The 115343-nt window shown below is 47.6% G+C and carries 115 protein-coding genes and 1 tRNA gene (2 of these 116 running past the window's edge); 72 read left to right on the top strand and 44 right to left on the bottom strand.

Annotated features, from left to right (window positions below; translation table 11 throughout):
• The 13 genes from lepA to AC3AP5_RS06595 all read left to right on the top strand — a co-directional run.
• Positions 1 to 1782 carry the 3' portion of a translation elongation factor 4 gene (gene lepA, locus AC3AP5_RS06655; RefSeq protein WP_286681789.1) on the top strand. The gene continues 30 nt to the left of window position 1, outside the view, so only the last 1782 of its 1812 coding nucleotides appear in the window; its start codon lies beyond the left edge, outside the window; the stop codon is at positions 1780 to 1782.
• A gap of 33 nt (positions 1783 to 1815) precedes the next feature.
• The gene (gene lepB / locus AC3AP5_RS06650; RefSeq protein WP_006956075.1) at positions 1816 to 2673 is read left to right on the top strand and encodes a signal peptidase I; all 858 of its coding nucleotides are present in this window, start codon (positions 1816 to 1818) and stop codon (positions 2671 to 2673) included.
• Positions 2670 to 3356, top strand: coding sequence for a ribonuclease III (gene rnc / locus AC3AP5_RS06645; RefSeq protein ID WP_006956074.1), 687 nt, complete (start codon positions 2670 to 2672; stop codon positions 3354 to 3356). Before lepB ends, rnc begins: the two co-directional genes overlap by 4 nt.
• Complete coding sequence (gene era, locus AC3AP5_RS06640) at positions 3356 to 4303, top strand: GTPase Era (protein ID WP_416361496.1); 948 nt, start codon at positions 3356 to 3358, stop codon at positions 4301 to 4303. The genes rnc and era overlap by 1 nt, the downstream gene beginning before the upstream one ends.
• A gap of 6 nt (positions 4304 to 4309) precedes the next feature.
• The gene (gene recO, locus AC3AP5_RS06635; protein WP_286681790.1) at positions 4310 to 4996 is read left to right on the top strand and encodes a DNA repair protein RecO; all 687 of its coding nucleotides are present in this window, start codon (positions 4310 to 4312) and stop codon (positions 4994 to 4996) included.
• A gap of 8 nt (positions 4997 to 5004) precedes the next feature.
• On the top strand, positions 5005 to 5733 hold the full coding sequence (pdxJ, locus tag AC3AP5_RS06630) for a pyridoxine 5'-phosphate synthase (RefSeq protein WP_006956071.1): 729 nt from the start codon (positions 5005 to 5007) through the stop codon (positions 5731 to 5733).
• Positions 5733 to 6116, top strand: a complete 384-nt coding sequence (gene acpS / locus AC3AP5_RS06625) for a holo-ACP synthase (protein WP_287831099.1) — start codon at positions 5733 to 5735, stop codon at positions 6114 to 6116. Before pdxJ ends, acpS begins: the two co-directional genes overlap by 1 nt.
• A gap of 3 nt (positions 6117 to 6119) precedes the next feature.
• Positions 6120 to 7460, top strand: coding sequence for a 23S rRNA (uracil(1939)-C(5))-methyltransferase RlmD (rlmD, locus tag AC3AP5_RS06620; RefSeq protein WP_287831096.1), 1341 nt, complete (start codon positions 6120 to 6122; stop codon positions 7458 to 7460).
• 4 nt (positions 7461 to 7464) lie between these two features.
• Entirely contained in the window at positions 7465 to 9636 is a 2172-nt protein-coding gene (relA, locus tag AC3AP5_RS06615) for a GTP diphosphokinase (RefSeq protein ID WP_487327290.1), read from the top strand.
• Positions 9637 to 9641: 5 nt separating this feature from the next.
• Positions 9642 to 10421 (top strand): nucleoside triphosphate pyrophosphohydrolase, encoded by a 780-nt coding sequence (gene mazG, locus AC3AP5_RS06610; RefSeq protein WP_006956065.1) that lies wholly within the window; start codon positions 9642 to 9644, stop codon positions 10419 to 10421.
• An 89-nt stretch (positions 10422 to 10510) separates the two neighbouring features.
• Positions 10511 to 12148, top strand: a complete 1638-nt coding sequence (pyrG, locus tag AC3AP5_RS06605; protein ID WP_290613813.1) for a CTP synthase — start codon at positions 10511 to 10513, stop codon at positions 12146 to 12148.
• A gap of 17 nt (positions 12149 to 12165) precedes the next feature.
• Entirely contained in the window at positions 12166 to 13458 is a 1293-nt protein-coding gene (gene eno, locus AC3AP5_RS06600) for a phosphopyruvate hydratase (protein WP_272978067.1), read from the top strand.
• Entirely contained in the window at positions 13412 to 14086 is a 675-nt protein-coding gene (locus AC3AP5_RS06595) for a hypothetical protein (RefSeq protein ID WP_487327289.1), read from the top strand. The genes eno and AC3AP5_RS06595 overlap by 47 nt, the downstream gene beginning before the upstream one ends.
• On the opposite strand, the gene AC3AP5_RS06590 is transcribed toward AC3AP5_RS06595, so the two are convergent.
• Entirely contained in the window at positions 14083 to 14892 is an 810-nt protein-coding gene (locus AC3AP5_RS06590; RefSeq protein WP_487327288.1) for a hypothetical protein, read from the bottom strand. The genes AC3AP5_RS06595 and AC3AP5_RS06590 overlap by 4 nt on opposite strands.
• 83 nt (positions 14893 to 14975) lie before the next feature.
• Here AC3AP5_RS06590 and AC3AP5_RS06585 point away from each other — a divergent pair, with 83 nt between their 5' ends.
• A complete protein-coding gene (locus AC3AP5_RS06585) occupies positions 14976 to 15632 on the top strand; it encodes a Fe2+-dependent dioxygenase (protein ID WP_487327287.1) in 657 nt (218 codons plus the stop codon).
• A 67-nt stretch (positions 15633 to 15699) separates the two neighbouring features.
• A complete protein-coding gene (locus tag AC3AP5_RS06580) occupies positions 15700 to 17031 on the top strand; it encodes a sensor domain-containing diguanylate cyclase (RefSeq protein WP_487327286.1) in 1332 nt (443 codons plus the stop codon).
• Here the strand turns inward: AC3AP5_RS06580 and AC3AP5_RS06575 are convergent.
• Both AC3AP5_RS06575 and AC3AP5_RS06570 read right to left on the bottom strand, forming a co-directional pair.
• Positions 17028 to 17690, bottom strand: a complete 663-nt coding sequence (locus tag AC3AP5_RS06575) for an SdpI family protein (RefSeq protein ID WP_487327285.1) — start codon at positions 17688 to 17690, stop codon at positions 17028 to 17030. The two genes, AC3AP5_RS06580 and AC3AP5_RS06575, sit on opposite strands and share 4 nt — an antisense overlap.
• Positions 17687 to 17962 (bottom strand): autorepressor SdpR family transcription factor, encoded by a 276-nt coding sequence (locus AC3AP5_RS06570; protein WP_006956050.1) that lies wholly within the window; start codon positions 17960 to 17962, stop codon positions 17687 to 17689. Before AC3AP5_RS06570 ends, AC3AP5_RS06575 begins: the two co-directional genes overlap by 4 nt.
• A 99-nt stretch (positions 17963 to 18061) precedes the next feature.
• On the opposite strand from AC3AP5_RS06570, the gene AC3AP5_RS06565 reads away from it, so the two are divergent.
• The gene (locus AC3AP5_RS06565; protein ID WP_286681800.1) at positions 18062 to 18598 is read left to right on the top strand and encodes a GNAT family N-acetyltransferase; all 537 of its coding nucleotides are present in this window, start codon (positions 18062 to 18064) and stop codon (positions 18596 to 18598) included.
• On the opposite strand, the gene AC3AP5_RS06560 is transcribed toward AC3AP5_RS06565, so the two are convergent.
• Genes AC3AP5_RS06560 through AC3AP5_RS06550 form a run of 3 tightly spaced genes read right to left on the bottom strand, consistent with a single transcriptional unit; the run spans position 18595 to position 20671 of the window.
• Entirely contained in the window at positions 18595 to 19590 is a 996-nt protein-coding gene (locus AC3AP5_RS06560) for a branched-chain amino acid aminotransferase (RefSeq protein WP_487327284.1), read from the bottom strand. The two genes, AC3AP5_RS06565 and AC3AP5_RS06560, sit on opposite strands and share 4 nt — an antisense overlap.
• A 58-nt stretch (positions 19591 to 19648) precedes the next feature.
• The gene (locus AC3AP5_RS06555; RefSeq protein WP_286681802.1) at positions 19649 to 19936 is read right to left on the bottom strand and encodes a hypothetical protein; all 288 of its coding nucleotides are present in this window, start codon (positions 19934 to 19936) and stop codon (positions 19649 to 19651) included.
• Between the two features lie 6 nt (positions 19937 to 19942).
• Entirely contained in the window at positions 19943 to 20671 is a 729-nt protein-coding gene (locus tag AC3AP5_RS06550; protein ID WP_487327283.1) for a sulfite exporter TauE/SafE family protein, read from the bottom strand.
• 76 nt (positions 20672 to 20747) lie between these two features.
• On the opposite strand from AC3AP5_RS06550, the gene ftsB reads away from it, so the two are divergent.
• The 9 genes from ftsB to rpoS all read left to right on the top strand — a co-directional run bounded on the left by ftsB (position 20748) and on the right by rpoS (position 27214).
• The gene (ftsB, locus tag AC3AP5_RS06545) at positions 20748 to 21035 is read left to right on the top strand and encodes a cell division protein FtsB (protein WP_006956042.1); all 288 of its coding nucleotides are present in this window, start codon (positions 20748 to 20750) and stop codon (positions 21033 to 21035) included.
• Position 21036: 1 nt separating this feature from the next.
• On the top strand, positions 21037 to 21741 hold the full coding sequence (gene ispD / locus AC3AP5_RS06540; protein ID WP_006956041.1) for a 2-C-methyl-D-erythritol 4-phosphate cytidylyltransferase: 705 nt from the start codon (positions 21037 to 21039) through the stop codon (positions 21739 to 21741).
• Positions 21741 to 22226: a 2-C-methyl-D-erythritol 2,4-cyclodiphosphate synthase gene (gene ispF / locus AC3AP5_RS06535; protein WP_487327302.1), complete on the top strand. Its 486-nt coding sequence runs from the start codon at positions 21741 to 21743 to the stop codon at positions 22224 to 22226. Before ispD ends, ispF begins: the two co-directional genes overlap by 1 nt.
• Positions 22223 to 23284, top strand: a complete 1062-nt coding sequence (truD, locus tag AC3AP5_RS06530) for a tRNA pseudouridine(13) synthase TruD (RefSeq protein WP_487327282.1) — start codon at positions 22223 to 22225, stop codon at positions 23282 to 23284. The genes ispF and truD overlap by 4 nt, the downstream gene beginning before the upstream one ends.
• Positions 23262 to 24023 (top strand): 5'/3'-nucleotidase SurE, encoded by a 762-nt coding sequence (gene surE / locus AC3AP5_RS06525; protein ID WP_006956038.1) that lies wholly within the window; start codon positions 23262 to 23264, stop codon positions 24021 to 24023. The genes truD and surE overlap by 23 nt, the downstream gene beginning before the upstream one ends.
• Positions 24013 to 24651, top strand: a complete 639-nt coding sequence (locus AC3AP5_RS06520) for a protein-L-isoaspartate(D-aspartate) O-methyltransferase (RefSeq protein WP_006956037.1) — start codon at positions 24013 to 24015, stop codon at positions 24649 to 24651. The genes surE and AC3AP5_RS06520 overlap by 11 nt, the downstream gene beginning before the upstream one ends.
• Positions 24648 to 25235, top strand: a complete 588-nt coding sequence (locus AC3AP5_RS06515) for a YqaA family protein (protein ID WP_487327281.1) — start codon at positions 24648 to 24650, stop codon at positions 25233 to 25235. Before AC3AP5_RS06520 ends, AC3AP5_RS06515 begins: the two co-directional genes overlap by 4 nt.
• A gap of 13 nt (positions 25236 to 25248) precedes the next feature.
• Complete coding sequence (locus AC3AP5_RS06510; RefSeq protein WP_006956035.1) at positions 25249 to 26142, top strand: peptidoglycan DD-metalloendopeptidase family protein; 894 nt, start codon at positions 25249 to 25251, stop codon at positions 26140 to 26142.
• A 70-nt stretch (positions 26143 to 26212) separates the two neighbouring features.
• Positions 26213 to 27214 (top strand): RNA polymerase sigma factor RpoS, encoded by a 1002-nt coding sequence (gene rpoS / locus AC3AP5_RS06505; RefSeq protein WP_006956034.1) that lies wholly within the window; start codon positions 26213 to 26215, stop codon positions 27212 to 27214.
• On the opposite strand, the gene mutS is transcribed toward rpoS, so the two are convergent.
• The gene (gene mutS / locus AC3AP5_RS06500; RefSeq protein WP_487327280.1) at positions 27211 to 29772 is read right to left on the bottom strand and encodes a DNA mismatch repair protein MutS; all 2562 of its coding nucleotides are present in this window, start codon (positions 29770 to 29772) and stop codon (positions 27211 to 27213) included. The two genes, rpoS and mutS, sit on opposite strands and share 4 nt — an antisense overlap.
• A gap of 35 nt (positions 29773 to 29807) precedes the next feature.
• On the opposite strand from mutS, the gene AC3AP5_RS06495 reads away from it, so the two are divergent.
• Positions 29808 to 30311 carry a CinA family protein gene (locus tag AC3AP5_RS06495; RefSeq protein ID WP_006956032.1) on the top strand — a complete coding sequence of 168 codons (504 nt, stop codon included), beginning with the start codon at positions 29808 to 29810 and terminating at the stop codon, positions 30309 to 30311.
• A 63-nt stretch (positions 30312 to 30374) separates the two neighbouring features.
• The gene (gene recA / locus AC3AP5_RS06490; protein ID WP_006956031.1) at positions 30375 to 31457 is read left to right on the top strand and encodes a recombinase RecA; all 1083 of its coding nucleotides are present in this window, start codon (positions 30375 to 30377) and stop codon (positions 31455 to 31457) included.
• Between the two features lie 66 nt (positions 31458 to 31523).
• Here recA and AC3AP5_RS06485 read toward each other — a convergent pair whose 3' ends face one another.
• Positions 31524 to 32843, bottom strand: a complete 1320-nt coding sequence (locus tag AC3AP5_RS06485) for an anti-phage deoxyguanosine triphosphatase (RefSeq protein WP_272978054.1) — start codon at positions 32841 to 32843, stop codon at positions 31524 to 31526.
• 13 nt (positions 32844 to 32856) lie between these two features.
• Complete coding sequence (locus AC3AP5_RS06480) at positions 32857 to 34071, bottom strand: EAL and HDOD domain-containing protein (RefSeq protein ID WP_487327279.1); 1215 nt, start codon at positions 34069 to 34071, stop codon at positions 32857 to 32859.
• An 87-nt stretch (positions 34072 to 34158) separates the two neighbouring features.
• On the opposite strand from AC3AP5_RS06480, the gene rssA reads away from it, so the two are divergent.
• Positions 34159 to 35133, top strand: coding sequence for a patatin-like phospholipase RssA (gene rssA / locus AC3AP5_RS06475; RefSeq protein ID WP_006956028.1), 975 nt, complete (start codon positions 34159 to 34161; stop codon positions 35131 to 35133).
• An 81-nt stretch (positions 35134 to 35214) separates the two neighbouring features.
• On the opposite strand, the gene putP is transcribed toward rssA, so the two are convergent.
• The 7 genes from putP to pspF are packed head-to-tail and all read right to left on the bottom strand — an operon-like array spanning position 35215 to position 43173.
• Entirely contained in the window at positions 35215 to 36738 is a 1524-nt protein-coding gene (gene putP, locus AC3AP5_RS06470) for a sodium/proline symporter PutP (protein WP_006956027.1), read from the bottom strand.
• Positions 36739 to 36755: 17 nt separating this feature from the next.
• Entirely contained in the window at positions 36756 to 37568 is an 813-nt protein-coding gene (locus tag AC3AP5_RS06465; RefSeq protein WP_006956026.1) for an ATP-binding cassette domain-containing protein, read from the bottom strand.
• On the bottom strand, positions 37565 to 38557 hold the full coding sequence (locus AC3AP5_RS06460) for an oligopeptide/dipeptide ABC transporter ATP-binding protein (protein WP_006956025.1): 993 nt from the start codon (positions 38555 to 38557) through the stop codon (positions 37565 to 37567). The genes AC3AP5_RS06465 and AC3AP5_RS06460 overlap by 4 nt, the downstream gene beginning before the upstream one ends.
• A gap of 1 nt (position 38558) precedes the next feature.
• A complete protein-coding gene (locus tag AC3AP5_RS06455; RefSeq protein ID WP_006956024.1) occupies positions 38559 to 39452 on the bottom strand; it encodes an ABC transporter permease subunit in 894 nt (297 codons plus the stop codon).
• The gene (locus tag AC3AP5_RS06450) at positions 39439 to 40467 is read right to left on the bottom strand and encodes an ABC transporter permease subunit (RefSeq protein ID WP_487327278.1); all 1029 of its coding nucleotides are present in this window, start codon (positions 40465 to 40467) and stop codon (positions 39439 to 39441) included. The genes AC3AP5_RS06455 and AC3AP5_RS06450 overlap by 14 nt, the downstream gene beginning before the upstream one ends.
• Positions 40464 to 42086 (bottom strand): ABC transporter substrate-binding protein, encoded by a 1623-nt coding sequence (locus tag AC3AP5_RS06445; protein WP_348671168.1) that lies wholly within the window; start codon positions 42084 to 42086, stop codon positions 40464 to 40466. Before AC3AP5_RS06445 ends, AC3AP5_RS06450 begins: the two co-directional genes overlap by 4 nt.
• Positions 42087 to 42090: 4 nt before the next feature.
• Complete coding sequence (gene pspF / locus AC3AP5_RS06440; protein WP_487327277.1) at positions 42091 to 43173, bottom strand: phage shock protein operon transcriptional activator; 1083 nt, start codon at positions 43171 to 43173, stop codon at positions 42091 to 42093.
• A gap of 204 nt (positions 43174 to 43377) precedes the next feature.
• Between pspF and pspA the strand changes: the two genes are divergently transcribed.
• The 14 genes from pspA to AC3AP5_RS06370 all read left to right on the top strand — a co-directional run bounded on the left by pspA (position 43378) and on the right by AC3AP5_RS06370 (position 57936).
• Positions 43378 to 44055 (top strand): phage shock protein PspA, encoded by a 678-nt coding sequence (pspA, locus tag AC3AP5_RS06435; protein WP_006956020.1) that lies wholly within the window; start codon positions 43378 to 43380, stop codon positions 44053 to 44055.
• Between the two features lie 23 nt (positions 44056 to 44078).
• Positions 44079 to 44312, top strand: a complete 234-nt coding sequence (pspB, locus tag AC3AP5_RS06430; protein WP_006956019.1) for an envelope stress response membrane protein PspB — start codon at positions 44079 to 44081, stop codon at positions 44310 to 44312.
• Complete coding sequence (pspC, locus tag AC3AP5_RS06425) at positions 44309 to 44692, top strand: envelope stress response membrane protein PspC (RefSeq protein ID WP_272977540.1); 384 nt, start codon at positions 44309 to 44311, stop codon at positions 44690 to 44692. The genes pspB and pspC overlap by 4 nt, the downstream gene beginning before the upstream one ends.
• The gene (locus AC3AP5_RS06420) at positions 44689 to 46053 is read left to right on the top strand and encodes a YcjX family protein (protein ID WP_487327276.1); all 1365 of its coding nucleotides are present in this window, start codon (positions 44689 to 44691) and stop codon (positions 46051 to 46053) included. Before pspC ends, AC3AP5_RS06420 begins: the two co-directional genes overlap by 4 nt.
• Entirely contained in the window at positions 46050 to 47027 is a 978-nt protein-coding gene (locus AC3AP5_RS06415) for a TIGR01620 family protein (RefSeq protein ID WP_272978235.1), read from the top strand. Before AC3AP5_RS06420 ends, AC3AP5_RS06415 begins: the two co-directional genes overlap by 4 nt.
• Before the next feature lie 157 nt (positions 47028 to 47184).
• Positions 47185 to 48408: a methionine gamma-lyase gene (megL, locus tag AC3AP5_RS06410; RefSeq protein ID WP_487327275.1), complete on the top strand. Its 1224-nt coding sequence runs from the start codon at positions 47185 to 47187 to the stop codon at positions 48406 to 48408.
• A 60-nt stretch (positions 48409 to 48468) separates the two neighbouring features.
• Positions 48469 to 49263, top strand: a complete 795-nt coding sequence (phhA, locus tag AC3AP5_RS06405) for a phenylalanine 4-monooxygenase (protein ID WP_272978237.1) — start codon at positions 48469 to 48471, stop codon at positions 49261 to 49263.
• A 20-nt stretch (positions 49264 to 49283) separates the two neighbouring features.
• A complete protein-coding gene (locus AC3AP5_RS06400) occupies positions 49284 to 49622 on the top strand; it encodes a 4a-hydroxytetrahydrobiopterin dehydratase (RefSeq protein ID WP_006956013.1) in 339 nt (112 codons plus the stop codon).
• A gap of 128 nt (positions 49623 to 49750) precedes the next feature.
• Positions 49751 to 51310 carry a transcriptional regulator TyrR gene (gene tyrR, locus AC3AP5_RS06395; protein ID WP_006956012.1) on the top strand — a complete coding sequence of 520 codons (1560 nt, stop codon included), beginning with the start codon at positions 49751 to 49753 and terminating at the stop codon, positions 51308 to 51310.
• 252 nt (positions 51311 to 51562) lie between these two features.
• A complete protein-coding gene (hppD, locus tag AC3AP5_RS06390) occupies positions 51563 to 52636 on the top strand; it encodes a 4-hydroxyphenylpyruvate dioxygenase (RefSeq protein ID WP_006956011.1) in 1074 nt (357 codons plus the stop codon).
• Complete coding sequence (locus AC3AP5_RS06385; protein WP_272978238.1) at positions 52629 to 53759, top strand: homogentisate 1,2-dioxygenase; 1131 nt, start codon at positions 52629 to 52631, stop codon at positions 53757 to 53759. Before hppD ends, AC3AP5_RS06385 begins: the two co-directional genes overlap by 8 nt.
• A gap of 6 nt (positions 53760 to 53765) precedes the next feature.
• The gene (locus AC3AP5_RS06380; protein ID WP_487327274.1) at positions 53766 to 54788 is read left to right on the top strand and encodes a fumarylacetoacetate hydrolase family protein; all 1023 of its coding nucleotides are present in this window, start codon (positions 53766 to 53768) and stop codon (positions 54786 to 54788) included.
• Between the two features lie 2 nt (positions 54789 to 54790).
• Positions 54791 to 55429, top strand: coding sequence for a maleylacetoacetate isomerase (gene maiA, locus AC3AP5_RS06375; RefSeq protein WP_040488041.1), 639 nt, complete (start codon positions 54791 to 54793; stop codon positions 55427 to 55429).
• A gap of 11 nt (positions 55430 to 55440) precedes the next feature.
• Positions 55441 to 57936: an alpha/beta hydrolase family protein gene (locus AC3AP5_RS06370; protein WP_487327273.1), complete on the top strand. Its 2496-nt coding sequence runs from the start codon at positions 55441 to 55443 to the stop codon at positions 57934 to 57936.
• Here AC3AP5_RS06370 and rrtA read toward each other — a convergent pair.
• Positions 57933 to 58517 carry a rhombosortase gene (gene rrtA / locus AC3AP5_RS06365; protein WP_487327272.1) on the bottom strand — a complete coding sequence of 195 codons (585 nt, stop codon included), beginning with the start codon at positions 58515 to 58517 and terminating at the stop codon, positions 57933 to 57935. The two genes, AC3AP5_RS06370 and rrtA, sit on opposite strands and share 4 nt — an antisense overlap.
• A gap of 70 nt (positions 58518 to 58587) precedes the next feature.
• On the opposite strand from rrtA, the gene ggt reads away from it, so the two are divergent.
• A complete protein-coding gene (ggt, locus tag AC3AP5_RS06360) occupies positions 58588 to 60387 on the top strand; it encodes a gamma-glutamyltransferase (RefSeq protein WP_487327271.1) in 1800 nt (599 codons plus the stop codon).
• A gap of 3 nt (positions 60388 to 60390) precedes the next feature.
• Positions 60391 to 60873 carry a hypothetical protein gene (locus tag AC3AP5_RS06355; RefSeq protein WP_487327270.1) on the top strand — a complete coding sequence of 161 codons (483 nt, stop codon included), beginning with the start codon at positions 60391 to 60393 and terminating at the stop codon, positions 60871 to 60873.
• Position 60874: 1 nt separating this feature from the next.
• Here the strand turns inward: AC3AP5_RS06355 and AC3AP5_RS06350 are convergent, their stop codons facing one another.
• On the bottom strand, positions 60875 to 61243 hold the full coding sequence (locus AC3AP5_RS06350) for a histidine triad nucleotide-binding protein (protein WP_006956003.1): 369 nt from the start codon (positions 61241 to 61243) through the stop codon (positions 60875 to 60877).
• Positions 61244 to 61308: 65 nt separating this feature from the next.
• Positions 61309 to 61632, bottom strand: a complete 324-nt coding sequence (gene hspQ / locus AC3AP5_RS06345; protein WP_487327269.1) for a heat shock protein HspQ — start codon at positions 61630 to 61632, stop codon at positions 61309 to 61311.
• Between the two features lie 93 nt (positions 61633 to 61725).
• Between hspQ and AC3AP5_RS06340 the strand changes: the two genes are divergently transcribed.
• A complete protein-coding gene (locus AC3AP5_RS06340; protein WP_286681823.1) occupies positions 61726 to 62010 on the top strand; it encodes a PilZ domain-containing protein in 285 nt (94 codons plus the stop codon).
• Between the two features lie 9 nt (positions 62011 to 62019).
• Here the strand turns inward: AC3AP5_RS06340 and metG are convergent, their stop codons facing one another.
• Positions 62020 to 64062 carry a methionine--tRNA ligase gene (metG, locus tag AC3AP5_RS06335; RefSeq protein WP_487327268.1) on the bottom strand — a complete coding sequence of 681 codons (2043 nt, stop codon included), beginning with the start codon at positions 64060 to 64062 and terminating at the stop codon, positions 62020 to 62022.
• Positions 64063 to 64151: 89 nt separating this feature from the next.
• Between metG and AC3AP5_RS06330 the strand changes: the two genes are divergently transcribed.
• Positions 64152 to 65177, top strand: a complete 1026-nt coding sequence (locus AC3AP5_RS06330; RefSeq protein ID WP_487327267.1) for an Mrp/NBP35 family ATP-binding protein — start codon at positions 64152 to 64154, stop codon at positions 65175 to 65177.
• Between the two features lie 16 nt (positions 65178 to 65193).
• Complete coding sequence (dcd, locus tag AC3AP5_RS06325; RefSeq protein ID WP_006955996.1) at positions 65194 to 65781, top strand: dCTP deaminase; 588 nt, start codon at positions 65194 to 65196, stop codon at positions 65779 to 65781.
• Here the strand turns inward: dcd and AC3AP5_RS06320 are convergent.
• Positions 65778 to 66671, bottom strand: coding sequence for a gluconeogenesis factor YvcK family protein (locus AC3AP5_RS06320; RefSeq protein ID WP_287830880.1), 894 nt, complete (start codon positions 66669 to 66671; stop codon positions 65778 to 65780). The two genes, dcd and AC3AP5_RS06320, sit on opposite strands and share 4 nt — an antisense overlap.
• Positions 66672 to 66774: 103 nt before the next feature.
• Between AC3AP5_RS06320 and AC3AP5_RS06315 the strand changes: the two genes are divergently transcribed.
• From AC3AP5_RS06315 to AC3AP5_RS06300, 4 genes are all read left to right on the top strand, one after another.
• A complete protein-coding gene (locus tag AC3AP5_RS06315) occupies positions 66775 to 68172 on the top strand; it encodes a protein adenylyltransferase SelO family protein (RefSeq protein ID WP_487327266.1) in 1398 nt (465 codons plus the stop codon).
• A gap of 63 nt (positions 68173 to 68235) precedes the next feature.
• Positions 68236 to 68742, top strand: a complete 507-nt coding sequence (locus AC3AP5_RS06310; protein ID WP_272977512.1) for a DUF192 domain-containing protein — start codon at positions 68236 to 68238, stop codon at positions 68740 to 68742.
• Between the two features lie 14 nt (positions 68743 to 68756).
• Positions 68757 to 70448, top strand: coding sequence for a M28 family metallopeptidase (locus AC3AP5_RS06305; protein ID WP_286681828.1), 1692 nt, complete (start codon positions 68757 to 68759; stop codon positions 70446 to 70448).
• Positions 70449 to 70514: 66 nt separating this feature from the next.
• Positions 70515 to 70859: a DUF2371 domain-containing protein gene (locus AC3AP5_RS06300; RefSeq protein WP_006955991.1), complete on the top strand. Its 345-nt coding sequence runs from the start codon at positions 70515 to 70517 to the stop codon at positions 70857 to 70859.
• 61 nt (positions 70860 to 70920) lie between these two features.
• Here AC3AP5_RS06300 and AC3AP5_RS06295 read toward each other — a convergent pair whose 3' ends face one another.
• The 3 genes from AC3AP5_RS06295 to AC3AP5_RS06285 form a co-directional block, all read right to left on the bottom strand.
• Entirely contained in the window at positions 70921 to 74022 is a 3102-nt protein-coding gene (locus AC3AP5_RS06295) for an efflux RND transporter permease subunit (RefSeq protein ID WP_006955990.1), read from the bottom strand.
• A gap of 12 nt (positions 74023 to 74034) precedes the next feature.
• Positions 74035 to 75195 (bottom strand): efflux RND transporter periplasmic adaptor subunit, encoded by a 1161-nt coding sequence (locus AC3AP5_RS06290; RefSeq protein ID WP_006955989.1) that lies wholly within the window; start codon positions 75193 to 75195, stop codon positions 74035 to 74037.
• A gap of 71 nt (positions 75196 to 75266) precedes the next feature.
• On the bottom strand, positions 75267 to 76277 hold the full coding sequence (locus AC3AP5_RS06285; protein WP_006955988.1) for a zinc-binding alcohol dehydrogenase family protein: 1011 nt from the start codon (positions 76275 to 76277) through the stop codon (positions 75267 to 75269).
• A gap of 85 nt (positions 76278 to 76362) precedes the next feature.
• Between AC3AP5_RS06285 and AC3AP5_RS06280 the strand changes: the two genes are divergently transcribed.
• A complete protein-coding gene (locus AC3AP5_RS06280) occupies positions 76363 to 77169 on the top strand; it encodes a hypothetical protein (protein WP_287831487.1) in 807 nt (268 codons plus the stop codon).
• Here AC3AP5_RS06280 and AC3AP5_RS06275 read toward each other — a convergent pair.
• From AC3AP5_RS06275 to AC3AP5_RS06250, 6 genes are all read right to left on the bottom strand, one after another.
• Complete coding sequence (locus tag AC3AP5_RS06275) at positions 77061 to 78077, bottom strand: ArsA family ATPase (protein WP_487327265.1); 1017 nt, start codon at positions 78075 to 78077, stop codon at positions 77061 to 77063. The two genes, AC3AP5_RS06280 and AC3AP5_RS06275, sit on opposite strands and share 109 nt — an antisense overlap.
• A 22-nt stretch (positions 78078 to 78099) precedes the next feature.
• Positions 78100 to 78372 (bottom strand): cory-CC-star protein, encoded by a 273-nt coding sequence (locus AC3AP5_RS06270; RefSeq protein WP_040488029.1) that lies wholly within the window; start codon positions 78370 to 78372, stop codon positions 78100 to 78102.
• A gap of 33 nt (positions 78373 to 78405) precedes the next feature.
• Positions 78406 to 80070: a carbon starvation CstA family protein gene (locus tag AC3AP5_RS06265; RefSeq protein WP_487327264.1), complete on the bottom strand. Its 1665-nt coding sequence runs from the start codon at positions 80068 to 80070 to the stop codon at positions 78406 to 78408.
• Between the two features lie 104 nt (positions 80071 to 80174).
• Positions 80175 to 80345: a DUF1328 family protein gene (locus tag AC3AP5_RS06260; RefSeq protein WP_006955983.1), complete on the bottom strand. Its 171-nt coding sequence runs from the start codon at positions 80343 to 80345 to the stop codon at positions 80175 to 80177.
• Positions 80346 to 80479: 134 nt separating this feature from the next.
• The gene (locus tag AC3AP5_RS06255; protein ID WP_487327263.1) at positions 80480 to 83104 is read right to left on the bottom strand and encodes a M14 family metallopeptidase; all 2625 of its coding nucleotides are present in this window, start codon (positions 83102 to 83104) and stop codon (positions 80480 to 80482) included.
• A gap of 104 nt (positions 83105 to 83208) precedes the next feature.
• On the bottom strand, positions 83209 to 83667 hold the full coding sequence (locus AC3AP5_RS06250) for an Lrp/AsnC ligand binding domain-containing protein (RefSeq protein WP_487327262.1): 459 nt from the start codon (positions 83665 to 83667) through the stop codon (positions 83209 to 83211).
• 164 nt (positions 83668 to 83831) lie between these two features.
• On the opposite strand from AC3AP5_RS06250, the gene asnA reads away from it, so the two are divergent.
• The 4 genes from asnA (at position 83832) to AC3AP5_RS06230 (ending at position 86370) form a co-directional block, all read left to right on the top strand.
• Entirely contained in the window at positions 83832 to 84812 is a 981-nt protein-coding gene (gene asnA, locus AC3AP5_RS06245) for an aspartate--ammonia ligase (RefSeq protein ID WP_487327261.1), read from the top strand.
• 37 nt (positions 84813 to 84849) lie between these two features.
• Entirely contained in the window at positions 84850 to 85101 is a 252-nt protein-coding gene (locus AC3AP5_RS06240) for a TIGR03643 family protein (protein ID WP_006955979.1), read from the top strand.
• A 22-nt stretch (positions 85102 to 85123) separates the two neighbouring features.
• Positions 85124 to 85885, top strand: a complete 762-nt coding sequence (locus AC3AP5_RS06235) for a CLCA_X family protein (RefSeq protein ID WP_006955978.1) — start codon at positions 85124 to 85126, stop codon at positions 85883 to 85885.
• A 149-nt stretch (positions 85886 to 86034) separates the two neighbouring features.
• Complete coding sequence (locus AC3AP5_RS06230) at positions 86035 to 86370, top strand: glutathione S-transferase N-terminal domain-containing protein (RefSeq protein WP_487327301.1); 336 nt, start codon at positions 86035 to 86037, stop codon at positions 86368 to 86370.
• On the opposite strand, the gene AC3AP5_RS06225 is transcribed toward AC3AP5_RS06230, so the two are convergent.
• From AC3AP5_RS06225 to AC3AP5_RS06210, 4 genes are all read right to left on the bottom strand, one after another.
• A complete protein-coding gene (locus AC3AP5_RS06225; RefSeq protein ID WP_487327260.1) occupies positions 86367 to 86657 on the bottom strand; it encodes a hypothetical protein in 291 nt (96 codons plus the stop codon). The two genes, AC3AP5_RS06230 and AC3AP5_RS06225, sit on opposite strands and share 4 nt — an antisense overlap.
• Positions 86658 to 86841: 184 nt before the next feature.
• Positions 86842 to 87264, bottom strand: coding sequence for a DUF3293 domain-containing protein (locus AC3AP5_RS06220; RefSeq protein ID WP_487327259.1), 423 nt, complete (start codon positions 87262 to 87264; stop codon positions 86842 to 86844).
• Positions 87257 to 88876: an acyl-CoA dehydrogenase family protein gene (locus AC3AP5_RS06215; protein ID WP_487327258.1), complete on the bottom strand. Its 1620-nt coding sequence runs from the start codon at positions 88874 to 88876 to the stop codon at positions 87257 to 87259. The genes AC3AP5_RS06220 and AC3AP5_RS06215 overlap by 8 nt, the downstream gene beginning before the upstream one ends.
• A gap of 18 nt (positions 88877 to 88894) precedes the next feature.
• Positions 88895 to 89743, bottom strand: coding sequence for a hypothetical protein (locus AC3AP5_RS06210; RefSeq protein ID WP_286681839.1), 849 nt, complete (start codon positions 89741 to 89743; stop codon positions 88895 to 88897).
• A 105-nt stretch (positions 89744 to 89848) separates the two neighbouring features.
• On the opposite strand from AC3AP5_RS06210, the gene AC3AP5_RS06205 reads away from it, so the two are divergent.
• From AC3AP5_RS06205 to AC3AP5_RS06185, 5 genes are read left to right on the top strand one after another with little or no spacing between them, the layout of a single operon-like run.
• Positions 89849 to 90349: a YqiA/YcfP family alpha/beta fold hydrolase gene (locus AC3AP5_RS06205; RefSeq protein ID WP_487327257.1), complete on the top strand. Its 501-nt coding sequence runs from the start codon at positions 89849 to 89851 to the stop codon at positions 90347 to 90349.
• The gene (locus AC3AP5_RS06200) at positions 90346 to 90777 is read left to right on the top strand and encodes an HIT domain-containing protein (RefSeq protein WP_487327256.1); all 432 of its coding nucleotides are present in this window, start codon (positions 90346 to 90348) and stop codon (positions 90775 to 90777) included. Before AC3AP5_RS06205 ends, AC3AP5_RS06200 begins: the two co-directional genes overlap by 4 nt.
• A gap of 25 nt (positions 90778 to 90802) precedes the next feature.
• Positions 90803 to 91402, top strand: coding sequence for a biliverdin-producing heme oxygenase (locus tag AC3AP5_RS06195; RefSeq protein WP_286681842.1), 600 nt, complete (start codon positions 90803 to 90805; stop codon positions 91400 to 91402).
• 15 nt (positions 91403 to 91417) lie between these two features.
• A complete protein-coding gene (locus AC3AP5_RS06190) occupies positions 91418 to 93487 on the top strand; it encodes a sensor domain-containing diguanylate cyclase (protein WP_487327255.1) in 2070 nt (689 codons plus the stop codon).
• Positions 93488 to 93502: 15 nt separating this feature from the next.
• A complete protein-coding gene (locus AC3AP5_RS06185; RefSeq protein WP_287830545.1) occupies positions 93503 to 94492 on the top strand; it encodes a Fic family protein in 990 nt (329 codons plus the stop codon).
• Here AC3AP5_RS06185 and AC3AP5_RS06180 read toward each other — a convergent pair.
• Positions 94449 to 95831: an MBL fold metallo-hydrolase RNA specificity domain-containing protein gene (locus AC3AP5_RS06180; RefSeq protein WP_487327254.1), complete on the bottom strand. Its 1383-nt coding sequence runs from the start codon at positions 95829 to 95831 to the stop codon at positions 94449 to 94451. The genes AC3AP5_RS06185 and AC3AP5_RS06180 overlap by 44 nt on opposite strands.
• A gap of 168 nt (positions 95832 to 95999) precedes the next feature.
• On the opposite strand from AC3AP5_RS06180, the gene ctlX reads away from it, so the two are divergent.
• The 3 genes from ctlX to AC3AP5_RS06165 all read left to right on the top strand — a co-directional run bounded on the left by ctlX (position 96000) and on the right by AC3AP5_RS06165 (position 98996).
• On the top strand, positions 96000 to 96911 hold the full coding sequence (gene ctlX, locus AC3AP5_RS06175) for a citrulline utilization hydrolase CtlX (RefSeq protein WP_487327253.1): 912 nt from the start codon (positions 96000 to 96002) through the stop codon (positions 96909 to 96911).
• Positions 96912 to 96918: 7 nt separating this feature from the next.
• Positions 96919 to 98562: a diacylglycerol kinase family protein gene (locus AC3AP5_RS06170; protein ID WP_487327252.1), complete on the top strand. Its 1644-nt coding sequence runs from the start codon at positions 96919 to 96921 to the stop codon at positions 98560 to 98562.
• Between the two features lie 122 nt (positions 98563 to 98684).
• A complete protein-coding gene (locus AC3AP5_RS06165) occupies positions 98685 to 98996 on the top strand; it encodes a hypothetical protein (RefSeq protein WP_071463771.1) in 312 nt (103 codons plus the stop codon).
• A 12-nt stretch (positions 98997 to 99008) separates the two neighbouring features.
• On the opposite strand, the gene AC3AP5_RS06160 is transcribed toward AC3AP5_RS06165, so the two are convergent.
• The 3 genes from AC3AP5_RS06160 to AC3AP5_RS06150 form a co-directional block, all read right to left on the bottom strand.
• Positions 99009 to 99653: a cation efflux transmembrane domain-containing protein gene (locus AC3AP5_RS06160; protein WP_487327300.1), complete on the bottom strand. Its 645-nt coding sequence runs from the start codon at positions 99651 to 99653 to the stop codon at positions 99009 to 99011.
• Between the two features lie 126 nt (positions 99654 to 99779).
• A tRNA-Pro gene (locus AC3AP5_RS06155) sits at positions 99780 to 99856 on the bottom strand.
• Positions 99857 to 99938: 82 nt separating this feature from the next.
• The gene (locus tag AC3AP5_RS06150) at positions 99939 to 101570 is read right to left on the bottom strand and encodes a DUF3413 domain-containing protein (protein WP_487327251.1); all 1632 of its coding nucleotides are present in this window, start codon (positions 101568 to 101570) and stop codon (positions 99939 to 99941) included.
• A gap of 70 nt (positions 101571 to 101640) precedes the next feature.
• Between AC3AP5_RS06150 and yejK the strand changes: the two genes are divergently transcribed.
• Positions 101641 to 102687, top strand: coding sequence for a nucleoid-associated protein YejK (gene yejK, locus AC3AP5_RS06145; protein ID WP_286681850.1), 1047 nt, complete (start codon positions 101641 to 101643; stop codon positions 102685 to 102687).
• Positions 102688 to 102754: 67 nt separating this feature from the next.
• On the opposite strand, the gene cspD is transcribed toward yejK, so the two are convergent.
• Positions 102755 to 102970: a cold shock domain-containing protein CspD gene (gene cspD / locus AC3AP5_RS06140; protein ID WP_071463775.1), complete on the bottom strand. Its 216-nt coding sequence runs from the start codon at positions 102968 to 102970 to the stop codon at positions 102755 to 102757.
• 226 nt (positions 102971 to 103196) lie between these two features.
• Between cspD and clpS the strand changes: the two genes are divergently transcribed.
• Entirely contained in the window at positions 103197 to 103511 is a 315-nt protein-coding gene (clpS, locus tag AC3AP5_RS06135; RefSeq protein WP_006955959.1) for an ATP-dependent Clp protease adapter ClpS, read from the top strand.
• 37 nt (positions 103512 to 103548) lie between these two features.
• Positions 103549 to 105819 (top strand): ATP-dependent Clp protease ATP-binding subunit ClpA, encoded by a 2271-nt coding sequence (gene clpA / locus AC3AP5_RS06130; protein WP_290613919.1) that lies wholly within the window; start codon positions 103549 to 103551, stop codon positions 105817 to 105819.
• Positions 105820 to 105882: 63 nt separating this feature from the next.
• Here the strand turns inward: clpA and infA are convergent, their stop codons facing one another.
• From infA to ald, 5 genes are all read right to left on the bottom strand, one after another.
• On the bottom strand, positions 105883 to 106101 hold the full coding sequence (gene infA, locus AC3AP5_RS06125) for a translation initiation factor IF-1 (protein ID WP_071463778.1): 219 nt from the start codon (positions 106099 to 106101) through the stop codon (positions 105883 to 105885).
• Positions 106102 to 106150: 49 nt separating this feature from the next.
• Complete coding sequence (locus AC3AP5_RS06120; RefSeq protein ID WP_487327250.1) at positions 106151 to 106870, bottom strand: arginyltransferase; 720 nt, start codon at positions 106868 to 106870, stop codon at positions 106151 to 106153.
• Positions 106867 to 107571: a leucyl/phenylalanyl-tRNA--protein transferase gene (gene aat, locus AC3AP5_RS06115; RefSeq protein ID WP_290613923.1), complete on the bottom strand. Its 705-nt coding sequence runs from the start codon at positions 107569 to 107571 to the stop codon at positions 106867 to 106869. The genes AC3AP5_RS06120 and aat overlap by 4 nt, the downstream gene beginning before the upstream one ends.
• A gap of 21 nt (positions 107572 to 107592) precedes the next feature.
• A complete protein-coding gene (trxB, locus tag AC3AP5_RS06110; RefSeq protein WP_290613925.1) occupies positions 107593 to 108549 on the bottom strand; it encodes a thioredoxin-disulfide reductase in 957 nt (318 codons plus the stop codon).
• Positions 108550 to 108698: 149 nt separating this feature from the next.
• On the bottom strand, positions 108699 to 109826 hold the full coding sequence (ald, locus tag AC3AP5_RS06105) for an alanine dehydrogenase (RefSeq protein WP_487327249.1): 1128 nt from the start codon (positions 109824 to 109826) through the stop codon (positions 108699 to 108701).
• 166 nt (positions 109827 to 109992) lie between these two features.
• Between ald and lrp the strand changes: the two genes are divergently transcribed.
• The 5 genes from lrp to crcB all read left to right on the top strand — a co-directional run.
• On the top strand, positions 109993 to 110484 hold the full coding sequence (gene lrp, locus AC3AP5_RS06100) for a leucine-responsive transcriptional regulator Lrp (protein ID WP_071463781.1): 492 nt from the start codon (positions 109993 to 109995) through the stop codon (positions 110482 to 110484).
• A gap of 84 nt (positions 110485 to 110568) precedes the next feature.
• Positions 110569 to 113025 carry a DNA translocase FtsK gene (locus AC3AP5_RS06095; RefSeq protein WP_487327248.1) on the top strand — a complete coding sequence of 819 codons (2457 nt, stop codon included), beginning with the start codon at positions 110569 to 110571 and terminating at the stop codon, positions 113023 to 113025.
• A gap of 1 nt (position 113026) precedes the next feature.
• Positions 113027 to 113641, top strand: a complete 615-nt coding sequence (lolA, locus tag AC3AP5_RS06090; RefSeq protein ID WP_487327247.1) for an outer membrane lipoprotein periplasmic chaperone LolA — start codon at positions 113027 to 113029, stop codon at positions 113639 to 113641.
• Positions 113628 to 114983: a replication-associated recombination protein A gene (locus tag AC3AP5_RS06085; RefSeq protein ID WP_487327246.1), complete on the top strand. Its 1356-nt coding sequence runs from the start codon at positions 113628 to 113630 to the stop codon at positions 114981 to 114983. The genes lolA and AC3AP5_RS06085 overlap by 14 nt, the downstream gene beginning before the upstream one ends.
• A protein-coding gene (gene crcB, locus AC3AP5_RS06080) for a fluoride efflux transporter CrcB (RefSeq protein ID WP_006955946.1) crosses the window boundary here: on the top strand, positions 114970 to 115343 show its 5' portion. It continues 19 nt past the right edge of the window; 374 of the gene's 393 nt are visible here — the first part of the coding sequence; its start codon is at positions 114970 to 114972; the stop codon falls past the right edge of the window. The genes AC3AP5_RS06085 and crcB overlap by 14 nt, the downstream gene beginning before the upstream one ends.

The following is a 115343-nucleotide window of genomic DNA, read 5'->3' as shown; positions in this document are numbered from 1 at the left end:
ATCAGAAACTTTTCTATTATTGCGCATATTGACCATGGTAAGTCGACATTATCCGATCGACTCATACAACACTGTGGTGGTCTAACTGATCGCGAAATGGCGGAACAAGTACTTGACTCGATGGACTTGGAACGTGAGCGTGGTATTACGATTAAAGCGCAAAGTGTTACTTTGCATTACACGGCAAAAGATGGTGAGACCTATCAATTAAACTTCATTGATACGCCAGGGCACGTCGACTTTTCTTATGAAGTGTCACGTTCGTTGGCCGGGTGTGAGGGTGCGTTGTTGGTGGTTGACGCGGCGCAAGGTGTAGAGGCGCAAACATTGGCGAACTGCTATACCGCTATTGATATGGATCTCGAAGTGGTTCCTGTACTCAACAAAATCGACTTGCCACAGGCCGATGCAATGGGTGTAGCGCAAGAGATTGAGGATATCGTGGGCATCGAAGCCGTCGATGCGGTGCAATGTTCGGCCAAAACCGGTATTGGCATTGAAGAAGTGCTAGAGCGCATTGTTAAACAAATTCCTCCTCCCCAAGGCAATGAAGATGAAGCGCTACAGGCTCTGATTATCGACTCGTGGTTTGATAACTATCAAGGCGTTGTCTCATTGGTGCGTGTTAAAAACGGTACTCTGCGTGCTGGCGATAAGATGACCGTCATGTCGACGGGGCAGTCGCATCAGATTGATAAAGTTGGCTTTTTTAATCCTAAGCCGCATGAAACAGGAGTGCTTCATACCGGTGAGGTTGGATTCGTGATTGCGGGTATTAAAGATATTCTGGGCGCGCCTGTTGGAGATACCTTGACCACCACGCGTAACCCAGCTAAATCACCGGTTCCGGGCTTTAAAAAAGTGAAACCACAGGTTTATGCTGGAATGTTCCCAATCAGCTCCGATGATTATGAAGCCTTCCGCGATGCACTGGGTAAGTTATCGTTAAATGACGCGTCGTTATTCTACGAGCCAGAGAACTCCGCCGCGTTAGGATTTGGCTTTCGCTGTGGTTTCTTGGGTATGTTGCATATGGAAATTATCCAAGAACGACTCGAACGTGAATACGATATCGATTTGATTACGACCGCACCGACTGTTGTTTACGAAGTAGAAACCAAGTCGGGTGATATTGTAAAAGTCGACAACCCGGTCAACTTACCGCCCGTTAATGATATCGAGACGATTTTTGAGCCGATTGTTGAAGCCAATATTTTAGTGCCGCAGGAGTTTGTCGGTAACGTCATTACTTTATGCGTTGAAAAGCGTGGTTTGCAAACGGCAATGAATTATCATGGCAAGCAGGTCGCCGTGACCTACGAAATGCCGATGGCAGAAGTGGTGATGGACTTTTTCGATCGCCTCAAGTCGACCAGCCGTGGTTATGCGTCATTGGATTATCACTTCAAGAAGTTCCAAGCAGCGGATATGGTGCGTGTCGATATTCTGATTAACGGTGACCGTGTCGATGCGTTGGCGTTGATAGTACATCGTGATCATGCCGAATCACGGGGCCGTTTGCTAGTGGATAAAATGCGCGAATTGATTCCGCGTCAGCAGTTTGATATCGCCATCCAAGCTACGATCGGGACTCATGTTATTGCACGTTCGACGGTTAAACAGTTGCGTAAGAACGTAACTGCAAAATGCTATGGCGGTGATATTAGCCGTAAGAAAAAATTATTACAGAAACAAAAAGAAGGCAAAAAGCGCATGAAGAACCTCGGCAACGTAGAAGTGCCGCAGGAAGCGTTTTTAGCCGTTTTAAAAGTAGGCAAGTAGCGCTAAAGAGAAAACAAAAAGGGAAACAGGCTGATGGCCAACTATTTTTCGATTATCCTAACCGTGGTGACGTTAATTGCCGGTGCTTTGTGGTTATTTGATGCACTGGTGTTGAAGAAGAAGCGGGCGGCAGGGGAGCCGCAGAATTCGGTAACTGAGTTTGGCCAGTCGGTCTTTCCTATTCTCGCGATCATTTTAGTGGTGCGTACGTTTTTGTATGAACCATTCCAAATACCCTCCGGCTCGATGATGCCCACCTTGTTGAAAGGTGACTTCATTCTGGTAGAGAAATACGCCTATGGCTTGCATGACCCCTTATTTCAAAAGGAAATCGTCGAAACGGGTAAACCCGAACGCGGCGATATTGCGGTGTTCAAATATCCTCTTGAACCGAGTATTGATTATATAAAGCGTATTATTGGCCTGCCCGGCGATCGCATTATTTATCGTGATAAAAGCCTCTATATTGAGCCGAAGTGCAAAGGCGACGAAAACTGCAACGCCATTCGTGTAGAAAATGTTATGGTTGATGATGCGCCCGTGTATTATTCTGGAGGGAGCGCGTTAACAACGTATGAGGCACATATGGGATCGGTGACGCACCAGATCTTGTTGGATTCACGCGTGAGTCCGCGGGTGCCTTATTACTTTAAGCAAGCAGGTACACAGCCTACTGAGTTCGTGGTGCCAGAGGGGCATTACTTTGCTATGGGCGACAATCGAGATAACTCTGAGGACAGTCGCTATTGGGGCTTTGTGCCCGAAGAGAACTTAGTAGGTAAAGCGGTATTTATGTGGATGAGTTTTGAAATGGATCGCAGCAGCGAGAGTATTTTGCCGCAATGGGTGCCCACAGGAATAAGGTTTGAACGTTTAGGGAGTATTGAGTGAGTTTACCAAAACCACCGTTAACTCAGTTAGAACAAATAATTGGCTACCGATTTGAGCGTCAAAGTCTATTAAAGCAGGCGCTAACACACCGTAGCGCCCATGCAAATCATAACGAGCGGCTTGAATTTTTAGGCGACTCGATCCTTGGCGTGGTTATCGCCGAGGCGTTATTTAGTCGGTTTCCGAAAGTCGCAGAAGGCGACTTGAGTCGTATGCGTGCCGCTATTGTTTGTGGGCGGTCGCTCGCGCGATTGGGTAAGAAAAAAGGCTTAGGCGACTATTTGTCGCTTGGTCAAGGCGAGTTAAAAAGTGGCGGCTATCGGCGTGAGTCGATTTTAGCTGATGCGATGGAAGCCATTATTGGCGCGATTTTTCTTGATAGCGATATGGATACGGTCAAGCAAGTGGTGTTGGGATGGTTTGAGGAACAGTTAGAAACTATCAAGCCAGGTGCCAGCCAAAAAGATCCGAAAACGCGCTTACAGGAATGGTTGCAGGCACGTCAACGTCCTTTGCCTGAGTATGATGTAGTGGCAACGCAGGGTCAGGCGCATAATCAGCAGTTTACCGTGACCTGCACCATTGAAGGACTCCCAGAACCTCTGTTAGGCACGGGAACCAGCCGTAGAAAAGCTGAGCAAGCCGCGGCGACGTCCGCATTAGAACAGTTACAGGTATCTTGATGAATTTAGATGATATGCTCAACAATGCCTTAGGTGGCGCTGGGCAAATTGATGAAAATAAACAGTGCGGCTTTGTCGCCATTGTTGGTCGACCCAATGTCGGTAAATCGACCATGCTGAACCGTATACTGGGTCAAAAGGTCAGTATTACCTCGAACAAACCACAGACAACGCGTCACCGTATTTTAGGTGTAGATACCGAGGGTGATTATCAAACGGTTTATGTTGATACGCCAGGGATGCACCTCGAAGAACCTCGGGCGATTAACCGTGTAATGAATCAAACCGCATCATCAGCGCTCAAAGACGTCGACTTGATTTTGTTTGTGGTCGAAAATACGCGCTGGAATGACGATGACGTCATGGTTTTGGAAAAGCTGAAAAAGACTGAAACACCGATTGTACTGGTCGTTAATAAAGTCGATCAAATTAAAGACAAGAATAAGTTGCTACCGCACCTACAATGGTTGAGCCAACAGCTCAGCGTTAAAGAGATTATTCCCGTCTCAGCAAAAACCGGCGATAACCTAGAACCCTTGCGCGATATCGTGAAAGGCTTTTTGCAAAGCGGCTACCATTTTTATCCAGAAGACTATGTGACAGACCGTTCTGTACGCTTCATGACCGCCGAGATTATTCGCGAAAAATTGATGCGGTTTACGGGTGAAGAGTTGCCTTACGAAACGACCGTTGAAATAGAACAGTTCGGGCAGTCGGAACGCGGCACACATCATATCCATGCCCTGATCTTGGTCGAACGCGAGGCGCAAAAGCGTATGGTCATCGGTGAGAAGGGCCAAAAGTTAAAAACAATTGGCACCGAGGCACGTAAAGATCTCGAACGTTTATTGAATAACAAAGTGTTATTGAAGCTCTGGGTGAAAGTGAAGTCAGGTTGGTCAGATGACGAGCGCGCGCTGAAGAGTTTAGGTTATCGAGAGGACTAGCGAACGATGCAACCAGCGTTTGTGTTACATCGCTGGGATTACCAAGAGACCAGCCTCCTTGTAGACTGCTTTAGTCTGGAGGATGGTCGTGTTCGCTTGTTGGCCAAAGGTGCTAAGCGTAAAACCTCAAGTTGGAAAGGTGTGTTACAACCTTTTATTCCCCTTAACGTGCAATGGGGTGGGCGCGGTGAGTTAAAAACGCTGACTCACGCTGAGGCGATGTCCCACAACTACGAACTCCGTAGTGACTTTCTCTATAGTGGTTTTTATATCAACGAACTATTACAGCGCGTGCTACCGCAGCACGTTGCGGTACCGAGTCTATTCGAATGCTACCCCCAACTATTACAGCGGCTCGCTGACAAACAACCTATCGAAACAACATTACGTTGGTTTGAATGGCAGCTGCTGGATGAACTTGGCAGTGTATTTGAGTGGCCGCAACTGGAGCAACGTAATGAACTCCCCGAAACACTCTATTTTCGTAGTTACAGCGGATTTAGCGTGGATTATCACCATAGCGATTGTGTCACTATCAGCCGCGATGAAGCCATTGCATTGGGGCAAAGCGATTGGCTCAATGATCCACTCACCGAGTCGCAACGATACAATTTAAAACGTATTATGCGACATGCGTTAGCGCCATTTATCGGCGATAAACCGTTACGTGCGCGCGCCTTATTTAAACGTTAGGAGAAACGATGAAAAATATCCGTTTAGGTGTCAATATTGATCACGTCGCCACCGTACGTAACGCGCGTGGTGTTAGTTACCCCGATCCGGTGACTGCGGCAGCCATTGCCGAGCAAGCGGGGGCTGACGGAATTACCATACACCTGCGCGAAGATCGTCGTCACATCACCGATCGCGATGTAGCCATGTTACGGCAGACGCTTAATGTGCCTATGAACTTAGAAATGGCGTGCACCGACGAAATGATCGGTATCGCGATTGATACACAGCCGACTTACAGTTGTTTAGTTCCAGAGAAACGCGAAGAGCTCACAACCGAGGGCGGGTTGGATGTCGTGGGCCAACAACAACGTATAGCCGCAGCTGTTAAGCAGCTTGCCGATGCCGGCATTTTAGTCTCGTTATTTATCGACCCTAACCATGCGCAAATTGATGCGGCAAAAGCTTGTGGTGCGCCTATTGTCGAACTACATACGGGTGCATACGCGGAGGCGGAAACGCATGCGCAACGTGAACACGAGTTTCAGTTATTAAAAGAAGCCGCAACTTATGCAGATAAACAGGGCTTGCAGGTCAATGTGGGTCATGGACTGCACTATCACAATACACTTGAAATCGCGCAAATTCCGCAGGTAGTTGAGTTAAACATTGGCCACTCAATTATTGCGCGCGCTGTATTGGTGGGTCTAGATCGCGCTGTACGCGACATGAAAGCAATTCTTGAGCGAGCTCGCTAATGGCGATATTTGGCATGGGCACTGATATGATTGCTATTGCGCGTGTGGAGACATCGCTGGCGCGCGGCAATGGCCTGGTGAGACGCGTATTAACCGAATATGAACAAGACATTTGGGCGCAGCACCGTGCTCCAGCGGATTACTTAGCTAAACGATTCGCAGCAAAAGAAGCGTGCGCCAAAGCATTTGGTACGGGCATTGCGCAAGGGCTTTCGTTTCAACATATGGAAGTCCGCAATAATGCGCTGGGGCGACCCGAGTGGGTATTTTATCAGCAAGCTCTGCAGTGGTGTGAGCAATACGGCATCGCCCATGCACACTTGAGCATTAGTGATGATAGTGGGTTCGCTATCGCAACAGTGATTTTAGAAACGAGTAGTTAAACAATGGCGCAGTTTTTTAAGCCCAAAGGCCGCAAAAAATCCACATCGAATTATGTATTAACAGGTACTGCAGATGCGCTCGACCACCAGGGACGCGGTGTGGTTAGGCTATCAAAGCAGGGCAAAAATCGGGTTTATTTTGTTCCACAAGTGCTACCGGGCGAGACGGCTCAATTTAAGGTGACCGGACAACAAAATACCGAATTGCTTGCACGCCAAAACGCTTCCGAGGAGAGGCGTCAGGCGCCATGTCCCTACTATGAAGACTGTGGTGGATGCGATTTACAGCATATTAATGAGACACACCAGCGGCGTCATAAACAGCAGGTAGTCACTGAATTGTTCGCTAAAATGGCAGGTGTGCGAGACGAGTTACCTTGGCATGAGACGTTAATCGCCGATGATTGGCAATATCGTCGAAAGGCACGCTTGGCGATTTATCAACGCAACACTGCAGAGCCGATGCGGTTAGGTTTTCGGGCGCGCTCAAGCAAACATATTGTTGATATTCCGCAGTGCGCGGTTTTAGATAGCGCTCTTAATCGTGTGCTTGATGATCTTCGGTCAGTACTTTACGAAGCTCAAATAGGCCCTAAGTTGGGTCATATCGAGTTGATCAAAGCGCGCGATGTACACCTGTGTCTGCGTATCACTCAGTCTTTAAGTTCGGAGCAAGAAAAGTGCCTCATAGCCTTTTCGAGTCACAGTCAGTGTACGCTTTGGCTCGATGATGGTCAGCAAATTACTTCATTGGCGGAGGACGTAGTCTGCTTCGATGAGACCATTGATGGCGATCGACTGGTATTCATGCCTGGGAACTTTATACAGGTGAACGCGAAAGTTAATCAGCAAATGGTCAAGCAGGCACTGAATTGGTTGGCACCACAAGCCGAGGATGAAATCCTTGATCTGTTCGCGGGCATTGGTAATTTTACTTTGCCGCTCGCACGGCGTGTAAAATCGGTGACCGCAGTCGAAGGTGTATCAGCAATGACCACGCAATTGGCTGCTAACGCGGCGGCTGCAGATCTCAGTAATGTTCACGCACAGACTTTTGACCTCAGTACTGATCAAGTGAGTCGTTTACTCAAAAAGGGCTTTCAACGTGTTCTTCTTGATCCGGCACGGGCCGGTGCCGAAAAGGTCTGTCAGGGCATCGCACAACTCGAAGCAGATAAACAACCTGTGCAAATTGTGTACGTTTCTTGCTCGCCGGATACACTGGCCCGCGATAGTCGTTGGTTATTGGATAACGGCTATGAGATTACGCATATCAGTTTAGTTGACATGTTTGTACAAACGCATCACATTGAAACAATGGTGAGCTTCAAAAAGGTAGTATAAAGTCATGGTCCATGTTCGCAGTACACATGTTGATGATCCGCAGTATCAGGACGCGGCACAACACTGGTTAGTCAGTGTCAAAGATGTCAGCACACTGGAAGAAACCGCGAACATGCTCGCCAAGCGCTATTCGGACCACGCTGATGCCTTACTCAAAGGCAAAGAGATGGTGGAGATTTTGGCTCCACTCAATCTTGATACTGAGTCGTTGCTTGCAGCATTGTACGCTCCGCTGGTCGATAAGGTGATGCTAGATATTGACGACTTGCCGATCGAACGTTCGTTGCAAGTGTTACTGCGCAACGTCCAGCAAATGCAGAATATTTCTGAGTTACAGTCCTTTCAACATGGCCAACCTGATGGCGCGCAAATTGATAACGTGCGGCGCATGCTGTTGTCTATGGTTGAAGATGTTCGCGCGGTGCTTATTAAGCTTGCCGAGCGCATCTGCTTTCTGCGCGAGGTGAAAAATGCCGATGAGGAAACGCGTGTATTAGCGGCTAAGGAGTGCGCAGAAATATACGCGCCATTAGCCAATCGTTTGGGTATTGGACAGCTCAAATGGGAATTGGAAGATATCGCCTTTCGCTACCTGCATCCCAAAACCTACAAAAGCATCGCACAGCAGCTAGATGAGCGGCGTTTAGATCGAGAAAGTTATATCCATGACTTTGTCGAGGACTTGCAACATTCGTTGCAGGAGCAGGGCATCATCGCTGACGTTTACGGTCGTCCCAAGCACATTTTTTCGATTTGGCGCAAAATGCAGAAAAAGCATCTTAGCTTCGAGCAGTTATTTGATATTCGCGCTGTACGAATTTTGACGCATTCGTTGAAAGACTGTTACGCCGCTTTAGGCGTTGTGCACTCACGTTGGCGCCATTTATCCTCAGAATTTGATGATTATGTGGCAACGCCAAAGCCGAATGGCTACCAATCGATCCATACGGTGGTGGTCGGCCCCGACAACAAAAATGTCGAAATTCAAATTCGTAGCCATGAAATGCACGATGATGCAGAACTCGGAGTTGCCGCGCACTGGATGTATAAGGAAGGCGCGCAAGCAGCTAAACGGCATGGTTTCGAAGAAAAGATCGCATGGCTGCGTAAGCTACTGGCTTGGCATGAAGACATGGCTGGGAGCGACTCGTTAGTCGAAGAGATACGTTCCCAGGTATTTGAAGATCGGGTCTATGTGTTCACGCCGAAAGGTGAGGTCATTGACCTTCCCGCAGGCTCTACACCCTTGGATTTTGCCTATTATATCCATAGTCAGGTCGGTCACCGCTGTGTCGGCGCGAAAATTGATGGCCGCATCGTACCTTTCACCTACCAACTGCAAAACGGTGACAAAGTTGAAATACTGACTCAGAAAAGTGCGCAACCACGTCGTGATTGGTTAAATCCGCAAATGGGCTATCTGCATTCTTCACGCGCGCGCAGTAAAGTACATACTTACTTTAAAAAGCAGGATCGCGATAAGAATTTACAAGCCGGTAAAGAACTGCTCGAGCAAGAGCTAAGCAAGTACGGTTTGAGTTTAAATGCTGCCACTAAAGCGCTTGAACGCTTTAATGTGAGCCAGTTAGATGATCTGCTAGCCGCTATTGGCGCAGGCGATATTAGACTTCATCAAGTGGTCAACTTTATTAAGCCGGCACCGACGGAAGAGCAGAAGCTCGCTCGGATTAAAAAGCGAACCGCACAGCAAACTAAGCCCGTCGGTGGTACCTCCGAAGTGACTATTGAAGGGATTGGTAACTTAATGATGCAGTTTGCACGCTGTTGCCAACCGATCCCCGGCGAACCGATTCGTGGATTTATAACCCAAGGGCGTGGCGTTTCGGTTCATCGGCAAGACTGCGATCAATTACAGCACCTACTTTCACAGCACCCTGAACGGGGGATTGAAGTGTCTTGGTCTGCTCGTACGCAGAAGGAGTATCGCGCGTCGGTTCGTATTTCAGCGTTGGATAGAAATGGCTTATTGCATGATATCACCAGTGTTCTGGCCAACGAAAAAGCAGCGGTATTACAAATGGATAGTGAGTCAGATGCGCAGTCGCAGTCGGCGACCATTTGGCTGAAGTTAGCGGTTAAAAATAATCAGGCGTTGCAAAAGATCATTCAGCATTTACGCCAATTACCCGGCATTGAACAAGTTCAAAGGAGTTAATAATCATGCAAGCAGTGGGTATCGAGGCGCTCAAACAGGTTATGCAGCAGCTACGCGACAAACAACACGGCTGTCCGTGGGACCTCAAACAAACTTTTGAGTCGTTGCTACCCTATACCATCGAAGAAACCTATGAGGTGGTCGACGCGATCAATGGGGGCGACCGCGCAGCGATGAAAGATGAACTCGGTGACTTACTGTTTCAAGTCGTATTTTATGCGCAACTTGGTGAGGAAGAGGGAAGCTTTGATTTTGAGGCTATTGCTCAGCATACTGCCGATAAACTGATACGCCGCCATCCTCATGTGTTCGAGCAAACCGACGGTGCTTTATCCGATGCCGAGATAAAGCAGCAGTGGGAAGCGATAAAGCAACAAGAGCGTAAAAGCCAGCAAGCAGAAACTGTCTTTAAAGACATTCCGAGTCAGTTACCGAGTGTGCTAAAAGCCGCTAAGCTTCAAAAGCGAGCGGCTTCTGTCGGCTTCGACTGGACGGAAGAAGAACCCATTTATGCAAAGGTTTATGAAGAGATCGATGAGGTTCGCACTGCCGAAAACGATGACCACCTGGAAGAAGAAATCGGTGATTTATTATTTGCGGTGATTAACCTTGCTCGCCATAAGCAAGTGAACCCAGAACGTGCGCTTCAGAGAGCGAACAATAAATTTGTGCAGCGCTTTCAAGCGATTGAAGCGATGCTAAGCGCCCGTAAACAAGCGGCGGACGAACTGAGTTTGGACCAACTTGAAGCACTTTGGCAAGAGGTAAAATCGGCGCAAAAGTGATGCTTTTATTTGTAGAAATGGGTGCGCTTAGGTATACTATTTTCCCGTCTTAAGAAATCCCTACATTGACCTGACCAACTGGGTAACACATGGCGACAAATTATATTTTCGTAACCGGCGGCGTTGTATCCTCGCTGGGGAAAGGTATTGCTGCAGCTTCACTGGCTGCGATTCTTGAAGCACGGGGCCTGAATGTCACCATTCTAAAGCTCGACCCTTACATTAACGTCGATCCAGGCACGATGAGCCCGATCCAACACGGTGAAGTTTTCGTCACCGTCGATGGCGCAGAAACAGACCTCGATTTGGGTCATTATGAGCGTTTCATCCGTACCCGCATGACCAGTCATAATAACTTTACTGCGGGGCGCGTTTACGAGGACATTATCCGTCGTGAGCGAAAAGGTGAGTTCCTCGGCGCGACCATTCAGGTCATCCCACATATCACCAATGAAATTAAACGTCGCATTATTGAAGGCGGTAAAGGCTCGGATATCGCAATTATTGAAATCGGCGGCACCGTGGGTGATATCGAATCACAACCTTTCTTAGAAGCGATTCGCCAACTTGGCACTGAAGTCGGCCGTGATCACACCTTGTTTATGCATTTGACGTTAGTGCCTTTCTTGGGTGCTGCGGGCGAGGTAAAAACCAAGCCCACGCAACACTCCGTGAAAGAGCTACGCTCGATTGGTATTCAGCCGGATGTTTTAGTCTGTCGTTCGGATCGTTCGCTGCCACCTTCAGAGCGTTCAAAAATCGCGCTTTTCACCAATGTTGAGGAGAAAGCGGTCATTGGTCTGCGTGATGTCGATAGTATCTATAAGATCCCATCGATGCTGAAGTCGCAAGGACTCGATGAGATCGTGACACATCGCTTCCGTCTTGATTGCCCAGAGGCTGATTTGAGCGAATGGGAGCAAGTACTGTATCAAGAATCGAATCCTAACGGCGAAGTGACCGTCGGTTTTGTTGGTAAGTATGTTGAATTACCGGATGCGTATAAATCGGTTAATGAAGCCCTTGCCCATGCAGGTTTAAAAAACCGTCTTACGGTTAATATTCGCTATATTGATGCACAAGACATCGAAACCAAAGGCACCAGTAAGTTAGCTGATGTCGACGCTATTTTAGTGCCTGGTGGTTTTGGTGATCGGGGTATCGATGGCAAGCTAAAAGCCGCGCAGTATGCGCGTGAAAATAATATTCCGTATTTAGGTATTTGCTTAGGTATGCAAGTCGCGCTTATCGAATACGCACGTAACGTGGCTGGCCTGAAAGACGCAAATAGCACTGAGTTTGAACCGGATTGTAAACAACCGGTGGTGGGTTTGATTACTGAATGGATGGACGCCAACGGTCAAAAAGAGCTGCGCGATGAGAGTTCTGACTTAGGTGGCACGATGCGTTTAGGTGCACAGGAATGTCATTTAGAGAAAGGCTCGAAAGCAAGCAAGATGTACGGTGCTGAAGTGATCGAAGAACGTCACCGCCATCGCTACGAAGTCAACAATAACTACATCGAAGCGTTAGAGAAAGCAGGATTGAAATTTTCAGGCTTCTCGCATGATAAACGTCTTGTTGAAGTGGTTGAAATTCCTGAACACCGCTGGTTTATTGCGGTTCAATTTCACCCTGAATTTACTTCGACACCGCGCGACGGTCATGGCTTATTTAAAGGCTTTATCGAGGCCGCTGGTCAGTTTAATAAAGAGCGTTTAGGTTAATTAATAAGGATTTTATAATGAGCACAATTACCCGTATTGTTGCGCGTGAGATTATGGATTCGCGTGGTAACCCGACGGTAGAAGCAGACGTTTATTTAGAGTCAGGCCACATGGGTCGCGCTGCCGCACCCAGCGGTGCTTCAACAGGTTCACGAGAGGCGCTTGAGTTGCGCGACGGTGATAAAAACCGTTACTTAGGTAAGGGTGTTGAGCAAGCGGTTGCCAATATTAATGGCGCGATTGCTGAAGCTTTGCGTGGCGCTGAAGCGGTTAACCAAAACGCGATTGACGAAATTATGTTGCGCTTAGATGGCACCGATAATAAAGAAAAGCTTGGTGCTAACGCTATTTTGGCCGTTTCTTTGGCCGTCGCCAAAGCAGCAGCGGCCTATAAAAACATGCCGTTGTACCAGCATATTGCTGAACTCAACAATACGCCTGAGACATACAGCATGCCACTACCGATGATGAACATCCTTAACGGTGGTGAACACGCGGACAATAACGTCGATATTCAAGAGTTCATGATTCAGCCGGTTGGCGCGTCAAGCTTTAAAGAAGGCTTGCGTATGGGAGCTGAAATCTTCCATGCGCTGAAAAAAGTGCTTCAGCAGCGCGGTTTGAGCACTGCAGTGGGCGACGAAGGTGGTTTCGCGCCGAACTTAGGCTCTAACGAAGAAGCTCTACAAGTGATCGTCGAAGCCGTTGAAAAAGCAGGCTACCGCATGGGTGATGACGTAACGCTTGCATTGGACTGTGCTGCATCTGAGTTCTACAAAGACGGTCAGTACAATCTGAGCGGAGAAGGTAAGTCCTTTGATGCCGAAGGATTCGCCAGCTATCTTGCTGAGTTATGTGATCGTTATCCGATTATTTCCATTGAAGACGGTTTAGACGAGTCCGACTGGGATGGTTGGAAAGTGTTGACTGAAAAGCTAGGTGACCGTGTACAGTTGGTGGGTGATGACCTGTTCGTGACTAACACGCGTATCTTGCAAGAAGGTATCGACAAGGGTATCGCAAATTCAATTTTGATTAAATTTAATCAGATTGGTAGTCTGACAGAAACTTTGGCAGCGATCGAGATGGCGCGTAAAGCAGGTTACACTGCGGTTATCAGTCACCGTTCGGGTGAGACTGAAGACGCAACCATTGCAGATTTAGCAGTTGGCACAGCCGCCGGTCAAATTAAAACCGGCTCGCTTTGCCGTTCGGATCGTGTAGCCAAATACAATCAATTGCTACGCATTGAAGGTGAGTTGGATGGCAAAGCGCCATACCGCGGTCGACAAGAAGTCAAAGCTGGATAATTCGCAGGCCGACATTTTTCAGCCGATAGCAGAGCACAGCGATATCGCTGAGCTCTGCTCAGCTTTGTATGAAAGAACATTAATACAACTCTCACAAGAAGAGCTAGATGCCGGCTTATTGCGCCGACGTTTAGCGAGCCTTCCATTTTACGTGCGCCATGCCGCACACGGTTCATTGCAAGCGGCACAGCACAGTCCGTTACAACTCGATGCACAGAACGCCAGTTGGCAAGCGCCTCAGGCAACAACCTGCCCAGCAGGGACAGGCTCAGCGCAAAAGCAACATGCGTGGTTTAAACAGCATGCGGCACTCGGGCTCGTCGTTCCAGTGCGTTACGAAACGAGTGAGTTTAAGACGATTGTGCTTGATAGTATTGACCGCGTCGATAGTAAGCACCATCGTGTGCATTTAAACTATCAGGGGTGGTTTAGCTTTAGCGGTGAGGGTGAGTCATCTGATTTAACCTTGCTGAAGCCGACCAAACGTATTATGACCGCTGCCTGTTGCGGTCATCAATGGAATCATCGGGGGCGAATTAACCCCCGAACGCTCACCTTACGCGAACTATTGCTGGTAGCCACTCTAGACTGGCGTCAGTTTAAAGTGGCACTCAAAATCGCGCGTTAAATGCCATTCGCTTCCATTTCGATGCGTGACGCCGCACCGTAAATCAGGCTTGCATCACCTTCGAGCTCACCCTCAGGTGTCGTGGTTGGCCAAAGCTCGTCAAGCCCCTGAATAACCTTACGCGTTTCTGCGATCGCCTCTTCGGCACCTGCTCGTTGTGCTTCAGACAACGCATCGAGACGGCTCAACGCGATTTGCTGAAATCCATATGCGTCTTGAAACTCATGCACATTGACTACCTGGTTTTGTTTGATACCAATGGCGTACTCATCGGCTGAGGTGAGTAACATGCTGGCGATACTTTTTAGTACTTCGGCTGCGGTCATTGATGCCAAAGGTTCGTTAGCCGCAATAGCGTCTTTCAATGCGGCGTAGTTTTCCATTACGACGGCCTTATCGGCATCATTATTGACGCTATCGGCTAAATCGCTCAATGGTTTTGCGAAGCCCGGTAGGTCGCGTGCTTCAAAGGCACTTACTAAGCCCGCGTAGAGCTCATCACCGGGGTGTTTCATATGGGTCTTCGCCATCTCTAGATGACCTTGTTCATATAGCTTCATGCCGACCCATAAATGACCACGTATTAAACCAAGTTGCGCTAAAAACGCTGAATCATTGGTGGTTAAATCCACGCTTACAGCGCCTTCACCTTCGCCTTCCATCATTGGACCCGGCGCAGTGAGTAATGTGGCGGGAGCTAGGCTGGTATGTGGGCTGGTTGTCGCAACGGCACCTTGACTGATGACCATCGAGGCACCAATCGCCGAACTCACCGCAATCCAACTCTTGCGTTTTTCTCTCATCATGGAATCCTTGTTTTTGCTCAATGTTATTTCAGTTATAATCTCAAAAATGATAACTATTCGCAAATAAAAGGTATGTTCTCAATATGATTATCCACTTACAGCAAGTCATCGATAAACCTACCATTGATGTAATTAACGAGAAACTTGCTCAGCATACCTTCACTGATGGCAAATTATCCGCGGGGGCAGGGGCTAAATCTGTTAAAAACAATCAGCAATTGAGTGTTGACCAAAAAGCGCAAGGACTGGTTGATTTTACGCTTCAGCGCATGCTGAGAAACCCCTGGGTGGAGGCTGCTTTACGTCCGAAAACAATTGCCCGAAGCATGATCAATCGCTATCAAAATGAGCAAAGTTACGGTGTTCATGTGGATGACGCACTCATGAATCAAGCGCGCACCGATATCTCTTTTACACTCTCGTTATCTGCGCTTGGCGAGTATCAAGGTGGTGCATTAACGATAGACGAACATAGTGGTGAGCGAAGCTGGCGCTTAGATGCGGGGGATGTGCTGATCTATCCAAGTCACTTTTTGCATCAGGTAGAGCCTGTGACAGTAGGTCAACGCACTGCGTTAGTTGGTTGGTGTCAGAGTTGGGTGAGAGATGCTCAGCAACGCGCCCTACTGTTTGATATGCAGCAAGCCGTCATGCAGGAGTTTGAGGCGAAGGGACGCAGTGAACAATACCTTCTGCTCTCTAAAAGCTATCAAAACCTGTTGCGAATGTGGATGGATTAATTATGAATTCACGATACAATGCACTTCATTAGGTAGCCTAACTGATTGTGATTAAGGATATTTGCTGTTGCTAGATAGGTTTAAAGGATTACAACTTAATTTTCTTCATGGTTTGTTAGTCGTTGTATTTTTGGTCGGGATCGCCTGTGTTGAGTGGGTTATTAATTTAACCTCATCGCAGTATCAGCAGCTTAAAAGTAACCGAGCAACGACTGAATTAGTCGGTATTCGCTCTCAAATGGAGCAATTGTTTGGTGAAGCGTCTCGTGCAGCCTTTGCATTTTCTTCCTATTTTTCTGTGCAGCCTGTCACTGAACCGGTTAACACGCGCTTACTCGCGGTGTCTATTCTTAAAGAGAGTCCTGTGGTCAAACGAGTATCGGTTTGGCGTAACCAAGACTTAATGTTTGCCTATCCAATAACGCCGGCTATGACGTTATGGACAAGCCAAGCACCCAAGCAATACGACCTCACATCGCCAGTTGCACAGTTATTTGAAAACTATCAAGTTTCCTCCCCACGTTTATTAGAAAATGGTGCACTGGCGTTAGATGTGACATTACCAATCTATACTCGACACTTCACTTTCTCAGGATTTTACTGGGGTTCGGTACGGTTATTGGTGGATATATCAGAAATCATGCGACGCGTTCGTGAAGGGAGCGCTGCGGACTACGAGCTTGCGCTCAGTCGCGCTTCGGTCGAAAAGCTGGGTGAGGAGGTTTTTCTCGGCAATCCTGATATTTTAAACACGGCGGATGCGACGACTGAACTTGATGTGTTTAATGAAACTTGGCAGATCCATGCGCGCGCAAAACACACGAATACAAAAGTCAGTGGCATGGGTTGGCTGCGCTTCTTCGGTTACGCCGGGGTCATTGTACTTGCCGCCGTCATCGCGCTACTGAGCCGCAGTTATCGTGCGTTGCATCAACAAGCACAAACGGATGTTTTGACAGGATTACTCAATCGAAGAGCACTAACGCAACGTTTTAAGTCGTTAGCATCGCGCAATGATAAGCCATTAGAAGTCATTTATATTGATTTGAATAAGTTTAAACCTATTAATGACCAGTACGGGCATGCGGTCGGCGATCGGTTTCTCATGCATGTTGCGTCAATATTGAACACCTACGTGAATGCCAAGGAAGCCGGGCGCATCGGTGGTGATGAGTTTGTCGTGTTACGTCCTCTCAAAACGAGTGAGCTTGGTAACAGCGATAGTGTTAAAGACATCGTTGAACACTTGCGCGAGCACCCTTTTGTGTTTGAGAAGGGCGAGTTAACCATTCACGCCAGTGTTGGCCGTGCGGAGTTCCCGGCTGAGGGACGCTCGCTTGAAGAACTCCTGCACGTAGCTGATGAACGCATGTATGAAGATAAAAATAAAAACACTTAGTCTTCGTTATCACCCGAGTGTAGTCGTCGGTATATAACGAACGAGTAAACTGTGGGCACAAGTGCAAGCACAACAATGAGCGCGATAAGCATAGTCGGTGGCATAGGCCACCAGGCTTTCGACACGAATATCGCGCCAATAATGACAAAACAGTAACTTCCCAAACGGTGTGTTTTATACCAGACTTCATCGCTGGCTAAGGTCCAAGGCGTGCGAATACCAATAAAGAAATTCTTCCGCAGCTTACCTAAGTAATTACCCAAACAGATAAATAAGACGCCGACACCGACAACGATGATTGTTGGTAACTCAAGTTCAGCTCCGAGCGCAACACTCAGTTGGACTACTTGAATCAGCAAAATAAAGCCTAGCATCAAGTTGGTAATTAAGCCGACAGTCGTGCGGAAACTATTTATTTTGTAGCCTTTAGGAGAGAGCACATGCAGGCATTCCATGAACGCCCAAAGTCCAACCATAATCAGTGTCATCAGCCAGGCGCCAAGAGGTTTTGACTGATAGGCATCGATTTCACCTTCAAAGTTCCAGTGACTAGGGATTTCTTGCGGTAGCTGGTTGTAGAGCGCGCCCACAAAAACGGCACTTAATACAATCAGTAACCAGCTAATCCAACGATGCTTCCAAGGGAGCGTAAAGGTCATGAGTCCTCCTTGTGAGAAAATAGACCAAATAAGATCGCCATGACCTCTTCGGCGACTGAACTATTAAGCGAATATATGAGCTGCTGCCCGCGGCGCTCGCGGCGCACTAACTCGGCACTCAGCAATAACGCTAGATGATGTGAGAGAGAAGCTTTAGTAATTGAAAACTCCTCACTTAGCTCACCCGCACTTTTAGAGCCAGAGCGCAATACACGAAGAATATCTCTGCGAGTGCCGTCGGCAAGCGCTTTGAATACCAGTTGTTGTTTCATTATGAAGATATTACCATTAGTTAGATATTTAGATAATAGTCTAAATATCTAAAGTTGCAAGTTTGAGTTATGCTAATAGCCCATGATTAAGGACGTGCTATGAAACTGATTTCGACTTGGCAAACAGAAAGGCTCGTGATTAGACCGCTTAAAGGGACGGATGCGGAGTTTATATTAACATTACTCAATGAGCCTGAATTCATTAAACAAATCGCTGATAAGCAGGTCAGAACCATTGATAACGCTATCAACTATATCGAAACAGGGCCGCAAATGCAGTACCGGCACTATGACTTAGGCCTGATGTTGATGGTGCGTAAGCAGGATGGTAAACCGATAGGATTAATGGGGCTGTTAAAGCGTGACTTTCTCGATCACCCAGATATCGGATATGCGTTATCAAACGTGTATACAGGACAGGGCTACGCCATTGAAGCAGCACGCTCGCTGATGGAGCGCGTAGCTCAGAGTACACGCCTCACGCGTCTGAGTGCCATTTGCAACCCGAGCAACGCCGCTTCGCTAACATTGTTAGATAAACTCGGCTTTATTGAACAGGGCATCATTGAGTTGCCCGACGATGGGCAACCCGTGGTGCTCTTGGAAACCTTTGTTGTGCGCGATGGACGAGGTTAAACGGTAGTTAACCAGCCAAATGAATCTGCTCGTTCACCCCATTGAATCTCATTTAACGCGCGACGCAATAATTGCGTTTTGGGGCCTTCTTCGCCGCTGCCGATGGTGATAGTTTGCTCATTGTGAATCAGCGAACCAACGGGGGTCAGCACTGCCGCTGTGCCAGACAACGCCGCTTCGGTAGCCGGCTTTTGTGCACGGTCGAGGAGTTCATCAACTGACAAGGCACGCTCACTCACCTTCATGCCCATGTCTTTAGCGAGTGTCAGAATTGAGTCACGGGTAATACCGTGTAAGAAACTGCTATCCAAATCTTTGGTAATAACCTCATCCCCGTCGATGAGTAAGAAGTTGGCAGCGCCTGTTTCCTGCACATCCCCATTTGGGCAAAACAGTACTTGGTCAGCATCGTATTGGGCGCGTGCTTGCATAATTGGACTTAATGCACTGGCGTAGTTACCACCACTTTTAATCATACCCATATGTGGTGCACAACGCATGCCGTCAGTTTCAATCAACAGTTTTAACGGACGCGTGCCGCCAGCAAAATAGTCGCCCACCGGCGATAACAACACATACAGCAACGACTGAGTTGCTGGGCTGGCTGCTTTACCAATCGCGGGCTCGGTGCCGATATGCGTTGGACGTATATACATGGAGCCTGGCGGGTTAGGCACTTCGTTTTTAAAATGCTTTACGATATCAACGATCATATCCTCAAGGAGCGTCGTATCGATCTCGGGTAAAGCCAGAAATTTACTGCTCTGACGCATGCGTTTGATATTTTGATCAAGCCTGAAAATATGAACCGAACCATCAGCATGCTTGAATGCTTTTAATCCTTCAAAGCAGGTACTAGCGTAATGCAAAGCATGTGCACCAGGATGCAAAGACAAGCTATTCGCGGTACTTATTTGAGGGGAATGCCACTGCCCATCCTGGTATTCTGCAATACTCATTTCAGGCATGAAAACGGTGCCAAAAGCGGCCATATGAGACTCCTTTACATTAAAATCGCGGCTAGTTTAACACGAAAGCTACGTAATTTAGCTAAGAAGGGTTTCTTTTCAAGTACCAAATGGCGATGGGAATTTCCATCAGTGCGTAAGTAATCAGGGTATACCAAAACCAATTTAATGAGCCTCCAAATAATAAAAAAGGATAGCCCAATCCCATGTATTTCCAGCCTACAATTACAAGCGCGAAGGCAATAGCACTGGCGCTTGCGAGTGCCAACTTGCCCAGCGAATTGCCTGCAACCCGCGGAAATACGTGTAGATAACACACCAAAAGGATCGCAAGGTTGAGTAATAAAACTACTAGTTCAGCGGGTAACATCTCGACTCAATTACTCCATATCGCCTGAAATAAAACAGATACGCCGGATAATAACATTAATCCTAGCGTCAGTCGTTTAAACTGCTGTTCAACGACAAACTGTTGTAGGTAATGGCCAAACATCGCGCCGAGCACTGCGCAAGGTACCATTGCCGATAGTAGTTTGAGGTGATGGGCTTGATATACAGCTTGCGTGCTAAAGGTAAGTACGTTGGCAACGGCAATGACCAAAAAGAACAGCGCTAAGGTGGCACGAAAGGTTGTTTTGTCAACTCGGGCATTGGCAAGAAAGAGAATGATAGGGGGACCACCTAAGGTCATGAGCCCGTTAAGTACCCCCGAGGCAGCCCCGACACAGGCATGACCGGGGCGATGATTAAAAGTCGGTAAATTGCGGCCACTCACCAACACAGCTACGACTGTTAAGATGAGCAACCCTAACAGCCATTGGATTGCTCGTTCGTTGACCTCGACCAAGAGCAGGCTGCCAACAATGGAAAACGCAAATCCCGCCCCGAGTAACCAAAGCCACTGACGGGGATGCGCGGCGTGTCGGTTCTTGTAATAGATAATTGCGCTTAAAAATACGTTCACGATCGACAACGTGGGTGTAATGGTCGTCATGGGCAAAAACAGCACTAACAAAGGCACACTCACAAGGCCAGAGCCAAAGCCGCTGATCCCCTGTAAGGTGGTGGCAAAGAAAATAATCACTGCAGCATAGATATATTCCAAAAAAACACCTCAATGGCTTTGCATACTCAGTTTTAGACTTCATAATGGCACTAATACAGGTTTTCCAGAGCACTTTATGCGAATTGTCATTATTTTGCTGGTTGGCGTATTAGCAGCGCTACAATACCGTCTTTGGTTTGGTAAGAACAGCTTGCCAGACTATTGGCGCTTGCAACAAGAAGTGCAACATCAACGCAAAGCGAATGACAACTTGGCGCGGCGTAACGAAGTGCTTTACGCGGATATTAAAGACTTACGTGAGGGCGAAGACGCGCTGGAAGAGCGCGCGCGCAACGAACTCGGTATGATAAAAAAAGAAGAAGTGTTTTTCCGTCTTGTGCACCCGAGGAGGCTTGAGCAGTAATATGTCATCTTCGTCGGGGATTAAGCTCGCGGCCGTCGTTCCCGCAGCAGGTACCGGGAGCCGGATGCAAAGCGAGCAACCTAAGCAATTTATTGAGATCCAATCTCAACCAATACTCTCTCACACGCTCGCTGCGATTCAGCGTGCCCCTCAAGTGCAACGCGTTTTCGTTGCTGTTAACCCAACGGCTATCAACCTATATCCGCGCTGGCCTGAGGCGGTTGAAACGGTTTCCGGCGGCGAGTCGCGCGCTGAATCTGTGCTGATGGGTCTAAAAGAGGCAGCACGACAAGGTTTTAGTCATGCGTTAGTACATGATGCAGCACGACCTTGTTTGCCATTAAGCGTCTTACTGGACGTAATTGAACAAGGCACATTACAAGACCAAGGCGCTATCGTGGCGTTGCCGGTACGCGATACCTTAAAGCGAGCGCAAGCCGATAGTTTGACGATAAGCAGCACGGTTTCCCGTGAGCGATTGTGGCAAGCGCAAACGCCTCAGGTGTTTGCGATTAAGCCTTTGATAGCGGCTATTAACAAGATGGGCGTCGCTCATCCAGGCCTAACCGATGAAGCGTCAGCGATGGAGTTCGCTGGCTATCAACCGCGATTGGTCATGGGCTCATATAAAAATATCAAAGTGACCTTCCCGGAAGATATCGAGTTGGTCAGTTACTATTTAAACGAAGAGATTAATCACTCATGATGAATATTCGTGTTGGTCATGGCTATGACGTGCACCGCTGGGGCGCAGAGAATAAGCCCTTAATGCTAGGTGGTGTTGAAGTGCCGCACGCTGATGGTCTTTTGGCGCACTCAGACGGTGATGTTGTGCTGCACGCTATTAGTGATGCAGTGTTAGGCGCATTGGGTTTAGGTGATATTGGTCGTCACTTCCCTGATACCGATGCCCAATTTGCGGGCGCAGACAGCGGTGAGCTACTGACTCATATCATGCAATTGGCTGCCTCGCGCAAATTTGCTGTCGGCAACATCGACGTTACTATCGTGGCTCAGCAGCCTAAAATGGCACCTCACATTGACGCAATGAGACAACGTATCGCGGATTTACTGGATGTGGTGAGTGGTGCGGTGAACGTGAAAGCGACAACGACGGAAAAGCTAGGTTTTGTTGGCCGGAATGAAGGTATAGCGTGCCATGCAGTGGTATTAATGGCGGGTCAGTCATGAGTCAGTTAGACGCGGCAATTAAACCAGTTAGGCTCAATTCAAAGCGCACGCAAGCACAATTTAAACTTCACCCCGAAGACTTTGTCGTGACCGAACGACTTGATGTCGCGGACGACGGAGAGGGTGAACATCAGTGGTTGTGGATTCGTAAGCGCGGTGCCAATACACAGTTTGTTGCGCGCCAGCTTGCCCGATTTGCCGATACCTCACCTAAAAACGTCAGTTATGCGGGTTTAAAAGACCGTAATGCAGTTACTGAGCAATGGTTTTCTGTGCAATTACCGGGGCAAGAGACATTAGATTGGCAACAGCTCAACAATGAAGAATTCCAAGTCCTGAAGGTGATTCGTCGACAAAAGAAACTTAAGCTCGGCTTACATGAAGCGAATCAGTTTAAGATCCGCTTGCGTGATGTTGCCGATAAGGGACTGTTTGAGCAAAACTGGAATTCGCTTGTGACCGACGGCACGCTTAACTATTTTGGCCCGCAACGATTCGGTCATGACCAGAATAACTTAACTCGTGGATTCGAATGGCTGCGAGCGGGTGGCAGCAACAAACGTGTGAAAAAGCCAGAGCAAAGCCGGTTGTTGTCGTCTGTACGCTCATTCCTTTTCAACCAAATAGCGTCTTCACGCTATCAGCAGTACGGTTTTGAAACGCTTGCAGGTGACTGTGTGATGCTATCCGGGTCACAATCAGTTTTTCATGTTGAGCAGTGGGATGATGAGCTGAAACAGCGTCTTACCACTGGCGATATTCAGTTGACGGCTGGTCAACCCGGCTGGGTTTCTAAGCCGCTCATTTCTGGGGAAGCTGAGCAGTTTGAAACCGACTGTGTAAGTCCGTGGGCTGACATTATTGACTGTTTAGCGTCAAAAAAGGTTAAAGCCAGCCGCCGTGCTATGCGTCTTAAACCGACTGACCCTGAGTTATGTTGGGATGGTAGCGATGCGGTTATTTATTTTGAATTACCTAAAGGCAGTTTTGCAACTGCGTGTATTAGTGAACTAATTGATTTGTCGGTGACTGAAAATGATGAAGATTCTGTTGAGTAATGATGACGGCGTTCATGCGCCCGGTATTCACGCGCTGTATCAAGCCTTAAAATCTATTGCTGAGGTCCGCGTGATAGCACCAGATAGAAATTGTAGTGGTGCGAGTAATTCACTGACCCTGCATAATCCACTGCGTCTGCAACAGCTCGATAATGGCTTTTACTCGCTCAATGGCACGCCGACTGATTGTGTTCATATTGGCACTAACTCGCCGTTTGCCGAAGAGGTTGATTTAGTGGTTTCTGGCATTAATGACGGACCTAACATGGGCGACGATGTGTTTTATTCAGGTACAGTGGCTGCTGCAATGGAAGGGCGGTTTAAAGGTCTGCCTGCCATTGCCGTGTCGATGGGGGGACGCGGACATGACTACTATGATACGGCGGCGCAAGTCGTTGCCGAGTTGGTTGAAAGTATGGAATCGAAGCCTCTTCAGTTAGATACCGTGCTCAATGTTAATGTTCCTTACGGGCCTTATAATGATATTAAAGGCACACGAGTAACTCGGTTAGGCCGTCGACACCGCGCTGAAACTATGGTGCGTGATCGCGATCCCTTTGGTCGTGAAATCTTCTGGTATGGGCCCATCGGTCATCATTTAGATGATGCGCCAGACACTGATTTTGCAGCCATTCATGAGGGCTATGTATCGATTACACCATTAAGTCTGGATATGACCGCAAAACGTCATCAAGACACATTAGATCAATGGTTAGCGGAACGGGAAGATGCTCAATAGAAATCACTCAGGGATGGCGAAGCGATTAGTACAAACATTGTTGCAAGCAGGCATTACTAATCAACGTGTGCTGGATGTCATTCAGGCGACACCGCGAGAGCGATTTATGCCGGAGTCGCTTGCCCATAAAGCGTATGAAAACACCGCGTTGCCCATCGGGAATGGACAAACGATATCGCAACCATTGATGGTGGCAACAATGACACAGTTGCTGATTCAACATCATTGCCAACACGTGTTAGAGATCGGCACGGGTTCAGGCTATCAAACTGCGATACTGGCGCAATTAGTCGATCAGGTTTTTAGCGTAGAGCGTATCGGCCAGCTGCAGTATCAGGCTAAGCGCCGGTTACGTAGTCTCGATATCCACAATGTCTCGATGCGCCACGGTGACGGATGGGAAGGTTGGACAAGTAAGGCACCATTTGATGGCATCATCGTCACCGCCGCAGCGAGTGAATTGCCGAGTGCATTGCTCGAGCAACTTGCTGATGGAGGGGTGTTGATCATTCCTGTGGGTGAAACTAAGCAAACTCTAACGGTTGTAAGGCGTTTTGGTGACGAATTCGAACAGCAGCGTATTGGTGATGTGCGGTTTGTGCCTTTAGTTAAAGGAGCGACTCAGTGAAGCTATTTACCAAGATGTACGACGCTGTGCTACGCTGGTCTCAGCATACTCATGCGCAATGGATCCTGGCGGCGTTGAGTTTTTCCGAAGCTATTTTTTTTCCGATCCCCCCGGATGTGATGTTAGCGCCTATGGCAATGACACAGCCTAAGCGGGCATTCAGATTTGCGGGAATAACAACACTGACTTCAGTGTTGGGTGGCTGTGTTGGGTTTGTGCTTGGTATGTGGGCCTATGACGCTGCGGTTTTACCGTTTGTCGAATTGATGGGCTATGAGGATAAATTAGCAACCATCGTTAATTGGTTCAAACATTATGGTATTTGGGTTGTTTTTCTCGCTGGCTTCTCACCTATCCCCTACAAGCTATTTACGGTGAGCGCCGGTATGCTGAGTATGGCTTTTTTACCGTTTTTACTCGCCTCAGCAGTGAGTCGGGGATTACGGTTTTACCTAGTTGCTTGGCTGCTACGCTGGGGAGGCCCTGAAATGGCGATCAAACTGAGGACGTATGTTGATCGCATCGGTTGGGCTACCGTTATTATCGCTATTCTTGTAATCTTGATTGTTAAACTCATGTCTTAAGGATCGGCTATTCATGACCCTGTATAAGGTGTTGACTTTGAGTCTAGTTGGCGCACAGTTAATTGTCGCTGGCTGTTCGTCACGTTCTGCACCCGCGCCCGTGGAGACACTCTATACGGGGAAAACGTATCAGGATTATGAAGCCGATAGCCTCGCGCAAGCTAAGCAGTACCAGGTTCAGAGCGGGGAAACGCTGTATTCAATTGCTTTTCGCGCCAGCATGGATGTTAACCAGCTGGCGCGTATTAATGACATCGCCGAACCTTACACCATATTTCCGGGACAAATGTTGCGTTTAGATGTGCCCAGCCCCAAAACTACGAGTTCTAAGAAACCGTCATCAGAGAATCAAAAAGATATAACGCAAACCGTTGCCAAGCCTGATACGAAAGAGTATGTTCAAAATACATACAGTAAAAAAACGATTGAAAAACAAAATCCTAAAACAAATGTTAAGGAGCGTGTAGTTGCTAAACCGAGGCGAGAAGAACGTCAGTCGGTTGTCTCACGCCCAGACACGATGTCAGTTAAGAACAAAGACATCCAATGGCGTTGGCCCGTTACGCAAAAAATTATACGTGATTTTTCGCTAGCCGAGCGAGGTAACAAAGGGTTGGATTTTGCAGGCCAAAAAGGTGATGCAGTTCATGCCGCCGCTGCGGGAAAAGTCGTGTACGTAGGAAGTGGCCTGAGAGGCTATGGTAATTTAATCATTCTGAAACATAACGATGATTTTATTACTGCCTACGCACACAACGAAAAAATTTTAGTTACTGAGCAACAGTGGGTCGATGTCGGACAGCCAATTGCAGAAATGGGCGATTCAGGAACCACGCGTGTTATGTTGCACTTTGAAGTGCGTTATCGCGGCAAATCAGTCAACCCGAGACACTACCTACCCAACTAGGTAAGTAGGCTGCTCGGCCTTGACTGATACACGTTGAGGTCTGTATGCAGAGTAGTGCAAGGGGAACGTCATGAGTAGTAAGCGTAAAAGCGAAATTGAAGATGACATGAAAGAAGTCGATGTGTTGGAGGAAGGGGAAGTCGATCCTTCAACATTATCTGATGATGTGCGTGATAATTCAGAAGAGGAACAGGCGCTCGAAGAAGCGTTGGTTAGCTCGGGTCAATATCAGCGTAAAATGGACGCTACGCAAATATATCTCAGCGAGATAGGTTTTTCCCCTCTATTAACTGCAGAAGAAGAAATTTTTTATTCTCGAAGAGCCCTTAAAGGCGATATTGCTGCACGTAAGCGTATGATCGAAAGTAATTTACGCTTGGTGGTTAAAATTGCTCGACGCTACTGTAATCGAGGTTTAGCGTTATTAGATCTCGTCGAGGAGGGCAATTTGGGGCTTATTCGAGCAGTCGAGAAATTTGATCCTGAGCGGGGATTTCGCTTTTCAACCTATGCGACGTGGTGGATCCGGCAAACGATCGAACGCGCGATTATGAATCAAACACGGACCATTCGTTTACCCATCCATGTGGTTAAAGAACTGAATGTGTATTTGCGCGCGGCGCGCGAGCTCGCTCACAAGCTCGACCATGAGCCGACCGCTGAAGATATCGCAGCCAGTTTAAATAAGCCGGTCGAAGACATCACTAAAATGTTGAGACTCAATGAACGTGTGACATCGGTTGATACACCCATCGGTGGCGACAATGATAAAGCTCTGCTTGATATTCTGACTGATGAGGCTGATGACGGGCCTGAAGGCGTTTTACAAGACGGTGATTTAAAAGAGCGCATCACTGAATGGTTGGATGCACTCAATCCAAAACAAAAGGAAGTGTTAGCGCGTCGCTTCGGCCTATTGGGTTATGAACCGTCGACGCTTGAAGATGTCGGTCATGAAATAGGCTTGACCCGCGAACGTGTGCGACAGATCCAGGTTGAGGCGTTACGTAAACTACGCGATTTCTTGCGTCAACAGGGGCTCACGCTTGAAGCACTATTCACTGGGCATTAATGCTTTTTGCGTTGTTCATTGAGCCATATCAGCGCTTGCATTGGTGTCATCTGATCTAAGTCAAGCGCTTCTAGTGCCTCACGTAGGGGGTCTACAGTCGGCTCCGGTGTCGTCGTCTCGGAGAGAGGTATTTCCATCTGTGGGCTATTAGGCTGCTGCTCTAATTCCGTGAGTTTTCGCTTAGCCCGCTCGATTACATTATTGGGTACGCCAGCTAACTTAGCCACCTGCAAGCCGAAACTACGGTTGGCCGAACCTTCCGCTACGGTGTGTAAAAACACGATGTGATCGTTATGCTCTTGCGCTTCGACGTGCACGTTACAGCTGTTCTCCAAACGTTCAGCAAGCTCAGTCAATTCAAAATAATGTGTGGCAAATAATGTAAGGCAGTCGAGTTTTGACGCCAATTGTTCAGCCACCGACCAAGCCAACGACAGCCCATCGTAGGTGGACGTGCCGCGGCCTATCTCATCCATTAACACCAAGCTTTCCGATGTCGCGTTATGCAAAATATTGGCGGTCTCTGTCATTTCTACCATAAAAGTGGAGCGACCCGATGCGATGTCGTCTGATGCACCAATACGAGTAAATATTCGATCCACAAATCCAATTTCAGCTTCTCGTGCGGGAACAAAACATCCCATGTGCGCGAGGATGACAATGAGCGCTGCCTGACGCATATACGTCGACTTGCCCCCCATGTTTGGACCCGTGATCATCAGTAAGCGCCGCTTATCAGTCATTGCTAAGTCATTGGGGATGAATGGCTCATCACTTAATCGTTCGATGACGGGATGGCGCGCTTGTGAGAGTTTTAATAAGCCACTTTGCTCGACGAGTGCAGGTCGACAGTAGTTTTGCTCGACTGCAAGTGTTGCAAATGCACATAGCGTGTCTAGCTCGGCAATCGCCGATGCGCTTTGCTGTAATCCATCAACAAACGGTAGACAGTGGTCGTATAGCCCATCATATAGCGCTTTTTCACGCGCTAATGACTTGGCTTGGGCGGTAAGTACTTTATCTTCATGCGCCTTTAATTCAGGGATGATATAACGTTCGGCATTTTTTAAAGTTTGTCGACGCTGATACTCGACGGGAACCTGATCTCCGTCGGCTTTTGAAGTTTCTATGAAGTAACCATGCACTTTGTTATAGCCCACTTTCAGTGAACTTATGCCTGTTCTCTCGCGTTCGCGTTGTTCTAGTGCATTCAGATAATCAGTTGCACCGGTAGCAAGATCACGCAATTCATCAAGCTCCGCATCATAGCCAGACGCAATTACACCACCATCCCGAATCAGCACGGGAGGCTGTTCGATGATAGCGCGATTGAGTACGTCAAGTAACTCATCAAATGACGCAATACGTTGAGTTAAGTAGCTCAATGCGGGAGCATCACAGTCAGCTTTGAGTTCTGGCAATCTCGCTAAGCTATCACGCAGTCTCGCAAAATCCCGTGGACGTGCGCTACGTAAGCCAATTCGTGCGACGATTCGTTCTATATCAGTGATTGCTTTAAGGTGTTCACGCAGCTCGAGATATCGATCGTCTGTCATTAATGCTTCGACTGCGTCATAACGCTGATTGAGTATCCCATGGTCACGCAAAGGACGCTGGAGCCAGCGTTGAAAATTACGGCTACCCATTGCACAGACGGTTTCATCTAGAACCGCCGTAAGGTGAGTCGATTCGCCGTGAGCACTTTGATTCAGTTCTAAGTTTCGACGTGTTGCAGCGTCGAGGATAACGGCATCATCAGTGGGTTCACGTGTAATTGAGCGAATGTGTGGTAAGGCTGCACGTTGGGTGTCTTGCACATAATGCATGACAGCGCCGGCACTACCGAGTATCGGTTCCTGTTGATTAAACCCAAAGCCGGCTAAGTGGCGAGTCGCAAACTGCTGTGTTAAAAGTTTAAATGCAGTATCGGCGTCAAATTCCCAAGGCGAACGTTTTCTGCAACGGCAATGTGCCAAAGGTAGCTGCGCTAAGCTCATTCCCTCGGGATAGAGTAATTCTGCGGGCTGTAGTCTTTGTAACTCGGCGGCTAACTGCTCGCGAGATTGTGGCTCACTAAGCCAAAAACGACCGCTGCTCAGCTCTAGCGTCGCGAGTGAAAAGCTCGATTTAAGCTCGCAAATAGCTGACAATAGATTCTGTTGTTTATCATTGAGTAGCGATTCATCAGTAATGGTTCCTGGCGTGAGGATCCGCACTACTTTTCGTTCGACAGGACCTTTACTGGTTGCAGGGTCTCCCACTTGTTCGCAAATTGCGACCGATTCACCGCGGGTGACTAAACGCGCCAAGTAGTTTTCAACCGCATGGTAGGGCACACCTGCCATCGGGATAGGTTCGCCATTGCTTGCCCCTCGTTTAGTCAACGAAATGTCGAGCAATTGCGCCGCACGTTTAGCGTCATCATAAAATAATTCGTAAAAGTCACCCATCCGATAGAACAGCAACATATCGGGGTGTTCTGCTTTGATTCTTAGATACTGTTGCATCATCGGCGTGTGCGCCTGAATGCTCTGTTCAGAGGTCGGTGAGACTGGCATACTATGATTATCTTTATTCAACGAGGACTGCGTCTATGGTAACAAGCAGCGGAAACTGGGCGCAACTGATTAAACACGCAAATGCGTTAGCAGAGCAACTAAAGCAACGGCGTCAAACTGTAGCCACGGCCGAGTCGTGTACCGGCGGTGGAATAGGCTATCTTCTGACAGAGATTGCAGGCAGTTCTGGCTGGTTCAATGGCGGTCTCATCACCTACACTAATGCACTAAAACAAAAGTTGCTGGGTGTATCGAGTGAGGTACTTGAACAGCAAGGCGCGGTGTCTAAAGCCTGTGTTGAGCAAATGGCGCGCGGAGCTATGAAGCAGTGCCAAAGCGACTGGGCAATTGCTGTGAGTGGCATTGCAGGCCCCGGTGGAGGGAGTGTCGAAAAGCCAGTGGGTTTGGTGTGGATGGCGATTTGTGACGAGAAGCGCTGTGATACTTATGAACAGGTATTTGAGGGTGATCGCAGCGAAGTCAGATTAGCGACCATCGACTATGTGTTAAGTCGATTACTGGAAAATTTAAACAAATAAACTTGATACTGTGAATTTATACAGTATACTCACAGGTGTAAACGAAACAAATTGGAGCATAGCATGAGCAACGATCGTTCAAAAGCACTGGACGCCGCCTTAAGCCAAATCGAACGTCAGTTTGGCAAAGGCTCTATTATGCGTTTGGGTGACAACCAAACGATGGATATCGCATCGGTATCAACCGGTTCGCTAGGCCTAGATGTCGCCTTAGGTATCGGTGGTTTGCCGTTTGGACGAGTAGTTGAAATCTACGGTCCAGAATCAAGTGGTAAAACAACACTAACTTTACAAGTCATCGCTGAAGCGCAAAAAGCAGGTAAAACGTGTGCGTTCGTCGATGCAGAGCATGCATTAGATCCGATTTACGCAGAAGCACTAGGCGTGCGTGTTGATGACTTGCTAGTCTCGCAGCCCGATACGGGTGAACAAGCGCTAGAAATTTGCGATATGCTCGTCCGTTCAGGTGCCGTCGATGTGGTGATTGTCGACTCAGTGGCTGCGCTGACACCGAAAGCAGAGATCGAGGGCGAAATGGGCGACAGCCACGTTGGCTTGCAAGCTCGTTTGATGTCGCAAGCATTGCGTAAGCTGACCTCTAATATCAAAAAGTCCAACAGCTTATGTATCTTCATCAACCAAATACGTATGAAGATCGGTGTTATGTTTGGTAATCCAGAAACCACAACCGGTGGTAACGCATTGAAGTTCTATTCGTCTGTGCGTTTAGATATCCGTCGTACCGGGGCGTTGAAGGAAGGCGACGAAGTGGTCGGTAACGAAACGCGCGTTAAAGTCGTTAAAAATAAAGTGGCTCCACCGTTTAAAGAAGCCAATTTCCAGATCATGTATGGTCGTGGTATCTCGAAAGAGGGTGAATTGGTTGATTTAGGCGTTAAGCATAAGCTTGTTGATAAGGCGGGTGCTTGGTATAGCTACAACGGCGACAAAATTGGTCAAGGTAAAGCGAATGCAATGAAGTTCTTGCAAGAGAATTCTTCAATTGCTGAAGAGATCGAAAGTAAATTGCGTGAGCTTCTTTTGGTTAAACCTGCAAAGAAAGATAAGAATGAGGCCGCTGCTGATGATGGCAAAGACAAGGGTAAGTCGAAAGCGAATACCGATGATGACTTGTCATTGAGCTAACCTTTAGCAATCGATAAAAAGCGCCTCAGGGCGCTTTTTTTTATCAAATCATCTGTCTCGAGGTGCTTATATTCGGGGTGGTTGAACAGAAAATAGCTCTTGGTGCAGTCTTGCAGCATAAGCATCGGTCATGCCAGAAAGATAGTCGGAAATGACGCGTGCAGAGTTCCAACCTTGCTGCTTCGCCGCTTTGTAGCGTGTTGCAGTATTGTCAGGCAATAATCGGTCTGGCTCTACTGATAACGCATCGAACAGCTCCATGACAATTTGTTGCCCCTTAAACTCCTGCACTTGCATTTCTGGTTTACGAATCACAAAGGTAAAAATGAAATGCTTCAAAGCGTTTAACAGCTGTTGTTCTGTCTCGGCCAATTGCGCCTTGTAAGATAGTAAATCGGATTCAAACTGTTCACTCTGACAGACGAGTTGAGTAGACGTTAGTATACGATTGACTAAACTACCAATTGCCGCTTTGCGCTGATAATGATGACTCGAAAATAAGTTATCGGTGAGTTCTACGGCGTCAAAATCGACGAGAGCAGAGGCAAGTTCTTGAAGCTTAGGAAACATTTGCTCGAGCCAAAGTTCACGATTGATTAAGCCAACTACGATTGCATCCTCAAGGTCATGCACACCATAAGCGATATCATCTGCGATCTCCATGATGGAGGCGTCGACACTTTTAAATGCGCTGCGACCATGACGATCCGTGGTGGGCATTTCGCTGAACTGACCCAAGTGTTCACGGTCGGATGCAGAAAGTGGCTCAAGTAACCAATCGAGTGCAATACTATCATCATCGTATAAGGCTTTAGCCGGTAACCACTGGCGGGTGGGTAAGTGGCGAAAATGAGTGACATCATCGGGCAAAATTGCTCTTCGTGCCGCCGACATCAACACAGGGTATTTAAGCAAGCCCAGCAAGGTACGTCGACACAAGTTCATACCGGCATCGGGTGTGTAGGCTTCAATTTGCGTCACAATACGAAAGGTTTGCCCATTACCTTCAAATCCACCGTGACGTCGCATCATATAATTGAGTGCTATCTCACCACCATGACCAAATGGCGGATGGCCAATATCATGAGCGAGACAAAGTGATTCGATTAATGACTTCGAAAGACCCAGTGAGCGACTTATATCGGGTTGTTGCTGGTGAAGATGCGCGACTAGGCTTGAACCGATTTGACTGGCTTCTAATGAATGAGTGAGTCGTGTACGAGGGAAGTCATGCATACCAATATACATAACCTGTGTTTTGGCCTGCAACCGACGAAATGCCGCCGAATGCAAGATACGTGCTTTATCACGCTGAAATGGTGAGCGGGTATCACCTTGTCGAGAAGGCGCTTCTGCTTGACGCGCTAACCACGCTGATGAATGCATACTGACGTCCTATTTAAGTTTTTGCGAAGGATTGACCCCATTGTTGTGCTTGTTGGTAATATTCAATCAGTTGTGCGGGTTTTATACGTAACCGCTGGGCTAATCGTTCAAGCTGCGTCCAGTTTCCCTGTTCTAAAACCTCACAGGTACGTAAGAAGAACGCCATTGGACCCTTGCCTTCGATGAGTGGACGTTTTATTTCCTTAGCAATTGCGACGCCTGACAGGATCACCGTTAATTCGTTATCCATCATTGCATCGAGCTTCGATAGAACACCCGTCAAAAAGGCACTGGCAGGTTCTACCTTATACTGCTCATTATGTTGTGCTAAAAGCTCCATAAATCGGGCGCGAATAAACGAAAGCTTTATTAGCTCATCGGGCTTTCCGTCAGCGAGTGATGCGGCCGCAATCAGAGCGCTAAACTTACGAATCTCGACTTGCCCCAGTCGCACAATCGCTTGTTGAATCGAATTGATTTCTGAATGCCGACGGAAAAAGGCCGAATTAACAAACTTGAGCAGTTTATAGGTTAGCCCAATATCTTGCTCGATCAGCTCGGCGACCGAGTCGATATGATAATTAGGTTCACTGGTGAGTTCGAGTAGGCGCATGCAAACGGCCTGTGAAGAGCTCAACACACGTTTTTGAATAAGTTCTGGTCGCGCAAAAAAATACCCTTGAAACAGTGTGAATCCGAGCGACTTGGCTTGTTGATACTCATCATAGGTTTCTATTTTTTCAGCCAATAAACGACCTGTAAAAAAACGCAAATCCTTAAGCAACTGATTAATGTGAGCGGTATTCATTGCACGAAAATCGACTTTTATAATGTCGACGTAGGGCAGGAATTCATGCCAGTCTGGATGATACTCAAAGTCATCTAATGCTATTTGGTAGCCTTCACCTTTATAACGTTGGACGGCTTCAAGAATGGCCGGTGTGGGTGGGATATCCTCTAAAAGCTCGATCACGGTTTTATCTGTCGGCAGCAGGCTGGGTAAGCCATCGAGTAAAGCGCTTTCAGAAAAATTTACAAAAGCAAAATTATTATCGGTTAATAATTTTACCCCGGCGTTGAACTCACTTCCTTCAACTAACCGTATAGTAGCCTCATCGGATGCGATATTAGGAAACGAATTATTTGGTCCATCTCGAAAAAGTAGCTCATATCCGTATATAGCTTTTGATTCGTTGAGTATGGGCTGACGAGCAACGTAAAAAAACACCGAGTAGACTCCACGCTTGTAATTAATCTATCCTTGACGTTAGTGTGAACAGTTTACGCATATTGTTAACAATTGGGAAGTCGCGACATGTCAGAAGTTAAAGTTGCTCTTGCGCTGGGTTCGGGAGCCGCAAGAGGCTGGTCTCATATTGGTGTGATTAAAGCGCTAGAAGAAATGGGCGTGCATATCAATATGGTTGCAGGTACCTCTATTGGATCGTTGGTGGGCGCGGGCTATGCCTCTGGCCGCATAGAGGAAATAGAAGACTGGGTTTTGAATATGGGTCGTTGGGAAGTTTGGAATCTTCTCGATTTTGGCTTCAACCAAGGCGGACTTATCGGTGGAGAAAAGGTATTCAATGTCGCTCGTGAGCAATTCGGGGCTAAAAAAATCGAAGACTTACCGATTACCTATGGCGCTGTGGCTACCGATCTTTACAGCGGCCGTGAAATTTGGTTGCGAAAAGGTGACTTATACGATGCTTCACGTGCTTCCAGCGCTATGCCGGGGGTTCTTGCTCCCACAGCATTTGATGGGCGATGGTTGATTGATGGTGGGCTAGTGAATCCAGTCCCGGTTTCGTTATGCCGAGCACTCGGTGCGGATTTCGTAATTGCTGTACACCTCAATTCGCAACTTAATGCGCGTGTCGCCGAGCAGCGAGGGCGTAGTATTCCACCCCAAACTGAAGCTGAGCAAGTACAAAAGGAAAAAATAGATGAAAACGAGGGCAACGCCGAGCATAGCTTCTTTGAGAACTTTTGGTCGAGCAGCAGTCACTACATTGATAATTTAAAAGATAGGTTCAAGGCGAATCCTCATAAACCACCGGGTATGTTTAGCGTCATGTCAGGAGCAATTGATATTATGCAAGAGCGTATTACAAAGGCTCGAATGGCGGGTGATCCTCCCGATATTTTAATTCAGCCCAAACTCGGACATATAGGCATCATGGAATTTGATCGCGGTAAAGAGGGTATCGAGATTGGCTACGAAACGACTAAGCGGATGGAAGGCTTAATTATGGACGAAATCCAACTGTATGCTGAGCGTCGCGGCTGAAACCTCACTTTCGAAAACATAAAAAAAGCCACCGTTAAGGTGGCTTTTTAGTATCTAACTGCAGCGTCTAACTACTTAGCTTTACTTGGCAGTGTGATAATGGTCATCCATGATCTGTTCCATTTCGTCGAACTTATCACGGAGGTTTTGGTCGGGTTCTGCCGTTACCAAGCTACCGACGATGATAGCGATAGTCGAGATAATGAAACCTGGAACGATCTCATATACGTAGGCGCTTAGATGCTCGCCGCCAACGGTTGGACCGTAGATCCAGATAAGGACAGTAATAGCACCTAACAGCATACCGGCAAGTGCACCGTGACGGTTCATACGACGCCAGAATAAGCTTAAAATAACGACTGGACCAAAGGCTGCACCGAAACCGGCCCACGCGTTAGATACGAGTGAGAGAATCGTGTTTTCGGGGTTCCACGCTAACCAAATAGCGACTAAAGATACCAGTAATACAGAAATTCGACCGACGGCTACAAGCTCTTTATCAGACGCATCTTTGCGTAAGAACGCTTTATAGAAGTCCTCGGTGAGTGAACTTGAGCTCACTAACAGCTGCGAAGAAATGGTACTCATGATAGCCGCAAGAATCGCTGCTAGCAGGAAGCCACCAATCAGCGGATGGAATAGGAACTGCGAGAAGATGATGAAAATCGTTTCCGCATCGTTCAGCGTCATTTGAGTTTCCGCCACATAAGCAATACCAACAAAGCCTGTCGCCATGGCACCGATGATTGACACAAACATCCAGCTAATACCAATGCGACGTGCGTTTTTGATATCACTCACTGAGCGGATCGCCATAAAGCGCACGATAATGTGGGGTTGACCAAAATACCCCAGACCCCAAGCAAGCAAGGATATGATACCGAGTGCGGCGAGACTTTCCCCGGTGGAGCCGTCCATAAAGAAGTCGAGGAATTGTGGGTTGATGTCTTTGACTTGACCGACCACATCACTATAACCACCGAGCTCAGCAAAGGCTACGATAGGCACAAGCACCAGTGCGACAAACATGATACAGCCTTGCACAAAGTCGGTCATACTTACAGCGAGGAAGCCACCGAACAGGGTGTACGCACAGACAACACCAGCGGTTACCCATAAGCCTGTCGTGTAGTCCATGCCGAAGGAGCTATCAAATAGCTTACCCCCTGCGACTAAGCTCGCTGATGTGTATAACGTAAAGAAGATAATGATAACGACGGACGAGAAAATACGTAGCGCACGGCCTTTATCGTTAAAACGATTGGCAAAATAATCTGGAATTGTAATCGCGTCATCGGCTACTTCAGTGTATGTGCGCAATCTGGGTGCGACAATCACGTAGTTAAGATAGGCGCCAATGACCAAACCCACAGCAATCCATAGTTGCGATACGCCGGCAACATAAATCGCTCCGGGTAGACCCATCAACATCCAACCACTCATGTCAGACGCACCTGCAGACAACGCTGTCACAGCGGGCCCTAACCCACGGCCACCTAGCATATAGCCAGAAACCGAGTCGGTTGACTTCTTATAGGCATATAAACCAATGCCCAGCATGACAATGAAGTACAGCGCTAGCGATATCAGAGTACCTGTTTCCACATTAAACTCCTGTCTTGTTATTCGGTAACCTTAGCGCTCGAGTTACCGGTTATTTGAGAATGATTAATTAAGTGTTCATGCAACAAGGCTTGTACGTAAGGTTGTTGCTTCTCTGTTAATAAACGTTCTGTTTCATTAAACGCGATCATTTTACCACGATATAAAATTAAGATCTTGTCAGCAATATGTTTCACGATCTGTGGCGAATGTGTCACGATAATATAAGAAATACCCATATCTTTTTGAAGATCGAGCATTAGATTAATAATTTGTGCTCTAACGGATGGGTCGAGTGCGACCAAAGCCTCATCAGCTACGACGATTTGCGGATCCAAAATAATGGCTCGCGCTATCGCGACACGTTGCTTTTGTCCGGTCGAGAGCATGTGCGGATAAAACGCCGCATGCTCTGCCAGCAAGCCCACCTTACGTAAAGTACTGTGAATCAGCTGTTTTCGTTCACTATTGGACATTTCGCGATTGAATAAGAGAGGCTCTTCAAGCTGTTGACCTACTGTTAATTGCTGGTTCAAAGATTTATCGCTGTCTTGAAAGACCATACGAATATTTTGGCAACGACGCTTGGATTGTGCGTAATTCAGCTTTTGACCATTTAAATACAGTTCACCGCCAGATGGCGCTTCGACCCCGGCAATAATTTTAGAGAGCGTGGATTTACCTGAGCCTGTTTCGCCCATAATAGCGAGCGTTTCCCCCGCTTCAAGTGTGAAGGAAGTCGGTTCTAAAGCGACTGACTTCTTACTCCACGGCCAAGAACGGCGTGGTCTGAAGGTCTTAAATAAATCGACCGCTTCGAGTAAGTGACTCATGCTTCAGGCTCATTTAAAGGGAAGTGACAATAATAGCTCTGCTCATCGCGATGGCGGACCAACGGCGCTTTGACACACTGTTTTTGCGCGTATGGACAACGAGGTCCCAATCGGCAGCCAATCGGCATATGGCGCAATGTAGGTACGGCACCGGGCAAACTCGGTAACTTGGATTTAGGCTCAAGTTCCGCGTGTGCTTGGAGGCTCATTTTTATCATCGCATCGGTGTAAGGATGAGCAGGGCGGTTTAATACAGTTTCCGTATCACCGTGCTCCATCATTTGGCCGCAGTATAACAGTGACACACGTTGGGTTGCGGGTAAGATTGAGGCGACATCTTGAGTAATTAAAAGTACCGACATGCTCTGACTTACCGCAAGCTTTCCCAATAATCGTTGGATTTGATCCTTCGTCGAAGGCTCCATTGCTGTTGTCGGTTCATCGGCGATCAGCAACTTGGGGCGGTGGGCGATTGCAATGGCAATACTCACTTTTTGAGCAATACCCTCCGAAAGCTCATAAGGGTAACTTTTCATAATGGCATCATGATCGCGAATACCGACCCGGTGAAGCAATTGAGCAACGCGTGTTTTGCGGTCGATTCTGCGATGCATAAAAGTGCCCGTTACGTCTCCGGCAGGGATAGCTTCAGTAATTTGTTCTGCGACGGTTGAGTTAGGATCTAGATAGGCTAATGGATCTTGAAAAATCATAGCCATATCGCGACCGGTTATCGCGCGACGCTGTTTGGGCGTCATCGCCAGCAAATCTTTGCCATTCCACCAAAGCCTGTCAGCAGTAACGTCCCAAAGCGGATTCAATACTCCAATTACGGCTTTAGCGAGAAGACTCTTACCGGAGCCCGATTCACCCACTAACGAGTGAACTTCACCTTCTTTTAACTGCAAGCTGACTTTGTCGAGCACACGCACACGTCCGTGAGGGCCATCCATTTCAATCGTGAGATTACGAATATCCAATAGGTCCATACTAGGTGTCCATGCGTTGTTTAATGGCGCGACGTAAGCTATCACCTACAACGTTGATGGCCATTATGGTGGCAAAGAGTGATAATCCAGGGAGCACCATACTCCACGGCGATAGGTATACCTCATCTAGGCTACGAGCAAGCATGCTCCCCCATTCGGGGGTTGGACTTTGTACACCTAACCCCAAAAAGCTGAGTGCGGCAATATCCATAATCGCGACCGATAACGCGACGGTCAGCTGCATCACCAAAATAGGCGTAATATTGGGTAAAATTACCCGATACATGAGATATGTGTTACTACATCCATTTAAGCGTGATGCAGTGACGTAGTCCTTTTGCCATTCTTGATAGACCGCGTTCCGAGTAACGTAAATAAATTGCGGAACAAGCGACAGCGTAATGGCAATAATCGCGTTACCAAGCCCCGCTCCTAAAATCGCAATAAGCACTAGAGCGAGTAAAAAAGAGGGAATTGTTAGTAATCGATCCAGCGTCCGACCCAAAACACGCAACTTTGATTTTGTATCTGCACCGACCATAGCACCAATGAAAATTCCGATAGTCGAAGCGAGAATCACCATGATGATAGGTAGTCCAAAACTGAAGCGCCCACCAATTAGCAGGCGTGATAACATATCGCGTCCCAAGTCGTCTGTACCAAACAGGAATTGCATATTGCCGTCATGTGTCCAACTTGGTGGTAAGGCAACGGCATCAACAAATTGAACATTGGCAGAATAGGGCGTTATCACAGGTGCAAGAATCACCAGCACTAATAAGGCGCCAAGTAACCAGAGCGAGATCATCGGCGCTAAGCGCCGTTTGAACGCAAACCAAACGAGCTGTAAGGGCGATGGATTGCGATCTTGGTAATATAATTCAATATCCGCCATATCGTTCTTCTCGAGTCATAGGAAAACGCCAGCCGCGGTAAATTTCAACTAATAAATTCAGCACTAAAATTAACCCCATGAGAGTAAACAAGACCATCTGAATAATGGGATAATCTCGCTCGATAATCGCCTTTAACAACCAAGCCCCTGCACCTGGCCAATTAAAAATATGCTCTACGATTACTAAGTTGGCCATCATCAAGCCAAAAATAAATGTCATTTGTGGTAAAACATCTTGCAGCACATTGGGTAGCGCATGTTTGAATAAGAGCCGTTTCTGACTCAGCCCACGTGCCCGGGCTGCTTTCACATAAGGTTTCTGCAACACCTCAATGGTTTGGTTTCGAGTAATGCGCAGCAACAGCATGGACGGCAAACTTGAGAGGGTCAGCACGGGCAGCACAAGGTGTAAAAGCGCATCTTGGAGTGCAGCCAGCTTGTATTGGCTATCACTGAGCAAAATATCGATAATGACTGAACCTGTGATTGAATCGATCGCATACAGTGGATTGATTTGCCCAGTGATGGGGAGCCATTCGATTTGTACAGCGAACAAGAGAATTAAGAGCTGAGCGAGCCAAAACACGGGTATCGAATAGCCTGTCATGGCACTAGTCAAAATAAACTTGTCTAAATTGTGACGAAAATAATTAGCAGCCAGCATGCCGAGTGGCAAGCCGATCAGTACCGCCAGCGCAAAACTTAACAACACCAGCTCGGCACTCACCACTAAGTAAGTCGCCGCATCTTGCCAAACGTCGTTACCTGTCGACAGTGAGAGCCCCCAGTCAAATTGGGTGATATGCGCCAAATAATTTACATATTGTTGAATAACGGTACTGTCAAAAGCGCGACTCTCTAATGTTGCATTGTAAGCGGCCTGTCCATCTCGTATTCCGCTCATATTGGTAAGCGGCTCCCCCGGGAACAGCCAATTAAGTGAAAACGTGACGACACTTAACACCAGAAGCGCTAAGAAGAAATAAAATAAGCGAGTCATTAAATAACGGGTCATTGGGCAGGTAGCTCCTTCCCTGCAAGTCTAAAGCTGATACCGCCATAAGGTGGCAGTTCCACGCCCTTGACGTACTCTCGTTGCGCCTGATAACGCATTGAGTGGGCAATCGGCAACAAGGGTTGTTGCTGCATCAGCAACTGCTGTGCAGAGTGATAAAGCTGCTTTCTTTGAGCATTATCCGTAGTTGAAATCGCTTGATAAAGAATCTGATCGAAGCCGTTATGACACCAATTAGCGCGGTTGCTGCCACTTGCAACCGCTGCACAACTTAGCAAGGGTCGGAAAAAATTATCAGGATCGGCATTATCGGCATACCAACCTATCAATACGGTATCGTGCTCCGAGCGGCTTAGTCGACGTCTGAATGTATTCCATTCGTAGCTTATAATGCGTGCATCAACACCCACCTCTGCCAAGTCTGACTGCATTAACTCCGCCATACGGCGCGCGTTTGGATTGTACACGCGCTGTACCGGTATAGCCCATATATCCATTTTAAATCCACGCGGGATTCCCGCTTCTCTGAGCATCTTGCGCGCCTTTTCTGGATTATAGTGATACTTAAGTTCTGCATCTGAAGACGCCCAAGAAGTGGGCGGTAATATGGATTCTGCTAACTCGGCATTACCGTAGTAAATTGTATCAATGATGGCTTCGCGATTGATCGCATAGCTCAATGCTTGTCGAACTTTAGGGTCGTCGAAAGGAGGTCGTTGAGTATTAAAAGCCCAGAACGACACATTAGGACTTACCTCCGATCGAACCTCAATTTCTTTCCGGTTCAATGACTTCAACTCACTGACGAGTGGATAAGGAATGACATCACACTCGCCGGTAACCAACTTCAGCATGCGTTTGTTCGCGTTAGGCGTAATGGAGAACACTAGACGCTCGATACTTGGTCCTTGTCGCCAATAGCTTTCGTGGCGTTGATAGCGAATGTAATAATCCTTTTTAAAAGCAACGAATTTAAAAGGGCCCGTGCCGATGGGCCGTTTATCGATAAGTTCACGTTGGCGATTGCTCGCCAATTGATCCGCATACTCTTTGGATAAAATAATGGCAAAGTCAGTCGCTAAATTTGCAAGAAAAGAGCTATCTGGATGCGTGAGAATGATATCAACCGTATATGGATCAACTTTCTGAACTTGGGAAATTAACTGATCCAAGCCGGTTGCCGCAAAGAACGGATAGAAACCGCCTCCGACAGAGTGGTAGGGCGCATCGCTATCGAGCCAGCGTCGGAAACTGAAGACGACATCATCCGCGTTGAAGTAACGCGATGGGGTGAAGTAGTCGGTATCGTGAAATGTCACATTACGGCGTAAATGAAAACGATAGCGCTGACCGTTATCAAGCGCTTGCCAGTCGGTGGCAAGTGCACTGACAAAGCTCTGCTGTGCCGCATCATAGTCGATTAGACGGTCATATAATTGGGATGCTGTGGCATCAACCGTGGTGCCCGAGGTTACGCGTTGAGGGTTGAAACTCTCAGGGTTTCCCTCGGAGCAATAAATAAGACCATCTTGTAACGGTTCAGGCACTTGTGTTTGTTCACTACAACTCAGCAGTAAAAAACTAGCCAGTGCGGTAACTATAATCGACTGTTTAGACATTATTTTATTGCGTTCCCTCAAGCAGTTGATACTTTTTCAAGTAACCGCGCAACTGATGATAAGTAAGACCTAAGTGTTTAGCCGTGCGTTTTTGGTTATATTGACATAGTTTGAGTGCCTCGGTCAGCAATTGAATCTCGAATTGTTGCGATTGCTCCTTTAAATCGATGGGCTGATCGATGGAGACCGGTGATAGGATTGATTCGTTAGCCGACTGCGTCGCGGCTGGACTATCATCCTGCTCGACGCTTTGTGTTTCTGGTACCGGTCGAGTTGCCTCGGTCGATTGACTACGCGCTGGACGGTAGGGGCTATCAAAGGCGTCGAAGATGATATCGCTGACCGGTATGTGACCATTACCTGTTCGATAGACGCTGCGTTCAATCACATTCTTTAGCTCACGTACATTGCCTGGCCATTGATAATCCATCAGCGCCCGCTTAGCGCGCTCACTGAATCCACTAAACAACTCATATTCAAGTTCACGCGCCATATTAATAGCAAAGTGTTCTGCCAGTATCATAATGTCTTCACGACGATGCCGCAGTGGTGGCAGAGTGATAACGTCGAAAGCCAAACGATCGAGTAAGTCATGACGAAACTGACCTGCGTCAGCGAGGCTGGGCAAATCCTCGTTAGTGGCGGCAATCAAACGCGTATCCACTTTAATAGGGCGCGTGCCACCTACGCGCTCGAATTCACCGTACTCGATGACACGCAGTAGTTTTTCCTGAACCAACATCGACGTATTAGCGAGCTCATCTAAAAACAAACTGCCACCGTCGGCACGTTCAAAGCGGCCTTCGTGTTTTTTTGATGCGCCGGTAAATGCACCAGACTCATGACCGAACAACTCACTCTCTAGCAAATTATCGTTTAGCGAGGCACAATTCAGCGTAACGTATTTCTGGTCCCAGCGTTGGGATAGATAATGACAACGAGCGGCAATGAGTTCTTTACCAGTTCCTCGCTCACCAATAATAAGGATGGGTTTATTTAAAGGTGCGACTTGAGAGACATGCTCAAGCACTTCAATGAAGCTATTGGATTGGCCTATCAGATTATCGGAGGGGCGGCTTCGGCTCATTTGATTATTTTTCCAGCTTTATAGTTATTTTTGCTAATTATTAGTCAAATTCACATAAAAAGGCAAGTATTAAAAATTGTACGGATTGAAAAACATTAATAAAATCAAAGTTTTACATAAAAAATATAAATTGGCGCAAATATTGAATGGATCTTGGCACGGTCGTAAGACCCAATTTGTATGTAACACCAAGGGGTATTAATTATGGGTATCTTTTCACGCTTTAGCGATATTGTTAACTCAAATATCAACTCACTGCTTGATAAGGCAGAAGATCCACAAAAAATGGTGCGTCTAATCATTCAAGAAATGGAAGACACACTTGTTGAGGTACGTTCGACATCAGCACGTTTGATTGCTGAAAAGAAAGATGTGCAACGTCAGCAGCAACGCGTCGAGCACGAAGTGTTGGACTGGGAAAATAAAGCGGAGTTGGCGCTATCTAAAGAGCGCGAGGATCTCGCGAAGCAGGCTTTGATCGAGAAGCAAAAAGCGCAGCAAGCGGTCGACTCATTACAGCAAGAGTTAGAGCGAGTTGATGAAAGCTTGTCGAAACTCAACGATGAAATTTCGCAGTTACAAGAAAAACTCGCGGATGCCAAGGCACGTCAGAAAACAATTATGATGCGAGAAAAAACTGCATCAAGCCGTTTGCAAGTGCGTAAACAGGTGGATAGCGGCAAAGTAGATGAAGCGATGATGAAGTTCGATCGTTACGAGGCCAAAATTGATGATATTGAAGCACAGGTTGATGCTTACGATATGGGCAAGCGAACTTTACGTGATGAATTTGCAGAGCTCGAAAATGAGAGTAAAGTGACTGATGAACTCGAGGCTTTAAAAGCGCGCATGAACGCAAAAAAGAACGAGAACAGTCAATAACTTAGCCTTTAGGACAAAGCAACATGGACTTTCTAGAGTTTTTGATGGCGCCCATTATCATATTTTTGGTGATTGTCGCCCCCATTTGGTTGATTCTTCACTACAAAAGCAAGCGAAATGCGAGCCAAGGTATTAGTGAAGAAGAACGCAGCCAATTGAATCAAATGAGTGAGCGAGTAGAAAAAATGCGTGAACGCGTACAAACGCTTGAGCGCATCTTAGATGCTGACTCACCTAGCTGGAGGGAACACAAATGAGTGCTACTGAACGCAAACGTCAGCTCCAACGCAACACTGAAACAGGCAAGATTGCCGGCGTATGTGCCGGTCTTGCCGACTACTTAAACATCGAAACCTGGGTGGTACGGCTGATTTTTTTCACCGGATTGATTTTTTCTCAAGGTTTCTTTTTAGTGCTGTATATCGCGGGCTGGCTTATTTTAGATAAGAAACCGCGGTCTGAAGGGCATCAAGATATGCACATCAAGACGCGTGTCTATGGCGGCGGCAAACCTGCTAGTCAAGCGGTTGCAGAAATGGAAAGCGAGTTAAAATCGTTGGACGAGCAAGTGCAACGAATGGAAAAATACGTCACCTCTACGCAATATAATTTGAATCGTGAATTAAGGCAGCTGTGATTTCATTAAAAAAGGCTCAACAGCAAACCCGCGATCTCATCAATCGCGGGTTTGATCGTCATATCAGACTCGCTATCACGGGTCTCAGTGGTGCTGGCAAGACCGCACTGATAACCGGTATGCTTGAGCAGGTGCTGAACGGTTATGATGCGAAGCAGTTAGCGTTCTGGCAAGTTAAGCATTCTGGACGTTTGCTGGGGAGCCGACTGATTGAAAACCGAGACTGGTCAACGCCTCGCTTTGCCTACGAAGAGGCGATTAAGGTGCTTACTTCAGCACAACCCAGTTGGCCGTCCTCGACGCGTGACGTGAGTGAAATTCGCTTTGAAATAAAATACCAACCACGCTCAGGGGTTGCTAAACACCTAATGGATGAACGTCGGCTCGTGGTCGAGCTCGTCGACTATCCTGGCGAATGGCTATTAGACTTACCACTACTGCAAAGCCATTACGGCGCATGGTCCGTTCAGCAGAATCAATTGAATCAACAAGGCGAACGTGCTAACCATTTTGCGTCATGGTATCAGCACGCTCGCTCGCAACTTAAAAGCGAATCGGTATCTGATACGACTCTGAGAGAGCTGGCACAGGGTTACCAGCAGGCTTTAAAATCAGCTCAAGCAGCGGGCTTTTACAATTTGCAACCGGGCCGTCACTTGCTTCCAGGACAACTCGAAGGCGCGCCTGTAATGGGGTTTTTCCCTTGGCCATTCAGCGATCAAAACTCTGCACAATTTGAACATTTAAAGCGCGTATTTGAACGTTATAAAGAAGACGTCATTAAACCTTTTTATAAAAATCACTTTCAAGGATTTAATCGACAAGTGATTTTGGTCGATGTGCTTACAGCGCTAGAGCACGGTAAAGCCCGATTTGACGAGCTCATAGAGACTTTGACGGGGCTGTTGAATAGTTTTGAATATGGTGAGAATGCGCTTTTACGGCGAATTATTTCTCCTGCTATCGATAAAGTGGCTTTAGTCGCCTCAAAAGTTGATCATGTCGGTCCGGATGGCCAACACGCACTGAATCAACTGTTATCTGACATGTTACGTCGTTCACGACAACATTTTCAGTTTGAACGGATTGAGCATGAACTGTTCGCAGTAGCAGGGATTGCTACGAGTAAGGCCGGACGACTCAATGATGGAACTATTGTGTTAGATGGTTATTTAGAAAGCGGTCAAAAAGTTCGTGTAGGCGCACCTTCTGTGCCCGCGCAATTGCCGAACGATAAGCAATGGCAAACGGGTTTTGAGTTTCCACAGTTTGTACCTCATTTTAGCGCTGCCGATTCACCTTTACCGCACATTAGGCTTGATCAGCTGCTCGAATACTTGTTAGGAGATAAGTTGAAGTGAAGCAGGATACCCAATTAAAGTTCTATGCCATCGAAGAGCCGGTTGATAAGGTCGAAGATACGACTGCAGATATGAATGCCGAAGCTGCTGAAACTATCGCGACATCAACGCGGCGAAAAGGTCAAACTAAACTGCGAAAATTGGCACTGGTGACCATCGTTGCTGTTTTCATCGGGGTGCTCACCGAGACGATACTTGGCATCTATGGGGCTTTTCAATCGTCATTCTGGCTTGGCAGTCTCTGGCTTGTCGTGAGTGTGTTGCTATGCCTAACATTATTTGGATTTTTTATCCGTGAATGGTGGTTGCTAAGAAAGCTGAAGCAACGTTGGCAGATGCAGGCGCACTTTGACGAGCAATCACATATCCAAGCATTACACCGACCCGATTTAGAACAACAATGGCAGCAACAGCGTCAGTCGCACTGGAACGAACAAGAAATCGCGACACGCTTTGAGCAGGATATCTTAGCGAATGTCGATCAGACAGCGATGCGACGAATTCGCAAATGGTCCTTGGAAGCTGCCGCATTGGTCGCTATCAGTCCAAGTAGCCTGGCCGATATGCTACTGCTACTTTGGCGTAATCAACGCATGATCAGTGAACTGTCGCGCCTTTACGGAGTGAAGCTCGGTTATTGGAGCCGCATTAAATTATGGCGTCATATACTGACAAACTTAGCTTATGCGGGCGTGAGTGAGCTTATCGTTGATATGGGTAGCCAATGGTTAAGCACCGAGTTAGTTGCACGTCTCTCAGCACGCGCGGCACAAGGCGTCGGTGCAGGGTTACTGACAGCCCGTTTAGGGTTACAAACTATACGACTCGTTAGACCTTTACCTTACGTACACACGCAAAAACCGAGCTTACTATCCATGCAAAAGTTGTTGGTGAAGGATTTAGCAAAACAGTTTCCAACAATGTTTAAAAATAAACCTGAACACGCTTCAAGCGATACCAGTCAATCATTGTAGCTGGTTAGACCAGTTAAGTGGAAAAATAGCGTTACAGCTGCCTGAATAAATGTCGGCGGCCGAAGCATTGCCTTTTGATAGTGACTCACTGCACTCTTAATCCATAACAAAAATATGACAAATGAATATTTTTTAGTCGTGACTTTGGGACGGAATAATGAGCGCAGATAAGCAGTCAACGGAACATCATCAGCTGGCCACGCAAGTCATCCATGGCGGTAAAGCACCGCAGGATCCCGAGGGTGCATTGGTTGCTCCGTTGTATCAGACATCGACATTTAAGTTTAGTCATTCTGACCAGGGTAGTGCCCGATTTGCGGGTGAAGAGCCAGGCTATATTTACAGTCGCCTCGGTAATCCAACTGTTACGCAGTTAGAAACACGTGTAGCCTCGCTTGAAGGCTTTTCAGCAGCCGCCGCAAGTGCTACCGGCATGGGAGCGATTGCAGCGACGACCATGGCACTCGTACGCTCGGGGGATCATGTGTTGGTATCCGATGCGATTTACGGCTGTAGCTTCGCATTGTTCAGCGATTTATTTGAGCGTTTTGGCGTAGAAGCCGAGTTTATCGATATGGCTGACGCAAGTCAGGTCACAAAGCATCTGCGCGATAATACGCGCTTCGTGTTTCTTGAAACGCCCGCTAATCCACATTTGAAACTACTCGATATCGCAGCAATTAAGACGGCGATGGGTGTCAGTGAAGCCAAACTTATTGTCGACAACACCTTTATGACCCCCCTGTTGCAACACCCGAAGTCATTGGGGGCCGATATTGTGATTCATAGCGCCACGAAATTTCTAAACGGCCACGGTGATGTGGTTGCAGGTATCGTATGTGGTGACGAGGAAACCATCACCGATATCAAAATGACAACGCTAAAAGATATGGGCGCGACGATGAGCCCGCATGATGCGTGGCTCATTTTACGAGGGCTTAAAACACTCGACGTTCGCATGCAACGGCATTGCGATAATGCCGAGAAGGTCGTGAGTTTCTTACAACAACATGAACTCATTAAGAAAATTTATTATCCGGGATTAGCCAGTCATCCCAAACACGATTTGGTGGGGTCGCAAATGCAACGTGCCGGCGCTGTTATCGCGTTTGAGCTACATAGCGACGAGCAGGGCGCGCGGGCATTTCTTGACGCGCTCGAGATGATTGCACTCGCAGTGAGTTTAGGTGATGCCGAGACCTTGATTCAACACCCAGCGTCCATGACGCACTCACCGTATACCCCGGAGGCACGCCAAGCTGCGGGCATTAGCGATACGTTACTGCGTATTGCCGTGGGTTTAGAGGATGCTAACGATATCATTGCCGATCTCAAACAAGCGCTTGATAGTGTTGCCAGCCGCTGGCGTGATTCGGCATAGCCACACGGACTTCAATTATTAATCTACACTTAAATTAGAACAGCAAGAAGAGGCATAACTATGGGTAAAGAGAGTAATTACGTATCCAAACAGCCCGATGCCGAGGGAATCATCCATTGGACTGATGAAGAGAATCAGGTTTGGCACGATTTAGTTGAGCGTCAACTTAAGTGCATTCCAGGCAAAGCCTGTGATGAGTACATGAAAGGACTTGAACTACTCGACTTGCCAAAAGACCGTATACCGCAGCTGCACGAGCTTAATGAAGTACTTGAGCGTGAAACAGGTTGGCAGGTTGCTGCGGTGCCGGCACTGATTCCATTTGACGAATTCTTTCGGTTGTTAGCTAATAAGCAATTCCCAGTCGCTACATTTATTCGTACTCGGGAAGAGTTCGACTACTTGCAAGAACCCGACATCTTTCATGAAATTTTCGGCCATTGTCCATTGTTGACCAATCCTGCATTTGCCCACTTTACACATCAATATGGCAAACTGGGTTATGCGGCGACACCGAAAGAACGCGTTTACTTAGCACGCTTATACTGGTTTACTGTTGAATTTGGTCTGTTACAAACGGACGAAGGCATCCGCATTTATGGTGGTGGTATTTTATCCTCACCAGCGGAAACCGAATATGCGGTGAACAGTGATAAGCCTGAACGTCATCCACTGAAAGCGTTGGATGCTCTGCGAACCCCTTATCGGATCGATATTATTCAGCCTGTGTACTACACCATCAATAGTGTCGATGAATTATTTGAGATTTCAGACATGGATATCATGGCGTTGGTACGCGAGGCTATGGAACTGGGACTCTTTGAACCAAAATTCCCGCCTAAAGACGCGGCATAATAATTAATAGGAGTATTTATATGGCTGCATTAAATCAAGAACACTGTGAAGCGTGTAACGCAGACGCACCGAAGGTCAGTGATGATGAGTTGGCATCGTTGATGCGCGAGATCCCCGAGTGGACGCCGGTGAGTGACGACGGTGTGATGATGTTACGTCGCGAGTTTAAATTCAAAAACTTCCGCCAAGCATTGGAATTCACCAACAAAGTCGGTGAAATTGCTGAGGCCGAGAAGCACCATCCAGAAATTATTACTGAGTGGGGTAAGGCGACGGTGACTTGGTGGACCCATGCAATTAATGGCCTACACAAAAACGATTTTGTTATGGCTGCGAAAACGGACGAAATCTTAAATTAAGCTTAAGATTCGGCAAATAGTTCGATAGAACGTCAAAAACCCTAGCTCAAACGCTAGGGTTTTTCTGTATCCGCGCTTGAATATCCTGTACGATATACTTTACAGATCTCTCAACCTGAACGAATGACATGAGACTAGAGATAACCTGCGATGACCGTTTAGGCATTTGCCTTGATGTATTGCAGATACTTCGCGATCAAGAAATCGATTTAAGAGGTATTGAAATTGATCCGCGCGGAAAGATTTACCTAAACTTTCCTGAACTCGCGTTTGAAGACTTCAGCCACTTAATGCCACAAATACGTCGAATTCCAAATGTTATCGATGTGAAAACCATCCCATACATGCCTTTTGAGCGTGAGCATTTTGAATTTGATTTACTCTTAAGTACTTTGCCGGATCCGGTGATTTCCATCGATATCAAAGGACGTATTGATATCATTAATGATGCCGCAGCACAGTTATTAGGTGCCCCGAAGGACACCCTAAGTGGCGACTATTTGTCGCAATTCATCACTGGATTTGGATTGGCGCGCTGGCTTGATAAACAACCTAAAGAACCCGTGTTTGAAGCGGTTGTGATCAACAATGCAGAGTATTACGCACAGATATTACCTATTTGGGTCGCTGGCGAGGACGGTAGTCGCTCTTTTGCGGGGGCTGTCTTAACGTGCAAGACCGAACCTAATGTCGCTCAGTGGCAGAACAATAAGAATGATTCTGCCTTTGATCGTTTACTCACTGAAAACGCCGCATTCAAGAAGGTGATTAAAGAAGCGCAGCGTATGGCTGAGTTGGATGCGCCTCTGTTGATAGAGGGTGAGACGGGCGTCGGTAAGGAGTTGTTGGCAAAGGCGTGTCATCAAGCATCAGCGCGCGCCGATAAACCGTTTTTGGCGATTAACTGCGCCGCGTTACCGGACAACGTTGCCGAGAGTGAGTTATTTGGGCATGGCGCAGGCAGCTTATCAGAGCACAGTGCTAAAAAGACAGGGGTGCTAGAACAAGCCGCTGGCGGTACCGTGTTACTCGATTCAGTCGGCGAGATGTCGATTAATTTACAGGCCAAGTTATTGCGCTTTTTAGAGCACGGCGTATTCCGTCGTATCGGCGAAGAACAAGAGGTTAGCGTCGATGTACGTGTTATTTGTACGGCACAAAACCACCTCTATGAGCTAGTTGAGGCGGGGACTTTCCGCGAGGATTTGTATTATCGACTCAATGTGCTCGCGCTGAATGTACCACCACTCCGTGAACGTAAAGCGGATGCCGTGTTATTGGCTGAGCATTTTATTTCGCAAGCTTGTAAATCGCTCGGGCGCAGCTTGGTTAAACTGAGCCGCTCAGCTAAGGACCGTATTAAGACCTATCAATGGCCGGGTAACGTACGTCAGCTTGAGAATACGATGTTTCGTTCGGTGTCCATGCTCGATGGCGACGTGCTCGAGGCGAATGATGTTAAGTTGCCTGAAGTGCAAATAGATGATGACCCGTTAGCCATCGAAATTGAAGATATCAGTTTGGATGAGGCGGTGCGCCGTTTCGAGAGTACTGTACTTAAACGATTGTATCCAAGTTTCCCAAGTACGCGACAACTGGCACGTCGTTTGGGTTTATCGCATACTGCAGTCGCTAATAAACTGCGTGACTACGGAATCGGTAAGCAGCGCAAGAAAAGCCAGTCTTAAATAGCTGTAAACTTTTTACGACACGCTACAACAGTGTGTACAATTAAGTTTACGACTTATTTATCAAAGTCCATGAGGAGAGCGCGTCTTAACGCGCTCTCTTTTTTTGTAAATAAAAGGTTACAAAGTTTGACGTGGCGCAACGATGGGTAGTTTTTACGCTTTACTCGCTCAATTTAACTAACCCCCCTAAAGTAACGATTACACAAAACAAAAAAACACCCATGTAATCGAATACAGAAGGAAGTAGTTATGAGCGATATGAATTATAACCCACTCAACACCGACGGTTTTGAGTTTGTTGAGTACACTGCCCCTGATGCCAAAGGTATCGCAGCTCTTAAAGACTTGTTTGATAAGTTGGGCTTCACCGAAGTGGCTAAGCATAAAAGCAAAGAAGCGTGGCTGTATAAGCAAAACGATATCCAGTTCGTGATCAACTCACAAGTGGGTGGGCAAGCCGAGGAATTCGCTAAAAAGCACGGCCCAAGTGTATGCGGTATGGCATGGCGTGTGGCGGATGCAAAAAAAGCGCTCGAGCATGCGTTAGATAATGGTGCGAAAGCATTCCCAGCTGACCAAGGCGTGATTGAAGACATCCCCGCGGTATACGGTATTGGCGAGAGCGCTCTATACTTTATCGATAACTATCAGGATATGGCCGTTTATACTGACCACTTTGAATTCTATCCTGACTGGCAAGAAAAAATGTCGTCACATGCCGCAGGTCTATATGAAATTGACCACCTTACCCACAACGTATTCCGCGGCAACATGGATACTTGGGCTGGCTTCTACGAGCGTATCGGTAACTTCCGTGAGATCCGCTATTTCGATATCGAAGGTAAACTCACGGGCTTGTTAAGCCGTGCAATGACTGCACCGTGCGGCAAAATTCGTATCCCTATTAACGAATCGCACGACGACAAATCGCAAATCGAGGAATACCTGCGCGAGTATAACGGTGAAGGCATTCAACACATTGCATTGACCAGTGACAATATCTATAAAACGGTAAAAGATTTGCGCAGTATCGGCATGGAGTTCATGGATACGCCTGATACTTACTACGAGAAAATTAATGAGCGCGTAGAAGGTCATGAAGAAGACGTTGAGGCACTTCGCGACCAGCGTATTTTGATCGACGGCGCGCCGATGAAAGATGGCATCTTGCTGCAAATCTTTACCCAAACCGTGATTGGTCCTGTGTTCTTTGAAATTATTCAGCGTAAAGGTAACGAAGGTTTTGGTGAAGGTAACTTCAAAGCCTTATTCGAAAGTATCGAAGAAGACCAAATTCGTCGAGGAGTGTTGAGCGATGCGTAAGTGGATCAGCTTTCCCAAACAGGAAGGCGCGCATTCACGACAGGCTCATGCTGACTTTCCTGAGCAGGCGATGTATGAACGTGAAGCGGGTCGAAGTGGATTCTTCGGCCCTGCTACTCATTTCCATCATCAGCACGCACCGACAGGTTGGTCAGATTGGCAAGGACCGTTGCGTCCGCGCGCCTTCGACTTTAATCAATTGAAAGACCTAGACCAAGAAAACCCGTGGTTGGTAAATAATCTGCTTGAGAACGCTAACTGTAAGTTTCGTTTATGGCACTGCCAAAGCAAGATGAACTACCTGGTGCGCAATGCCGATGGTGATGACTTGCTGTTTGTTCATGAGGGCAGTGGTCATGTATTTTGCGATTACGGGCATATCAAGCTGGTTAAAGGCGACTACTTTCTCATTCCACGCTCAACGAGCTGGCGCATTGAGCCCGAAGAGCCTATGCAACTGTTGATGATCGAAGCGACTAATGGTGCGTATCAGTTACCTGAAAAGGGATTGGTCGGTAACCACGCGATTTTCGATCCGGCGGTACTGGATACACCGGCGATTGATGATGCCTTTAAGGCACAATATAGCGAAGAGCAGACGCAAACTTTCGTCAAACGTCACCAGCAGGTTTCGGTGATTACCTATCCGTTTAATCCGCTGGATGCGGTGGGTTGGCATGGCGATTTGGCACCGGTTCGACTTAATTGGCGTGATATTCGCCCACTGATGAGTCATCGTTATCACCTGCCACCCTCAGCGCACACTACGTTTGTTGCTGAGCGGTTTGTCGTGTGTACTTTTGTTCCGCGTCCAATCGAGAGTGACCCAGGCGCACTTAAAGTTCCGTTTTATCATAATAATGATGATTATGACGAAGTGTTGTTCTATCACGAAGGCGACTTCTTTAGTCGTGACAACATCGATCGTGGTATGGTGACCTTTCATCCGGCAGGCTTTACCCACGGACCGCATCCAAAAGCCTTTAAAGCGGGTCTAGAACATAAAAAGAAATTCACCGATGAAGTCGCAGTCATGCTCGACACGCGCGATGCATTAGAAGCATCCGACGCGGCAATGAGTGTTGAGAATCCCGACTACGTGTTCAGTTGGAAGGAGAAGTAAAACAATATGAAACTAGCAACCTATCGAAATGGTACGCGCGACGGCCAGCTGATGGTCGTCAGCCGTGACTTAACCAAAGCAGTAGCCATTCCAGCCATCGCGAGTTGTATGCAAGAGCTCGTTGATAACTGGGACGAGCTTGCGCCAAAAGCTGACGCGGTTTATCAATCACTGAATCAAGGTGATGTTGAAGGGTCTGTGACATTTGAGCAGCATTTATGTGAGTCACCGCTACCACGGGCTTATCAGTGGGCTGATGGCAGCGCTTACGTGAATCACGTTGAGTTGGTACGTAAAGCACGCGGCGCTGAAATGCCACCGAGCTTTTGGGAAGATCCTTTGATGTATCAAGGGGGCTCAGATGATTTTCTCGCGCCTCACGATGATATTGAGATGGCAAGTAATGAGTGGGGCATCGATTTCGAAGGCGAAATCGCAGTTATCACTGACGACGTCCCTATGGGGATTGAAGCCAAAGATGCCAGCCAACACATTAAATTATTGATGTTGGTCAATGATGTATCTTTACGTGGCCTGATTCCGGGTGAGCTGGGTAAAGGCTTCGGCTTTTTCCAGAGCAAACCCTCATCTGCATTTTCGCCGGTTGCCGTCACGCCGGACGAGTTGGGTGACGCATGGCAAGACAGCAAAGTGCATTTACCGCTGTTATCACAATACAACGGAAAGCCTTTCGGTAAACCGAACGCGGGCGAAGACATGACATTTAACTTCGCGCAGTTGGTTGCTCACGCAGCAAAAACTCGTCATTTGGGTGCCGGTGCAATCATTGGTTCAGGTACAGTATCCAATAAGCAGGGCACCGATCATGGGACAGCGATCGCCGAAGGTGGCGTAGGGTATAGCTGTATTGCAGAAGTGCGTATGATCGAAACTATTCGTGACGGACAGCCCACAACCCAGTTTATGGACTTTGGTGATACCATTCATTTTGAAATGAAAAACGCCGATGGCGAGTCGATCTTCGGCGCTATCGACCAAAAAGTGGTGCAATACAAAGGACCGCAATAATGATGGAACTTTACGGATACTGGCGCTCAAGCGCCAGTTTTCGTGTGCGCTTAGGACTCGCATTTAAACAGTGCGACTATACTTATCATCCGGTTCACCTAGTCAAAGATGGCGGTGAGCAACATAGTGAAGCGTACCGGAAACTAAACCCTTCTGAACTCGTCCCGACATTGATTGACGGTGACGTAAAACTCAACCAGTCGCTAGCCATTCTCGAATATCTCGATGATTGTTACCCCGATAATCCTTTGTTACCCACGGAACATGTTGCCAAAGCGCAAGTGCGTGCGCTCGCCTATGATCTAGCGTGTGAGCTGCAACCCGTAACCAACTTGCGTGTATTGCAATATTTGACGGGCACGCTTAAATGCAGTGATGAACAGAAAGTTGAATGGATCCACCACTGGGTTACGAAGAGCTTTACCGCATTTGAACAGCGTCTTGCCGATTATGCAGGTGATTATTGCTTTGGAAATTCGGTAACATTAGCGGATATTTGTTTGTTGCCGCAGGTATACAATGCGCTCCGATTTAACGTGCCGCTAGACGACTATCCAAATCTAGTGCGTGTGCACAGCAATTTGTTAAAACTGGATGCGGTTCAACAAGCCTTACCGGAAAATCAACCCGACGCACAATAAAGGAAATCAGTATGCAAAAATCCCGTTTGGTGATCGCACTGAGCGCGGCGCTCGTTACTGCGTCTTGCGCATCCACTCAAAGCACGGTTGCGCAATCTACAACCACTCATAAAGCGCCCACACCCGCGACTTTAAAAGCAGACCCACTGGCTTCGGCTGAAGGCGTGGCTGAACTTACCCTTGAGCAAATCATGGCTGATCCCGACTGGATGGGTCGTTTTCCTGAAAACGCGTTTTGGAGCTTAGACGGTCAAGATATCTTGTTCTACCAAAAGCGTGAAGGTAGCGAAGTTCGCGACTTAATGATAATCAAGGGTGGACAAGGAAAACCGCAGGCTGTGCCACTCTCAGAGCAACACCTATATATCGCTGACGAAAAAGAATCGTCCGTGGCGGGTGACTGGTTAGCATACACCTATAAAGGTAATGTGTTTGTCCGTTTTGGTAATGGTGAGGTGAAGCAACTCACACGTGATAGCGAACGTCAGCACAACCTTCAAGCAATGGCGGATGGTTCGCTAAGCTATCAACAAGGTCAGCAGTTCTTTCGTATCGACGTGCGTTCAGGTTTGTCACAGCAAATCGCTGATATCCAGTTCGCTGATGAACCACAAGCTAATGAAGCGCCGGCTGACTATATCGCTAAGGAAGAACAGAAGCTGATTCAGTTCGTACAGAAAGAGCGTAAAAATCGTGCCGAACAGTTTGAATATCAGCAGCAGTTACAGCAACAAAATGACACATTAGCGCCGCAGGCGTTTTATCTTGATAAACGTATGCAATGGGTCGATGGACGCCTGTCGCCGAACGGACGTTACCTGTTGGTTGCTATGTCCGAGCCACAGAGTTGGCGCGATGACGGCGATATCATGCCGAACTACATCACTGAAGATGGCCGCATTGAGCCGGAGAAAGTGCGTCGCCGTGTCGCCGATGCAAAACCTCAGCAACATCAGTTAGTGTTGCTGGATCTGCAGAAGCATACTCAAACGAGTTTGACCTACAACACACTCGACGGCTGGAACGAAGACGTATTGGCCGCAGTAAAAGCTGAGAATGCCAAGGCGGAAGGGCAGTCATACGAAAGCAAAAAAGAACCACGTGCTATTCAGTTGATGGCTGACTGGGGCTGGGAAAACGGTGCGATTCAGTGGAACGAAGAAGGTTCGGAAGTGGCCGTCATGCTCGAAGCTTGGGACAACAAGGATCGTTGGATTGCGACCGTCGACTTCGGCGCCAAACAGTTAGAGCAACAAGATCGCTTACACGACGATGCGTGGATTAATTACACACACAATGAGTTTGGTTGGGTCGATGAAGATACGCTTTGGTTTATGTCCGAAGCGGATGGCTACTCACACCTATATGCGCGTGATCTTGATCAACAAACCACGCAGTTAACTGAAGGCCAATACGTGGTTGAAACACCGACACTATCGACTGATAGCAGTCAGTTGTACTTTCAAGCCAATCAACCTCACCCCGGTATTTATGAGATTTACCGTGTTGCAGTAGATGGCTCAAGTGAGCCCGAACAGCTCACAGACTTAGGTGGAATGACGGGCTACGAATTAAGTCCAACGAGTGAACGGTTATTACTCACGTATTCGACTCCTTTGATGCCGCCTGAGCTTTACGTCAAGAATGCTGACGCGACAGATGAAGCGCAGCGCCTCACTCACACCGTATCTGAGAAATTCTTAAGTATCGACTGGACCGCGCCGGAAATCGTGCCAATTGCTTCATCCCACGTAGATGAACCGATTTATACGCGAGTATATAAGCCGGAAGGTTTTGATGCCGAACGTGCTGAAGAGTATCCAGCAGTAGTCTTTATTCACGGCGCGGGTTACCTGCAAAACGCGCATATGGGCTGGTCCGGCTATTTCCGTGAGTTTATGTTCCATAGCTTCCTTAACAAGCAAGGTTATGTCGTTGCCGATCTCGACTACCGAGGTTCGAAAGGTTACGGACGTGATTGGCGCACCGCTATCTATCGCCAAATGGGCACACCTGAGGTTGAAGATTTGGTCGACGTAACGGATTGGCTACAAACCAATGTGAACGTTGATGGCGAGCGCATGGGTACTTATGGTGGCTCGTATGGTGGCTTCTTAACCTTTATGGCGCTATTTAAAGAACCTGGGCTATTCCAAGCCGGTTCGGCGCTGCGTCCAGTGACTGACTGGGCACATTACAACACGGGTTATACGTCCAATATTCTTAACCTACCGCAGGATGATGCGATTGCTTATCGCCGTAGCTCACCCATTTACTATGCGGACGGTTTAGAGGACGCCTTGTTAATTAACTCACCGATGGTGGATGACAACGTATTCTTCCAAGACAGCGTACGCCTTGTGCAACGTTTGATTGAGTTGAAAAAGACCGACTGGGAAACCGCGATTTATCCCGTGGAGCCGCACGGATTCCGTCAGCCGGAGAGTTGGTTAAACGAATACCGTCGTATCTACAAGCTGTTTGAGGAAAACTTACAGCAGGATTAATCCTGCTGTGTTTTCTGCCTGTTTACGGCGTCAGCTAACCGACGCCGTTGCAGGAACCAAGTCACTCCGCCAGCAATCATGCCGGCTGCATGAATCAAGGCGACATCCGGGCCGACAAAATGGTCAGGTCTAAAGCCTGCTAGCTCTGCAATTACTTTACCCAGTAAAACCACAATGACTGCGAGGTACCAAGGCTGCTTGAGTGTCGCATTGATGAGGCACACTAAAAGCAAACCATGCAGTACTCCCGATAATCCGACATATTCTATCGTCTCTGGCCACAGCCATAGCAGGCCACCGCTTATTACACTGATCAGCAGGTAATTATTGAATAACTGACGCATATCGAATTGGTCATTAAAAATGCCGACGACCAATGCGAGTCCAGCCATATTAAATAGCCAGTGATTCCAACCTAGGTGGAGCAAGGGCGCTGTTACTAAACTCCAAATCCTGTCACTCAATTCAGCACTATTAAATGCGAGCAAGTCATGACCGGGCAGCCATTGGATAATCGCCGAAATACAAATGATGAGTGCGGCGGCCATCGCACCACTAGTGAGTGACTGATTTTTATTCATAAGCGTTTGCCTGTTACCCTGTAGCTCCGTATGATAGAAGTCACTACTTGTACCAGATGTTAGGGCTATCATGAAGTCAATTAATACCTCGCATTGGATTTTATCGTCTATCGCGGCTGCTTTACTCGCGGCTTGCTCACCCGCTCAATCCGGTGCCAGCGCAACAGCTGCACCACAAGATTCAGAACCGAAACAAGAAGCGCGTGAGCCTGAGATGGCTACGGGGTTTGCGGATAAAAAAGCGGTCGTAACGGATCAGTTTATGGTCACCGCTGCTAACCCTCATGCAGTCGAGGCAGGTTATAAGGTGTTAAAAGAAGGTGGTAGCGCTGTTGATGCCGCTATCGCAGTACAAGCCATGTTAGGTTTAACCGAGCCACAATCCTCTGGGATCGGTGGCGGCGCGTTTATTCTTTACTGGGATAACGAGCAACAAAAACTGTATACCATTGATGCTCGCGAAACGGCTCCTAAAGAGGCGACGGAAGCTTTGTTTCTTGACCAAGACGGTAACGCACCACCTTGGATTGAGGCAGTGGTCGGCGGGCGTTCAGTGGGCACCCCAGGTGTACTGCGTGGTTTAGAGTTGGCGCATGATAAATGGGGAAAGTTGGATTGGCAGCCGCTGTTTAAAGACGCCATCGATTTGGCGGAAACAGGCTTCGAAGTCTCCCCCCGACTTGCCAAACTCGTTAAGAGTGAGATTAATCCTGGTGTTAAGAAACTGCCAATCATTGCCAACTATTTATTTCCCAATGGAGAGCCTGTTAAAGCGGGTTCCACATTGGTCAACAAGGATTATGCTGAAAGCCTGAGCTTGATAGCCGAACAAGGAGCCGATGCTTTTTACCAAGGTCCCTTGGCTGAAAAAATTGTTGATGCCGTACGGCATAGTGCTATTGCGCCAGGCGTCTTGAGCACCAAGGACTTAGCCGAGTATCAGGCTGTCATTCGAGAACCTGTGTGTGATGCTTATCGCCAGTATCAGGTCTGTGGTATGGGTCCGCCTAGCTCTGGCGGTCTAACGACGCTACAGACATTGGGTATTTTGCAAAACTATGATGTTTCATCGTGGCAGGTGAATGGCGAAGAATTTGCTCATTATTTTACGCAGGCGTCGCGCTTAGCATTTGCTGATCGTAACCAATGGATCGCCGATCCAGATTTCATTTCGGTGCCAGTGGAAGGGATGCTCAATGATGAATATTTAAGCAAACGCGCGAAACAGATCGGGCGTGAAGATATGGTTAAGGCGAAACCGGGCTTATATCTCAAACCTGAGTACCAACAAGATATTGCTTACGAACGACCTAACACGAGCCACATGTCAATCGTCGATAGCGAAGGCAATGTGATTTCCATGACCACGAGTATCGAAATGGCGTTCGGCTCAACGGTGATGGTTGAAGGCTTTATTTTAAATAATCAGTTGACTGACTTTTCACTGACGCCGATGGATGAAGCTGGACGTAAAATTGCGAATCGTGTGCAGCCTGGTAAACGACCGCGCAGTTCAATGTCACCAACGATTGTGTTAAATCAATCGGGCGACCAGGTCGTTCATGCGTTGGGATCTCCGGGGGGTAGTCGAATTATTAATTATGTTACGCAAACCTTGGTTGGCTTGATTGACTGGAATCTTAACATGCAACAGGCCATTGACTTGGGTCATGTGACTAACCGGAATGACTACACAGCCTTGGAAAAAGGGCGCGATATTGCAACCTTGAAAGCGGTATTAGAAAAACGAGGCCATGAAATAAAAGTTATCGACTTGAATAGCGGTATTCACGGCATTACCCGCTTGCCCAACGGCCAACTGCGAGGCGGGGCAGATCCTCGTCGCGAAGGGATCGTAATGGGTCAATAATTCGTGAGTTATCTATTAAAAATATCGTCTAATGTTGCTGCTATCGTGATATTGCTTGGGTTGGTAGGTTGCGAGCCTGCCAACCAAGAGACCTATACCGATAGAATGGGGCACAAAACGAGTCAAGAAAATCAGAGTAAAATGCACGCGGCATTGAGTTTCTATTATGCGATTTATCGCGAAGGGGATATTAACAAAGCCAAGAGTTTTACAACTGATAGGCTGGCTAAGTTGTTAACCCATTATGGCTCCGCGAGCGCGATACAGCGCTATGTCCTCAATCGTTATTTTGATAGCGTAGAGATAGAGATTGACCCAACATCGTTTACGCAATATTTGAACCGCGAAAATGAACAACGAGTGACATTAGTTTTCCAAGGAACTTATAACGGAGAGCAGGTTAAAGATCGGCGTGACATTGTCCTTGTCAGAGAAAAAGAGGGTTGGTTAGTGGATCAAATACTTGACCCACGTTACCGACCATAATCTAGACTTGCTTGGGTGTGTCTGTGTACGGCGGCCATCCAAGTGGTTTACCTGCAAGTAGGTGCAAGTGGATATGATAAACTGATTGGCCGCCATGTTCGTTGCAGTTCATCACACAGCGGTAGCCGTCTTTTGCAAAGCCAAATTGAACCGCAAGCTTACTCGCGACCAAGTATAGATGCCCTACAAGTCCCGCATCTTCCTCTTCAATATCATTGATGGTGGCAATGGCTTTCTTTGGAATAATTAATAAGTGTACGGGGGCTTGCGGGTTGATATCTTTGAAAGCGAGCGCGTGATCATCTTCATAAACAATATCCGCAGGAATCTCGCGATTGATAATTTTGGTGAAAATCGTTTCTTCTACCATAACCTTATATCCCTTATAAGTTTGTTACCCTCATGGTACATTTAGGTCGTTGGTAGGGCAATGGATCAACTGTGTTTTTGTAAGCCGGCCAATGCGGGCGCACTAATTTGACGCAATAACGACTGGTTTACGGTTTTGCGATCAGCTAATGGGATTAAACAACTTTCAGCAACATACGTTTGAATCGATGAGTTTTTAACTAAAATAAGATACCACGGCTGTTGCTTCTCGGCGCCGGATAGAACCCGCTGTTGGTACCATTCATCGCTCAAACTAAATACTGCGTCAACATCGACAATAACACCCTCATAGCCGTATAGGCAGTGCTTTATGGGTTGCCCTAAATTAAAGGACGCTCGAACAACCGAGCTTTGCTTGTTACAGGCCACTTTTTCTCACCCTACTCGTGTAATTATATTTTATTATCGGCAAGTCTGTGCTATTCCTGAATGTAAATAATAAAACATGATCGAGGTGCGCTCATGCATGATGACGATAAACGAAGCGACCGACGAGTACCGGTCAGAACATCGGCGACAATCGAGTTGGATGGGCGGCGAGTATCAGGCGCCTGTAGTGACTTGAGTGCACACGGTGTTCTGTTAATTTTACCTGAGCGACTAAATGTGGGAACACATTTTGATGTAGTGGTAAAAGCCGCAGGCGGCGGAATTGCAGATTTACGAGCCACCGGCATGGTCGTTCGCGTTGACGATGCCGGTGACGAAGGTTACGAACATGGATGTAAGCTCATCGATGTGTCATAACCTGACGATCTACATGACGCGCATGCCGGGTTTAGCGCCTTCGTGTGGATTTAAGATATAAATTTCATCTTTACCAGGACCGGCGGCCAGTACCATCCCCTCTGATAAACCAAAACGCATTTTACGTGGAGCCAGGTTGGCAACCATAACAGTGTGTTGGCCAATCAATTTCTCAGGTGCGTACGCCGATTTTATTCCCGCAAACACTTGGCGTTGCTCACCGCCCAAGTCCAATGTCAATTTCAGCAGTTTGTCTGCGCCTTCAACGTGCTCAGCATTAACAATCAGTGCCACGCGCAAATCAACTTTTGCGAACTCATCAAAATTAATGGTTTCTGCAATAGGTTCTTTGGTGAGCTCGTCATTGGGCTCGGCGTGAACTGCTGGCGATTCGTTCGCCGCTTGTTGCTCTTTTGAGTCTTCTAACATCTGCTCAATATCCTTCATTTCTACGCGCTGCATTAACGCCTTAAATTTATCAATAGGATGGTTGGTTAACACTTGTTTGTGGCTATCCCACGAAAATTGGTCATTTAAGAAATGCTGAACCGACTTGGATAGTTCAGGTACTACCGGTGTTAAATAAACCATCAAGATGCGGAATAAATTGATACCAAGTGAACAAATATCATGCACTTCACTGGCCGCATCAGGATTTTTAATCAGCTGCCACGGTTCTTTATCGGCAATGTACTGATTTGCGCGATCAGCCAGCGTCATGATCTCACGCATTGCTTTAGAGAATTCACGCTGTTCATAGAGTTCAGCGATCTCAGTACCCGCATTTTGGAAATCTTCCAATAGAGCGGAGTCAGCGACCGACGCCGAAAGCTTCCCATCGAATTTTTTGGTAATAAAGCCGGCACAGCGACTGGCGATATTAATCACTTTGCCGACTAAGTCGGAGTTCACTCGCTGGGCGAAATCAGTCAAGTTAAGATCTAAGTCGTCAATGCGACTCGTCAATTTGGCTGCAAAGTAATAACGCAAGTATTCTGGGTTTAAATGGTCTAAGTAGGTTCTTGCTTTGATGAAGGTCCCCTTAGACTTGGACATTTTAGTGCCGTTGACGGTGATAAAGCCGTGCGCCCAAACGTTAGTCGGTTGACGGAACTGAGCACCTTTTAGCATCGCTGGCCAGAATAAGCTATGGAAGTAAATAATGTCCTTGCCAATAAAGTGATACACTTCTGCGGTGCTATCAGCTTGCCAGTAGTCGTCCCAGTTGGCGTTGCCGGTTGTATCACAGTAGTGCTTAAAACTACTCATATAGCCAATGGGCGCATCTAGCCAGACATAAAAGTATTTATCTTCGGTGCCTGGAATTTTGAAACCAAAGTAAGGCGCATCGCGCGATATATCCCAACGCTGCAGACCTTGTTCAAACCATTCGTTTAACTTATTCGCCATTTCACCCTGTAGTGAACCAGAACGCGTCCAGCTTTTCAGCATGTCGCCAAATGCAGGCAAGTCGAAAAAGTAATGTTCTGATTGGCGTAACTCGGGTGTCGCACCGGACACCACAGAACGCGGATTCTTGAGGTCTGTTGGGGCATATGTCGCACCGCAAACGTCACAATTATCGCCATACTGATCTTCAGCACCGCATTCTGGACAGTCACCCTTTACGAAGCGATCGGGTAAGAACATTTTCTTCTCAGGGTCGTACAGCTGCTCAATTACTTCAGTCTTGATATGACCGGCGTCATCAAGACGTTGGTAAATGGTTTCTGCTAACGCTTTGTTCTCTTCACTGTGGGTTGTGTAATAGTCGTCAAAGCCGATATTAAAACCCGCAAAATCTGCTTCATGCGAACGTTGCATATCGCCTATCATCTGCTCTGGCGTGATACCTAGCTGTTGCGCTTTGAGCATAATCGGCGTGCCGTGTGCGTCATCAGCGCACATATAGTGGCATTCATGACCCCGGAGTTTTTGAAAACGAACCCAAATGTCCGCTTGGATATAGCCTAAAAGATGACCAATATGAATTGGACCGTTCGCGTAGGGCAACGCGTTTGTCACCAAAATTTTACGATCAGTGTGGCTCATGCGAGAATTAGCTTCCATCAGTGTTATGATTAGATAATGCTAAATATTATCATAGGATACGCATGATACACAGAGCCAAGAGGTGGCTGATGAAGTCGTTTTCAGCAAAAAATGAACAACTGGCAGCCTTACTGTCTGATTTAGCCCATCCTGCCTGCGAACACGGTATTCCAACCGATTGGTTATGCATCGATAATGACGCGCAGGCAGTCGAGTTAACGTTTCCTTTCGCGATTGAAAAGTCATCGTTATTGAACGCTATCAATGATGACGCTGAATTAAGAACGTGGACATGGACCCTTAAATTCCAGGTGCAACGGCTCGCCAACAGCAAACCTGACCAACCCATGAAAACCGGCAATGTTATTGTGGTATCGTCTGGCAAAGGTGGTGTTGGGAAGTCATCCGTGAGCGCATCCTTAGGCATTGCGCTCAGTCGGATGGGTGCGCGTGTTGGGCTGCTCGATGCTGATATTTATGGACCCTCAATACCCACGATGTTGGGTCAGCCGGATCATAAGCTAGAAGTAAAAAACGATAAGTTTCAGCCTATTCAGTATGAAGACCTAGTCGCCAATTCGATTGGCTATCTAGTCGATGATAACGACGCCACTATTTGGCGTGGACCGATGGCCAGTCGGGCGTTACAACAGTTGTTTAACGACACTGATTGGGGCTTATTGGACTATTTGATCGTTGATATGCCACCCGGTACAGGCGATATTCAACTGACGATGGCGCAACAATTACCCGTTACAGGAGCGGTGGTTGTTACAACGCCACAGAATGTCGCACTTAAAGATGCCGAAAAAGGTGTCGGCATGTTTGAGCGGCTTGAGATACCCTTGATTGGTGTCCTAGAAAACATGAGTTACTTTGAGTGCGGTCATTGTGGCACGCAATCGCATTTGTTTGGACAAGGCGGCGGATTAAAGCTGGCTCATCGCCATGCTGTCGCCGAACTAGGCCAATGGCCATTGACGCCGGAATTTGGTGCGCAACTGGACGCATTACAAAAGCAACATCAATTAGAATTGACAGAAGTTCAGCGGCATACCGCTCAACGAGTAGTAGCAGAGCTTTATTATCTGAAGTCGCATTCGGCGAAAAATTAAGGAAAAAGGGGATGTTATGCGCTTAACGGATCGTGAAATAGAAAATGCCTTAGCCGAGGGTCGAATCGGTATCGAGCCTGCTCCAAGCAAGCAGAACATCTCGGGGGTCACGCTCGATATTCACCTCGGTAGTGAATTTCGTGTGTTGCAGGATCATGCTGCAGCATATATTGATATCAGTGGCTCGCGTGCAGATATTGAGGCGGCTATTCATGAAGTCATGAGTGATGAGATTAAACTAAAGCCCGATCAAGCGTTTTTTATCCATCCTGGTGAGTTTGCTTTGGCGGTTACCTACGAATCGATTCATTTGCCGGATGACATGGTAGGTTGGCTTGATGGACGCTCTTCGCTCGCGCGTTTGGGCTTGATGGTACATGTCACCGCGCATCGCATTGATCCCGGTTGGAAGGGGCAGATTGTATTGGAGTTCTATAATGGTGGGAAGTTGCCGTTAGCGCTGCGTCCGGGAATGAAGATTGGTGCGATCAGCTTTGAACAATTGAGCGGCCCTTGCGAACGCCCTTATAACAAGCGCGCAGATGCTAAATATAAAGATCAACAAGGGGCTGTCGCCTCGAGGATTTCAGCTGATGGCGGCTAAGCCGCCGTTCTGAGATGACCGAGTAATTGTTCAAGTTGAGCTAATAAAACGCCAGTATCGTGCCGATAGTAGACGTCTTTATCCGATGTTAACTCACCGAGTTGCGGAATCGTGAGTGAAGCATCATGGAAGTTAGTTAACACGGCATCGACTACTGGCGCACCCACATGATGTTCCAAAAATCGTAATTTTTCACTCACGCACAACGACCCTGCAGGACCTTTCTCATGTGCGAGGTTATCAATAAATACGACGTAAGCCTGTGTGTTGGCGAGTGCGTGAGCAATTTGCGGCACCAATAGCGGTGGTAATACCGAGGTTAGAAAGCTCCCCGGTCCCAGAATCACCAACTCACTTTTGCTTATATGACGAACGACCTCAGGTGTTGCTACCGCATTATTCGTCAGTTTCAAAGAACGTGGTAATTGCGGCAAGCTATCGATTAGAATTTCACCGTGGCATTCCATGTTATCGTGCGTCAGTGCCATAAGATCCGTTGGGCATTCCGACATGGGAAGTAACCGGGTGTCAACGTTTAACAATCGGCTAAGCAAGCGAATTCCATCGGAGGGCCGGGCACTGACTTGATCGAGTGTGTGTAGAAGCAAATTACCAAAGTTATGACCTGCGAGCGGGTCTTCGCCAGTAAAGCGGTAATTAAGTACCTGAGCGGCTAAGGGTTGTTCAACTAATTGCGACAAGCAATTACGAATATCGCCCCACGCGATACAATCATGAGATTGGCGCAAAAGACCGGTCGCACCGCCGTTGTCTGTTGTGGTCACTACCCCGACTAGGCGATGTTTTAAAAACCTTAATGACGAAAGTACACGGCCCAAACCATGGCCGCCGCCAATGGCAGTAACGCGTTTCAGCGTTGAAAGTTGCATTGAATTAACCCAGCAGTGGTATGATGCATGATAAAAGAATATGTAAAACGATAGCGCATTTAATCTCAAATGCGCAAGTCTGATAGCATTCGCAGGGAGTTTTATGAGTTTAGTGCTAAGCCAACAGTACGCCGAAACATTCCCCAACTTGGTCAGTCAGCATCGAGTGGAGCCCCTTGATAGCGCGCGAATTAGGCTGTTCAATCAATCACTTGCGACTGAGCTCGGCTTAGCTGATAGAACGGTCAACGCGCTTCGTGAGTGGTGTTTAGGTAATGTAGCGCAAGTGGGTCATGCGCAGAAATATGTTGGGCACCAATTCGGTGTGTTTAATCCAGATTTGGGTGACGGGCGTGGTGTATTGCTCGGCGAACTGTCAAATAAAGCCGGTGAGTTAAGCGATTTGCATCTTAAAGGCGCGGGACCGACGGCTTACAGCCGAGGCGGTGATGGTCGTGCAGTTTTACGATCTAGTCTGCGCGAGTATTTTGCTAGCGAAACATTGCACCATTGGAACATTGCGACGACCCGTGCACTTGCCTTAGTCAGTTCGCACCAGGGGATACAACGCGAACGCATAGAACCCGGGGCAATGTTAGCACGCGTTGCTAAAACTCATGTGAGATTTGGCCATTTCGAATACTGCTATAGCGAGCGTTTGGTCTCTGAGCAAAAGCAACTTTGGCAACATGTCATGCAGCGCTGTTGGCCAGCACTTGTTGACGCTGAGCCGGTTGAGCAGTTTCGTGCAGTGGTTAAAGCGACCGCTGAGATGATTGCGGACTGGCAGGCGTTCGGCTTTATTCATGGCGTGATGAATACGGATAATATGAGTATCTGTGGCGAGACCTTTGATTTTGGACCGTATACGGTATTCGATACCTTTATTCCTCAACAAATCTTTAATCACACCGACCAACGCGGTCGTTATGGCTTTCTGCGCCAACCGAGCGTTGGTCTATGGAATTTACAACGATTGAGCCAAGCACTTTCGCTGATATTTCCTGTTGATGCGTTGGCGCCTGTTTTAAATGACTACGAGGATTTCTTGCAACAGCACTATCTTAAGCGAATGAGAAAGCGCTTAGGTCTTGCGCCTGGCGACGATGCTGATGCCTTTAAACTGGTCGGGGAATGGATGGGTCTCATGCAACGCTTTGAGTGGGACTTCCAAGGCAGCTTTATCATGTTGCAAAAGATCTTAAGGGGCGAGCAAGCTATGCCGAATGATACACTTTTCAAAGCGTGGTATGACAATTACATGGGCTATAACGAACGACAACCCGAGTTGAGGACTATGGCTCAGTCTAATCCTCATGTTTCGTTACGTAATCATCATCTTGCTGAGGTCATTACACAGGCAGAGCAGGGCAATTGGGCGCCCGCGGTAAGCTATTTGGCGGCACTTACCGGAGAGCCGTTAAGCGCTGAAGAACTCAGTCATTGGCAGCAACCACCGATGCAAGGCGAACAGGTCAATTCACTGTCGTGTTCGAGCTAGCAGCATTGCGCTTTGTAGCGGGATAGGACACAATCAAGGGGTTACATCTAAGGACGATGAATCATGATTAAAGTAGCATTGATAGGCTGGTTAAGTGCGCTGAGCGTAAGTGCTGTAGCGCAACAGTGGTCGGTACCCGAACCACAAAATTTTGAACAAGGGCACGTGTGTCTCGAAGGCGTTGAACAGCCCATTACGGTAGAATTTGCGGACTCAATGGCTCAGCAGGCACGCGGCTTAATGCAGCGTACGGAACTGGGTGAGTACTCTGGGATGTTGTTTCGCTATCCGAATCAACGCCCGGGCGGATCGGGTTTTTGGATGTACCAAACCCTTATTCCACTTGATATTGCCTATTTAGCAAAGGATGGCAGTATCGTAAAAACGTTTACGATGATGCCGTGTGGTAGTGATGACCCACGTCAGTGTCGCAGTTATGCACCCGGAGAGCCTTATTACAACGTGCTTGAGCTGAACGCCGGTTTCTTAGCTAAACATGATATCCGAATGGGCGATCGTGTGCATATCAATCCACCGCTCAACGAAAATGAGCAGTGTCAAAATAACTAAAAAGGGGAGAAGCGATGAAACCACTGATCATAAGCGCGGTGGCATTAGCCGTGCTCACAGCGTGTGGTCCGCAGCAGTCGCAAGATACGTCAGCAGCGGAACAAACCAAGGTTGATAAGCAACCCGCTGATTTGAAAGGGTCAGCATTTAATCCTAATTTTCGGGATTACCTAAAAACGATTTCGTCAGACGAATTTGAAGGACGCGAACCTGCATCTGCGGGGGAAGAAAAGGTCGTATCATTTATTGAAAACCACTTCCGTGAGTGGGGCTTAAAGCCAATTGACAAGGAAAACGATAGTTATCGTCAACCGTTTCCACTGGTCAAGATCATGCCGTACAAAGTCAGTGATATGACCTTTAGCGGTGACAACGCGCCTGAAGCCATGAAGTATCGTACTGAGATGATGGCTTGGACTATGCAGGTCACAGATGAAGTAGATCTGAGTGACAGCGACATGGTGTTTGTCGGCTACGGTATCGTGGCACCCGAATATGACTGGAATGATTATGAGGGTCTCGACGTTGAAGGTAAGACCGTGGTGATGTTTGTCAACGATCCCGGCTACGCGACACAAGATCCTGAGCTCTTTAACGGTAATGCGATGACCTATTATGGTCGTTGGACCTATAAATATGAAGAAGCTGCACGTCAAGGCGCGGCGGGTGCTTTGATTATTCATGAAACGGGTCCAGCCGGTTACGGTTGGGGCGTTGTTGCAGGTGGTTCGCCCGTGCGTTTCGACTTAAAACGCGAGAACAACAATATGGATCGCGCTAAAATCGAAGGTTGGATTACCAAAGACAGTGCCGAAAAGCTGTTCGCAAAACAAGGTATGACGCTTGAAGATGCGCGGCAAAAAGCCTTAAGTGATGACTTCGAAGCGATGCCGTTAAACGCGCAAGCATCGGTATCGGTTAAAAATAAGTTTGAGTTCTTAGATACCAATAATGTTGTGGGTTATATCGAAGGAACCAAATATCCGGAAGAACACGTCATTTATATGGCGCACCATGATCACCTAGGTACGGATCCTGTGCGAGAAGATGATCCCATTTATAATGGTGCGCAGGACAATGCGTCTGGCACAGCGGGCTTACTCGCCATTGCTGAAAAATTCGCACAACAACCTGCGCCGGAGCGTTCTATCGTATTTGCAGCGGTTGGCGCCGAAGAGAGCGGCTTGTTAGGTTCAGCGTGGTACGCCGATCATCCATTGTTCCCCCTTGCAAAAGCGGTCGGTGGCATCAATATGGATGTTATGAACGTTTATGGTCCTATGAAAGACCTCGTGGTCATTGGGTACGGGAACTCAGAAATGGATGAATATGTACAACCGTTTCTTGAGGAGCAAGGTCGTTATTTAACCCCTAATCCGACACCGGAAGCAGGCTTCTTTTATCGCTCAGATCATTTCAATTTGGCGAAAAAAGGTGTACCGATGCTGTACGCCGAAGGTGGTAATGACCATATTACGAAAGGTAAAGAGTGGACTGAAGAGCAACGTGCTAAGTATGTCGCTGAGGCGTATCACAAGCCAGCCGACGAATATAATCCGGACTGGGATTTACGAGGAACGCAACAGGATTTATCAGCGTTCTATCAGTTAGGGCGTTCGTTGGCAAACTCACGCGACTGGCCGCAATGGGCTGAGGGTAATGAGTTTGAAGCGATACGTAAAGAAACCGAAGAGCAGCGTAAGTAATCTGTTTACAGGCGGAACGGATTGTTAACGGTGTTGTCCTAATTACTAGAGGATTGAGGAGTACCTATGAATCAGTACAAAAACCGAATCTATGTCCGCCAAGCTAACTCGGGCGGTAGTGTCGTGGGCCGAATACTCGGCATCATTATGCTACTTGCCATCGTCGGTTTCTCGATTGCTTTTGGCTTAATCGTTCTTGCTGTGGGCTTTGTCTTGTTGATACCGGTGATGTGGAAGCAACGCCATGCGATTAAGCAAATGTGGCAAATGCGAAAGCAAGCCAAACAGCAGTTTGAGCAACAACGGCAAGCACAGCAAGAAGCAGAGCGTCATTACTCTGAACGAAATAGTGAAGGCTCAGTTATTGACGGTGAATATAAAGATTTATCTGATAAAAACGATAAATCTTAATTCTTCGTGTATAAAAAAAGCCCAGCTACTGTAGCTGGGCTTTTTTGTGTCTTGGGAATTATTACTCTTCCTGCTGCTTAGGTGGGAACACCTTGCGAACAGTGTAGAAGAATAACGGCACGAAGAAGATGGCCAGTATCGTACCACCCAGCATACCTCCTATGACACTTGTACCGATGGCATTACGGCTTGCTGCACCCGCGCCCGAGCTGAGCGCCAACGGCATGACACCGAATATAAATGCGAGTGATGTCATAAGTATCGGACGCAGACGTAAGCGAACGGCTTCGAGTGTCGCTTCCAACAGGTCTTTACCTTGCTCTTGTAAGTCCTTGGCAAACTCAACAATCAAGATAGCGTTACGCGCCGACACACCAACGGTTGTCAACAAGCCAACTTGGAAGTAAACATCGTTTTGAATACCGCGCAGCATCGTTGCGATGACGGCACCCAAAATACCCAAAGGTACGACCAACATGACTGAGAATGGAATCGACCAACTCTCATATAGTGCGGCTAAGCACAGGAATACGACAAAGATCGAAATCGTATACAGAATAGGGGCAAAGTCACCCGACTGCTGTTCCTGCAACGACGTACCCGTCCATTCATAGCCAATGCCGTTAGGTAGTTTACTGATCAATTGCTCCATCGCCATCATAGCTTCGCCTGATGAATAGCCAGGCGCTGCTTGGCCTTGGATCTCCATCGCCGAGACCCCGTTGTAGCTCTCAATACGCTGAGGACCGTAGGTCCATTCCCAGCTAGCAAAAGAGCTGAACGGTACCATGTCGCCTTGGTTATTGCGGACATACCATTCACTTACGTCTTCCGGCAACATGCGCGCATCGGCTTCACCTTGCAGGTAAACGCGCTTAACGCGACCACGGTCAATAAAGTCATTGATATAAGAAGAACCCCAAGCCGCACTGAGCGTGTTGTTGATGTTCTCAATGGTGAGACCTAGCGCAGTGGCTTTCTCATAGTCCACATCAACTTTAAGTTGCGGCGCATCTTCCAAACCGTTAGGACGAACTTGTTGCAGCATCGGGTTCTGTGATGCCATACCGAGCAACTGGTTACGCGCATCAAGCAACGCTTGGTGGCCTAAGTTACCGCGGTCTTGCAAGTACAAGTTAAAGCCAGTGGCGGTACCTAACTCTGGAATAGGAGGGAGGTTGAAGGCAAAGATCATGGCTTCCTTAACACTGGCAAAGAAACCAAATGCACGACCAATCACATCTGTCACGTCTTGGCTTTCGTTTCGTTCACTCCAATCTTTCAAACGTACGAAAGCAATACCGTTGTTTTGACTACGACCGGAGAAGCTAAAACCAACCACTGAGAATACCGACTGGACGGCGTCTTCTTCGTTGAGGTAGTAGTTTTCGATACGATCCATCACGGCAACCGACTGCTCCATTGTAGAGCCGACTGGTAATTGCATTTGAGTGAGGAATACGCCGCGATCTTCATCCGGTAAGAAAGCCGATGGTAAGCGAGTAAATAAGAACGCTAATACGGCGACTAAGCCAAGATAAAGAACACCAACACGGATACTGCGGCGCAGAATGCCATGCACACTGTCGCGATATTTGATGGTGGCTTTTTGCAATGTGCGGTTAAACCAGCCTAGTGGTCCCCAGCCGCCATTCTCTTTCTTTTTCACTGGCTTGAGCAAGGTAGCACATAGCGCAGGAGAGAAGATAATTGCGACCATTACCGAGAGACTCATCGACGTGATGATGGTCAATGAGAATTGACGATAAACCGCCCCTGTTGCACCCGGGAAAAATGCCATCGGTGCAAATACAGCGGCCATGACCACACCAATTGCCACTAACGCGCCGGTGATTTGTCCCATCGACTTAATGGTGGCTTGTTTGGGTGACAAACCCTCTTCAGACATGAGTCGTTCAACGTTTTCCACCACAACGATGGCATCGTCTACCAGCAAGCCAATCGATAACACCATACCAAACATAGTCAGGGTATTGATTGAGAAGCCAGCAAGCGCCATGACGCCCATGGTACCCAAAATAACCACCGGAATCGCAAGGGTAGGGATGAGGGTTGCTCGTAAGTTCTGTAAGAAGACAAACATCAATACAAATACGAGAATGATGGCTTCAATCAGTACCCGAGCCACTTCGCTTATCGAGATCTTAATAAATGGTGTGGTGTCATACGCCGTCACCATTTTCATCCCATCAGGGAAGTAGGGTTCTAGCTCAGCAACGGTTTGCTTAACGGCTTCAGCTGTTGCCAACGCATTGGCGCCGGTTTGTAACTGAATCGCCAAGCCAGTGGCAGGCTTACCATTATAGTTTGCTTGAATGGCATAGTTTTCTGCACCGAGTTCGACACGCGCGACATCTTTCAAACGGACCTGCGAACCATCGGGAAGCACTTTAAGAAGAATATTCTCGAATTGATCCGGTTCTGACATTCGCGTCTGAGCAATGATCGTTGCGTTTAAGCGTTGTCCCTCAACTGCGGGGGCTCCACCTAATTGACCAGCGGCTACCTGAGCGTTCTGAGCGCGAATGGCGGACTGCAGCTCAGCAATAGTCATATTGTAATTGACTAACGCATCGGGTTTCACCCAAATACGCATCGCATAAGGCGCACCAAAGATTTGCACGTTACCCACACCCTCGGTCCGAGACACGGCATCTTGGACATTGGAGGCGAGGTAATCGCTCAAGTCTGTTTGTTCATAACGGTCATCTTCAGCCACCATGGCTAAAACCATCAAGAAAGAACTGCTGGATTTACTAACAGTAATACCTTGCTGCTGCACTTCTTGCGGTAACTGAGGCGTCGCTTGAGATAGCTTATTCTGCACTTGAACCTGTGCAATATCCGGGTCAGTACCCGAGGCAAAGGTTAAGCTTACTGTAGCACTACCGGCGTTACTCTGTGACGAGAAATACAGCAGGTTATCAACGCCTGTCATATTTTGCTCAATCACCTTAGTTACCGTATTGGACACGGTCTCGGCGTTAGCGCCTGGATAGTTAACTTGGATTTCTACCGCAGGTGGTGCAATGGTTGGGTACTGCGCAATAGGGAGCTGAATCAAAGAGATCGTCCCCGCGAGCATCACCAATATTGCAATCACCCACGCAAATATGGGTCGATTTATAAAAAACTTGGCCATTCTGTCGTTCCCTTATTTGGAAGCTGGCTGTTGACCTTGTGACACAGTCACTTGTGCACCGGGTCTAATTTTCTGAAGGCCGGCGGTGACAATACGGTCACCGGCGTTGAGCCCGTCGCTAATTAACCACTCGTTGTCGATAGCACGTGCGGTGGTCACCATACGTTGCTCGACTTTATTTTCATCATTAATCAGCATGACATAAGGACGGCCGCGGACGTCGCGTGTAACCGCCTCTTGTGGGACCAAAATAGCGTTATTCAAGGTACCTTCGCTGACCTTCGCACGTACGAACATGCCTGGGTATAAGTTATTCTCCGGGTTAGGGAATTCAGCGCGGAGCAAAATCGCGCCTGTGTCTTGGTCAACGCTAACCTCAGAGAACAGCAGTTCACCCTGAGTTTGGTAGTCTAAACCGTTCAAACTCAGTGACACGGGGGCATTACCATTTTTATTTGCCTCAATACGGCCCGATTCAATTTCTGCCTTGAGCTCGAGGAACTCGCGGCTTGACTGATTGATGTCGACGTATATCGGATCAAGCTGATTGATGGTCACCAGGGGCGTGCTTTGCGAAGCTGTCACCAAAGCGCCTTCGGTAACATTAGAACGTCCAACAATCCCGGTTATAGGCGCTTTAACCTTGGTGTATTCCAAGTTGATTTTGGCGCGTTTAAGCTGAGCTTCTGCTAACGCAAGAGCGGCTTTGTTTTGTAAATACGTCGCTTCAGCCGAATCAAATTCATCTTGACTCACAGCCTTATCTGCAAGCAGTTCTTTTAAACGCTTCTGACGTAATTCTGACACTTTAAGTGCGGCTTTAGCGCTTTCAAAATCGGCTTGAGCACTGGCGACCTCAGCCTGATAAATGGCTGGGTCGATTTGGTATAACTGCTGACCTTTTTCGACTTTTGTGCCTTCCACAAACTTACGTTCAAGCAGCACGCCACTCACCTGCGGACGCACTTCCGCCACGCGATAGGCAGAGGTACGGCCGGGCAATTCGTTTTGAATTTCGACAGACTGCGTTTTGATGGTTAACGCTTCAACTGGCACCGCTTGTTGTTGTCCACCTTGAGCAGCGGCTTGCTGCTCATCACTACACCCGTAAAGGGTAGCGGAGGTGAGGGCAACAGCGAGCACCGCTGCAATAGGAGTATTCCGCTTTTTCATGAACGACCTCTAGTCATAACTATTATCATTTAACGTTTTTATTATACATACATGCTTGTATGTTTGTAAATTTAATATGCGACGGGTAGCACGATCTTGCCGATAGCTTTTCCCGATTCAAGCAGTTGATGTGCTTGTTTCAATGTGCTTGCCGACATTGCGTTTAAGCGTGTGCCCTCGGTTGAGCGGATTTGACCGTTGTTTATAAGCTCTGATACTTGATTCAAAATATCTCGTTGAGCGCTGATATCAGCGGTTTCAAAAAGTGAACGTGTGTACATAAACTCCCAGTGTAAGCTGATACTCTTTTGCTTGAGTAAGCGGATATCTAAAGCATCCTCTGGATCATCAATGATGCCGATACGGCCTTGCGGGGCTATTACTTCGGTTGCCGTTTCAAAGTAGTCGCCGCTGTGGGTCAGCAGGGCAATATCCGTAGGTTGTGGTAAGCCTTCGAGCTGCTGTTTGATATCGCCATGATGATTAATCACATAATCGGCGCCGAGTTGTTTTACCCATGCTTGTGTTTCGTCTCGCGACGCAGTAGCAATCACGGTGACATCGGTCAATTGTTTGAGTAACTGGATCATGATCGAACCGACTCCGCCGGCGCCGCCAAATATAAGTACACAGCGCTGCTCATGTACTGATGGGTGATTTAATTGCAGACGGTCAAAACTGAGTTCCCACGCGGTCAGTGAGGTTAAAGGGAGCGCTGCTGCCGCGAGATCATCGAGTGATTGTGGAGCGTGACCGACAATACGGTAATCAACGCAGTGATATTCCGCATTACAGCCTGGCTTGCTAATGTCGCCAGCATAGTACACACGATCACCGATTTCGAAGCCACTTACGTGTTTCCCTTTATTTTCGACAATACCTACAGCATCCCACCCAAGAACTTTATAATCATCCGCTTGTCCGATACGCATGCGGATTTTGGTATCTACAGGATTAACAGCGACGGCGGTTACTTTTATTAAAAGTTCGTTGTCACCCACACTTGGCTTTGGGATTTCGATATCAACAAGCGCCTCTTGTTCGGTGATGGGGAGTGATTTTTTCACGCCAACGGCTTTCATCTGGTTTCTCCTTTTCGAGTAAGTGTGGTACACAATATGACTATACTACGTGGATTTTTCATTTTTGATTATTAACGAGAGAACAATGAATCATAAGCTATTCGTTTTATTACTAACTTTAGTCCCTTTGTTGGCGACAGCCCAAACGTCAGACCCCAACCAAGATGCTAAAGAAGCACAAATTATCAAAACCATTGAGGACTTACGCGCACAGCGTGGTGTCGAGTTTAATTATCATCGTGAATCAAAAGTTGGTGATACGACACGAGTCGAAGAGTATCTAGGTGCCAACGAAGACGGCTATCGCTGGCAGCTCGTCAGTGAAAATCAACAAGCGCCGAGCAAAGAGCGACTTGAAGAATATCGTCAAATGCGTGTCACAGAAGCGAAGGCGCGTGCACAAGAAGAGGGGCCTAGCCAATCACTCGCCGACTTAATTATTATTGATTCGCTCGAATTTATTGGCGAATCGGTTGAAAATGGTCAGTCCGTTTGGCAATTCTCGTTTAAACCTAAGCTTGATGACTTTTCTGAATTTGCCGATGAAATCGAAGCGCGCATCACCTATTTACCCAAAACTGATTTACTGCAGCGCATTGCATTAAAAAATAAAAATGAATTTTCGCCTGCGACTTCCGTAACCGTCGAAGATTTCTCAATGGAAATTGAATTTCAGCGTTTTGCTGATGCCTATACCGTGCCAGTAAGCATGAAACAAAATGCTCAAGGGTCCTATTTGTTTTTTAAAGACTTCCATGACCAAACCTCGCGCACGTATTCAGATTACTCCTTGGTACCGAGTGCAGACGAAAGTAATGATGAAAACGAGCTGAGCGCGGCTAAACCTTGTGGATCTTCAGATAGTAAAGGCAGTCGTACCAGTTCGTGTTGAGCAAAGGTCTTATCAATTTCCTCAAGATAGGCAGCTTCTTGGACACGTCGTTTGGCAAGAAAAGCACCATCGGCGTCTTCAGGGAGCACGCGATTGACAAAAATACCACCGATAGGTAAGTGCTCAGCACGCAATGCTTTCATTGCTCGTTCAGTTTCTTGTATCGGCAAGCGTTCTGGCGTCATGACAAAGACGATTGCGGTATGCTCAGCATCTTGTAATACACGGCGAGTACGTTGAAATAAGCGTTGCCGATTCAGCAATTGTTCGCTTACTGCCTTGCTGCGTTCAGATAAACCATCACTGGCATGTTGGTCAGGGTTGGCCATTGGGTTATGGACATCTTTGCCGGACTTCGGCGATAGATGCTTAAGCACCCCCTCAAACTCCTCTGAACGGTTCTGCGAACGCAACATACCCTGTGTCCACGCTGCCATGGCCTCGGGTAAAGTCAGTAAACGTAAGGTGTGGCCTGTTGGCGCGGTATCAAAAATCAATAGATCAAAATCACGCTCAGACTCATCAATCAGTTTCGCAATACGCTCGAGGAGGGCAGCTTCCTGCGCCCCAGGGGATTGCTTCGATAAGCGCATCTGGCGTTCAACTTCAGGAAATAAATCAGGGTTCGTAAAACGCTTCATTTGCTGCGTGACACGGTCAATGTGCGCGTTGACTTCGCGATCAGGGTCGATTTCGAGTGCGGTGACACGCTCGCTAATTGGCGTGAACTTATCACCAATTTTTACATCAAAAGCGTCCGCGAGACTGTGTGCTGGATCAGTTGAAACAACAAGAACGTGTTTACCTTGCTGAGCGGCGAGCAGGGCAAGAGATGCCGAGACTGTGGTTTTTCCGACCCCACCTTTACCGCCGACCAATACTACTTTACGGTCGAGAATCGACTTCATAAAGACACCTTAAAGTCGTGGGCTAACAGCAGCGGAAATGATCCAGAGGTGAGTGTTCCATTCCCATGCGTTGATGCCAATCATGAAAACGCTCCAGCATTAATGGCTGGAGCTCTAAAGTGTAATAGGATGCGGGGTTAGGAACCCCCATCATTTCGGAGAAGACCAGCATCATGAACAAATCATCTTCGTCACGCTTGGCGCGAGCGATCGCTGACCGATAGGGGGCGTTGTAAAACTCGTTTACCAGTTCACCCGCACGGCTCAACCACTGTTGAATCGATTTAATGTTCATGTTGCGCATGGTCTTACTCCTTAAAGTCTCTCACTAAGACTTCTGCTCTTTCTTAAGGTTCGATAGTGCCGACGTGGCCTCTAGAGCGATCCATACAGCGGCAATCAGTACCACAATATCTAAACCGAACAAGAACCAGTTCTCTTCCATGTAGAAACCTTTTAACTGAATGAACAGCGCGAACACTGTCATAATCAGCAAGAAAATCAACGGCAGTAACGTCACGTACATTGGACGACCTAAGCGTACCAACATGACGGTGATAACCATCAAGGTCAAGCCTGCAAGTAATTGGTTAGTGGTACCAAACAGCGGCCAAATCGCTAAGCCACCTGAACCGTCTGATCCCGCACCAAAGGCGAGTGCAACACATGAAATGACCGCCAACAATGTCGCCGGCAACGCTTTCTGCATCCAAGAAATATTGTAGATGTTACCCCATTCTTGGAAGATATAACGCTGTAGACGCAAACCGGTATCCATCGTGGTACCCGCAAACAAAACCGCCATCACTGTAAGCAAAGTTTCAGCAATTTCATTATCAAGACCGACACCTTGGCTGATAATATTCGCGCCACCCTCTACGAAGGCTGCTACACCACCTTGCCCGAAGGAGCTGTAAACAGCTTCCCAGTCGGCTAATGTCGCAAAGCCAGCACATGCTGCGATAATGGTCGCTAGTGAGAGCGAGCCTTCACCAATTGCACCGAAGTAACCCACAAAACGCAGGTCAGTTTCTTTGTCCAGCTGCTTAGATGTCGTGCCTGAAGCGACCAAACCGTGGAAGCCGGAAATCGCACCACAAGCAATGGTAACAAACAACAGAGGCAACATTGACGGCGTATTTTCTGGCAAATTGGTATTGAATGCTGGAGCGGTCATGTCTGGGCCTAACAACAGCACCGCAGCATACAGCAGGATTAGACCGATAAATAGTTGCAGACCGTTGATATAATCACGCGGTTGTAACAGCATCCAAACGGGAAGCAACGACGCAATCGCAGCATAACCAAATAAAATAAGAACCCAACTTGCGTTGTCTGTCAGACCGCCCATTGTTTCTGGCAGAGATAATGGCGCGGAAGGACCCGCCCAAATCAGTAAATAGAGTGCAACAACGCCTAAAATTGAGACAGTACCCAGCCCCATCCATTTACGGAAAATAATCTGACCGATGATTAACGCAACGAAAATAGCGCCCCAAACAGGAATAACAGAGCTTGGAAATTTAACTAAGAGGCCAGAGATAGCCGTAGCAAATACCGCGTTGACCATGAGCAGCACAAGGAAGATAACGATCATGAACAGCGTCTGTGCGCGCTTACTGACCACGTCACCTGTTAAGTTACCCATTGATTTGGCTTTATTTCGGTTACTTGCCCAAATCGCACCTGCGTCGTGAACACCGGCAAAGAAGATGGTGCCAAAGATGACCCACAGGAATGCAGGCACCCAGCCCCAAATCACCGCGATAGCAGGACCAATAATCGGTGCTGCGCCGGCTACGGAAGTAAAGTGGTGACCCCAAAGTACATACTTATTAGTTGGGACAAAGTCCACACCGTCTTCAAATTCATGAGCGGGTGTTTTGAAATTTGGGTCTAGCTTGTAGATCTTCTCAGCGACGAATTTTGAATAAAATACGTAGCCCAAGAACATCGCAGCTAGACCCAATAGCATCACGAATATTGCATTCATGGATGAAGCCTCTTGTTGTGGTTGATTTTGAGATTCGCTACCCATTGTAGCGCAAATTCAACCCCAACAGGCATGCGACTAACGTCTAATAGACGTCATATCAGTTATCGACGTCGTTTTCCAAGCAGTCCCATGATAATAGAAATGGCGAAAAGAATAATGAAGATGTAAAAGATAATCTTCGCGATTTCAGCGGCCGCACCGGCAATTCCACCAAATCCAAACACCGCTGCCACGACGGCAATGACCAGAAAAATCAGAACCCAACGTAACATAATGTCTCCTTATTTTTTTAAAGGTTCACTATTACGTTAGTCGTAAATTGAACAGTTGGATCAATATTTTAGAAAAAAAGCCGTCATATTTTTCATATGACGGCTTATATATATTGTTTCAAAGCTTAACTCATTTAGTGAGCGGCGGCAGCCTCGTCGGCGGCTGCTTTATCCTTGATAGGATCCGCATAGGCTTCAATAGCCGGTGCTAAATAAATCGCGTTACTCAATAGCTTTGCCGTGCCCCAGAAAAACGCACGGAAATTAACGTTGTCGGCAAACCCAATGACACGCCCTTCACCTAAGCGGTGTGCGGCAATGTTAGTTTTACCGGCTAACACCGCTTGGTTGCGCTTGTCTGCATAACCACTGAGTAGCGGCTGGTCACTGTATTGAGCGACACTGACAAAGGGACTTTGTGGAGCCTCCATCGCATTCAACTCGTCCTTAAACACGGGCATGCTGCGATGCGGGAAGCCAAACATTAATGGGTTTTGCGGATCAATGTCCATTTGGAAAATAGCGCCTGCGATACGGCGTTGTGCATAGTAACTATCGCGGTCTTTATAAGTCAGGCCTGCGGTTGAAAACGCATCACTAAACGTTTTGTCTTCAACAAACTGAGTGTAGAGTAAGCCATGGCGACTCATCCATTCAGCGCCACCTTGTTGGCCAATTAATACACCGCCTCGACGCACCCAATCAGTTAACCGCGCTATTTCGGCATCAGAAAGCGTGTAATAGCTACCATCCACCAAAATGATGTGGCTGTAGCGGTTTAAGTCAACGCGACTGATACGGTCGGTATCGACCATCGATAGTGGAAGACCTACGTGGCGATCGAGGTAATACCATGCTTCACCCGCTTCATAAAGGTTCACACCATCGCCCGTGAGCATCATTACGCTGGGTTCTTTTACCGGCTGAATACTGCGACTACCTAAATCGATACCTTTGGGCGTGAGACCGGTTTTTACCGAGTAAACGGTAACATTTTGTTGCTCAGCGATATTTTTAACCGCCGCGACTACATTCGACCAGTCTTGATTTTGGTAAGCGCGCGTTACAACCACCGAACCAGCGGATAAGTTAGCCGTCTTACCATTTAGTGTCGGTAGGTGCAAAGGTTTAAAACTCTGACGTGCGTGGACACCTTGTTCTAACAATGCTTGCAGCATCGCAGGGGCCTTGTAATCATACCAATCAAACGCTAATGCGTACGCGTTGGCGTTGATAGATACGGCATCACGCTGTGGTGCATTCCACGCCGTATCATCAAGGCTGATACGGCCACGGTAAGTCGTGAACTGCGTGTTAAATGCCATTGGCAAAGTCCAGCCAGATACGTCATAAAACGTATTGTCTGGGAAATCTTTTCGCGTGCTGAAGATGGCTTGAATCAGACCGTACTGCGCTTGCTCGGCAGGGATGAAGTAACTCAAGCCTGCTTTAAACCGCTTGTTGTTAGTTTCAACATCACGTTCTACACGATAACCGTCGATACCATGTTGTTTAAGCAACTCAACGAGTCCGCTAAGACGGTTTACATCGCTTGCTCCAATTAAGTAGCCGTCAAAATTCGCATCGTCACCCGCTTCCATAGCGTCGTCATAAACACGTTCTTGGAAGTCAATAAAACGTTTTTTGTTCGCATGAGCGCCATAGAGCGTGCTCAGCGATGTGATGAACTGGTTACGAATGGTAAACGGGAAGCTGACTTCACCATTAACTGAATCTTGCAGGTGGCCGCGACTCGATGCTTGTTCGAATAACACACCGACGGCGCCCTGAATATCCGGGTAGGTAGAACCTTTTCCGTAGTAGAAGTCATCGAAGGATTCCTCGGTGTAGTAGAGGTTACCCAGGTTATCTAACGAGTTTGCATGGGCAGCCGCCAAAATCTCAGTAAGACGCACGTTTTCATCCGGTGTTAACGGATTCTTGCGCGAAGGGATACCGGGTTGAAAGAAAAATGTGCTGTTCGTACCCATTTCGTGAAAGTCAGTCAGAACGTTGGGTTTCCATTTCTGGAAGTTGGCGATACGAGCCCGTGACTCAGGGTGTTGTAGCAGTAGCCAGTCGCGATTGAGATCGAACCAATAGTGGTTTACACGACCACGGACAAACGGTTGGACGTGTTCACGAGACTGCGGATCGGCAACGAGGTTTTTGCTGCGGTGTTGGTTTGCCCACTGCGCAAAACGCGCCAGCCCATCGGGGTTAAGTGATGGATCCAGCAGTACCACAGTGTCTTGTAATGCCTTATCGAGTGCCGGATTTTGAGCCGCAGCCAGATAATAAGCAAACAGCAGAGCAGCGTTTGAACCACTGGACTCATCACCGTGAATGCTGTAGCCCATATAGAGCACTAAAGGCGTATTTTCGTCCGCATCACGATTAGGATCGGCGGCCGCTAAATGCTGTTCGCGCACCGCATCGATGTCTTTTTGATTGGCGGGCGATGTGATGGTTAACAGCAACAAGGGACGCTGTTCATGAGTACGTCCAGTTTCTTCAATAGTGATGCGATCAGATGACGCTGCCAACTGATACATATATTGTACGATTTGATCATGGCGCACATGCCATTCACCGACTTGATAGCCGAGGGCTTCTTCAGGAGTCGGAACCGCAGGATCATACTGCACATCTTGAGGAAGGTAGTAATCCAATTTAACTGGGTCGGCTTGCGCTACACTCACAGTAGAACTGAGTAATGCGACGCCCGCCAAGCAAGTCCTTAGCGCGTTTTTCAGCATTTGTTATACTCCTAGTTGTTTTAATACAACTAGACTAACAGAAATCCTACTTTTGCGGCACGGCTTTCGTTTAACCGTATAAAAGACGCCATTAACATCATAAATCACGGCTTAACTTGCCTCGCTATCGGTTGTTGCAACGAAATCCAGGTGTCGGTTGCTTGTACCTCTTTGATGACCTGAATTCGATTGATCAGAATATCTTGTAAATCCTCAATTGAGCGCGTCATCAGCTTTGCAAAGATATTGTAGTGACCCGTCGTGTAATGCGCTTCGGTGATAGCGTCGACATGAGCAAGTTTCTCGATTGCTAACGGATAATCGCCTGCTGTCGTTAGTGTTATTCCAATGAAGCAACAGACGTCGTACCCCAGTTTTTGGGGATCAATGGCGAGCCGCGTGCCTTTGATTAAGCCCAGCTTGCGCATTTTCTCAACGCGGACATGAACGGTCGCGGTACTTACTTTTTGAGTTGTCGCCATGGTTGCATAGGACACCCTTGCATCATTGAGTAATGTTTCTAGGATAAATTTATCGAGATTATCTAATTTATAATTTTTCATGTGAATTAGGCTTATTTATTGGATTTAATTTAAATATATCTTTAATTCAATAGAAATTATTTTTTAGTTTAGCATAAATGAATAAATGCTATTGAGTTTTTGCTCTCTTCCATGGTTTTCTGTTTCTACAGTCATCACGCAATTAATCGATTCAGGAGTGCTTTATGTGGGAAGGGTATTTGGCAAAACAACAAAAAATTGACTTCATAAAACGCGAGTTTCTCTCTCGGCTATGTCGGCAGATGCAGTTAGTTAAATGTGAAGGACCATTACTGACAGAGCAGGGAACGGGGTTACAAGACGATCTATCGGGTATCGAACGCCCCGTTGAGGTCAATGTTTCGGCACTGCCAGACAAACAATATCAAGTGGTACACTCGCTCGCTAAGTGGAAACGTCAGCTACTCGCTGATTATCAAGCACCGGTGGGTCAAGGTATTGTAGTAACGATGTCGGCGCTAAGACCGGATGAAGAAACGCTCGATGAAACGCATTCAGTATTTGTTGACCAATGGGACTGGGAAAAAGTGATTGCTGAAGAGCAGCGCAGCATGCAGTACCTTAAACAGCAGGTAAAACTTATCTATGCAGCGCTTACGGCAACAGAGAGCAAATTGCGAGCAATTTACGGGGGGCTGTCTATCCTGCCGCGGCAATTGACCTTTATTAGTAGTGAGACGCTGCGCGCGGAATACCCCGAGCTAACAGCTAAGCAACGAGAAAACAAAATTACTGAAGCGTACGGTGCGGTGTTTGTTTACGGTATTGGCGCACCACTTAGCGATGGTAAAAAGCATGATGAACGCGCGCCTGATTATGATGATTGGAGCACGCAAACTGAACACTTCGGTACAGGCTTGAACGGTGATTTGTTGGTATGGAGCCCTAAGCTACAAAAAGCGATTGAGCTTAGCTCAATGGGCATACGTGTTGATGCAGCGGCGCTTAAAAAGCAACTCGAACTGACCGAACAGACAGATCGCTTAAAACTGGCTTGGCATCAACGTTTAGCTGCGGGTGAACTGCCATTGACCATCGGCGGTGGCATCGGACAGTCTCGAGTGGTGATGCTACTTTTACAAGCGGACCATATTGCACAAGTGCAATGCGGTGTATGGCAACCCGGCATCCAAGAAGCACTTTAATGCGTATGTGAGTGCTGGATTCAAGTGGAGCATTAGGATGAAGGCACTTAATGAAGCTGATATTTCACGCATTATTGAAATGGCGTGGGAAGATCGCACGCCGTTTGAGGCGATCAACGAGACCTACGGTCTGAGTGAAGACCAAGTGATTAAGTTAATGCGCAAACAGCTTAAAAGAACCGCGTTTAACAACTGGCGTGCACGGGTATCGGGTCGAGCGACCAAGCACCGTAAAATTCGAGGTTTCGATTACGGACGAGGCTATTGTCCCACTCAGTACAAGCAGTGATGACCGTGATAGAATAGCGAGCATGCGCGAATATTTTAGAAATGGTCCACCTCATCGCGGTGGCGCGGATGTCAGCTTTGCAGACATCGTTAAACTGTTTGGATTTAACTCGGTACGTATCGGCCGGTGGGTCACTGCGCATGAGCAGCAGGTAGCAGCCAATTTATTTTTCGATGCTTTATGTGACTTACAGGTAATCTTGGGTGTCACTGAGTCAGTGATATCACTACGCGGTAGTTTGTCGATCAATTATGGAATTGGTGGTCGGCTCGGTGCCAGCGCCCATTATATCCCGTCACGGCGGCTATTGGCGCTAGCGAAAAATGCAGGAGGAGGCAGTTTAGCGCACGAGTGGTTTCACGCCTTTGATCACTATATTGCCTCACATCTATTCAGCTCAGCCACGCAACCAGGCCGGTTCGCAAGCAAAGCTTGGCTGCTGAATGAGCCCGTGCGCCCGCACACTCTAAATGAACGGCTTGTGTTGGGGTTTCAGCGATTGTTCCTATCATCAGATGGACAGTCAGCAAGTGCTCTAATGAAACGCTGCATGGCTTTTGATAAGGCTGAAGGAAGTTACTACTTTTCGATGCCGGAAGAGGTCGCGGCACGGTGTTTTGAACGGGTTGTTCAACAGCAGACATTGAAAAACCATTTTCTCGTGGCCGGTACGTTAAAAAGTAAAACTGCTGAGCTCGGACTTTATCCAAAACAAGATGAGGCCAATGCTGTCGCTGAGTGTTGGTTAGACTATTTTCAGTCACTGGGGCAGGCGCTAAAATAGTCACTTGAACACAATCCCATCGCTATCGACGATAAGCAAATTATGCTAACCTGAGCGGCTCATTGAGATGCTACCAAAAGCGAGGCAGTACGGTGCGTATTTTAATTCGTTATTTTTTTAGATTGGTGCGTTTAATCCTCACACCTTTTATGTTGATTATGGAAAAACTAACAACGCCGAAAGGCATTGAGCGCTGCACAGATGCTCAAGCGCGTGTCGAACAAGAATGTAAGCAGTTAAGTTTGTATCAATTTAAAACGTGCCCATTCTGTATTAAGGTTCGGAAGGAGATAGCGCGGTTAAACTTACCCATTGAATTACGCGATGCACAGCACAATGAAACTCATCGCGCCGAGCTTAGCGAGCAGGGTGGACGAGTCAAAGTGCCATGCTTACGCATTACCCAAGAGAGTGGCAACGCACAGTGGATGTACGAATCCGATGATATTATCCACTATTTGCGAGCGCGTTTTGAACACGCTTAATCGTCTCGCCACTCGTTGTAACGTTGCTTTTTAGCTAGACTACGCTCGACGACTAGCATCGTTCCTGCGGTCAACATCACGATAAGACTGACAGTGTAGAGTTTCGGGTGTTGACTCAGGAATGTCTGTGATTCGCTGAACAGGGTGTTAAGCCAATCAGCGACAACAATAATGGCACTAATGAGTGCAATACTGACAGCACTGTAAATGCCCGCAGCCCATAATTTACGGCCTCGAATGCGTGTGTTGTGCGCCACACTCATAGTATTCCAGTCTGATGATTTCATAAGGCCTCCAGCAGAACGCCGCTTTTCCATTACGTATATCAAAATTATAGTTCGACTCATCCGAAGTCACTTGTGACATTCGTTAGATACGCTATACCAAATTGGAATAGTGGGTATCCTGTTTTGAGTAAAATTTCTATTAACAATTACTACGAACAAGATCGTATTTAGGATTGAATATTTTTTAGGGATTGGTCCAATGCAGCGCCACACCTTGTTCTCGGTTAATATGTAAAAAAGCATTTTGATGAAACCGTTGATTGAGCGGATAGGCCGAAGCGAGTGGTAAATCTGCAATCGCAACGCCGTGTTCTACGGGCCAGTCGCATTGAGGGGCGAGCGCGGAAGTGTGGAAAAAGCGTATGCCAAGATGATGTAACTGTTGCGTCAGTTGATCATGTCGTCGGCTAAATGTGGCGCGATCACAGCGTTGACTGCGTGGATGATCAACCGTAATGATCGTCAGTGAATGACAGCGCGTCATGTCTAATATACGCTCAACAAACGCCTGCTTTGATAGGGTCGAGAGCGTATAACGGCGTCCCATGATATCGAGTCGATAAAGGGCCTCCTCATAGACGGTGTTCAGCGAGCTTTTGTTAACCAATGGTGAAACTGTCCTTAACCCACTGGTGTGCTGTATCAAAGTCACCCACCAATGTGCCTAAATTACGTCCTGATCGGTTCAACAGGTTCTCACAAATCAGACGACTGCGTTCTGGTTGCATATGTTGGATAGCGAGCGCCGCCTGCGTTAACAGTGCAATTTCATCAACTAGACGACGTGCATTAAACGGCGATGGCGGGTACTTTTCAAGTTCTTGCTGTAACCGCTCAACTGCTGCGTCATAGCGACTGTATTGACCGCAGCTACGCGCAATAAAACTAAACCAGGTCGACAGTAACTCGGGATCCTTTTCACAGGCGCGCAGTACGTCTAAACATTGAATGTTACCGGAGCCTTCCCAAATCGCATTTATCGGGGCTTCTCGGTAGAGTCTCGGCATGGGGGTATTTTCCATTACGCCCATACCGCCAATGACCTCCATTGCCTCGTAGGTTACCTGAGGTGCTCGTTTACATATCCAATACTTCCCGACAGGAACGAGCAAGCGTGCTAAGCGCTTGGCTTCGATGTCGCTGCTATCGAGCCACTGTGCCACCGTCAGTGTCCAAAGTAGCGCACATTCACTTTCTATCGCCATATCACATAGAAGATTAATCATTAATGGCTGCTCGATGAGCCGTGCGCCAAATGCGCTTCGGTAGTGACAGTGATGCAACGCTTGCACAAGAGACTGCCGTAACAAGGCAGACGAACCAATCATGCAGTCGAACCGTGTCATTGCAACCATGTCAATAATGGTACGCACACCTTTACCTTCGGAACCCAGTAAACGGCCTTCAACATCATTTAATTCAACCTCGCACGACGCGTTCGATTGATTGCCCATTTTTTGTTTGAGCTGTTGAATATGAATGCCATTGCGTGTGCCGTCCTCACGCCAACGAGGTACCGAAAAGCAGCCGAGCCCGTGCTTAGTTTGTGCGAGCATTAAAAACAAATCACTCATAGGTGCCGATAAAAACCACTTGTGGCCGTTCAATATGTAGACTTCACCTTCACCGGCGGCGCCCTGTGGTGTCGCGTAGGTCGTATTGCTACGCACGTCCGAACCACCTTGCTTTTCAGTCATTCCCATACCCACAGTCAAAGCTGACTTTTCATAAAATGGAATGTCGCGTCCATCGTAAAGCGGTTGCAAAAGCTGTTCTTGTAACTGTGGATATAATGGACTTTGCTGGAGTACAGGAATTGCAGCAAACGTCATGGTAATCGGGCATCCATGACCCGCCTCAAGCTGGCTATTTAAATAATAACGAATCGTTCGTTCTACATGGGAGTAGGGTGACACTGAGCGCCAGACACCGTTGTGTAACTTCTGCTCCGCCGCAATTTGCATCAGCTCATGATAACTGGCGTGGTAAGCAATATGATTAATGCGATCACCGTAACGGTCATGGGTAAATAATTCCGGCGGATAATGGTTGGCAGCATAACAACGCTCAATATGTTGCTCGCTACCGAGCAATGACCCTAGCTTAACCCGTTCATCTTGTTCATTGGATTCAGCAAAATATTGAGCGCACTGCTGCAAAAAGCGATCACTTTGATAGACATTATAGTTGATGAGGTAAGGTGGTTGATTCAATGCCATAGTATTCATTGCTCGATGTTAATTTCGATTATTAAATTCCGGACGTGGTCGATCAGCCCCTAGCCAAAGATCCAGAGATTGGCGGAAGTCAGAGTCACTTCGGACCTGCTCAATCACACGGTTCATGTTGCTAATCGCATGCTGCCCCCATTGATTATTACTGCAGCCGACAGCGCCAATTATGACTGCGTCTTTGTTTTCTTTGATAGGAATAAATACGAGCGGTTCAAAATCTGGGTTCGTTTGATCCTCGGTACGTTGGAAGTAGGTCATCAGCATCTTATAATCAAGCGTGTAATCAATTCGCCCTGCGGCAACCATCGCCATCAAGTTCATGTGAGCCCCTTCGCCAGAGACTTCTTGGAAGTGCTCTGACGGTATTAAGTAGTCCTCGATGATGGGTTGTAGTTCACCATAACGTCGCTCAATCGGCTGAGCGAAACGATAGTCGCTCTGCGCTAGGGCAGTAAACGATAATGGCTCACCGAATGCTTTAATAAACCGTTGAGCCTTTGATGCTGTCGTGATGACGCCGTGTGGCGGGTATACATGTGTCGCATCTGAGAAAATAAAGTCTTTGTTGTAATCACTGTCTTTAATTAAGCAGGGGAAACATAGGTGTTGGTTTTTGCGCATTAACATAGTGATTCGGCGCGAGGGCAATTTACGCTTGCTTTGAGACAGCGCCGGCAGTTCGCGTTCAAAGGTATCCACTAAGGTATCGCAAAAACCCGCTTTTTCGTATTCACCTTGCCAAATATGAAAAGGGGGAGACACATTAATGCCCCATATAATATCATCGTGTTGATCAGCAATAGCCCATGTTGATGCACATAACAGAAGTATAAATAAAGATGCTTTTAGCATAGTACCTATCATAAATGGGTTCTCTACGTGTTACAGTCATATCTATCGTCGATTTTTAGTAACAAAAAATCAATATATTTTAAAATGTAAGTTATAGGGGCGAAAATGACAAAGATCGTTTTCAATCACGGCAAAGAAAGTGGTCCTTGGGGGCATAAAATAAAGGCCCTCGCGAAGGTTGCAAAAAGTCGAAATTTTGCTGTGGATAGTATCGATTACCAAGATCAAATGGACCCAGATGATCGTGCGGATCGATTGGCTCGTTACTTAGATGATTATCAAGGAGATCGAGTTATCTTAGTCGGTTCGAGTATGGGGGGATACGTTGCGCTGGCTAATAGTGAGCATGCTAAAGCGATGGGTTGCTTTTTAATGGCACCAGCGCTGTACATGGGAGGCAAAGTCGACTTCGATACATTACGTCCGAACGGTTCTGTCAGTGTGGTCCACGGTTGGCGAGATGATATTGTCGATTGGCAACACAGTGTTAAGTTCTGTCAGCGCATTGCCGCTGAACTGCACTTAATTGACGACGATCATCGGCTCGTTAATCGACTTGATATTGTCGTACGTGACTTTGAGCTGTTTTTGGAGAGCATGACATGACTGGCTTTGTAATCGACCCTCGTTTAGCTAACGACTCTATTTTGCTGGCGCGGGGTCCGCTGTCACAACTCCGTTTAATGAAAGGCGCCGACTGCACTTGGTTTTTGTTAGTGCCTGAAGTTAATGAGATCAGTGAAATAACGCAGTTGTCGGAAAGCGAGCAGTTTAACCTTTGGAAAGAAAGCCAAGCCTTGAGTGAATGGTTGTTACACACTTATCCGCAGTGTAAGTTAAATATCGCCGCTATTGGCAACGTTGTCAGCCAACTGCATGTCCATCATGTTGTTCGTTATCCGGATGACCCGTTTTGGCCAGCGCCGATATGGGGACAAAAAATGGAGCGTCAGCATTCAATCCGAGATATCGAAGCAATCCAAAAAGAATTGAATGCTTGCTCTAAATTTATTTCAGTTGAGGCTGATCGATAACCTTGCAAACAACGTTTGATAGGGCATGAAAAAACATTCAGCACGTTTACATCTCAAGCAGATGACCGAAAAAGCACATCGCGAAGCAGAGCAGTCAGGGTTAATGAAGCCGCTGATGGGAGCGCACGTGTCTAACGAAGACTACCTGCAAGCGCTTAACGGTCTTTACTCATGGCTAGAGCGGTATGAGATGTGCTTACAGACTTGGTTACCCAAGGACAATCAACGGCTTTTTGAATACTACTATCAGCCGCGCAGTGGTCAGATTTTAGCAGATATTCATGCGCTTGGAGGGTTTACGCCACCACCTAATATCCATCATGTTAATGCCGTTTCCATTTATCAGGCGCTTGGTTATGCCTATGTCATTGAAGGGAGCACACAAGGCGGTCGAATGCTCAGTCAACGCCTTAACAAGGTTTTAAATCTTGAGGGCAATGCATTAAGTTATTTTAATTTTTACAGGTATCGCAGCTGGCAACGATTTATTGAGATGTTCGAGCGTTTTTCGTTTACCAATGAGCAACTCAACGAAATGACTTCAGCCGCTGTGAACGCCTTCGCGTCGTTGAATTCGATTGCACAACGCATAGAGCAGCGAGATAGCACAGTAGCAGTGGGTTAATTTAGGGTGGTATGAGTGGCTGATAATACTTCGATTTCCTATGAAGAGGCGATGAAGAACTGTGCCAAAGAGCCGGTGCATGCACCGCAATGTGTGCAGGCAAATGGGATGTTACTGGCAGTTGATATTAAACGGGGCGGTCAGATTATTGCTGTCAGTGACAATAGCGATGCCGTGTTAGGTTGTTCGAGTGACGCCTTAATGGGGTCGTCATTGGCAGAGTGCATGCCGAGTGACTTTCTAACATCATTCAAAGCCGCAGACGAAAAGTTAAAGCAAGGGTCAGACTACGAAATATTTGCGTGGGAAGCGGGTGAACAATCTTTTTTTTCCCGTATTTATTATAGCCAAGCTTGGTTAGTCGTAGAAACTGAGATCGACGTGACTGATCCTGGGTTAAAGCGTTCCTGCTATTTCGACCGAGCGTTACTTGATATTTCGAACACAAATACTACGGAGCAAACGCTGCAAAAGTTATGTCGCTCAATTAGTGAGTTGAGTGGTTATGAGCGCGTGTTGGTTTATCAGTTCGACGATAGCTGGAACGGTCGCGTAATCAGCGAGCACACAACACGCGAAGATATCGAGCAATATATAGGGCTCAGCTTTCCAGCCAGTGACATTCCAAGCCAGGTTCGAGCGTTGTATCACGTTAACCCAATCCGTTATATCGCCGATGTGGATACTGAGGATGCGGTGATTGTGTATGCCGAAGAGCTGGGCTCCATGGCACTTGACCTGTCGCTTGGTACGATCCGAGGTAAGTCACCCATTCATACAGAATATATGAAAAACATGGGCCTACAGCGCTCGATGTCAGTGGCTATTTTTGACCAGAATCAGCTGTGGGGTTTAGTTTCGTGTCACGGCGTATCGGCGCAACCGTTATCTTATTCTACACGGCTTAATATCCACTCTTTGGTCAAGCTCGCCGAACAACGTTTAATGCTACAAAAACAATTTGAAGCCGATCGGTTTTTCGATCGTGTTGAAGAGAGCCGAAAAGCGCTACTCGACCGAAAACGAGAAATTAAGTCGCCGCAGCAACTGCTCGAAGACCAAGGTCATTTCTGGCTAAAACTGTTTGAAGCGGCGGCTGTAGCTTTGATCAGTGCTCAAACACAGCGTGTTATCGGCGAGCATATTGATGTATCGACCTTACACAAGGTACGTGACTGGCTTAATGAAAATCATAGCGTGACAGGAGTATTTAGCGAACGAGACTGTCGATTGTCTGAGATACGGCAGGCCATCCCAGAGTTGCCATATTGTGGCGTGTTAGCAGTGTCGATGCCGATAGATAAGCGAAACCAGGGCTGGTTAGTCTTCTTTAGACCGCAGGAGACTGAAGTTTTTCGGTGGGCGGGTAAGCTTGAAAAAGGAGAGGTACGAGAATACAAAGGTCGCCAAGTGTTGTCGCCTCGTCACTCGTTTGAGCAATGGCAACAGGATGTTGATGGATATGCACCAATCTGGACAGGGATCCAAATTGAAGCGGCCAAAACGCTGGCAGAAGACCTCGCTATTGGTGCGTCCGCTTATCAAATTGAACAGTTAAATCAGGAGCTCACTGAAGCGAATCAACGGTTGGAGCACTTGGTCCATACCGATGCCTTGACGCAAGTCTGGAACCGCTATCACATGGAACAGACACTGGAAGAGGAAGTGAAGCGATGTAAACGTCATGGGCGAGACTTGGCCGTCATTTTACTCGACATCGATCATTTCAAGCGTGTTAATGATGACTACGGTCACGATGTGGGTGACAAAGTGCTTAAGCTGATAAGTGAAGCGATTCATCAATGGCTTCGCAGCAGTGATGTGTTTGGTCGTTGGGGGGGAGAAGAGTTTTTAATCATAGCCCCAGAAACTGATCTTGACAGTGCGAGTCAACTGGCGGAGCGTTTAAGAAGGCGATTATCAAACCTTCAATTTGACAAAGTTGGTCAAGTCACGGCAAGCTTTGGCGTAGCAGAATTATTACCCAGTGAAGACCGTAATAGTTTGGTAAAGCGCGCCGATAACGCGTTATACCAAGTCAAAGAGTCTGGACGAAACAGTGTGGAGGTCTCGCCAGGCAAATAATAAAAGGAATAAAACATGTGGCCTCAACTTGAGTGGTCAACCCGTTCTGAGCTGTTAAACCTTGCCGAACAGGCAGGGGGGATTATCGCTCAATTTGAATCGGTTGAGGTCGACAGTGTAACGGCTCAAACGTGGCTTAACGAAAAGCAGACAGCCAGTATTGAATGTGAAAACCTAAATGCTCACCGCATTAATATCTCCGCGCTTTATGACCATATCGAGCACTGGGACCCGCTAAACGAACAAGCATTAAAAAAAGCACATCGGCAGTTGATGTTGAACTTGAGCATGCGTGCAGGTCAGTACCGCGGTACTTCAGTCGCTATTTATCATCACGGTCGTAATATTTATGCTTCACCACCCGCCACGGGTATCGCACGAACACTCAGCGAATTATTTACTGAACTCAACGCCGACCATTGTCACCCCCTGTATCGCGCTGCACTGTTTTTTAATGTCTTTGAAAGTTGGCAACCGTTTGCCGAAGCGAATGGTTGTATCACACGATTTTGGCTCACCCTATTGATGCGTTCTTGGCACCCACTTTTTCAATGGCTCAATATTGAGCAAAGTTGGCTAGCATCAATCGACGAACTGGCAGAAGCGCGACAAGCCGAACGTAATGAGCGCTCCGAAGCGTATATCCTGTGGCTGACTGGAGTTCTCCGAACGAGCTTGAATGAACTCGCGCAAAAGCTGGCTATCTGCAGTGAGGAAACAGTGGATGAAGTGCAAAAAAGTTCGGATAAGTTTTCGGATATGTGTTCGGTAAAAGGTTCGGAAAAATGGCCGACAGCCCGCAAAGTACTGTTTTTAGTCAATAAAGAACGGGGTATTAGCGCACAACGCATTGCCGAACTGTTGGGTTTGAGTTCGAGGGCCGTAGAGAAGCAATTTGCCCGACTCAAACAACAAGGTAAGCTCGAACGCGTGGGTAGTCCACGAGGCGGTTATTGGCGCGTTATGGTTTCTCCGTCGCAACAGTTATCGTTACCGGAATGCTAAACTGCTGACGTATTTTTTCAGCCAAGGTATGTTGTGCTGGCGCAGAACCGTGCACCAAGCGAACGGCTTGGACGGGAAATTCAGCATTGCCAATAAAAGCGAGTAATTCGTCTTGATCAGCATGGGCGGAGTAGCCGGTTAGCGAATATACCTGAGCATTTACTTTTCTTTTTTGCTGGTTAATCGTCACTACATCACCCGCCGCCGCTCGTTGAATTTGCTCACCTAGCGTCCCTTGTGCTTGGTAACCCACAAACAATATATCCGTGCGAGGATCTTCTATCAGTGCATCAAGATAATTAATAATGCGCCCTCCGGTACACATCCCTGAGCCTGCAATGACAATGACCGGCTCAGCCGTTGATTTGAGACGATTAACCAAAGCGAGATGCAAGCTATGCTCATCCACTGGATGCGCGTGGCTAAAGTCTAACGGATGTCGTCCATGAGCTTGGCGAGACCGGCTGGTTGCATCCCATAGCGCTTCATGATGTTGGTAGATGTCAGTCACTTTGTTCGCCATTGGCGAATCGATAACAATCTCGGGAAAATCGGTGTCCTTTGAACACGCGTGTTGGTGCCAAATTTGTTCAAACTCATAGAGCAGCTCTTGCGTGCGGCCAATGCTAAATGCAGGAATTAAGATGGCGCCGCCATCGACAACAGCACGTTTTATAATCGATTCGAGTTGTTGCGTTCGTTGACTGCGGTCACCATGCGAGCGATCCCCGTAAGTACTCTCTAAAACAAGTAAGTCAGCGCGTTTAAGCGGTGTTGGGTCGTTGATTAGCGGTGAGTTACGGCAGCCTAAGTCGCCGGAAAAGACAACACGTTTATGCAACGGCTTAATATCAAAACAGAGATAAGACGAACCCAGTATGTGTCCTGCCTCTTCGAACGTGATGCTAAGTGAGGGTAGAACATCCACCGTTTGACCATATTCACAAACAACCACATGCCGCGCGAGCAACGCGTTAAATGCCGCGAGTGCGCTTTCGTCGCGAATACCCGCGAGTTGCAGAGAGTCGCCCAGTACCAATTGCATTAATGCAAGTGTGGCGGCCGTACAGTAAATCGGACCACGATAACCCAGCGCGAGCAACTGCGGTAAGCGGCCGACATGATCGAGGTGTGCATGAGTAATAAACACAGCCGCCAAGCTATCGACATCGACATACGGCGTTAAGTCATCCTCTTGCGCGATACCCTGAAATGCGCCGCAGTCGATCATCACCGTTTGTCGAGCGTTTAAATGCCATAAGTGGCACGAGCCTGTTACCTGCCAAGTACCACCTAAATGTGTTAAACGGATTGGCCACTCAATGGATAGTTCATTCACAGTGTTTAGCCTTATTCACTTTTTTTGCATAGTGTAGCTTAGTTTAATTTACTGACACGGAGATATAGCCGACATCGTGTGTAAGCCTGAGTTACTCGCATTGCGCAAACTTAACCAACACAAGTAGAATAGCGGCTTGCTGTTTTTGATGAAAAGGAAGTTAACGTAGTGAGTCAATTATGCAGTCGAGTGGCCATGGTGCGCCCACATCATTTTCGCAGTAATGAGCAAACCGCGGCAGATAATCGTTTTCAGCAGCTCGATGATGCGCGTGTCGAAGCCGCGGTGAGTCGCTATGCACGTGAAGAGTTCGATGCCATGGTGGCGCAGCTTAATCAGCAAGGGGTTCGTGTTGAGGTTTTTGACGATACCACGACCGACACACCGGACTCGGTGTTTCCCAACAATTGGTTTACCAGTCATGCAGATGGCACACTCGTATTGTACCCCATGCACTGCGCTAACCGCCGGTTAGAGCGACGTGTCGACATTATTCAAAGCTTAGAACAGAACTACGTGATCACCCGTACCGTTGACCTGACCGGCTTTGAGTCGCAAGGGTTAAGTCTTGAGGGAACCGGCGCGCTGGTGTTTGATCCACTGAGTCACGATGTTTACGCGGTGCGTTCGCAGCGAATGAGCGATGTCGTGTTAGCAGAGCTAAGTAAGCACATCGATTGTAATCCTGTGGTGATTGACGCGCATGACCGCGAGGGCGTACCTATTTACCACACCAATGTGCTCATGAATGTGGGTGAGCATATCGCCATGTACGCGCCGGAATTAGTTGCGCCGGCGTATCGTGATGACTTGGCACAGCGCTTAGCGTATGGCGATCGATGTGTGATTGAACTCACTGGCTCACAAATAGAATCCTTTGCTGGTAATGCCTTGGAGCTCGTGGGGCGAGAAGGGCCGATATTGGTTTTATCACAAACAGCGGCAAAGGCATTAACCCGGCAACAAAGGGATCAAATTGAGCAAAAAGCGCGTATGCTAATATGCAACCTGCCAACGATAGAGCAGGGCGGAGGCTCCGCGCGCTGTATGATAGCGCAACTACAATGGCAACCAAGATAGGATACTTATGGGCTCAAAGGCGATACCTTATTATTATTTATGTGGCGCGCTCGTCGCGCTAGTGCTGACCTATATACTTCCCACGTGGCCATTAAAAATTGCCTTCGGCTGGACCTGTATCGCCTTAGCGCTAATCGCCTCTGCTTATTGGTTGAATACCGCTCGATTGTTTCGAAAGAAAGCGAACGGACGTATTCCTTGGTACATACGTTGGTCATTAATCCCGTTCCTGATTGGCGTACGCGTTTATAACGCCATCGCACGTCGCCAAGATGATTTACCGGTGTTCCAAAAGGTCGCGGATGGAATCTATGTCGGTAGACGCTTATTCAGCGGCGACCTGAAGGCGATCAAAGACGTGCCGATTAATGCGGTACTCGATGTTACGGCTGAATTTGATGCGCTTGACTGGTCAGCTGAACGCGCCGAGGTGAATTACTTAAACGTTCCGGTGCTTGACCATTTGGCGCCGTCTCACGAACAAATTCATCAAGCTTTGCAGTGGATCCACGAGCAACAACGGCAAGGCCATAATGTCTTAATTCATTGCGCCTTGGGGCGTGGACGTTCAGTGTTTATGGCGGCCGCCTATTTACTGGCGCACAGTAATACGAAAAACATCGATGACGTGATGAAGAAAATCCAAGGTGCGCGTAAAGTTGCGCGATTAAATCATCAACAAAAGAAGGCACTGCAACAGTTTATCGATGAGCACCAAGAGTTGATGATTAAGCGTGCGTACATTGTCGCTAATCCGGTATCCGGTGGCGGTAAATGGAGTGAATATGCACAGCCGCTCAAGGATACGCTCACACCGTATTTCGAGTTAACAGTGATTGAAACGAAAGAAGATAAAAACGGTACCGAATGTGCACGTGAGGCGCTTGAGCAGGGCGCTGAGTTAGTTATTGCTTGTGGCGGCGATGGTACGCTGACTGAAGTGGCACGAGCGCTCATCGGCCATGATTGTAAGTTGGCGATCGTACCCATGGGCACAGCAAATTCCTTGAGCCAGGTGCTATGGGGACTCAGTAGTAAACTGAGCCCAGTGGATGTCGCCTGCGAAACGATTATTGAGGGTCGCTGTCGGCAAATCGACTGTGGCTGGGTCAATGAGCAATTGATGCTTTTATGTGCTGGCGTGGGCTTCGAACAGCAAATGATTGAGCAGGCAGATCGCAGCGCCAAAGATAAGCTAGGTCAGTTAGCGTATATTCAAGGTTTATGGCGCGCACTGAGTGAAGATAAACAACTGCAGTTGCAAGTGACCATTGATGAGGGTGAAACCGAAACGTGGGAAACAGCCAGTTTAATTGTTGCCAATGCGGCACCGATGACAACCTTGTTGGCACAGGGCGATGGTGAGCCCGTGATCGACGATGGCAAACTGGATGTAACGTGGCTCGATTCAGAGCAGGGTGAGAGTTCACCGGTAAAAAGCCTAATCGAGCTCTTGTACGCCAGCATTACCGAAGACCAAGTGGGGATGAATACCCATCACACACGCATAAAGCGTATTCACCTAGCACGCTGTGATGGTGAGCGCTTAGACTATGTCGTCGATGGCGAACCTTACTCAGCGGATGAGTTAGATATCAAGGTTGAAAAGCATGCACTGCAGATCTTGGTGCCTGATCGTATTGATTACTAGATAATCGAACGTGGCGATCGAGCCTAAAGGCCTTGTGATATAACGGTCATAAATCATACGAATAGAGCTGAGCGCGTGAGTTGTGGTATACTGTGTACAAATTAATCAATATTAAGTGAGTTATGATTGATTTCGTAGGCTGGTATAAGCAACCCGAATTAGATGGGGTAAATCCCCGCACCGCACACCGCGCCATTACCGTGGCTAAGTTTCGCGCCAAACTGTATCGCAGGGGCAGTTTTCTGTTGCGTCAGTGCGCCCTGTTGTCCGTTGTGGCGGCACTTTTAATTCTACCGAGTTGGCACCACTCAGTGATAAGCGCGGTGATTATTATTAGTTATCTTGGTTTGGCGAAATGGCTTAACATCCGAGCTTATCGCACCTATGCACTGCCATTATTGCCACAGGCAGTGCAGGATGCCTCCAAGTACTAACAACTTAGGCTATTAACCACAACACGTCGAAATATCGGTTTTTTCGCCCGCTTTGACGGCATGAGCGTCTTTGATAATGCGTAGCGCCGAACGTAGCACAATGATCGCGATGATTGTTGCTATCAACAAGTCTGGCCACGCTTTATTAATGGCGCTTACCAACCACGCAGAAAGAATGACACCGGCATTCATGAGCATATCGTTACGCGAGCAAATCCAACTGGCGCGAATGTTGATATCGCCATTACGTGAGCTGTACAGCAGGGCAAAACAAATAACATTCACCAGTAATGCTAAGCCGGCTATCCATAGCATCATGTTGGCATTGGGTTCGCTGCCCCAAATCAACCGCTGTGCAACATCACCGAGCACCAACAACGCGAGAGCTGTTTGTAATATGCCATTAAAAATAGCCGCATTCGCTTTGTATTTAATTGCCTTACCCACCGCATACAAACTCACCGCATAAACCAGCGTATCGGCAAGCATATCCAATGAGTCAGCAATTAAGCCGCTGGACTCGGCTATCCAACCGGCAATGAACTCAACGAAAAACATCACACCATTGAGCACCAATACGGTCCATAGTAAGCGTTTCTGTGCGCTATCCATTTGCGCTTGTGTATTAGAGACTCCGCCACCGCAGCATGAAGACATTTGAACATCCATTAGCAAAAATTTTGCCGCCATTGTATCAAAAAAGTAGGTTGTAGCAGCGTGGTTTCGCTCTAAATTACCTGATGTGGAATTGATAGAGTAATTAAGCAGGTAAAAGAGAAGAATTGGTCGGCGTGAGAGGATTTGAACCTCCGACCCCTGACACCCCATGACAGTGCGCTACCAGGCTGCGCTACACGCCGACCGAGGACAGCTATGTTACTGATTTATGAGCTAAGTGCAAGGCACAAATGCACTTAGCGCGTCTGTTCGCTGTTATTTTAATCAGTCTCTAGCGCGGCCGCTGAAGCGTTTGAGATCTTTGAGTGCATCAATTAACACAGGAACCGTCGGTTCGGCGCCGTCGAGGCGGCTGAAGTCATCGCGACGATAGATATTATACTGACCGTTGTTATCGAGCACGGTAATCAATTCTTGGTCATAAATAACGATATACGGACTGTAGGTTTCTACTAGAGGCCAGCGCTCACCTCCATTCATCAGGTCTTCACCATTGCTGAAGCTCTGAGTGCCACCAGCACATGACATGACGCGAGATAGGGCGGTTGGCATGAGATCCATCAACCCGCCAATACTTTGTTGTGGTAGTGCGAAATCTTTTTCCCACAGAGTGACACGCATATTTTCAGGTTTAAACTGTTGCTGTCCGAGCAGACCCTCAGTGTTACTGGGCGCTAGGCTCGAGAGCAGTACACGTTGTTGGCCTAAGCTTCCGAGTATTGCGGGTAAGCGGTTGATATCCTTATGGCTCAGCAGCACAACGTTGACCTGGTTCTCGTTGCGTGGATAAAAACTACTCAGCGGCTCTGCGTTCCAGTCGGTTTTAAACTGAGTAAGCCCGAGTTCTTGTGGCCAATTAGGCGATGTATGCCAGCTCACATCGATGCCAAAGTCCGCTAATGGTTTTAGGTAAGCCGGTGATATGTTTTGATTCTCGATGGTCTCTTGATAAAAGTCGGGGAGACCATAAAGCAGTTGGAACAACCCGCCTTCACGACTCGGGTGTGCCAGTAACTGGATATCCACTTGAGTCAGGCCGTTGTCGTTGGCTGCTTCACCGACACGTTGTGACTGTTCGGCATTCAAACGATCAAATACAACCAGTGTAATGCCCTGGGTTTGCGACGTTTTTGAGCACAGCAACGTATTGTGCGGGTAGCGTAAGCGAATATTTTCTGCCGACATCAGCTTTTGTTGCTGCGCCTGATAATTTTCCACTTCGATAAAGCCATGCTTCGACATCAGCGTTTTCGCTGTCGTCGGGTACGAGAGCGGGAATGTATCATCTTGCTGTGTTATCGGGTCATAGAGCTCAGCATCCGCCCAAACGTGAATACTGTGGCTAGCAAAAAAGCACAATACAAATACCGTGGTGGCCGGTGCGCCGAGGCGACGATGTTGGAGTTCAGAAAGGTGCTTCCACGTGTAGTTAGCAAGCAGCAGTTCAAAGCCTAACAGAATAAGAAAGCCCAACATGATCATTAAAATGATGACAAAACTTGCGCCGGTAAATGCGGCCTCGGCATCTTTCGCCATTTGTGCAAGTGAATAGGCGTTTAGATGATAGCCGTAGTGGCGGAAAAACAGTGCATCAAAGATAAGTGCGACGATGCCAAGGGAGCTAATGAGTGCCGCAATACTGCGTAATACCTTGGAGTAGGGAATAAGCAAGCAGAACGGAAATATCAGTATGATAAAGAACACGAACGGCAGAAATGCGAAGTGCCCGATCCAGTTCACAATGAGATAAACGGTACTGATGAACGTGGTCGGCGACGGCGTTGAATCAATATAGATAATGCCGATAAGGAGACACAAAATAATGTTGGCGAAGGTAAACCAATGACCCCAACTTATAAGTCGTGCAATTTTATCGCGACGTTGGTTCTTTCCCATTCTGTGTCTATCCCGTGCTACAATCTGCCAAATAGTCTAACACAGCGATTTTGCAAGGATAGTCCTAGTTATGCAACTGGCCATTGAAAATAGCATTATTCACCAGTTTTACAGCCATGATGACCAAATTGGTTTGCGTCTCGCGCCAGAACCTTTATCTGATGATGAGCAACTGCACGAGTTACTCGAGGAGCTGACCACGGTTTATACCAGTAAACCAGCTAAAGGCTACGCTAGCTTCTTAACAGAGGCCGACGAGGCGGAAGAAGTCAGTGATTTCCCAGTACTGCTTAAACAGTGGCAAGCACAAGAGCTAGAATTTGTTGAGTTAAGCCAGCAGGCGGCTAAGCTCTTGTTAGAGCAACTGCAGAACTATCAAATGCTTGAAGCGGGCTTTTTATTAGTGACGCGGTATCAACACCTAAGCACTGATTATCTGTTAGTGGCGTTTTTACCAGTAAAAGTAGGCGTGACGATTAACCCTAACTTAGCTGTTGACCGGTCATCACAATTAGACATTAGTAAGGTACAACTGGCAGCGCGGATTGATCTGACTGAATGGCAAACCGATCCCGAGAGCCAACGTTATATTTCTTTTATTAAGGGTCGCGCTGGACGCAAGGTATCTGACTTTTTCTTGGATTTCTTGGGCTGTACTGAACGGCTCGATGCTAAGTCGCAAACTAAACGTTTGGTGGATGCAGTAACAGAGTTTGGTAAGCAAGCAGAACTGCCACCGGAGCAACGCCAATCGCTTAATGCGGTGGCTTATGAATATTGCGACCAACAATGGAAGCAGGGTGAAGACGTCAAGGTCAAAGACTTGTCAGAGCATTTCTCTCAAGCACAGCCGACCGAACGTAGCTTTGAAGAGTTTACGCAAGCGCTCTCACAAGAGGATAAACCTGCACTGGATGAGTCCTTTCCTACGGATCGGTCTACGCTACGAAAATTGGTTAAATTTCAAGGCCAAGGTGGCGGCGTGAGTGTGGCATTTGATCATACGCAGCTGGGCGAGCGTATAGAGTATGATCCGGAGACAGATAAACTAACGATTCATGGCACGCCTCCTAATTTGCGCGACCAATTGCGTCGTTACTTTGGTATTGACTCTTAAGGGGTATTGATTCTTAAGAGGCTAGAATTGCAAAACGCCGCATTGCGGCGTTTTGCAAGTAGGCTTCTTATTGTTTGTCCGCGTGAGGAACAATGTTTGAGGCATGCAGTCCTTTTGGACCTTCCTCGAGTTCAAACTCTACGGTTTGACCGGCTTTTAATGTGCGATAGCCTTCCATATCGATTGTTGAGTAATGAGCGAAAATGTCACCCTCGCGGTCCTCACTCTCAATAAAGCCAAAACCTTTGGAGTTATTGAACCATTTGACTTTTCCGGTTGCCATACATCTACTTCCTTCTTCTATCGAAAAGAATTTTGTTATTATTAGACTTGGTTGTCGTAAGTGTGGTTGAAAATTTCATCATCCAACACCATGTTTTACTCTAGGACACAGAGTATAATAGTCAAGTAGATGTGATGAAAAAATCGACATTTTTGTTAAAAAAATAAACAAAAATTGTCCAGCGAGATTAGACAAATCAGCTATAGTGATAATAGGTTGTTAATTCATGAGCCAGTTTGATCATCAACACGTATATGATGTTGAGGAAGAAAGTAAACACGAACTGAAACCACCCTCGATGTATAAGGTCATATTGAATAATGATGACTATACACCGATGGACTTTGTAATAGAGGTGCTGATAAGGTTTTTTCGTATGAATAACGAAAGAGCCACAGACACCATGTTGCAGGTGCACTATAAAGGGAAAGCGGTGTGTGGGGTTTACTCAGCAGAGATAGCTGAGACAAAAGTGGTGCAGGTCAATCAGTACGCTCGTGAAAACCAGCACCCGTTGCTCTGTACCATGGAGCATGAGTAAGATTCGAGCACAGCCGTAGTACGGTAAGGAGAGTGGTATGTTAAACAAGGCGTTAGAACTTACCTTGAACGATGCGTTCAGACTGGCGCGTGAGCGTCGTCATGAACTAATGACGGTTGAGCATTTGCTCGTGGCTTTGCTCGATAATCCAGACGCAGCCGAAGTTTTGCGCGCGTGCGGACTCAATTTTGAACAACTGAAAGAAGAACTTATCAGTTACATCGACCGCAGCACACCGACCTTTGATGAGCAAGATGATGGCGCCGATACACAACCGACACTCGGATTTCAGCGGGTGTTACAGCGAGCGGTATTTCACGTTCAGTCTTCTGGTAATGCCGAAGTGAGTGGCGCGAACGTGTTGGTGGCGATTTTCAGTGAACAAGAGTCACAAGCCGTCTATTTGCTGAACAAGCATGATATCACTCGTTTAGATATCGTTAATTATATCTCACATGGCATCGCGCGCTCTCAAGACGAGCCAATGGACGAACATATTGCCGATGAAGAGGAAATGGCTGCGGCAAGTGAAGAGCAGCAAACCCACCTTAAACGTTTTTGTACGAACCTTAATGTGCAGGCGCAAGAGGGTAAGATCGATCCACTTATTGGGCGTGATGACGAGCTGGAACGCTGCGCACAAATTTTATGCCGTCGTCGTAAAAATAATCCATTATTGGTCGGCGAGGCCGGTGTAGGTAAAACGGCTATTGCCGAGGGGCTTGCGTATCGTATCGTAAATAAACAGGTACCCGATATTCTTGAGGAAGCGGTTATCTACTCGCTGGATATGGGCGGCTTATTGGCGGGTACAAAGTACCGCGGTGACTTTGAAAAGCGCTTCAAACAGCTTCTCAAAGAGTTAGGTGAGAAAGAGCACGCTATTCTTTTTATCGATGAGATCCATACGATTATCGGTGCCGGCGCGGCCAGTGGCGGTGTGCTAGATGCCTCTAACTTGCTAAAACCATTGCTTTCAAGTGGTCAGCTTAAGTGTATTGGCTCAACCACCTATACCGAGTTCAAAAACATCTTTGAAAAAGATCGCGCGTTAGTGCGTCGATTCCAAAAAGTGGATGTCAGTGAACCGAGCGTGGAAGATACCACTAAAATTTTGATGGGCTTGAAAGAGCGCTACGAAGACCATCACGGTATTCGTTACACCCAGCCCGCGATTAAAGCAGCGGCTGAGCTTGCGGCAAAATACATTAATGAGCGTCATTTGCCCGATAAGGCGATTGATGTGATGGACGAGGCGGGCGCGCAACAACGTTTGTTACCTCCGTCTAAGCGTAAGAAGACCGTCGGTGTGCAAGATATCGAGGCGATTATCGCTAAGATCGCACGTATACCAGAGCAGTCGGTTTCACGCACAGACCAAGACATTCTCAAGCAGCTCGATCGCAACTTGAAGATGGTGGTGTTTGGTCAGGATGAAGCGATCGACAAACTGAGTTCTGCGATTCGTTTATCGCGGTCAGGGCTTGGCAATGAACACACCCCTATCGGGTCGTTTTTGTTCGCAGGTCCCACAGGCGTGGGTAAAACTGAGGTGACTCAGCAACTTGCCAAAGCAATGGGTATTGAACTCATTCGCTTCGATATGTCGGAGTATATGGAGCGTCACGCAGTCAGTCGTTTGATTGGTGCGCCTCCAGGTTATGTCGGTTTTGATCAAGGCGGGTTGTTAACTGACGCAGTGATTAAACAGCCTCATTCGGTATTGCTGCTTGATGAGATCGAGAAAGCCCACCCGGATGTTTACAACATCTTGTTGCAGGTGATGGATAACGGCACGTTGACGGATAACAACGGTCGTAAGGCGGATTTCCGTAATGTCATTATTGTGATGACGACTAACGCGGGTGTGCGTGAGACAGTTCGTAAGTCAATTGGCTTTAAGCAACAGGACCACAGTCACGATGCGATGGCAGAAATCAACCGTACCTTTACGCCGGAGTTCCGTAACCGTCTTGATGGTATCGTGTGGTTTAACCATCTAAGTGAAGAGGTTATCTTGCAGGTGGTCGATAAGTTTATCACCGAGTTGCAAGCACAGTTAGACCGTAAAGGGGTGTCTCTTGAGGTTGAATCCAAAGCAATCGATTGGCTTGCGAAGAAAGGCTACGACAAGCAAATGGGCGCACGTCCGATGGGTCGAATTATTCAGGAACACCTGAAAAAACCATTGGCAAACGAGATCTTGTTTGGTCATTTAACACGCGGTGGTCAGGTCAAAGTATCCTTAGATAACAACGACGAGCTGAAATTTGATTACGACAGCACTAATGAAACTATCGAAAGTTAATCGACTGAGTTAGTTCGAATAATAAAAAAGGGGCGTTTCGCCCCTTTTTTATTTGAACCGTGATTAACGGGCGCGGAAGACGATGCGTCCTTTACTCAAGTCGTAAGGGGTAAGCTGAACGGTTACAGTATCACCCGTTAAAATACGGATGTAGTGCTTACGCATTTTGCCAGAGATGTGTGCAGTCACAACGTGACCGTTCTCTAGTTCAACTCGAAACATAGTATTTGGCAAGGTGTCCAATACGGTTCCTTGCATTTCAATGCTGTCTTCTTTCGCCATTAAAATCCTCTAGAATTTAACTAATGAGCGCACATTGTACGCATAGGGTTCATTTTTGTGTGTTAGATTTTACCGCTTTTTTCCATTGATTGCCAATAAGCCGTTCATTTGGTGTAAAACGGGCCTTGTAGTTCATCTTATCGCAGTTATCAATTTGGTATCCAAGGTAGAGATAATCGAGTCCTTGCGCCTCTGTCCACTCGATTAAACTCAAAATAGAGTAGGTGCCTAGCGAGCGCTTAGCTTCATCCGGCTCAAAAAATGTGTACATGGCAGAGCTAGAACAACTGAGCACATCAACGATACTCACCATCATTAACTCGCCCGCACTATCGCGCCATTCAAAAAACTGCGGTTTCATCCAATCAGCATCACACCAAAGCCAAAATGATTCTGGATCGGGCGGATACATTGCGCCATCGGCGTGACGTTCCTCAATAAAGCGACAAAAGAGTGAGGTATAGTCAGGTTGAGGCTTTTCGACAACTGAAAGTACTAAATCGCGATTTTTATGTAACACTCGCTTTTGGTTTTTGCTGAAACTAAAATCGCTGACCGGTATACGAAGCGATTCGCAGGCTTGGCAGGATTCACAGTGGGGACGATACACATCGTTATGGCTACGACGAAACCCGTGTGCCATTAAGTGCTCATACAAATGAGCATTCATGGGTGTTTCTTCGTCGGCAACGGTAACGATTAAACGCTCTTCCTGATCCTTGAGATAACCACAGGGGCGGGTGCCTGTAATACCGAGTTTAACACTCATAAATAACGACTAATATCTCCTAACGACCAAAAGTCGTCAGTTAGTGGGCGATCGCGTAACGCAAATAATTGCTCTAGAAAATGCTCGCGGGCCATTGGCACCGCGCCGAGTGACGTTAAATGGGGATTTTCCATTTGGCAATCAATTAATTGACCCCCGTGCTCAACAAAGGCGTTCGCAAAACAGTGCAAAGCCACTTTAGATGCGTTAGTCGCACGGTGAAACATACTTTCGCCACAAAACAGACGACCGACACTGACACCATATAAGCCACCGACCAACGAATTATCTAGCCAAACTTCAACCGAATGGGCATGTCCTTTTCTATGCAGTTCAATATACGCCTCACGCATAGGTTCGGTAATCCATGTGCCTTCGTGCTCGGCGCGTATTGTTGCACACTCATCAATTACCTCTTCAAAGGCACGGTTCAGTGTGACTCGCCAAGGTTGGCGTCGCATGGCTTTCTTTAACGAACGCGAGCAATGGATATCGCCAGGTACAAAAACAGCGCGAGGATTGGGGGACCACCATAAAATCGGATCATCGGCCGCAAACCACGGGAAAATACCTGAGCGATAGGCACTCACCAAGCGTGCCTCTGAGAGGTCGCCGCCCACGGCGAGTAAGCCGTTAGGCTCTGCCAGTGCCATCGACACTGGCGGAAAGCTGACTGAGCTAGGACTCAGCTCGACTATCATAGGCGGCGACTCACAATAGGATTATTTAGTTAATGCGTCCAGATAACGTTCAGCATCCAGTGCCGCCATACAACCCGTACCTGCCGAGGTAATGGCTTGGCGATACACGTGGTCCATGACATCACCGGCGGCAAATACGCCCGGAATGCTGGTTGCAGTTGCGTTACCCTCAAGGCCGCTTTGAACGACGATATAGCCGTTGTTCATTTCGAGTTGGCCGTCGAATAAGCCTGTGTTGGGCTGGTGACCGATAGCAATAAAGCAACCAGCAACATCTAGCTCCGACGTACTACCGTCTTTCGTGTCTTTGATGCGAACACCTGTCACGCCTGAGTCATCACCTAAGACTTCGTCTAAGGTTTTATTCAAGTGCAAGGTCACGTTACCGCTCTCGGCTTTTTCCATCAGACGATCCGACAAGATCTTCTCAGAACGGAATGAGTCACGGCGGTGAATGACATGCACTTCACTGGCAATATTAGACAGATAAAGCGCTTCTTCGACCGCAGTATTACCGCCACCGACGACACATACTTTTTGATTCTTATAGAAAAAGCCGTCACAGGTTGCGCAAGCAGAAACGCCTTTGCCCATAAACGCCTCTTCTGAGTCCAAACCCAGATATTTGGCGGATGCGCCGGTTGAGATAATCACTGAGTCAGCCGTATATTCGCCTACATCGCCTTTTAAGCGGAAAGGGCGCTCTGAGAAGTCGACTTTGTTGATGTGGTCAAACACGATTTCTGTATCAAAGCGCTCGGCGTGCTGCTGCATGCGCACCATTAAATCAGGTCCGGTTAACCCTTCAGCATCGCCCGGCCAGTTTTCAACGTCGGTAGTGGTCGTTAGCTGACCACCTTGTTGCATACCGGTGACCAATACCGGGTCAAGGTTTGCGCGCGCAGCATAGACTGCGGCGGTATAGCCCGCAGGCCCAGAACCCAAAATCAAAAGTTTACAATGCTTGGCTTCAGCCATGGTGTTGCTCCTACTACAGAATGTGTTTCAGTTATATGTTTAGCTATGGGGTCGATTGTATGGATTGCAAGGAAAAGGCACAAGAACAACATAAAAAAAGCTCACCATTTTAGGTGAGCTTTTCTGTTCAGTTGCGCTTACTTGTCTAATTATTTAGAGAGCGCTTCACGCGGATCGATGTAGTCGAGGCTTAATTCTTCGCCTAAGTCATCGTGGACCGCTTTATAAGTGATTTTACCACCGTGCATGTTCAAACCACGCAACAGATGTTCGCTTTCTAACATGGCTTGGTTGCCTTTGTTAGCCAACGCGATACCGTAAGGCAAGGTTGCATTGTTAAGCGCGATAGTTGACGTACGTGCAACACCGCCTGGCATGTTTGCAACACAGTAGTGAACAACATCGTCAATCACGTATACCGGGTCTTGGTGCGTTGTTGCGTATGAAGTTTCGAAACAACCACCTTGGTCAATCGCAACGTCGACCAACACTGAACCTGGCTTCATGTTTTTGATGTGCTCGCGCGTCAAGAGTTTAGGTGCCGCTGCGCCAGGAATCAGCACTGCGCCAACAACTAAATCAGCTTCACGTGAATACTTGTCGATAGCATCTACGGTTGAATAGATCGTGGTGACTTGACCATTGAAGATATCATCGATCTCGCGTAGACGCGGCAATGAGCGGTCAAGAATGGTGACGTCAGCGCCTAAGCCCAACGCCATTTTCGCAGCGTTAGTTCCGACAACACCACCACCGATGATGAGTACTTTGCCCGGCGCAACGCCAGGAACGCCACCTAGCAATGTGCCGCTGCCGCCGTGCGCTTTTTCAAGGTAATGCGCGCCTGCTTGAATTGACATGCGACCCGCAACTTCGCTCATAGGTGCTAAAAGCGGAAGACCATTGCGGTTATCAGTGACTGTCTCGTATGCGATAGCAGTACAACCTGATTCAGCCAATAATTTAGTTTGTGTTGGATCAGGTGCCAAGTGCAAGAAGGTGTAAAGGATTTGGCCTTCACGTAACATCTTACATTCGTTTGGCTGAGGTTCCTTAACTTTGACAATCATATCAGCACGCTCGAAGATCTCTTCTGGCGTTTCAACAATTGAAGCACCTGCGGCTTGATAGTCTTCGTTAGTAAAACCAATCGCAGCACCGCCGTTGTTTTCAACGATAACGTCGTGACCATTCGCAACATATTCGCGAACAGCTGCAGGCGTTAAACCGATACGATACTCGTGGTTTTTAATTTCCTTAGGAACACCTATTAACATACTCACCCTCTATAATTGACACGCATTGAGTGCGTTTTATCTGCTGATGTGATTGGTAAATTTCGTGGCGCAATTATAGACTGAAAACAAACTGGATTACGCACTTTTTTTAACCTAGTTTATAGTGATATATTAGGGTTAACTAATCAAATGACGCGATAAAATCATGAGATTTCCAGAAAACACCGATGAAATCACTATTGACAGAATTGACCGTAAGATCTTACGCATACTGCAAGACGATGGACGTATTGCCAACGTGGCGCTTGCGAAGCGAGTGGGGTTGAGCGCAACGGCTTGTTTAGAAAGGGTAAAAAAGCTTGAGCGAGAGGGTGTTATAGAGAGTTACCATGCCCGTATTAACCCAGCCAAGCTCGGCGCTAACTTGATGGTGTTTGTCGAAATTACCTTGTCGCGTACATCGGCGGATGCTTTCGCTGAATTCAGTGAGGCGGCGCGTAAAACCGAAGAGATTTTGGAATGTCATTTAGTGGCAGGGGACTTTGATTTCCTCATTAAGGCGCGGGTACCTGACATGCGCGCTTACCGTAAATTACTCGGTGAAACCTTGCTGATGATGCCGGGTGTCGACGAATCGCGTACCTATGTTGTAATGGAAGAAGTAAAACAAGAGAATAAAGTTCTAGTAAAGGGCTAACATTAATAGCGAGATTCGCTACAATCGGGGGCAGAGAGCCTCCACTATAATAAGATCCCAATGACAGGAAGCATAAGACGAGCAATGACAGGTGTACAACGATTATTAGAAGCTGGCTTACTGATCAGCGGCGCGCTCGCGATTTTTCTATTTCTCGCTTTAGTGAGTTTTAACCCCGCCGATCCGAGTTGGTCACAGACGGGCTTTGAAGGCTCTATTAATAATGCCGGTGGCGCCGTTGGTGCATGGCTCGCCGATGTACTGCTATTTTCGTTTGGGTTTGTAGCTTATTTAGTGCCTTTCGCGTTTGCCGGGCTGGGTTATATGTTATTTCGTAAAACCCATCAACTACTCGAACTCGACTATTTGGCTGTTAGTTTGCGCCTCGTCGGTGCCATGCTCACGCTCATTGGTGCGGCCGCACTCTCTTCTATTAACTTTGATGATATTTATTACTTTTCAGCCGGTGGCGTATTTGGTGACGTAATCGCAGCCTCGGTGATGCCGTACTTGAATTTTGTCGGCTCAACCATCTTATTACTGACATTTTTAGCCACCGGGCTGACATTGGTGACCGGAATTAGCTGGCTGCAGGTCGCCGATAAGCTCGGTGAGTTATGCATTACTGGTGCACTATGGTGTTATGAACGTATTCGCAGCGTATGGCAGTCGGATGGCACTAAAGGTCGCGATCGCGATACTAAAAAGGCAGCAGCTGACAACGAACACGACGATGATACGCTCGATACTTCGGATTGGGATGAATCCACACTAGTTGAGCAAAAGGCGGAGGCCAAGCAAGAACCTGTACTGAACTTACCTTCATTGTCGGCATTAGATGAACACGAAATAGATAAAGAGGACGAGCCGCCGTTCGAACCGGATCCTGTCTTAGACGACAGCGATGCGCCTCGGTTTTCTAAACAGGCGGCGGAAGCACGTAAACGCAGTGAGCCTGAAGCCGCAACGGAAACCAAAGCACAACCTGAATCGCCAGTCGAGCAAGCAGGGCAGGGCGATACCCAAAGTAACGAGACGGAAGCGTTACCACCATTACCTTCGATTGAGTTGCTCGATAGACCGAATAAGCAAGAGAACCCCATTACACAAGAAGAACTTGACCAAGTGTCACGCACGGTTGAAACCGTTCTCAAAGACTTTGGCGTTGATGTTACCGTTGCCAACGTGCAGCCAGGTCCTGTGATCACCCGCTTTGAGCTCGATCTTGCCCCCGGTGTTAAAGTATCGAAGATTTCTAACTTAGCGAAGGATATTGCTCGTACGCTATCAGCCGTCGCCGTGCGCGTGGTTGAAGTCATTCCGGGTAAATCCTATGTTGGTTTGGAGTTACCTAATAAACACCGTGAAGTGGTTCAGCTCAGTGAAGTTATTCATCGCGACGCGTTTCAAAACAGCCAATCGCCGCTGACCATGATTCTTGGTAAAAATATTGCGGGTTCGCCTGTGGTTGTTGACTTGGCGAAGATGCCTCACTTATTGGTGGCAGGTACAACAGGTTCGGGTAAATCAGTCGGTGTGAATGTGATGATCTTAAGCTTGCTCTACAAGAGCACACCGGAAGATGTTCGCCTGATTATGATTGACCCGAAAATGCTCGAATTGTCGGTGTATGAGGGGATTCCACACCTACTGACGGAAGTGGTCACAGATATGAAAGACGCCGCCAATGCCTTGCGTTGGTGTGTGGGCGAAATGGAACGCCGTTATAAACTCATGTCGGCCTTAGGTGTGCGCAATCTTAAAGGCTACAACGCCAAAGTCGTGGCCGCTAAAGAAGCGGGTGAACCGCTCAAAGATCCTATTTGGAAGCCGGGTGATTCGATGGATGAAATGCCGCCTGAGCTCGAAAAACTGCCGAATATCGTCGTAGTCATCGATGAATTTGCCGATATGATGATGATTGTCGGTAAAAAAGTCGAAGAACTGATCGCGCGCATTGCGCAGAAAGCGCGTGCGGCAGGTATTCATTTAATTTTGGCAACGCAGCGGCCATCGGTGGATGTTATTACCGGTTTGATTAAAGCCAATATTCCTACGCGTATTGCGTTCCAAGTATCGTCAAAAGTCGACTCACGCACCATTCTCGATCAGCCGGGCGCGGAGCAGCTATTAGGGCAGGGTGATATGTTGTATTTGCCTCCGGGCAGCGGTTCACCCGTCCGTGTGCACGGCGCCTTTGTTGATGACCACGAAGTACACGCGGTGGTTGCGGATTGGAAGAAACGCGGTAAACCGAATTACCTCGAGGAAATCCTTTCGGGTGATCAAGGCGAAGACGCGTTATTACCGGGTGAGCAACAAGAAATGGACGAGGCTGAATCGGATCCTTTATATGATGAGGCGGTTGCCTTCGTGACCGAGACCCAGCGTGTTTCTGTGTCGAGTGTACAACGTAAATTCAGAATTGGTTATAACCGCGCGGCGCGTATCGTCGAACAAATGGAAATGTCGGGTGTCGTAAGTAGTGCTGGCAATAATGGCCAGCGTGATGTACTCGCACCGAGACCACCGAGGGATTAATATGAAGCAGTATGGAATCGCACTGGCGCTTATCGCGAGTGTGGTAATGAGCCCCTTAAGTTGGGCAACAGAACAAGCCAAACAGCAGTTGCAAGATAAAATGCAGCAACTCGAGAGTGTGCAAGCCAGCTTTGAACAAACGGTTACCGGCAGTAGTGGTGAGGTATTACAAAGCCTCACCGGTGAACTGGCGTTGCAACGACCTGCGATGTTGCGTTGGCGTAGTAATCCCCCCGATGACACCTTGCTTATCGCAGATGGTGAATCGGTTTGGTACTACAATCCGTTTGTTGAGCAAGTCACTGTTTATGCCCAGAGTAATGCAGTTGAAAACAGTCCATTGTTATTGTTGATGGAAGGCTCAAAAGAGCGTTGGCAGCAGTTTGACGTGACTTATGACAGTGCAGAGGGCGCGTTTGAAGTGGTGAACGAGAATACTGGTAGCGAGCTAAACTTGAGCTTCACCGGAGATAAGTTGACTCGTATCGTGCTTAAACAAAAGCAAGGGGATACCACCACTATCGCACTCACTGATGTGGTAATGAACGAACGCTTGCCGACCGACCTATTCCAATTTGCTATCCCTGAAGGTGTCGAGGTCGATGACCAACGGTGAACTGGCGTTTGAAGAAGAACATGACTTTAGGCCACTGGCTGCGCGAATGCGTGCGCAGTCGCTGGACGAGTATGTAGGTCAAACACATCTACTTGCCGAAGGTAAACCCCTGTGGCAAGCGGTCGCGCAAGGACGTTTGCACTCAATGATTTTGTGGGGACCGCCCGGAACAGGCAAAACCACTCTGGCAGAACTCATGGCGACCTCCGCCGATGCGACCGTATCACGTTTAAGTGCTATTACCTCAGGTGTGAAAGAGATTCGCCAAGCCATTGATGAAGCAAAACAGCGCGCTCAGCAACAAGGTCGCCGCACCTTACTGTTTGTCGATGAGGTACATCGGTTTAATAAAAGCCAACAAGATGCTTTCCTACCTTTTATCGAAGATGGCACGGTAATCTTTGTTGGTGCAACGACTGAAAATCCCGGTTTTGAGCTCAACAATGCACTATTGTCACGCGCCCGCGTGTATCGTCTTGAATCTATCAAGGCTGAAGATTTGCGAGCGCTTTTACAGCGCACCTTGCAAGATCCTGAGCGCGGTCTAGGCGCGCGTCACATCAGGCTCACCCCAGAAGCGGAAGACAGGCTGCTGGACTTAGCGAGCGGTGATGCACGCCGCATGCTCAACTACCTTGAAGTTGCAGCGGATTATTTATCCGAAGGCGAGGCTGAGCTTAACACCGAATTACTCTTGCACGCAGTCGGCGAGCAGCAAGCGGCCTTTGATAATAAAGGTGATCATTTCTACGACATCTTATCGGCATTTCATAAGTCAGTGCGTGGGTCATCACCCGACGGCGCACTGTATTGGTATGCACGTATTCTTGTCGGGGGCGGTGACCCTTTGATTGTCGCAAGAAGACTACTCGCCATTGCATCGGAAGATATCGGTAATGCCGACCCGCGTGCATTACAGATTGCCTTAAATGCATGGGATACGTTTCACCGTGTCGGTCCCGCAGAGGGTGAACGGGCGATTGCACAAGCGGTAGTGTATTGTGCCAGTGCTGCGAAAAGTAACGCCGTTTACAATGCGTTTAAAGCTGCCGTCGCGGCCGCAAAAGCTCACCCAACGGCTGAGGTGCCGAGCCATTTGCGTAATGCACCGACCAAGATTCATAAAGAGCAAGGCTACGGTGAAGATTACCGTTATGCTCATAATTATCCTAATGCCTATGTGGCAGGAGAGCGCTACTTACCGGATGCGCTCGCAGACGCATACTTCTATCAGCCTGAACCGCGTGGTTTAGAAATAAAAATTAAAGACAAACTGCTCTGGCTTCGTCAACAAGACGAACGTAGCGAATGGCAACGAGGAAAGTCTGATGACAAGCCTTAGTCAATGGTTAATGGTCGCCGCGGGTGGCGCGATTGGCGCAAGTGCACGGCACGGCGTGGCTTTATTGATGTTAAGCACGGGTTGGCGGTTCCCTTTTGCGACGTTGATCGTTAACATAATAGGTTCTTTTTTATTAGGCGCTGTATACGCACATGTGCAACATCAAGGACTCTCAGAGTCCGTGCGGTTATTTGTCGGCGTTGGCTTGCTCGGAGCCTTCACAACGTTCTCCACGTTCTCGGTTGAAGTGGTGCAGTTGGCGACTCAAGGTGAGTGGGGGCGAGCCTCAGTAAATATCGTACTCAACGTGGGACTCTGCGTGCTAGGTGTCGCAGCAGCCATGGCGTTGTATAATTTCTT

This window comes from Idiomarina sp. D18 (assembly GCF_057748155.1).
The sequence above is the reverse complement of the archived record's forward strand: the minus strand, read 5'-3'. Positions and strand labels throughout refer to the sequence as shown.

Coding starts and splice junctions, on each gene's coding strand:
- ggt (WP_487327271.1), top strand. CDS start 58,588: ATGAAGTCAATTAATACCTCGCATTGGATTTTATCGTCTATCGCGGCT.
- recO (WP_286681790.1), top strand. CDS start 4,310: ATGCAACCAGCGTTTGTGTTACATCGCTGGGATTACCAAGAGACCAGC.
- AC3AP5_RS06230 (WP_487327301.1), top strand. CDS start 86,035: ATGTTGATTATGGAAAAACTAACAACGCCGAAAGGCATTGAGCGCTGC.
- AC3AP5_RS06585 (WP_487327287.1), top strand. CDS start 14,976: ATGATTATCCACTTACAGCAAGTCATCGATAAACCTACCATTGATGTA.
- AC3AP5_RS06165 (WP_071463771.1), top strand. CDS start 98,685: ATGATTGATTTCGTAGGCTGGTATAAGCAACCCGAATTAGATGGGGTA.
- AC3AP5_RS06555 (WP_286681802.1), bottom strand. CDS start 19,936: ATGTTACCCGCTGAACTAGTAGTTTTATTACTCAACCTTGCGATCCTT.
- AC3AP5_RS06450 (WP_487327278.1), bottom strand. CDS start 40,467: ATGACCCGTTATTTAATGACTCGCTTATTTTATTTCTTCTTAGCGCTT.
- trxB (WP_290613925.1), bottom strand. CDS start 108,549: ATGGCTGAAGCCAAGCATTGTAAACTTTTGATTTTGGGTTCTGGGCCT.
- AC3AP5_RS06255 (WP_487327263.1), bottom strand. CDS start 83,104: ATGCTGAAAAACGCGCTAAGGACTTGCTTGGCGGGCGTCGCATTACTC.
- yejK (WP_286681850.1), top strand. CDS start 101,641: ATGCAACTGGCCATTGAAAATAGCATTATTCACCAGTTTTACAGCCAT.
- ftsB (WP_006956042.1), top strand. CDS start 20,748: ATGCGAATTGTCATTATTTTGCTGGTTGGCGTATTAGCAGCGCTACAA.
- surE (WP_006956038.1), top strand. CDS start 23,262: ATGATGAAGATTCTGTTGAGTAATGATGACGGCGTTCATGCGCCCGGT.
- tyrR (WP_006956012.1), top strand. CDS start 49,751: ATGAGACTAGAGATAACCTGCGATGACCGTTTAGGCATTTGCCTTGAT.
- AC3AP5_RS06270 (WP_040488029.1), bottom strand. CDS start 78,372: ATGAACATTAAATCGATTCAACAGTGGTTGAGCCGTGCGGGTGAACTG.
- pspB (WP_006956019.1), top strand. CDS start 44,079: ATGGACTTTCTAGAGTTTTTGATGGCGCCCATTATCATATTTTTGGTG.
- AC3AP5_RS06095 (WP_487327248.1), top strand. CDS start 110,569: ATGACAGGTGTACAACGATTATTAGAAGCTGGCTTACTGATCAGCGGC.
- cspD (WP_071463775.1), bottom strand. CDS start 102,970: ATGGCAACCGGAAAAGTCAAATGGTTCAATAACTCCAAAGGTTTTGGC.
- AC3AP5_RS06160 (WP_487327300.1), bottom strand. CDS start 99,653: ATGTCTTCATGCTGCGGTGGCGGAGTCTCTAATACACAAGCGCAAATG.
- aat (WP_290613923.1), bottom strand. CDS start 107,571: ATGATAGTCGAGCTGAGTCCTAGCTCAGTCAGCTTTCCGCCAGTGTCG.
- AC3AP5_RS06195 (WP_286681842.1), top strand. CDS start 90,803: ATGAAAAAACATTCAGCACGTTTACATCTCAAGCAGATGACCGAAAAA.
- eno (WP_272978067.1), top strand. CDS start 12,166: ATGAGCACAATTACCCGTATTGTTGCGCGTGAGATTATGGATTCGCGT.
- AC3AP5_RS06300 (WP_006955991.1), top strand. CDS start 70,515: ATGAATCAGTACAAAAACCGAATCTATGTCCGCCAAGCTAACTCGGGC.
- rrtA (WP_487327272.1), bottom strand. CDS start 58,517: ATGAATAAAAATCAGTCACTCACTAGTGGTGCGATGGCCGCCGCACTC.
- recA (WP_006956031.1), top strand. CDS start 30,375: ATGAGCAACGATCGTTCAAAAGCACTGGACGCCGCCTTAAGCCAAATC.
- asnA (WP_487327261.1), top strand. CDS start 83,832: ATGTGGGAAGGGTATTTGGCAAAACAACAAAAAATTGACTTCATAAAA.
- AC3AP5_RS06275 (WP_487327265.1), bottom strand. CDS start 78,077: ATGAAGTCGATTCTCGACCGTAAAGTAGTATTGGTCGGCGGTAAAGGT.
- clpS (WP_006955959.1), top strand. CDS start 103,197: ATGAGCCAGTTTGATCATCAACACGTATATGATGTTGAGGAAGAAAGT.
- AC3AP5_RS06280 (WP_287831487.1), top strand. CDS start 76,363: ATGAATCATAAGCTATTCGTTTTATTACTAACTTTAGTCCCTTTGTTG.
- lrp (WP_071463781.1), top strand. CDS start 109,993: ATGAGATTTCCAGAAAACACCGATGAAATCACTATTGACAGAATTGAC.
- AC3AP5_RS06225 (WP_487327260.1), bottom strand. CDS start 86,657: ATGAAATCATCAGACTGGAATACTATGAGTGTGGCGCACAACACACGC.
- rssA (WP_006956028.1), top strand. CDS start 34,159: ATGTCAGAAGTTAAAGTTGCTCTTGCGCTGGGTTCGGGAGCCGCAAGA.
- phhA (WP_272978237.1), top strand. CDS start 48,469: ATGGGTAAAGAGAGTAATTACGTATCCAAACAGCCCGATGCCGAGGGA.
- AC3AP5_RS06085 (WP_487327246.1), top strand. CDS start 113,628: ATGACCAACGGTGAACTGGCGTTTGAAGAAGAACATGACTTTAGGCCA.
- rpoS (WP_006956034.1), top strand. CDS start 26,213: ATGAGTAGTAAGCGTAAAAGCGAAATTGAAGATGACATGAAAGAAGTC.
- AC3AP5_RS06460 (WP_006956025.1), bottom strand. CDS start 38,557: ATGGACCTATTGGATATTCGTAATCTCACGATTGAAATGGATGGCCCT.
- era (WP_416361496.1), top strand. CDS start 3,356: ATGAATTTAGATGATATGCTCAACAATGCCTTAGGTGGCGCTGGGCAA.
- infA (WP_071463778.1), bottom strand. CDS start 106,101: ATGGCGAAAGAAGACAGCATTGAAATGCAAGGAACCGTATTGGACACC.
- AC3AP5_RS06205 (WP_487327257.1), top strand. CDS start 89,849: ATGACAAAGATCGTTTTCAATCACGGCAAAGAAAGTGGTCCTTGGGGG.
- AC3AP5_RS06595 (WP_487327289.1), top strand. CDS start 13,412: ATGGCAAAGCGCCATACCGCGGTCGACAAGAAGTCAAAGCTGGATAAT.
- AC3AP5_RS06575 (WP_487327285.1), bottom strand. CDS start 17,690: ATGACCTTTACGCTCCCTTGGAAGCATCGTTGGATTAGCTGGTTACTG.
- AC3AP5_RS06495 (WP_006956032.1), top strand. CDS start 29,808: ATGGTAACAAGCAGCGGAAACTGGGCGCAACTGATTAAACACGCAAAT.
- relA (WP_487327290.1), top strand. CDS start 7,465: ATGGTCCATGTTCGCAGTACACATGTTGATGATCCGCAGTATCAGGAC.
- pyrG (WP_290613813.1), top strand. CDS start 10,511: ATGGCGACAAATTATATTTTCGTAACCGGCGGCGTTGTATCCTCGCTG.
- megL (WP_487327275.1), top strand. CDS start 47,185: ATGAGCGCAGATAAGCAGTCAACGGAACATCATCAGCTGGCCACGCAA.
- AC3AP5_RS06290 (WP_006955989.1), bottom strand. CDS start 75,195: ATGAAAAAGCGGAATACTCCTATTGCAGCGGTGCTCGCTGTTGCCCTC.
- ispF (WP_487327302.1), top strand. CDS start 21,741: ATGAATATTCGTGTTGGTCATGGCTATGACGTGCACCGCTGGGGCGCA.
- AC3AP5_RS06350 (WP_006956003.1), bottom strand. CDS start 61,243: ATGGTAGAAGAAACGATTTTCACCAAAATTATCAATCGCGAGATTCCT.
- AC3AP5_RS06240 (WP_006955979.1), top strand. CDS start 84,850: ATGAAGGCACTTAATGAAGCTGATATTTCACGCATTATTGAAATGGCG.
- AC3AP5_RS06380 (WP_487327274.1), top strand. CDS start 53,766: ATGAAACTAGCAACCTATCGAAATGGTACGCGCGACGGCCAGCTGATG.
- AC3AP5_RS06260 (WP_006955983.1), bottom strand. CDS start 80,345: ATGTTACGTTGGGTTCTGATTTTTCTGGTCATTGCCGTCGTGGCAGCG.
- hppD (WP_006956011.1), top strand. CDS start 51,563: ATGAGCGATATGAATTATAACCCACTCAACACCGACGGTTTTGAGTTT.
- AC3AP5_RS06265 (WP_487327264.1), bottom strand. CDS start 80,070: ATGAATGCAATATTCGTGATGCTATTGGGTCTAGCTGCGATGTTCTTG.
- AC3AP5_RS06385 (WP_272978238.1), top strand. CDS start 52,629: ATGCGTAAGTGGATCAGCTTTCCCAAACAGGAAGGCGCGCATTCACGA.
- dcd (WP_006955996.1), top strand. CDS start 65,194: ATGCGCTTAACGGATCGTGAAATAGAAAATGCCTTAGCCGAGGGTCGA.
- mutS (WP_487327280.1), bottom strand. CDS start 29,772: ATGCCAGTCTCACCGACCTCTGAACAGAGCATTCAGGCGCACACGCCG.
- AC3AP5_RS06330 (WP_487327267.1), top strand. CDS start 64,152: ATGAAGTCGTTTTCAGCAAAAAATGAACAACTGGCAGCCTTACTGTCT.
- AC3AP5_RS06185 (WP_287830545.1), top strand. CDS start 93,503: ATGTGGCCTCAACTTGAGTGGTCAACCCGTTCTGAGCTGTTAAACCTT.
- AC3AP5_RS06370 (WP_487327273.1), top strand. CDS start 55,441: ATGCAAAAATCCCGTTTGGTGATCGCACTGAGCGCGGCGCTCGTTACT.
- maiA (WP_040488041.1), top strand. CDS start 54,791: ATGGAACTTTACGGATACTGGCGCTCAAGCGCCAGTTTTCGTGTGCGC.
- AC3AP5_RS06215 (WP_487327258.1), bottom strand. CDS start 88,876: ATGGCATTGAATCAACCACCTTACCTCATCAACTATAATGTCTATCAA.
- pspA (WP_006956020.1), top strand. CDS start 43,378: ATGGGTATCTTTTCACGCTTTAGCGATATTGTTAACTCAAATATCAAC.
- AC3AP5_RS06120 (WP_487327250.1), bottom strand. CDS start 106,870: ATGAGTGTTAAACTCGGTATTACAGGCACCCGCCCCTGTGGTTATCTC.
- AC3AP5_RS06285 (WP_006955988.1), bottom strand. CDS start 76,277: ATGAAAGCCGTTGGCGTGAAAAAATCACTCCCCATCACCGAACAAGAG.
- AC3AP5_RS06565 (WP_286681800.1), top strand. CDS start 18,062: ATGAAACTGATTTCGACTTGGCAAACAGAAAGGCTCGTGATTAGACCG.
- metG (WP_487327268.1), bottom strand. CDS start 64,062: ATGAGCCACACTGATCGTAAAATTTTGGTGACAAACGCGTTGCCCTAC.
- AC3AP5_RS06520 (WP_006956037.1), top strand. CDS start 24,013: ATGCTCAATAGAAATCACTCAGGGATGGCGAAGCGATTAGTACAAACA.
- AC3AP5_RS06150 (WP_487327251.1), bottom strand. CDS start 101,570: ATGGGAAAGAACCAACGTCGCGATAAAATTGCACGACTTATAAGTTGG.
- AC3AP5_RS06445 (WP_348671168.1), bottom strand. CDS start 42,086: ATGTCTAAACAGTCGATTATAGTTACCGCACTGGCTAGTTTTTTACTG.
- AC3AP5_RS06250 (WP_487327262.1), bottom strand. CDS start 83,667: ATGAAAAATTATAAATTAGATAATCTCGATAAATTTATCCTAGAAACA.
- AC3AP5_RS06295 (WP_006955990.1), bottom strand. CDS start 74,022: ATGGCCAAGTTTTTTATAAATCGACCCATATTTGCGTGGGTGATTGCA.
- ispD (WP_006956041.1), top strand. CDS start 21,037: ATGTCATCTTCGTCGGGGATTAAGCTCGCGGCCGTCGTTCCCGCAGCA.
- ald (WP_487327249.1), bottom strand. CDS start 109,826: ATGTTAATAGGTGTTCCTAAGGAAATTAAAAACCACGAGTATCGTATC.
- AC3AP5_RS06465 (WP_006956026.1), bottom strand. CDS start 37,568: ATGAGTCACTTACTCGAAGCGGTCGATTTATTTAAGACCTTCAGACCA.
- rlmD (WP_287831096.1), top strand. CDS start 6,120: ATGGCGCAGTTTTTTAAGCCCAAAGGCCGCAAAAAATCCACATCGAAT.
- AC3AP5_RS06310 (WP_272977512.1), top strand. CDS start 68,236: ATGATTAAAGTAGCATTGATAGGCTGGTTAAGTGCGCTGAGCGTAAGT.
- AC3AP5_RS06560 (WP_487327284.1), bottom strand. CDS start 19,590: ATGGCCGCTTTTGGCACCGTTTTCATGCCTGAAATGAGTATTGCAGAA.
- AC3AP5_RS06400 (WP_006956013.1), top strand. CDS start 49,284: ATGGCTGCATTAAATCAAGAACACTGTGAAGCGTGTAACGCAGACGCA.
- AC3AP5_RS06235 (WP_006955978.1), top strand. CDS start 85,124: ATGCGCGAATATTTTAGAAATGGTCCACCTCATCGCGGTGGCGCGGAT.
- clpA (WP_290613919.1), top strand. CDS start 103,549: ATGTTAAACAAGGCGTTAGAACTTACCTTGAACGATGCGTTCAGACTG.
- AC3AP5_RS06305 (WP_286681828.1), top strand. CDS start 68,757: ATGAAACCACTGATCATAAGCGCGGTGGCATTAGCCGTGCTCACAGCG.
- AC3AP5_RS06315 (WP_487327266.1), top strand. CDS start 66,775: ATGAGTTTAGTGCTAAGCCAACAGTACGCCGAAACATTCCCCAACTTG.
- acpS (WP_287831099.1), top strand. CDS start 5,733: ATGGCGATATTTGGCATGGGCACTGATATGATTGCTATTGCGCGTGTG.
- AC3AP5_RS06340 (WP_286681823.1), top strand. CDS start 61,726: ATGCATGATGACGATAAACGAAGCGACCGACGAGTACCGGTCAGAACA.
- AC3AP5_RS06485 (WP_272978054.1), bottom strand. CDS start 32,843: ATGCATTCATCAGCGTGGTTAGCGCGTCAAGCAGAAGCGCCTTCTCGA.
- pspC (WP_272977540.1), top strand. CDS start 44,309: ATGAGTGCTACTGAACGCAAACGTCAGCTCCAACGCAACACTGAAACA.
- lolA (WP_487327247.1), top strand. CDS start 113,027: ATGAAGCAGTATGGAATCGCACTGGCGCTTATCGCGAGTGTGGTAATG.
- AC3AP5_RS06510 (WP_006956035.1), top strand. CDS start 25,249: ATGACCCTGTATAAGGTGTTGACTTTGAGTCTAGTTGGCGCACAGTTA.
- AC3AP5_RS06455 (WP_006956024.1), bottom strand. CDS start 39,452: ATGGCGGATATTGAATTATATTACCAAGATCGCAATCCATCGCCCTTA.
- lepB (WP_006956075.1), top strand. CDS start 1,816: ATGGCCAACTATTTTTCGATTATCCTAACCGTGGTGACGTTAATTGCC.
- AC3AP5_RS06320 (WP_287830880.1), bottom strand. CDS start 66,671: ATGCAACTTTCAACGCTGAAACGCGTTACTGCCATTGGCGGCGGCCAT.
- mazG (WP_006956065.1), top strand. CDS start 9,642: ATGCAAGCAGTGGGTATCGAGGCGCTCAAACAGGTTATGCAGCAGCTA.
- AC3AP5_RS06210 (WP_286681839.1), bottom strand. CDS start 89,743: ATGCTAAAAGCATCTTTATTTATACTTCTGTTATGTGCATCAACATGG.
- AC3AP5_RS06200 (WP_487327256.1), top strand. CDS start 90,346: ATGACTGGCTTTGTAATCGACCCTCGTTTAGCTAACGACTCTATTTTG.
- AC3AP5_RS06570 (WP_006956050.1), bottom strand. CDS start 17,962: ATGAAACAACAACTGGTATTCAAAGCGCTTGCCGACGGCACTCGCAGA.
- AC3AP5_RS06590 (WP_487327288.1), bottom strand. CDS start 14,892: ATGATGAGAGAAAAACGCAAGAGTTGGATTGCGGTGAGTTCGGCGATT.
- pspF (WP_487327277.1), bottom strand. CDS start 43,173: ATGAGCCGAAGCCGCCCCTCCGATAATCTGATAGGCCAATCCAATAGC.
- truD (WP_487327282.1), top strand. CDS start 22,223: ATGAGTCAGTTAGACGCGGCAATTAAACCAGTTAGGCTCAATTCAAAG.
- AC3AP5_RS06170 (WP_487327252.1), top strand. CDS start 96,919: ATGGGCTCAAAGGCGATACCTTATTATTATTTATGTGGCGCGCTCGTC.
- pdxJ (WP_006956071.1), top strand. CDS start 5,005: ATGAAAAATATCCGTTTAGGTGTCAATATTGATCACGTCGCCACCGTA.